At 30.7% G+C, this 115,343-nt stretch carries 96 protein-coding genes, 4 tRNA genes and 1 pseudogene (2 of these 101 only partly in view); 58 read left to right on the plus strand and 43 right to left on the minus strand.

Annotation, left to right across the window (positions count from 1 at the left end; all coding sequences use genetic code 11):
- The 4 genes from GQS58_RS09570 to GQS58_RS09585 form a co-directional block, all read left to right on the plus strand.
- Positions 1 to 911, plus strand: the 3' portion of a protein-coding gene (locus tag GQS58_RS09570; RefSeq protein ID WP_166385262.1) for an NlpC/P60 family protein. 277 nt of this gene lie to the left of the window's left edge; 911 of the gene's 1,188 nt are visible here — the last part of the coding sequence; the start codon falls outside the window, past its left edge; it ends in the stop codon at positions 909 to 911.
- Positions 912 to 979: 68 nt separating this feature from the next.
- Positions 980 to 1,207, plus strand: a complete 228-nt coding sequence (locus GQS58_RS09575) for a hypothetical protein (RefSeq protein WP_166385264.1) — start codon at positions 980 to 982, stop codon at positions 1,205 to 1,207.
- A gap of 375 nt (positions 1,208 to 1,582) precedes the next feature.
- A complete protein-coding gene (locus GQS58_RS09580) occupies positions 1,583 to 1,834 on the plus strand; it encodes a hypothetical protein (RefSeq protein WP_166385266.1) in 252 nt (83 codons plus the stop codon).
- A 108-nt stretch (positions 1,835 to 1,942) separates the two neighbouring features.
- Positions 1,943 to 2,509 carry a PAS domain-containing protein gene (locus GQS58_RS09585; protein WP_166385268.1) on the plus strand — a complete coding sequence of 189 codons (567 nt, stop codon included), beginning with the start codon at positions 1,943 to 1,945 and terminating at the stop codon, positions 2,507 to 2,509.
- A 341-nt stretch (positions 2,510 to 2,850) separates the two neighbouring features.
- Here GQS58_RS09585 and GQS58_RS17295 read toward each other — a convergent pair whose 3' ends face one another.
- The 3 genes from GQS58_RS17295 to GQS58_RS09600 all read right to left on the minus strand — a co-directional run bounded on the left by GQS58_RS17295 (position 2,851) and on the right by GQS58_RS09600 (position 6,568).
- Positions 2,851 to 3,702 carry a M23 family metallopeptidase gene (locus GQS58_RS17295; RefSeq protein WP_166385270.1) on the minus strand — a complete coding sequence of 284 codons (852 nt, stop codon included), beginning with the start codon at positions 3,700 to 3,702 and terminating at the stop codon, positions 2,851 to 2,853.
- 10 nt (positions 3,703 to 3,712) lie between these two features.
- The gene (gene serA, locus GQS58_RS09595) at positions 3,713 to 5,605 is read right to left on the minus strand and encodes a phosphoglycerate dehydrogenase (protein ID WP_166385272.1); all 1,893 of its coding nucleotides are present in this window, start codon (positions 5,603 to 5,605) and stop codon (positions 3,713 to 3,715) included.
- A gap of 141 nt (positions 5,606 to 5,746) precedes the next feature.
- The gene (locus GQS58_RS09600; protein WP_166385274.1) at positions 5,747 to 6,568 is read right to left on the minus strand and encodes a hypothetical protein; all 822 of its coding nucleotides are present in this window, start codon (positions 6,566 to 6,568) and stop codon (positions 5,747 to 5,749) included.
- A 344-nt stretch (positions 6,569 to 6,912) separates the two neighbouring features.
- Here GQS58_RS09600 and gcvP point away from each other — a divergent pair, with 344 nt between their 5' ends.
- Both gcvP and glgP read left to right on the plus strand, forming a co-directional pair.
- Positions 6,913 to 9,798: an aminomethyl-transferring glycine dehydrogenase gene (gene gcvP / locus GQS58_RS09605; RefSeq protein ID WP_166385277.1), complete on the plus strand. Its 2,886-nt coding sequence runs from the start codon at positions 6,913 to 6,915 to the stop codon at positions 9,796 to 9,798.
- A 366-nt stretch (positions 9,799 to 10,164) separates the two neighbouring features.
- Entirely contained in the window at positions 10,165 to 11,805 is a 1,641-nt protein-coding gene (glgP, locus tag GQS58_RS09610; protein WP_166385279.1) for an alpha-glucan family phosphorylase, read from the plus strand.
- An 88-nt stretch (positions 11,806 to 11,893) separates the two neighbouring features.
- Here the strand turns inward: glgP and GQS58_RS09615 are convergent, their stop codons facing one another.
- Together GQS58_RS09615 and GQS58_RS09620 are read right to left on the minus strand one after the other, a co-directional pair.
- Positions 11,894 to 12,856: a YpdA family putative bacillithiol disulfide reductase gene (locus tag GQS58_RS09615; protein WP_166385281.1), complete on the minus strand. Its 963-nt coding sequence runs from the start codon at positions 12,854 to 12,856 to the stop codon at positions 11,894 to 11,896.
- Positions 12,857 to 13,608: 752 nt separating this feature from the next.
- A complete protein-coding gene (locus tag GQS58_RS09620; protein ID WP_087520665.1) occupies positions 13,609 to 13,863 on the minus strand; it encodes a type B 50S ribosomal protein L31 in 255 nt (84 codons plus the stop codon).
- A gap of 262 nt (positions 13,864 to 14,125) precedes the next feature.
- On the opposite strand from GQS58_RS09620, the gene GQS58_RS09625 reads away from it, so the two are divergent.
- From GQS58_RS09625 to GQS58_RS09640, 4 genes are all read left to right on the plus strand, one after another.
- Positions 14,126 to 15,166: a glutaminyl-peptide cyclotransferase gene (locus GQS58_RS09625; RefSeq protein ID WP_166385283.1), complete on the plus strand. Its 1,041-nt coding sequence runs from the start codon at positions 14,126 to 14,128 to the stop codon at positions 15,164 to 15,166.
- Positions 15,167 to 15,304: 138 nt separating this feature from the next.
- Complete coding sequence (locus tag GQS58_RS09630) at positions 15,305 to 16,822, plus strand: hypothetical protein (protein ID WP_166385285.1); 1,518 nt, start codon at positions 15,305 to 15,307, stop codon at positions 16,820 to 16,822.
- Between the two features lie 272 nt (positions 16,823 to 17,094).
- Entirely contained in the window at positions 17,095 to 17,775 is a 681-nt protein-coding gene (locus GQS58_RS09635; protein WP_166385287.1) for an SDR family NAD(P)-dependent oxidoreductase, read from the plus strand.
- Between the two features lie 13 nt (positions 17,776 to 17,788).
- Positions 17,789 to 18,385, plus strand: a complete 597-nt coding sequence (locus GQS58_RS09640; protein WP_166385289.1) for a SprT-like domain-containing protein — start codon at positions 17,789 to 17,791, stop codon at positions 18,383 to 18,385.
- Positions 18,386 to 18,563: 178 nt separating this feature from the next.
- Here GQS58_RS09640 and GQS58_RS09645 read toward each other — a convergent pair whose 3' ends face one another.
- The 5 genes from GQS58_RS09645 to GQS58_RS09665 all read right to left on the minus strand — a co-directional run bounded on the left by GQS58_RS09645 (position 18,564) and on the right by GQS58_RS09665 (position 22,007).
- On the minus strand, positions 18,564 to 20,048 hold the full coding sequence (locus GQS58_RS09645; RefSeq protein WP_166385290.1) for a DUF389 domain-containing protein: 1,485 nt from the start codon (positions 20,046 to 20,048) through the stop codon (positions 18,564 to 18,566).
- 121 nt (positions 20,049 to 20,169) lie between these two features.
- A tRNA-Lys gene (locus GQS58_RS09650) sits at positions 20,170 to 20,242 on the minus strand.
- A 119-nt stretch (positions 20,243 to 20,361) separates the two neighbouring features.
- A tRNA-Lys gene (locus GQS58_RS09655) sits at positions 20,362 to 20,434 on the minus strand.
- 55 nt (positions 20,435 to 20,489) lie between these two features.
- Positions 20,490 to 21,263 (minus strand): ABC transporter ATP-binding protein, encoded by a 774-nt coding sequence (locus GQS58_RS09660; RefSeq protein WP_166385292.1) that lies wholly within the window; start codon positions 21,261 to 21,263, stop codon positions 20,490 to 20,492.
- 3 nt (positions 21,264 to 21,266) lie between these two features.
- Positions 21,267 to 22,007 carry an MlaE family ABC transporter permease gene (locus GQS58_RS09665; protein ID WP_166385294.1) on the minus strand — a complete coding sequence of 247 codons (741 nt, stop codon included), beginning with the start codon at positions 22,005 to 22,007 and terminating at the stop codon, positions 21,267 to 21,269.
- Between the two features lie 108 nt (positions 22,008 to 22,115).
- Between GQS58_RS09665 and pafA the strand changes: the two genes are divergently transcribed.
- A complete protein-coding gene (gene pafA, locus GQS58_RS09670) occupies positions 22,116 to 23,756 on the plus strand; it encodes an alkaline phosphatase PafA (protein ID WP_166385296.1) in 1,641 nt (546 codons plus the stop codon).
- A 59-nt stretch (positions 23,757 to 23,815) separates the two neighbouring features.
- Here the strand turns inward: pafA and GQS58_RS09675 are convergent, their stop codons facing one another.
- Together GQS58_RS09675 and ctlX are read right to left on the minus strand one after the other, a co-directional pair.
- On the minus strand, positions 23,816 to 24,514 hold the full coding sequence (locus GQS58_RS09675) for a PrsW family intramembrane metalloprotease (protein ID WP_166385298.1): 699 nt from the start codon (positions 24,512 to 24,514) through the stop codon (positions 23,816 to 23,818).
- Positions 24,515 to 24,637: 123 nt separating this feature from the next.
- The gene (gene ctlX / locus GQS58_RS09680) at positions 24,638 to 25,573 is read right to left on the minus strand and encodes a citrulline utilization hydrolase CtlX (protein ID WP_166385300.1); all 936 of its coding nucleotides are present in this window, start codon (positions 25,571 to 25,573) and stop codon (positions 24,638 to 24,640) included.
- A 182-nt stretch (positions 25,574 to 25,755) separates the two neighbouring features.
- Between ctlX and GQS58_RS09685 the strand changes: the two genes are divergently transcribed.
- The 10 genes from GQS58_RS09685 to GQS58_RS09730 all read left to right on the plus strand — a co-directional run bounded on the left by GQS58_RS09685 (position 25,756) and on the right by GQS58_RS09730 (position 34,698).
- Positions 25,756 to 26,718, plus strand: a complete 963-nt coding sequence (locus GQS58_RS09685; protein ID WP_166385302.1) for a fasciclin domain-containing protein — start codon at positions 25,756 to 25,758, stop codon at positions 26,716 to 26,718.
- Positions 26,719 to 26,812: 94 nt separating this feature from the next.
- Positions 26,813 to 27,481 (plus strand): M15 family metallopeptidase, encoded by a 669-nt coding sequence (locus GQS58_RS09690; RefSeq protein ID WP_205860414.1) that lies wholly within the window; start codon positions 26,813 to 26,815, stop codon positions 27,479 to 27,481.
- 78 nt (positions 27,482 to 27,559) lie between these two features.
- The gene (locus tag GQS58_RS09695; RefSeq protein ID WP_166385304.1) at positions 27,560 to 28,234 is read left to right on the plus strand and encodes a hypothetical protein; all 675 of its coding nucleotides are present in this window, start codon (positions 27,560 to 27,562) and stop codon (positions 28,232 to 28,234) included.
- Between the two features lie 129 nt (positions 28,235 to 28,363).
- Positions 28,364 to 29,353 (plus strand): pyruvate dehydrogenase (acetyl-transferring) E1 component subunit alpha, encoded by a 990-nt coding sequence (gene pdhA, locus GQS58_RS09700; RefSeq protein ID WP_166385306.1) that lies wholly within the window; start codon positions 28,364 to 28,366, stop codon positions 29,351 to 29,353.
- 3 nt (positions 29,354 to 29,356) lie between these two features.
- Positions 29,357 to 30,979, plus strand: coding sequence for a pyruvate dehydrogenase complex dihydrolipoamide acetyltransferase (locus GQS58_RS09705; RefSeq protein WP_166385308.1), 1,623 nt, complete (start codon positions 29,357 to 29,359; stop codon positions 30,977 to 30,979).
- Positions 30,980 to 31,058: 79 nt separating this feature from the next.
- Positions 31,059 to 31,910: a GIN domain-containing protein gene (locus GQS58_RS09710; RefSeq protein WP_166385310.1), complete on the plus strand. Its 852-nt coding sequence runs from the start codon at positions 31,059 to 31,061 to the stop codon at positions 31,908 to 31,910.
- Positions 31,911 to 31,981: 71 nt separating this feature from the next.
- A complete protein-coding gene (locus GQS58_RS09715) occupies positions 31,982 to 32,668 on the plus strand; it encodes a GNAT family N-acetyltransferase (RefSeq protein ID WP_166385312.1) in 687 nt (228 codons plus the stop codon).
- Between the two features lie 20 nt (positions 32,669 to 32,688).
- A complete protein-coding gene (locus GQS58_RS09720; RefSeq protein WP_166385314.1) occupies positions 32,689 to 32,856 on the plus strand; it encodes a hypothetical protein in 168 nt (55 codons plus the stop codon).
- Positions 32,846 to 33,622, plus strand: coding sequence for an SGNH/GDSL hydrolase family protein (locus tag GQS58_RS09725; RefSeq protein ID WP_240914586.1), 777 nt, complete (start codon positions 32,846 to 32,848; stop codon positions 33,620 to 33,622). The genes GQS58_RS09720 and GQS58_RS09725 overlap by 11 nt, the downstream gene beginning before the upstream one ends.
- Before the next feature lie 17 nt (positions 33,623 to 33,639).
- On the plus strand, positions 33,640 to 34,698 hold the full coding sequence (locus GQS58_RS09730; RefSeq protein WP_166385318.1) for a flavin monoamine oxidase family protein: 1,059 nt from the start codon (positions 33,640 to 33,642) through the stop codon (positions 34,696 to 34,698).
- A gap of 142 nt (positions 34,699 to 34,840) precedes the next feature.
- On the opposite strand, the gene GQS58_RS09735 is transcribed toward GQS58_RS09730, so the two are convergent.
- The 3 genes from GQS58_RS09735 to GQS58_RS09745 all read right to left on the minus strand — a co-directional run bounded on the left by GQS58_RS09735 (position 34,841) and on the right by GQS58_RS09745 (position 36,131).
- Positions 34,841 to 35,098, minus strand: coding sequence for a DUF6952 family protein (locus GQS58_RS09735; protein WP_166385320.1), 258 nt, complete (start codon positions 35,096 to 35,098; stop codon positions 34,841 to 34,843).
- A 2-nt stretch (positions 35,099 to 35,100) separates the two neighbouring features.
- Positions 35,101 to 35,409 (minus strand): thioredoxin family protein, encoded by a 309-nt coding sequence (locus tag GQS58_RS09740; RefSeq protein ID WP_166385322.1) that lies wholly within the window; start codon positions 35,407 to 35,409, stop codon positions 35,101 to 35,103.
- 80 nt (positions 35,410 to 35,489) lie between these two features.
- Entirely contained in the window at positions 35,490 to 36,131 is a 642-nt protein-coding gene (locus tag GQS58_RS09745) for a peroxiredoxin (protein WP_166385324.1), read from the minus strand.
- 305 nt (positions 36,132 to 36,436) lie between these two features.
- Here GQS58_RS09745 and katG point away from each other — a divergent pair, with 305 nt between their 5' ends.
- Both katG and GQS58_RS09755 read left to right on the plus strand, forming a co-directional pair.
- Positions 36,437 to 38,611 carry a catalase/peroxidase HPI gene (gene katG / locus GQS58_RS09750; RefSeq protein WP_166385326.1) on the plus strand — a complete coding sequence of 725 codons (2,175 nt, stop codon included), beginning with the start codon at positions 36,437 to 36,439 and terminating at the stop codon, positions 38,609 to 38,611.
- 166 nt (positions 38,612 to 38,777) lie between these two features.
- On the plus strand, positions 38,778 to 39,254 hold the full coding sequence (locus tag GQS58_RS09755) for an ankyrin repeat domain-containing protein (RefSeq protein ID WP_166385328.1): 477 nt from the start codon (positions 38,778 to 38,780) through the stop codon (positions 39,252 to 39,254).
- A 1-nt stretch (position 39,255) separates the two neighbouring features.
- Here the strand turns inward: GQS58_RS09755 and GQS58_RS09760 are convergent, their stop codons facing one another.
- Genes GQS58_RS09760 through GQS58_RS09780 form a run of 5 tightly spaced genes read right to left on the minus strand, consistent with a single transcriptional unit; the run spans position 39,256 to position 44,410 of the window.
- Entirely contained in the window at positions 39,256 to 40,419 is a 1,164-nt protein-coding gene (locus GQS58_RS09760) for a sigma-54-dependent transcriptional regulator (RefSeq protein WP_166385330.1), read from the minus strand.
- Positions 40,419 to 41,288: a DUF6268 family outer membrane beta-barrel protein gene (locus GQS58_RS09765; protein WP_166385332.1), complete on the minus strand. Its 870-nt coding sequence runs from the start codon at positions 41,286 to 41,288 to the stop codon at positions 40,419 to 40,421. The genes GQS58_RS09760 and GQS58_RS09765 overlap by 1 nt, the downstream gene beginning before the upstream one ends.
- A gap of 8 nt (positions 41,289 to 41,296) precedes the next feature.
- Entirely contained in the window at positions 41,297 to 42,139 is an 843-nt protein-coding gene (locus GQS58_RS09770) for a mechanosensitive ion channel family protein (protein ID WP_166385335.1), read from the minus strand.
- An 11-nt stretch (positions 42,140 to 42,150) separates the two neighbouring features.
- Positions 42,151 to 43,476: an ABC transporter permease gene (locus GQS58_RS09775; RefSeq protein ID WP_166385337.1), complete on the minus strand. Its 1,326-nt coding sequence runs from the start codon at positions 43,474 to 43,476 to the stop codon at positions 42,151 to 42,153.
- Between the two features lie 4 nt (positions 43,477 to 43,480).
- Entirely contained in the window at positions 43,481 to 44,410 is a 930-nt protein-coding gene (locus GQS58_RS09780; RefSeq protein WP_166385339.1) for an ABC transporter ATP-binding protein, read from the minus strand.
- Between the two features lie 284 nt (positions 44,411 to 44,694).
- Here GQS58_RS09780 and GQS58_RS09785 point away from each other — a divergent pair, with 284 nt between their 5' ends.
- The 6 genes from GQS58_RS09785 to GQS58_RS09810 all read left to right on the plus strand — a co-directional run bounded on the left by GQS58_RS09785 (position 44,695) and on the right by GQS58_RS09810 (position 52,298).
- Entirely contained in the window at positions 44,695 to 45,156 is a 462-nt protein-coding gene (locus GQS58_RS09785; RefSeq protein WP_166385341.1) for a MarR family winged helix-turn-helix transcriptional regulator, read from the plus strand.
- Positions 45,157 to 45,260: 104 nt separating this feature from the next.
- On the plus strand, positions 45,261 to 47,666 hold the full coding sequence (locus GQS58_RS09790) for a 3-hydroxyacyl-CoA dehydrogenase/enoyl-CoA hydratase family protein (protein ID WP_166385343.1): 2,406 nt from the start codon (positions 45,261 to 45,263) through the stop codon (positions 47,664 to 47,666).
- Positions 47,667 to 47,768: 102 nt separating this feature from the next.
- Complete coding sequence (locus GQS58_RS09795) at positions 47,769 to 48,125, plus strand: four helix bundle protein (protein WP_166385345.1); 357 nt, start codon at positions 47,769 to 47,771, stop codon at positions 48,123 to 48,125.
- Positions 48,126 to 48,151: 26 nt separating this feature from the next.
- Complete coding sequence (locus GQS58_RS09800; RefSeq protein WP_166385347.1) at positions 48,152 to 49,345, plus strand: acetyl-CoA C-acyltransferase; 1,194 nt, start codon at positions 48,152 to 48,154, stop codon at positions 49,343 to 49,345.
- Positions 49,346 to 49,444: 99 nt separating this feature from the next.
- The gene (locus GQS58_RS09805) at positions 49,445 to 51,253 is read left to right on the plus strand and encodes an acyl-CoA dehydrogenase family protein (protein ID WP_166385349.1); all 1,809 of its coding nucleotides are present in this window, start codon (positions 49,445 to 49,447) and stop codon (positions 51,251 to 51,253) included.
- 229 nt (positions 51,254 to 51,482) lie between these two features.
- Positions 51,483 to 52,298, plus strand: a complete 816-nt coding sequence (locus GQS58_RS09810) for a 5'-nucleotidase, lipoprotein e(P4) family (protein WP_166385351.1) — start codon at positions 51,483 to 51,485, stop codon at positions 52,296 to 52,298.
- Positions 52,299 to 52,435: 137 nt separating this feature from the next.
- Here the strand turns inward: GQS58_RS09810 and GQS58_RS09815 are convergent, their stop codons facing one another.
- Positions 52,436 to 53,209, minus strand: coding sequence for an RNA polymerase sigma factor (locus GQS58_RS09815; RefSeq protein ID WP_166385353.1), 774 nt, complete (start codon positions 53,207 to 53,209; stop codon positions 52,436 to 52,438).
- 236 nt (positions 53,210 to 53,445) lie between these two features.
- Here GQS58_RS09815 and GQS58_RS09820 point away from each other — a divergent pair, with 236 nt between their 5' ends.
- On the plus strand, positions 53,446 to 53,892 hold the full coding sequence (locus GQS58_RS09820) for a KTSC domain-containing protein (protein WP_166385355.1): 447 nt from the start codon (positions 53,446 to 53,448) through the stop codon (positions 53,890 to 53,892).
- A gap of 202 nt (positions 53,893 to 54,094) precedes the next feature.
- Here the strand turns inward: GQS58_RS09820 and trxB are convergent, their stop codons facing one another.
- Positions 54,095 to 55,042 (minus strand): thioredoxin-disulfide reductase, encoded by a 948-nt coding sequence (trxB, locus tag GQS58_RS09825; RefSeq protein ID WP_166385357.1) that lies wholly within the window; start codon positions 55,040 to 55,042, stop codon positions 54,095 to 54,097.
- A gap of 108 nt (positions 55,043 to 55,150) precedes the next feature.
- Positions 55,151 to 56,233 carry a PQQ-dependent sugar dehydrogenase gene (locus GQS58_RS09830; RefSeq protein ID WP_166385359.1) on the minus strand — a complete coding sequence of 361 codons (1,083 nt, stop codon included), beginning with the start codon at positions 56,231 to 56,233 and terminating at the stop codon, positions 55,151 to 55,153.
- Between the two features lie 83 nt (positions 56,234 to 56,316).
- On the opposite strand from GQS58_RS09830, the gene GQS58_RS09835 reads away from it, so the two are divergent.
- Both GQS58_RS09835 and GQS58_RS09840 read left to right on the plus strand, forming a co-directional pair.
- Positions 56,317 to 56,391: transfer RNA gene (locus tag GQS58_RS09835), tRNA-Pro, on the plus strand.
- A 434-nt stretch (positions 56,392 to 56,825) separates the two neighbouring features.
- Positions 56,826 to 57,857: a LacI family DNA-binding transcriptional regulator gene (locus tag GQS58_RS09840; RefSeq protein WP_166385360.1), complete on the plus strand. Its 1,032-nt coding sequence runs from the start codon at positions 56,826 to 56,828 to the stop codon at positions 57,855 to 57,857.
- A gap of 196 nt (positions 57,858 to 58,053) precedes the next feature.
- Here GQS58_RS09840 and GQS58_RS09845 read toward each other — a convergent pair whose 3' ends face one another.
- The 8 genes from GQS58_RS09845 to GQS58_RS09880 all read right to left on the minus strand — a co-directional run bounded on the left by GQS58_RS09845 (position 58,054) and on the right by GQS58_RS09880 (position 71,180).
- Entirely contained in the window at positions 58,054 to 59,187 is a 1,134-nt protein-coding gene (locus tag GQS58_RS09845; protein WP_166385362.1) for a glycoside hydrolase family 26 protein, read from the minus strand.
- Between the two features lie 4 nt (positions 59,188 to 59,191).
- Positions 59,192 to 60,787, minus strand: coding sequence for a glycoside hydrolase family 43 protein (locus GQS58_RS09850; protein WP_166385364.1), 1,596 nt, complete (start codon positions 60,785 to 60,787; stop codon positions 59,192 to 59,194).
- 2 nt (positions 60,788 to 60,789) lie between these two features.
- Positions 60,790 to 62,325 (minus strand): sugar porter family MFS transporter, encoded by a 1,536-nt coding sequence (locus GQS58_RS09855; RefSeq protein WP_166385367.1) that lies wholly within the window; start codon positions 62,323 to 62,325, stop codon positions 60,790 to 60,792.
- A gap of 89 nt (positions 62,326 to 62,414) precedes the next feature.
- Positions 62,415 to 63,368 carry a family 16 glycosylhydrolase gene (locus tag GQS58_RS09860; protein WP_166385369.1) on the minus strand — a complete coding sequence of 318 codons (954 nt, stop codon included), beginning with the start codon at positions 63,366 to 63,368 and terminating at the stop codon, positions 62,415 to 62,417.
- 84 nt (positions 63,369 to 63,452) lie between these two features.
- Positions 63,453 to 64,922 (minus strand): hypothetical protein, encoded by a 1,470-nt coding sequence (locus GQS58_RS09865; protein WP_166385050.1) that lies wholly within the window; start codon positions 64,920 to 64,922, stop codon positions 63,453 to 63,455.
- Between the two features lie 38 nt (positions 64,923 to 64,960).
- The gene (locus tag GQS58_RS09870) at positions 64,961 to 66,472 is read right to left on the minus strand and encodes a RagB/SusD family nutrient uptake outer membrane protein (protein WP_166385372.1); all 1,512 of its coding nucleotides are present in this window, start codon (positions 66,470 to 66,472) and stop codon (positions 64,961 to 64,963) included.
- Positions 66,473 to 66,485: 13 nt separating this feature from the next.
- Positions 66,486 to 69,503, minus strand: coding sequence for a SusC/RagA family TonB-linked outer membrane protein (locus GQS58_RS09875; RefSeq protein WP_166385374.1), 3,018 nt, complete (start codon positions 69,501 to 69,503; stop codon positions 66,486 to 66,488).
- 594 nt (positions 69,504 to 70,097) lie between these two features.
- Positions 70,098 to 71,180: a formylglycine-generating enzyme family protein gene (locus GQS58_RS09880; protein ID WP_240914587.1), complete on the minus strand. Its 1,083-nt coding sequence runs from the start codon at positions 71,178 to 71,180 to the stop codon at positions 70,098 to 70,100.
- Positions 71,181 to 71,347: 167 nt separating this feature from the next.
- Here GQS58_RS09880 and GQS58_RS09885 point away from each other — a divergent pair, with 167 nt between their 5' ends.
- The 17 genes and pseudogenes from GQS58_RS09885 (at position 71,348) to scpA (ending at position 85,156) form a co-directional block, all read left to right on the plus strand.
- Positions 71,348 to 72,004 carry a TetR family transcriptional regulator C-terminal domain-containing protein gene (locus tag GQS58_RS09885; protein WP_166385378.1) on the plus strand — a complete coding sequence of 219 codons (657 nt, stop codon included), beginning with the start codon at positions 71,348 to 71,350 and terminating at the stop codon, positions 72,002 to 72,004.
- 7 nt (positions 72,005 to 72,011) lie between these two features.
- On the plus strand, positions 72,012 to 73,316 hold the full coding sequence (locus tag GQS58_RS09890) for an ABC1 kinase family protein (protein WP_166385380.1): 1,305 nt from the start codon (positions 72,012 to 72,014) through the stop codon (positions 73,314 to 73,316).
- Between the two features lie 377 nt (positions 73,317 to 73,693).
- Entirely contained in the window at positions 73,694 to 75,121 is a 1,428-nt protein-coding gene (locus tag GQS58_RS09895) for an SDR family oxidoreductase (protein ID WP_166385382.1), read from the plus strand.
- Positions 75,122 to 75,549: 428 nt separating this feature from the next.
- Positions 75,550 to 75,774: pseudogene (locus GQS58_RS09900) on the plus strand (TIGR03643 family protein).
- A 3-nt stretch (positions 75,775 to 75,777) separates the two neighbouring features.
- Entirely contained in the window at positions 75,778 to 76,002 is a 225-nt protein-coding gene (locus GQS58_RS09905) for a hypothetical protein (RefSeq protein ID WP_165732956.1), read from the plus strand.
- Positions 76,003 to 76,079: 77 nt separating this feature from the next.
- Positions 76,080 to 76,295, plus strand: a complete 216-nt coding sequence (locus GQS58_RS09910; protein ID WP_068448590.1) for a hypothetical protein — start codon at positions 76,080 to 76,082, stop codon at positions 76,293 to 76,295.
- 6 nt (positions 76,296 to 76,301) lie between these two features.
- Positions 76,302 to 76,985, plus strand: a complete 684-nt coding sequence (locus GQS58_RS09915; RefSeq protein WP_166385384.1) for an SDR family NAD(P)-dependent oxidoreductase — start codon at positions 76,302 to 76,304, stop codon at positions 76,983 to 76,985.
- A 15-nt stretch (positions 76,986 to 77,000) separates the two neighbouring features.
- On the plus strand, positions 77,001 to 77,471 hold the full coding sequence (locus tag GQS58_RS09920) for a glutathione peroxidase (RefSeq protein ID WP_166385386.1): 471 nt from the start codon (positions 77,001 to 77,003) through the stop codon (positions 77,469 to 77,471).
- Positions 77,472 to 77,654: 183 nt separating this feature from the next.
- A complete protein-coding gene (locus tag GQS58_RS09925) occupies positions 77,655 to 78,116 on the plus strand; it encodes a TspO/MBR family protein (protein ID WP_166385388.1) in 462 nt (153 codons plus the stop codon).
- 1 nt (position 78,117) lies between these two features.
- Entirely contained in the window at positions 78,118 to 78,594 is a 477-nt protein-coding gene (locus GQS58_RS09930) for an SRPBCC family protein (protein WP_166385390.1), read from the plus strand.
- Between the two features lie 35 nt (positions 78,595 to 78,629).
- The gene (locus tag GQS58_RS09935; protein WP_166385392.1) at positions 78,630 to 79,937 is read left to right on the plus strand and encodes a cryptochrome/photolyase family protein; all 1,308 of its coding nucleotides are present in this window, start codon (positions 78,630 to 78,632) and stop codon (positions 79,935 to 79,937) included.
- A 238-nt stretch (positions 79,938 to 80,175) separates the two neighbouring features.
- Positions 80,176 to 80,249, plus strand: a tRNA-Thr gene (locus GQS58_RS09940).
- 216 nt (positions 80,250 to 80,465) lie between these two features.
- Positions 80,466 to 81,071 carry a uridine kinase gene (gene udk, locus GQS58_RS09945; protein WP_166385394.1) on the plus strand — a complete coding sequence of 202 codons (606 nt, stop codon included), beginning with the start codon at positions 80,466 to 80,468 and terminating at the stop codon, positions 81,069 to 81,071.
- A gap of 6 nt (positions 81,072 to 81,077) precedes the next feature.
- Entirely contained in the window at positions 81,078 to 81,392 is a 315-nt protein-coding gene (locus tag GQS58_RS09950) for an FtsB family cell division protein (protein WP_166385396.1), read from the plus strand.
- A gap of 3 nt (positions 81,393 to 81,395) precedes the next feature.
- Positions 81,396 to 82,754 carry a methylmalonyl-CoA mutase subunit beta gene (locus GQS58_RS09955; RefSeq protein WP_166385398.1) on the plus strand — a complete coding sequence of 453 codons (1,359 nt, stop codon included), beginning with the start codon at positions 81,396 to 81,398 and terminating at the stop codon, positions 82,752 to 82,754.
- 4 nt (positions 82,755 to 82,758) lie between these two features.
- The gene (locus GQS58_RS09960; RefSeq protein WP_166385400.1) at positions 82,759 to 83,100 is read left to right on the plus strand and encodes a hypothetical protein; all 342 of its coding nucleotides are present in this window, start codon (positions 82,759 to 82,761) and stop codon (positions 83,098 to 83,100) included.
- Positions 83,093 to 85,156, plus strand: coding sequence for a methylmalonyl-CoA mutase (gene scpA / locus GQS58_RS09965; RefSeq protein ID WP_166385402.1), 2,064 nt, complete (start codon positions 83,093 to 83,095; stop codon positions 85,154 to 85,156). Before GQS58_RS09960 ends, scpA begins: the two co-directional genes overlap by 8 nt.
- A gap of 11 nt (positions 85,157 to 85,167) precedes the next feature.
- Here scpA and GQS58_RS09970 read toward each other — a convergent pair whose 3' ends face one another.
- Positions 85,168 to 85,497, minus strand: a complete 330-nt coding sequence (locus GQS58_RS09970; protein WP_166385404.1) for a hypothetical protein — start codon at positions 85,495 to 85,497, stop codon at positions 85,168 to 85,170.
- 175 nt (positions 85,498 to 85,672) lie between these two features.
- Here GQS58_RS09970 and GQS58_RS09975 point away from each other — a divergent pair, with 175 nt between their 5' ends.
- From GQS58_RS09975 to GQS58_RS09985, 3 genes are read left to right on the plus strand one after another with little or no spacing between them, the layout of a single operon-like run.
- A complete protein-coding gene (locus tag GQS58_RS09975) occupies positions 85,673 to 87,196 on the plus strand; it encodes a GH3 auxin-responsive promoter family protein (RefSeq protein ID WP_166385406.1) in 1,524 nt (507 codons plus the stop codon).
- A 36-nt stretch (positions 87,197 to 87,232) separates the two neighbouring features.
- Complete coding sequence (locus GQS58_RS09980; RefSeq protein WP_166385408.1) at positions 87,233 to 88,882, plus strand: acetolactate synthase large subunit; 1,650 nt, start codon at positions 87,233 to 87,235, stop codon at positions 88,880 to 88,882.
- A gap of 4 nt (positions 88,883 to 88,886) precedes the next feature.
- A complete protein-coding gene (locus tag GQS58_RS09985; RefSeq protein WP_166385410.1) occupies positions 88,887 to 90,254 on the plus strand; it encodes an NAD-dependent succinate-semialdehyde dehydrogenase in 1,368 nt (455 codons plus the stop codon).
- Between the two features lie 72 nt (positions 90,255 to 90,326).
- Here GQS58_RS09985 and GQS58_RS09990 read toward each other — a convergent pair whose 3' ends face one another.
- Positions 90,327 to 90,902, minus strand: a complete 576-nt coding sequence (locus tag GQS58_RS09990) for a hypothetical protein (protein WP_166385412.1) — start codon at positions 90,900 to 90,902, stop codon at positions 90,327 to 90,329.
- Between the two features lie 110 nt (positions 90,903 to 91,012).
- Here GQS58_RS09990 and ccsA point away from each other — a divergent pair, with 110 nt between their 5' ends.
- From ccsA to GQS58_RS17405, 3 genes are all read left to right on the plus strand, one after another.
- Positions 91,013 to 94,156 carry a cytochrome c biogenesis protein CcsA gene (gene ccsA, locus GQS58_RS09995; protein ID WP_166385414.1) on the plus strand — a complete coding sequence of 1,048 codons (3,144 nt, stop codon included), beginning with the start codon at positions 91,013 to 91,015 and terminating at the stop codon, positions 94,154 to 94,156.
- Positions 94,157 to 94,215: 59 nt separating this feature from the next.
- Positions 94,216 to 94,731 (plus strand): DUF2892 domain-containing protein, encoded by a 516-nt coding sequence (locus GQS58_RS10000; protein WP_166385416.1) that lies wholly within the window; start codon positions 94,216 to 94,218, stop codon positions 94,729 to 94,731.
- A 732-nt stretch (positions 94,732 to 95,463) separates the two neighbouring features.
- A complete protein-coding gene (locus tag GQS58_RS17405; RefSeq protein ID WP_410524706.1) occupies positions 95,464 to 95,583 on the plus strand; it encodes a pentapeptide repeat-containing protein in 120 nt (39 codons plus the stop codon).
- 1,249 nt (positions 95,584 to 96,832) lie between these two features.
- On the opposite strand, the gene guaA is transcribed toward GQS58_RS17405, so the two are convergent.
- The 6 genes from guaA to porU form a co-directional block, all read right to left on the minus strand.
- Complete coding sequence (gene guaA / locus GQS58_RS10010; protein WP_166385419.1) at positions 96,833 to 98,368, minus strand: glutamine-hydrolyzing GMP synthase; 1,536 nt, start codon at positions 98,366 to 98,368, stop codon at positions 96,833 to 96,835.
- 234 nt (positions 98,369 to 98,602) lie between these two features.
- Positions 98,603 to 99,667, minus strand: a complete 1,065-nt coding sequence (locus GQS58_RS10015) for a 3-oxoacyl-ACP synthase III family protein (RefSeq protein WP_166385421.1) — start codon at positions 99,665 to 99,667, stop codon at positions 98,603 to 98,605.
- Between the two features lie 148 nt (positions 99,668 to 99,815).
- Positions 99,816 to 100,196 carry a group III truncated hemoglobin gene (locus GQS58_RS10020; RefSeq protein WP_166385422.1) on the minus strand — a complete coding sequence of 127 codons (381 nt, stop codon included), beginning with the start codon at positions 100,194 to 100,196 and terminating at the stop codon, positions 99,816 to 99,818.
- A 208-nt stretch (positions 100,197 to 100,404) separates the two neighbouring features.
- Positions 100,405 to 100,887 (minus strand): cytidine deaminase, encoded by a 483-nt coding sequence (gene cdd, locus GQS58_RS10025; protein ID WP_166385424.1) that lies wholly within the window; start codon positions 100,885 to 100,887, stop codon positions 100,405 to 100,407.
- An 80-nt stretch (positions 100,888 to 100,967) separates the two neighbouring features.
- The gene (porV, locus tag GQS58_RS10030; protein ID WP_166385426.1) at positions 100,968 to 102,128 is read right to left on the minus strand and encodes a type IX secretion system outer membrane channel protein PorV; all 1,161 of its coding nucleotides are present in this window, start codon (positions 102,126 to 102,128) and stop codon (positions 100,968 to 100,970) included.
- A 42-nt stretch (positions 102,129 to 102,170) separates the two neighbouring features.
- Positions 102,171 to 105,575 (minus strand): type IX secretion system sortase PorU, encoded by a 3,405-nt coding sequence (gene porU, locus GQS58_RS10035; RefSeq protein ID WP_166385428.1) that lies wholly within the window; start codon positions 105,573 to 105,575, stop codon positions 102,171 to 102,173.
- 202 nt (positions 105,576 to 105,777) lie between these two features.
- Here porU and gldJ point away from each other — a divergent pair, with 202 nt between their 5' ends.
- Both gldJ and GQS58_RS10045 read left to right on the plus strand, forming a co-directional pair.
- Complete coding sequence (gldJ, locus tag GQS58_RS10040; RefSeq protein ID WP_166385430.1) at positions 105,778 to 107,451, plus strand: gliding motility lipoprotein GldJ; 1,674 nt, start codon at positions 105,778 to 105,780, stop codon at positions 107,449 to 107,451.
- A gap of 67 nt (positions 107,452 to 107,518) precedes the next feature.
- Positions 107,519 to 108,778: a UDP-N-acetylmuramoyl-tripeptide--D-alanyl-D-alanine ligase gene (locus tag GQS58_RS10045; protein ID WP_166385432.1), complete on the plus strand. Its 1,260-nt coding sequence runs from the start codon at positions 107,519 to 107,521 to the stop codon at positions 108,776 to 108,778.
- A 229-nt stretch (positions 108,779 to 109,007) separates the two neighbouring features.
- Here the strand turns inward: GQS58_RS10045 and GQS58_RS10050 are convergent, their stop codons facing one another.
- Positions 109,008 to 109,859, minus strand: a complete 852-nt coding sequence (locus GQS58_RS10050; RefSeq protein WP_166385434.1) for an N-acetylglucosamine kinase — start codon at positions 109,857 to 109,859, stop codon at positions 109,008 to 109,010.
- Between the two features lie 155 nt (positions 109,860 to 110,014).
- On the opposite strand from GQS58_RS10050, the gene GQS58_RS10055 reads away from it, so the two are divergent.
- Positions 110,015 to 110,752, plus strand: a complete 738-nt coding sequence (locus tag GQS58_RS10055; protein WP_166385436.1) for a tyrosine-protein phosphatase — start codon at positions 110,015 to 110,017, stop codon at positions 110,750 to 110,752.
- Positions 110,753 to 110,903: 151 nt separating this feature from the next.
- Here GQS58_RS10055 and GQS58_RS10060 read toward each other — a convergent pair whose 3' ends face one another.
- The 3 genes in view from GQS58_RS10060 to GQS58_RS10070 are tightly spaced (at most 24 nt apart) and all read right to left on the minus strand, a layout consistent with a single transcriptional unit that may run on beyond the window.
- Positions 110,904 to 113,291 carry a GumC family protein gene (locus GQS58_RS10060; RefSeq protein WP_166385438.1) on the minus strand — a complete coding sequence of 796 codons (2,388 nt, stop codon included), beginning with the start codon at positions 113,289 to 113,291 and terminating at the stop codon, positions 110,904 to 110,906.
- Positions 113,292 to 113,294: 3 nt separating this feature from the next.
- Positions 113,295 to 114,059 carry a polysaccharide biosynthesis/export family protein gene (locus tag GQS58_RS10065; RefSeq protein ID WP_166385440.1) on the minus strand — a complete coding sequence of 255 codons (765 nt, stop codon included), beginning with the start codon at positions 114,057 to 114,059 and terminating at the stop codon, positions 113,295 to 113,297.
- 24 nt (positions 114,060 to 114,083) lie between these two features.
- Positions 114,084 to 115,343 carry the 3' portion of a polysaccharide biosynthesis protein gene (locus GQS58_RS10070; RefSeq protein ID WP_166385442.1) on the minus strand. The gene runs 654 nt beyond the window's last position, so the window shows 1,260 of its 1,914 coding nt (coding positions 655-1,914); its start codon lies beyond the right edge, outside the window; its stop codon occupies positions 114,084 to 114,086.

A 115,343-nucleotide genomic window follows, 5' to 3' on the forward strand; every position in this document is an offset into this window, starting at 1 on the left:
CGGATTCTGCCGTAGGAAACCTACAATATGCAGTCGCAAGAAATTCTGTCATAAATATTCGTTCTAATCCAAAACATGCTGCAGAACTAGGTACGCAAGGTTTGCTAGGAATGTCTTTAAAAGTTTTAGATAAAAAAGGAGACTTCTATAGAATTCAGACTCCGGATAATTATATTTCTTGGGTTGATAAAGGTGGAATTCAATTAATGAATAAAAACGATTTTAATGCTTGGAACGATGCTAAAAAAATAATGTTTGCCAAAAATTTCGGCTATGTTTATGTTGATAAATCTACTGATTCTGAAATTGTTTCTGACATTACTTTAGGTGGATTACTACAGTATCTTTCTGAGGACGATAATTTCTATAAAGTAAAATATCCTGATAACAGAATTGGGTTTCTTAAAAAAGAGGAAGCTGTTATTTACAATTCTTGGTTAGAAAGCGTGGAGGCATCCAAAGAAAATGTAGAAACTGTAGCAAAAACATTAACTGGTTCTCCTTATTTATGGGGTGGAACTTCTAGCAAAGGAGTTGACTGTAGTGGTTTTACAAAAATGGTGTATTTAATGAATGGTTTTATCATTCCTAGAGATGCTTCTCAGCAAATTAACGCAGGTAAAACAGTAGATAAAAACCTAAAATTTATAGGTTTAGAAAAAGGAGATTTAATGTTCTTTGGTACAAAAGCCACACCAGATAAAAAACAACGTGTTGTGCATGTTGGTATTTGGTTGGGCAATGATAAAATGGAATTTATTCATTCTTCTGGTAACGTACATTTAAGTTCTATGAGTGCTGATGAAGCTAATTATGATGAATTTAATAAGAATAGATATTTAGGTAGTAAACGTTATTTAGGTGTAAAAGATGAAATGATTGTTGATTTGAAAGAAAAAATAAAACTTTAGGTATAATAAGTAAGCATTCATTGACAAATAAATTCAAAAACGAACTTTTTAAATAAAATTAATAAAAAATGAAATTAATAAAAAAGATTACAAAAATTTTAACTCTAACAATTGTAATAACTTTATTTTTTAGCTGTGAAGATGATTGCACTAAAGTTGTAAATATACCAAAGGCAAACCCTAATTATAATCCCAATAATCCAAGTGGAAATAATCCTCCTTTTATCGACGATTTTCAAGAAGTATCTTGTGATTTTCAAGAACCTGTAACAAAACCAGTTAACGGATCTAATTAGAAAAATGTAAAAACAAAATACAAAAATATAATTTTATAGAATTCTTACTCATTATTTGAATTTAGTAAGTTTATAGTATTAAAGTATTTTAGCTCGTTTACAAAATCAGAAACTGAATTAAAAAATAAAACCAAACAGTATCTGTAATTTAGTCAGTTATTAATTACTCATTAAATCGGATGTAAAAGTATTGCTGAATAAAACAACGAAAAGCCAATATCTAGTATAACTAATTGATAGTTTTGCTCACTTGAGAAATCCCTTCGGAATTTCGTAGTTCATAGTTTATTTAGTACATTCACTGCTGAAACAACGTAATAAATCACATACACCAACCATAGAATTCATTGAGTAAAAGCATTAAAATTGATAAATATGAGTAATTTTAAAGACATTAAATCGGAAATTGAAAAATATGCAAATGATTCAAATCTGACTGAATTACAAATTGTTGCGAAATTAGAAAAACACTATTTTGACAAAGAAGTAAACAAAAATTTAAAGCTGTATACAAAAGGAAAGAAAAAAGTGAGCGAAATAACAAAAGACCTAAAAATCTCGCCACGAAAATTTTATGCAATTTTAGAGAAAAAGAAAATAGAACATAAGAAATATAAAAAGGAGTAATTTTAAATATGCTGTTTTACTTTTAACTCACTTGAGAGATTCACTACTTAAACCAAGTAACAAAGCTTATAAAAACACATTGCAACAATATTGAATACCAAGGACACTATGAAGAATAATCTTACTGACATGAAATGTTTGGATATTTACTTATCTAGTCTTAATAGAGAAGAATATAATGAAATAAAGCCAAAAGTTGAAATTTCAACAGTAAAAGCGACGCCTTTGGTGAGTTGGGATATTTTTATGGATGATTACTATAGCAGGTTAATTGAAGCTAAAAAGAGAATGGAAATAGAACAAGTACTTTCTTTTGCTAAAAAGTTCAATTGGAAAAATGACATAAGTCTTGCTTTTTCTGAAAATGACTATGAAGCATTAATTGTAACTGACAAAAATCAAAACATAATTTGGGTAAACGAAGGATTTACATCAATGACTGGTTATTCTAAAAAATTTGCAATAAACAAAACTCCTAAATTCTTACAAGGAGAAGAAACTTCCGTAAAAACTAAAAATAGAATTCAGGAAAAAATACAACAAGTCGAGCCTTTTAAAGAAATTATAGTAAACTACAAAAAAGACGGAACAACCTATAAATGCGAAGTTAAGATAATTCCACTATTCAATGAAAATACGACTCACTACATAGCATTCGAAAAAAAAGTAGGATAGCCTGAGAAAGACTGTAGTAAGCAACGGATATTAAAATTATTTATCTTTGATTTCATCAAAGCAGTTATATTTTTCTTTAAAAAGTAGCAGTTTATAAAAATTTAGAAATTTTAATATCACAAATACATACACAGTTATAAAGCACAGTATTAAAATAAACAGAGTGCTAGGTTCTTATTAAGAATAACATATTTGCAAACAAGTCTAGCCCTGGTTGAACTATTTGTTTGAGTTCTTTTTTGCTTTTTCAGCAAAAAGATATAGTGAAAGCAGGAAATAGCTTCAAAAAAAACACCCTTCAAATTATAAAATCTGAAGGGTGTTTTCTATTTTAAAAAAGCCTATTCATACTTTCTTTGATACTTTACTTTTTCTTCTAAATAAATAGGTGATCCTGTTCCTTCGTTAATTTTAAACTTAGTTTTAAGGGTTTCTCGCTTGATAATTTCTTGCTTAAAAACTTCAAAATGTAAATGAGGACCGGTTGACCAACCAATGTTTCCACTTTTAGCAATTAACTGACCTTTGGCAACTTTATCACCTGGTTTTACGCTAGCAGAATTGGTATCTATGTGTACGTAATCGGAGAATGTACCATCTGAATGATAGATTAAAATATAATTATTAAATTCTAAACAGCCTTTGGTAACACATGTTTTGGTGTTATGATCTACCACCTTAATTACAACGCCTTCTCTTGCTGCATAAATATCCGTACCAATTGGCATTAAAAAATCTAGTGCATTTTTCTTTTGATGTGTTATTGTGCCATTATAACCTTGAGATACTTTAAACTTTTTTCCTTTTTTAAAAGGAAGGTTGTAAATGTATTCTTCAACCGCAACAGTGTCTTGCTGCTTTACGGCAATAGTATCTATCTCTTTCTTTGCAAAGTCTCCGTAATTATACTTTGTTTTTGAATTGTATTTGTATCCGCCCGCTTTTATGGCTTTTAAATTTGTAATTATAAAGCCTGTGGTTCTTGCAGGAATTACGTACGTTTTAAAATTTCCGTTGGATGTAGACAAGTTAACCAACTCTAAATCTACCTCAACCGAAACCGGACAATACTCATTGTTGTCTGCTAAAAGCTCAAATCCATTCTCTGCTTTTTTAAAATAAGTTTTAAAATTAAGTTGAGAGAATGAATTATAAGAAATTAATAAAATGAAAATAAATAGATATTTATTCATTTACTATATATTAATACAATACTCTAAATTTAATAGTCCCCTCAATTTCTCTTAAGGCTTCTAAAACTTCTTTGTTGTATTCTTTGTCTAAATCTGTAATTACATAGCCAACTTTTGGATCTGTAGACAAATATTGACCGTTAATATTTAATTCGTATTCTGCTAAAACTTTATTTATTTTAGCCATTACACCAGGCACATTTTTATGAATATGTAAAAAACGGTGTGCATTTGTTTGTCTTGGTAAACGAATATTAGGGAAATTTACAGCATCTACTGTATTTCCAGAATTCATATATGCCATAATTTTACTTGGTACAAAGTCTGCAATGTCTCTTTGCGCTTCTTCTGTACTACCACCAACGTGTGGCGTTAAAATTACGTTTGGTAAACCTTGTAACTCTGTATAAAACTCCCCATTTTTTCTTGGTTCAGAAGGATAAACATCTACTGCTGCTCCTGCTAATTTTCCGCTTTTTAAAGCGCTTGCTAAAGCATTAATATCAACTACAAATCCACGAGAAAGGTTTACTAAATGTGCACCATCTTTCATTTGAGAAATTTCTTTTTCTCCAATAAAGTTTTTGTTTGCAGAATTGTCATCAATATGTACAGTAACCACATCAGATAATGCTAATAGATCTGATAATTGATCTACTTTAGTTGCATTTCCTAAACCTAAAGTATCTTCTACGTCGTAATAATAAACGTCCATACCTAAAGCTTCTGCTAAAATTGATAATTGCTTACCAATATTACCATAACCAACAATACCTAGTTTTTTACCACGAACTTCTCTAGAACCTTCTGCAGTTTTATTCCATTGCCCGTTGTGAATTTCTGTACTTCTTTGAAAAACACTACGCATTAACATAATAATTTCTCCAATAGCTAATTCTACAACAGAACGTGTATTACTGTAAGGTGCGTTAAAAACAACTATTCCGCTTTCTTTACACGCTTCTAAATCTATTTGTTTGGTACCAATACAAAAAGCACTTACTACCATTAATTTTTCTGCTGCGTCTACAACTCTTTGCGTTACGTTTGTTTTAGATCGAATACCTAAAACGTGTACGTCTTTTATTTTTTCTATCAATTCATCTTCAGACAAACTTTTAGAAACTGTTTCTACAGAAAAACCATCTGTAGACAACTTGTTAAAAGCATCTGGATGTACGTTTTCTAATAATAAAATTTTAATTCTGTTCTTTGGGTATGAGATATTTCTTGGCAATTTGTTTACGTATAAAAATTCATCTAAATTTGGGGCAATGTGGTCTGCGTTTTCTGTTGTTTTAATTCTAGAAACGTTTTCTGTGTAAGCAAAAAATTTGTCTGCTACACCAGCTTCTCTAGTTACATAATCGCTGTACCCATCACCAATAACTTGTATTTCTCCTTCGAGATTCATGTCTTTTAAACACTTTATTTTTCCGTTGTGCTGAGACAATGGGTTATTAGCATCAAAACCAATAATTTCACCATCGGCAGCAAACTCAAAAGTATTTGCATACACTCTTTCTGAAGGTATATTGTATTCTTCTACAATAGGATCTATAAATTCTTTAAATCCGCAAGAAATCACATAGATATCATCTGCAAAGTTTTCGAAAAATTCTTTGTTGCTTTCTATAGATTTTGATACTTGCTTTTTTAAAGCTGCTACTAAACCAGACAAATCTGCTTTATTCGCTTTTAATAATTTTATTCTTCTTTCTAAAGATTCTGTGAAGGATATTTCGCCATCAATACCTAAATTGGTAATGTCAATTATTTCTTGAATAATTGCTTCTTTTTTAGGATTGTTCTTTAAGGTTATTTCTGCTAAAACATCTAATGCCTCTACCTTAGTTAAGGTACTGTCAAAATCGAAAATATAATTTCTTTTTGTGCTAATCATTACTTAAGAATCTTGGTTGAATTTAAGTGAGTAAATCTACAAATATAGTAGGGAATTAAGAAGCTATCTTACAGTTTTATGATATCTATTTTATTTATTCTGATAAATTAAAAATACTTCCATAATAATAGTTTTTCAACCTTAAAAATTATGGAATCCTAAAAGAATTAACCACCAAACAATAGGCAATAACTCTACCCAAAAGGAACTGAAGTACTTAGATTGTTCTTTTTCTGCTCTCATTAAGAAAATTATCAATAGAAAAAAGAAAAGCATAAAAGGAGTTTTAACCATAGCGTTGGCTGTAATTAAATATTCTAAAACTAAAGAGAAAACCAACAGCATTAATCCTAATTTCTTTGTTTTTGCTACACCTATTTTTTTTGGGATGGTTTGTAAAGAAATAGCATCATATTTTACATCTCTAATATCAAAAGGTAAAATTAAAACCACTACTATTAAAAACCTTTGTAACATTAAAAAAAGCACATTTAAAGTAATTTCTTTACCTGCGTCTACCGCAGGAATTAATACCGTAAAACCAGCCCAAACAAAAGCTACAATAATAACTTTTAAATAGCTTACCTGCCTTAATGACTTATCTACTCCACTTAAAAAAGGAACTGCATACAAAACCGTTAACAAACAGAAAGGAATGGTATACAACAGTGTTTTTAAAGGAATTTGATATGCTAAGTAACACAAGGCTAAAAAACAGCAAAAGGAAAATACTTGTATATTCTTTAAGCTTTTGGTTAGACTTTTATGATGTAATTTTGCTACACCTGCATATTTTACAGAATTATACCCTGTAATAGTTCCAAAAAACATAAAATAATTTAAGTTACTATCATAAGATAAATCTAAATAAACTTCTGTAATTCTTAGTAGCGCATACACAGAAAACGCAACATGAATACTTGCATTTATATAAAAATCGAACACCTGTTTTAAAAATTTCATTTGACAAAAATAGGTTTTATACCAAATGAATTTAAACTGATTGATGATAAATTTATTTATTTTTATAAATATAAAATACAAAACCAAATACCAACCTTACTTATAATTCTATTTTAGATAAAAGAGTAACGGAAAAGACACTCATTTAATCGGTTCTTTTGATATTTATCTGAAATTATGTTCATAACATTCTTTTTTGGTTGATAATTCTACCTTTTTTGCTCAAAAAATGAACTAATTATTTTATTTTTTCCCTACTTTTGAGACTTTTAAAACCAATTGATTTAAAGGTGATAAAACACAAACTATATCGATTGAAATAAGCCAAATCAAAACTTTATTACATGAATACAAATTTGTTTCAAAACAGACATATTGGACCTAATAAAAAGGAACAAGAAAAAATGTTATCAACGATAAAAGCAGATAGTTTAGATCAGTTAATTTACCAAACTGTTCCAGATGATATCCGTTTAGAAAATGAGTTAGATTTAGCGCCTGCTAAAAGCGAATATGAGTATTTAGCTCATATAAAAGAATTATCAGAAAAAAATAAAGTTTTTAAAACGTATATTGGTTTAGGATATCATGAGGCAATTGTGCCAAGTGTAATTCAGCGTAATATTTTAGAAAACCCAGGTTGGTATACTGCCTATACTCCTTACCAGGCAGAAATTGCACAAGGTAGATTAGAGGCGTTGTTAAATTTTCAAACCATGGTTTGTGATTTAACAGGAATGGAATTAGCAAATGCTTCTTTGTTAGATGAAAGTACTGCTGCTGCAGAAGCAATGGCACTTTTATTTGATGTTAGAGAAAGAGCACAAAAGAAAGCCAATGTAAATAAGTTTTTTGTTTCTGAAGAAGTATTACCACAAACAATATCTGTTTTACAAACTCGCTCTACTCCTATTGGAATTGAGTTAGTGGTTGGAAACCATGAGGATTTTGATTTCTCTGATGACTTTTTCGGAGCAATTTTACAATACCCAGGTAAACATGGTCAAGTTTATGATTATACTGCTTTTGTTGCCAAAGCAAATGAAAACAATATTAAAGTAGCCGTTGCAGCTGATATTTTATCATTGGTAAAATTAAAAGCACCTGCAGAATTTGGTGTTGATGTTGTTGTAGGAACCACACAGCGTTTTGGAATTCCGTTAGGTTACGGAGGGCCTCATGCAGCTTATTTTGCAACTAAAGAAAAATATAAAAGAAGTATTCCTGGACGTATTATTGGTGTTACCAAAGATAGAAACGGAGAGCGTGCTTTGCGTATGGCATTGCAAACAAGAGAGCAACATATTAAGCGAGAAAAAGCAACTTCTAATATTTGTACTGCACAAGTTTTATTAGCAGTAATGGCAAGTATGTACACTGTTTATCATGGTAAAAGTGGTTTACAGTTTATTGCAGATTCTGTACATAATAAAACAAAGTTAGTTGCAGATTATTTAGAAAAAGCTGGGTTTAAGCAATTAAATACTTCTTATTTTGATACTTTATTAGTAGAAATAGAATCTATTAAAGTAAAATCTGTTGCAGAGTCTTTTAAAGTAAACTTTAATTATGTAGATGATAAACATATTTCTATCTCTATAAATGAAGCAACTACACAAAAAGATTTAATGAACTTGTTTACCATTTTTGGTCAACTTAAAAAGAAATCTACTGCTGCTGATGCTGAAATTGTAGACGATTTTCATCAGATTTTAACCAAAGAATCATTTAATGCTGATTTTGAAGTTATTACAGAAAATATAGCAAGAAATACACCGTTTTTAGAGAACGATGTTTTTAATACGTATCAGTCGGAAACAGATATGATGCGTTATATTAAAAAATTAGAGCGTAAAGATTTAGCTTTAAATCATTCTATGATTTCTTTAGGCTCTTGTACTATGAAATTAAATGCAGCCTCAGAAATGTTGCCTTTAAGCAACCCACAATGGGGAAATATTCACCCATTTGTACCATTAAATCAAGCGGAAGGATATCAACAAGTTTTAAAAAGATTAGAGCATCAATTAAATATTATTACTGGTTTTGCAGGTACGTCTTTACAACCAAATTCTGGTGCACAAGGTGAGTTTGCTGGCTTAATGACTATTAGAGCGTATCATGAATCTAACAACGAATCTCACAGAAATATTTGTTTAATTCCTGCTTCTGCACACGGTACAAATCCTGCGTCTGCAGTGATGGCTGGTATGAAAGTTGTAGTTACCAAAACAGATGCTAAAGGAAATATTGATGTAGAAGATTTACGCGCTAAAGCAATTTTACATAAAGATAATTTAGCGGCTTTAATGGTTACCTATCCTTCTACGCACGGAGTTTACGAAAAAGCAATTAAAGAAGTTACGCAAATTATTCATACCAACGGCGGACAAGTATATATGGATGGCGCAAATATGAACGCGCAAGTTGGGTTAACAAATCCGGCAACGATTGGTGCAGATGTTTGTCACCTAAACTTACATAAAACATTTGCCATTCCTCATGGTGGTGGTGGTCCTGGAGTTGGCCCAATTTGTGTAGCTCCACAATTAGTACCCTTTTTACCAACAAACCCTGTAGTTGCTACAGGTGGAGAAAATGCAATTACAGCTATTTCTGCTGCTCCTTGGGGTTCTTCTTTAGTGTGTTTAATTTCTTACGGATATATTACCATGTTAGGTGCCAAAGGATTAACCGATTCTACCAAGAATGCTATCTTAAACGCCAACTATATTAAAGAACGTTTACACGGACATTATAATAGTTTGTATACTGGAGAAATGAATAGAGCTGCGCACGAAATGATTATTGATTGCCGTGATTTTAAACAAAACGGAATTGAAGTGGTAGACATTGCAAAGCGTTTAATAGATTATGGTTTTCATGCACCAACCGTTTCTTTTCCTGTTGCAGGAACTATGATGATTGAGCCTACAGAATCTGAATCTATGGCAGAATTAGATCGTTTTTGTGATGCGATGATTTCTATTCGTGAAGAAATTAAAAATGCCTCTAAAGAGGATGATAATAATCCTTTAAAAAACGCTCCTCATACGCAAGAAATGTTAACGGCAGATGAATGGACGTTACCATACACAAGAAAACAGGCAGCTTTTCCTTTACCATATATTGCTGACAATAAATTTTGGCCTTCTGTACGTAGAGTAGATGATGCTTTTGGAGACAGAAACTTAATTTGTTCTTGTAACCCTATTGAAGATTATATGTAGAATACGTAGTGTTCTTTAAATATTTTAAAACCGTTTCTTTTTGAAGCGGTTTTTTTTGTTTTTATAATAATTTACAAACCTATTTAACTTTTTTATCAACCTCTCATTCTTCGGAATAATAAAACGAATGTCATTCCAAAATGAGCTTTTTAAAGCGATTGAGAAATCTCATAAAACCCTAAAAAAGGAATTTAAAAAACCTATTCAAACTAAAAATGAGGGATATCATAAAAAACTAAAAACAAACTATTTACCTTAAATTTAAAAGCATTATAAATTAACTTTATTCACCTAAATTTAACTCATAAACAGCATTATACGTTGCGCATTTTTCTTACTTTTAATACTTAAAATCAAAAAAATATAATGGAACATATATATAGTAAATGGCATCACCCTTACAAACCAGCAGCAAAATATAAAAAGAAAGTCGCGTATTTTAGTATGGAATTTGGTATCGATCAAGCTTTTAACATTTACTCTGGAGGTTTGGGTTTTTTAGCTGGTTCTCACATGCGTTCTGGCTTTGAATTAAAACAAAATATGATTGGTATTGGTATGCTTTGGAAGTACGGTTACTACGACCAAGCAAGAAATGATGACCAAACATTAAAAACAGAATTTAACGAAAAACACTTCGATTTCTTAGAATATACAGGCATTGAAGTAACCATAAAACTTCATGACAACCCGAATGTAAAAGTAAGAGCCTATGTTTTAAAACCAGAAATTTTTGGCACTGTACCCATGTATTTTTTAAGCACAGACGTAGAAGGAAATGACCACTTATCTAAAACGATAACCAATCATTTATATGACCAAAATCAGATAACAAGAATCTCACAAAGTATTGTTTTAGGTATTGCGGGAGCTAAAGTTGTAGAAGCCTTAGGAGGCGCAGACACCTATCATTTAAACGAAGGACATGCTTTACCAGCTTTTTATTATTTAAAAGACCAAGGAGTAACCAAAGAACAAATGGTATTTACAACACACACCCCAGAAAAAGCTGGAAATGAAGAACGCGATGCGCGTCTTTTAAACAGATGTGGTTTCTTTGGCAGATCTCTTTCTGAAGAAGAATTATACAAAGAAATGGTCAATGGAGACATGATTAATTATACCATATCTGCCTTACGAATGGCTAGAAAAGCAAATGGTGTTTCTAAACTTCATGCTATTGTTGCTAACGATATGTGGAAAGATTATGAAGGTATTTGTAAAATAATTCCGATTACAAATGCTCAAAATCAGAAATTTTGGCAAGATGAAACGATCAAAAATTCTTGGAAAAAAGGTAATGTTACTGCCTATAAAAAGAAAAAATCTGAATTAAAAAGTGAACTTTTTGAAGAGGTGTATAAACAGACCGGAAAAAAGTTAGATCCAAATGTATTAACCATTGTTTGGGCAAGACGTTTTGCGGGTTACAAAAGAGCCGATTTACTTTTACACGATTACGATCGTTTTAAAAAATTAATTAATAATGAGAAATATCCTGTACAAATTATCTGGGCAGGAAAACCATATCCGTTTGATTATGGTGCTATAGACACTTTTAACCATTTAGTACATCAATCTAAACAAGAACCAAATTTAGCCGTACTTATTGGTTATGAAATAGACTTGTCTAGAAAATTAAAATGCGGTTCTGATGTTTGGCTAAATACGCCTAGAATTACACGTGAAGCTTCTGGTACAAGTGGAATGACAGCTGCTATGAATGGCTCTGTAAATGTTTCTACAGATGATGGTTGGATTCCAGAATTTAAAAAAGACGAAGAAAACTGTTTTGTATTGCCTGCACTAGATTATAAATTACCAACGTACGAACAAGATAAGTTAGATACTGATAATTTATATAATATTTTAGAAAACAAAGTATTGCCAACGTATTATGACGCTCCTAAGAACTGGCAAAAAATAGTATTTAAAGCAATGGATGATGTTATTCCGGAGTTTACAACTCAAAGAATGGCTGCAGATTATTATAAAAAATTATTTTAATAAAAAACTCAATACTAAAATTAAAAAGCCTTAACAATTAAATGTGAAGGCTTTTTATATATATCAGGTTCTTTAAAAATGAAAAAAATTACTTGCCCACTATATCAGCAACAATCTTTTTTGCATGAATTCTAGAGTTTTCTATAAACCATTTATGCGTATCCATACCTCCACAAACTACACCCGCTAAATAGACACCACTAACATTGGTTTCCATAGTTTCATCATTATAAGTAGGAATTTTACTATTATCATTAGAAAAAGTAATTCCTATTTTATTTAAAAGAATAAAATTTGGTTTGTAACCGGTTAGTGCCAAAACAAAATCGTTTTGTAAGGTTTCCACCCCTTTTTCAGTTTGAATAACAACCGTCTCTTTTGTTATTTCCTTAACGTTGCTATTATAATATACTTTAATACTTCCCTCTTCTATTCTGTTAATAATATCTGGTTTTACCCAATATTTTACACGATGTCCTACTTCTGCACCTCTAATAACCATAGTAACTTCTGCACCTTTTCTATAACACTCTAAAGCAGCATCTACAGATGAGTTACTAGCGCCAATAACAACTACTTTTTGTCCAGAATAAAAGTGTGGATCATTATAATAATGCGAAACTTTTGGTAAGTCTTCTCCAGGAATTTCTAATGTATTCGGAAGATCATAAAAACCTGTTGCAATTACAATATTTGTAGACTTATAGCTATTTTTTTCTGAAACAACAGTAAACTTGTTTTCTACTTTAGAAATAGAAATTACTTTTTCAAACAGCTTAATATTTAATTTATTTGAAGAAGCAATTCTTCTATAATATTCTAAAGCTTCACTTCTTCTTGGCTTATTTTCTTTACTAATAAAAGGAATTTCATCTATTTCTAACTTTTCTGAAGAAGAGAAAAACTGCATATTTACGGGATAATTGTATAAAGAATTTACAATAGGTCCTTTTTCTAAAATAACATAACTTAAGCCTTTTTTTTCAGCTTCCAGTCCGCAAGCAATACCAATAGGACCTCCTCCAATAATAACAATATCAAAATTTTTCATAAAATACACGCTTCTTATTTACTATAATAAAATCTTTTTAAACCAATTAAATCCCTCTCTTTTTTACATCTATAACAACTACTTTTCATATAACAGCAAATCATTATTTTACAAGTACATTTTCACCTTTCTACACCAACGCTTTTATAAAACCGTTATGTTGCATTGCTACAAAAACTAGACCAATATATAAGTTGTTTTCTCTAGCCAGAACAACATCTAAATGCAACATAAAACTTATTGACATATCAATCTTATATGTACTTATAGCAAAACACCTTACAACATAAAAAGCCGCCTTTGCCTTTATTTAGAAGCTATCTATTTAATTTATTTTTTTACTGATACACTCTTTTTGCAGACATCATATACTAAGAAATAAAAAGGATTGTATTTCTAATATAATTATAGTTGTTTTAAACGATGTTAAAAACACTTATTTAGTACGAAATTTAGCAACAACCCTTACAAATATTTTGCGTTAGGGGTTGCAGTGGAAATCCTTTTTTTATTATAATAACATTGCGAGGAACGAAGCAATCTGTTTTTAGAAAGGTAAGATTGCTGCAGAAAGCAAAAAACTTTCTTAGAAATAACAAGTTAAAAAAAGATTGTAGCGTAAAACCCGACCTTTAGGTAACGCCCAAATTATTAAAATTATAAATAAATTAATAGAAATTAAGTTGAAGGCAAATAAAAAACTCCAACAAATAAATGTTGGAGTTTTAAATATATTGAAAATTCTAAAAGAATTACTCTTTTTTGAATTTTGCGTATTTCGTTTTAAATTTATCGATACGACCTGCAGCATCAATAAGTTTAGATTTACCAGTGTAAAAAGGGTGAGATGTTCTAGAGATCTCTAATTTTACTAAAGGATACTCAACACCATCAACTTCTAACGTTTCTTTAGTGTCTACTGTAGAACGTGTTAAAAATACATCTTCATTAGACATGTCTTTAAAAGCTACCATTCTGTAATTTTCTGGATGAATTCCTTTTCTCATTTTATTATATTTTAATACTTTAATGTTATGTTTGCATGAGTGAAGTTGGTAAAGCTTACTCGATTCTCTAAATAGTTGTTATTTACTATTTTGAGGATGCAAATTTAACTATATTTTTTAATTAACAAATAAATATTTTGTTTTTATTTGGTCTAACAATCACATTCGTTATTTTTACATCAGATTTCGTTGATGAATAGTGGTTTTTCATCACTTTTCTAAAAAGTAAAAAGACTAAAAATAAATATAAAAAATTACAAAAATGAAAAAGAATACCTTACTTGTTGCATTTTTTGCGTGTTTTCTGCTAATTACATCTTGCTCTGATGTCTATAAATTTAGCTTAGAGCATAAAAAACAAGTCGCTTTAAATTCTAATATTGAAGTTACTTTAAAAGAGAAACAAGAGAAAGCTATAAAAAGTGTTCAGTTTTTTGTGAATGGAAATGAGGTTTCTTCAGATGGAAATACTATTTCTATTAACACAACTGAATTAGGTGTTGGAAAACACCAAGTTTCTGCCTTAGTTTTTTATGCTGAAAAGACAAAAAAGGAAAATAGTTTTTTTGAAGTTTTAGCAAACAAAGCACCTGTTGTATATGGCTATAAAATTATAAATGAATATCCGCATGATAAAACTGCCTACACACAAGGTTTAGAATATCATGATGGTTTTTTGTATGAAACTACAGGACGTAGAGGACAATCTACACTAAGAAAAGTTGAAATTGAAACGGGTAAAGTTTTACAAACAATAGATTTAGATAAAAAGTATTTTGGCGAGGGAATGACCATTCTTAACAATAAAATTTACTGGTTAACTTGGCAAGCAAAAAAAGGTTTTGTGTACGACTTAGATACTTTTAAACAAGAAAAAGAGTTTAATTATGATAAAAGTATAGAAGGCTGGGGCTTTACACATAACGGAACTCAATTAATTAAATCTGATGGTACTTCTAAAATTTGGTTTTTAGATCCGGAAACTTTAAAAGAAGAAAAATCGATTCAAGTGTACACAAACAAATACGCGGTAGCCGATTTAAATGAGCTAGAATTGATTAAAGGAAAAATCTATGCAAATAAATATCAGCAAAATGCTATTGTTGTTATAAACCCAAAAACTGGGGTTGTAGAAGGTATTGCAAATTTAAAAGGCTTACATGCTGAAATGGAAAAAACGCAAAAATTGGTTCCTCATGATGAAGTTTTAAATGGTATTGCTTATGATGAAGAGAATAACCGTCTTTTTGTAACAGGTAAACATTGGGGTAAATTATTTGAAATTGAATTAATTAAAAAATAATAATTGAGGTATTAAAAAGTTATCACTCTAATACATTTTAAGATTTAAAAATAAAAACAAGTTTTACCACATAGAAACATAGACAACATAGTGCTATGTATACTATGTTTCTATGTGGTGATTTTTTATAAAAACAACATGAGATACACTATATACCTCTTCTTAATTATTATTGTTGCTTCTTTAGGTTCTTGTAGAAAAGATTTTGATACAACTCTTAGTTCTGGAAAATTAGAATTCTCTAAAGACACCATTTTTTTAGACACTATATTTACAAACATTGGCTCTGCAACGTATAATTTAAAAGTATATAATAGAGGGCAAAATGCCATTACAATTCCAGAAATTAAACTAGAAAACGGTACAAATTCTAACTACCGATTAAATGTTGATGGAATTCCTGGAAAAGATTTTAAAAACATAGATATTCTTGCCAAAGACAGTATTTTTATTTTTGTAGAAACAACTATAAATGCTAGTAATGTTATTAACCCGCTTTACACAGACAAAATTTTATTTGACTCTGGTAGTTCTCAACAAAATGTAGATTTAGTCACTTTAGTACAAGATGCTAATTTTATTTATCCGGGTAAAGATGCCGTTACTATGAAAATTGATAGCCTAACTTTAAACGGAGAGCCAACCACTTTAAAAGGCCGATTTTTAACAGACACAGAATTAACAATTACAAATATAAAACCAACTGTTATCTACGGCTTTGCAGCAGTACCAGCAAATAAAACACTAACTATTGAAGCCGGAGCAAAAGTATATTTTCATGATAATTCTGGTTTAATTGTAGATGATAAAGCTACTTTAAAAGTAAACGGAACTTTAACTGAAAAAGTTGTTTTTGAAGGAGACCGTTTAGAACATTCTTTTAGTGAAACTGCCGGACAATGGGGTACTATTTGGATGCGTGCAGGAAGTAAAGACAATGAAATAAACCATACTATTATTAAAAATGGTACAATAGGTATTTTGGTTGATAGTATTGGCACTCCTTCTACCCCAACTTTAAAATTACAAAACACAGAAATCTATAACCATTCTAGTTATGGAATTTTAGGTAGAGAAACAAATATTACAGGTAACAATGTAGTTATTGGCGCTGCAGGTCAGGTTTCTTTAGCTGCAACTATTGGAGGGACCTATAACTTTACCCATTCTACATTTGCAAACTACTGGAACAATAGTATACGTCAATTACCTGCTGTTTTAATCAATAATTTTCTTACTTATACCAATGAAACTGGACAAGAAATTATTGAAACAAGAAATTTACATGCAGCAAATTTTACCAATTGTATTTTTGATGGAAATAACAACATAGAATTTATCTTAGATAAAGTTGATGGAGGCGGAATATTTAATTATACCGTTAGTAATTCTATGATTAAATTTACTGATAATAATGATGCTTTTAAAGACAATACCGAACTAGATTTTACAAATACTTTTTACCAAGACAACATCATAAATGGAAATGCTCATTTTAGAAATACTCAAAAGAGTGATTTTATAATTGGAGAAGAATCTAATGCTATTAACAAAGCAAAAGCAACTTCTTTTTCTACGGATATTTTAGGTGTTGATAGAACTACAAATCCTGATATTGGTGCTTACCAACACATTACTTTTGATGCGGAAGAGTAAATATTTCTGCTATTAGGTGAAATTAACCTTTATGAGATTATAGTAGCCTCTAAATATATTGAATTATAAGTTTCTACCTTTACAGGAATTACTTAAATAATTTATTTATAAGCCCTACTCGTTACTTCTAATTAAAAAACACAGATAAACCTTAATGTTTTTTAAAACCCTTGGAGATCTAAATTAAACTACTGCAGGTTTCATTTGTAATGATTTTGAGTTTAAATGTTTGAAAAAATGAGTAAATTGCTCGTTCAAATTTTTTTATTGAAATGAAAAACATTGTAATTACAGGTACAAGCAGAGGAATTGGTTTTGAACTCGCAAAACAATTTGCAGAAAGCGGACATAATGTGTTGGCCTTATCTAGAAACACAAAACCACTGTCTGAGGTTAATCATAAAAATATCACTTTACTTTCTGTTGATTTATCTGTGAATTCAGATTTAGAAAAGGTAACCGATTATATTAAAAATAATTGGAAACAAGTTGATATTTTAATCAATAACGCTGGTAAATTAATCAACAAACCTTTTACAGATTTATCTTCGGATGATTTCTTAGAAGTCTACAAAGTAAATGTTTTTGCTGTTGCAGAGATCACAAAATTAATGATTCCGTTTATGCAAAAAGGAAGTCATGTAGTTACTATAAGCTCTATGGGCGGAATTCAAGGAAGTATGAAGTTTCCTGGATTAGCAGCATATTCATCTGCCAAAGGCGCAGTAATTACGCTATCTGAATTATTGGCAGAAGAATATAAAGACCAACAAATAGCTTTTAATGTTCTGGCTTTAGGAGCTGTACAAACAGAAATGCTAGAAGAAGCTTTCCCAGGGTATGAAGCACCTACATCTGCCTCAGAAATGGCTAATTATATTTTTGATTTCTCTTTAACTGGAAATAAATTTTATAACGGAAGAGTATTACAAGTTTCAACAACAACGCCGTAAGCAATCTTAAAAATTGAATTCAAATTATCAAAATTTCGTTCCTTTAAAAGCAATTCCGTTTATAGAATTTCTAATAAACGAGCATTCTTTTACGCTAAAAATTGTAAACCAGAGAGAAACGAAACATGGTGATTTTAGGCAATTACCAGACGGAAGATTTCAAATTACAGTAAATAATAACCTTAATAAATATCAGTTTTTACTTACGCTAGTGCATGAAATTGCACATCATGTTACACATCAAAAATTTGGACGCGTACAGCCTCATGGTAAAGAGTGGAAAATGGTTTTTCAGCATTTAATGCTGCCTTTTTTACGTCCAGAAATTTACCCTATAGAAATGCTACCTTTTTTAGCAAGATATTTTAAAAACCCTAAAGCAAGCACAGATACAGATGCCGATTTATCTTTAGCGCTAAGAGGAAATGTAGCAGAAACGGGCAAACATTTTATTTTTGACATCCCTTTTGGCAGTTTATTTGTATTTAAAAACACCATCTACAAAAGAGGAAACAAACGTAGAACCCGATATGAATGCATGAATATGAGCAATAAAAAAGTATATCTATTCAACCAAAATGTAGAAATAGAGTTTTACAAAAACGGTTAGAATTTATTTACCCTAATAACATCAATTATAGAGTAATTCGTTTAACAAATGAGATTATCTAACAAGTGATTTTTGTCAATCTGAATTTATTTCAGATTCTTATGAATATAGATACGTTAAGATACTGAAACAAGTTCAGTATGACAATATTCAAAACTTTTAGAAAGCTCCTTAAAGCTTATCTTTCTCTTTTAATAAACAACGTATCTAAGTCCATTTCTTTTTGCAACCAAGTACGTAATTTCTTTTCTTTTACACGAATAATAGTATCAGACACTTTTAAATTCCATTTTACTGTTGCCGTAGGAATGGTATCTATATTTATAAAATCTTTAGAAAATAAAACTTTAGAAAACCCTATTTCTTCTATTTCACTATATAGAATTTTTGCCTCTTTAGAAATTCTACTAAAAGCAATTGCTTTTTTATCATTTTGAAGCGCATCATCTTCAATCCTTATATTTAAACCAGAAATGATACCTTCTAGCTCAATAATCTTATCTTCAAGTTCTTGTATTCGCTTTTTACTTTCATTCAACTCTTCTCTTTTTTCTGTATACGCTGTAGTAATTAATTCGAAACTCTTAGTATCACTTCCTTTAATATTAATTTTCACTTCTTTTAAGCGATCATATCTCGGATCATTAATCAAACTGCTTTCTAACATGTTTTTCTCTACAGCAGTTACTTCGTTAAAGAAATTTAGCTTTAAAACCTTAGTATCAAAATCATAATCTTCATCAATTAATTGATAGTTATCAATGGTCATTACCTCATTTTTAACAAACGTTTTTAACTGTGCATTTACCCTACTTTCTTCTAAGGCATGTAAAAAAGTGTAAACAGCAGGAATCATAACAGCAATACCTACTACCGTTGCAATAGTAGCATATCGTTTTCTTCTTGCTGCATTCGCATATTTATGCATTGGAAAACTTAACAGTTTTAATACAATAAATGTTGCCAAAGCAATAAAAATGGTATTAATTGTAAACAAATACATGGCTCCTAAAGCATAGGTAAAACCAACAGTATCTCCAGAAAAACCTTTTGCTAAACCAAACCCTGCAGTACACAAGGGCGGCATTAATGCAGTAGCAATAGCAACTCCAAAAATAACAGAAGCTACCGTTCCCTTTTTTGTTCTTGCAACCATTAAAGCCAAACCACCAAAAAAGGCAATTAATACATCTCTAATATCTGGTTTTGTTCTCCCTAACAATTCGGATGTATCTTCACTTAATGGAAAGAAATAGAAAAAAACAAATGAAGCAAGTAAACTTAAAGTAATCATCGTTGCCAAACTGACTAATGATTTTTTAAACACCTCAATATCATTAATTGCAAAAGCGCTTCCTATTCCCAAAATAGGCCCCATTAAGGGCGATATTAACATGGCACCGATAACAACTGCAGTAGAATTAGCATTTAACCCTATAGAAGCCACAAAGACCGCAAAAATAAGAATCCAAGCAGTAGCACCCTTAAAAGGTATATCTGCTTTAATAGCCTCCATGGTAGCTTCATGGTCTGTATCGTGTCTAAAATCTAAAAGTTCTATTAAATATTTTCTGATACTAAAGAGCAAACCTCTAGCTTCATCTTTCATTCCTTGCTTAGATTGATCTACCTTTTCCTCAACTACCTTATTTTCTTCTTCCATCAAAATTAAGTTTCTTATTAACTTGGGAAAGATACAAAAATTTAAAATTGACAATTAAACAGCCCCTAACTTTTTTTGCATAAAAAAAGCTTCACATTTCTGTGAAGCTTTTAATTTAATGTGACCGGGCTGGGGCTCGAACCCAGGACCCTCTCCTTAAAAGGGAGATGCTCTACCAACTGAGCTACCAGGTCATTTATTTTATCTTAATGACTAAAAGATACGCTTAATTAAAATTCGAAAAAACAACGCTTCTCGATGCAATTACTTTAATAAAAAAACTTCAAAATATTTATGAAATTTTTAAATTTTGTGACCGGGCTGGGGCTCGAACCCAGGACCCTCTCCTTAAAAGGGAGATGCTCTACCAACTGAGCTACCAGGTCGTTTATTTCCTTTTAAGCGGCTGCAAAGATATACTTTATTTTAGATAAAACAAATCTATTTATATTTTTTTTCATTTAAATAAGCTTCTCTTACTTTCTTAAATAAATTAGAAGAATACACAAAACTCACAACCGCCTCATTGTCAGTTTTAAAAATATCTTCACTAGTACCTTGCCATGCTTTTTGACCTTCTTTTAAAAAAATTATTTTTTCTCCAATTTCCATTACAGAATTCATGTCATGTGTATTAATTACGGTTGTAATTTTATATTCATCTGTAATTTCTTGAATTAAATTATCAATTACAATTGATGTTCTTGGGTCTAAACCAGAATTTGGTTCATCGCAAAAAAGGTATTTAGGATTCATAACAATTGCTCTTGCAATGGCAACTCTTTTTTGCATTCCCCCAGATAATTCTGCTGGCAGCTTTTTATTAGAATTTTCTAAATTAACTCTATTTAAAACAAAATTTACACGCTCTAACATTTCTGCTTGAGATTGATTGGTAAACATTTTTAAAGGAAACATCACATTATCTTCTACAGATTGAGAATCAAAAAGCGCACTTCCCTGAAAAACCATACCAATTTCTTGCCTCCATTGCTGTTTCTCTTTTTCTGTAAATTGAGTATTTATTCTACCATCAAAAGAAATAGTACCTTCTTCTGGTGTATGTAAGCCTATTAAAGACTTTATAAACACTGTTTTACCAGAACCACTTTCTCCAATGATTAAACTAGTTTCTCCTGGTAGAAAAGTGGCAGAAATACCTTTTAATATTTTTGCTTCTCCAAAACCTTTGTGTATATTATTTACTTCAATCATATTTTAGGTTAAAAGCATTTGAGTTAAAAAATAGTTGGCTATTACAATTAAAATGGTAGTCCAAACTACAGCTTGCGTACTTGCTTTCCCTACTGCTATAGAACCTCCTTTTACATAATAACCATGATAAGAAGGTACAGTAGCAATTAAAAATGCAAAAACTAAAGTTTTAATAATCGCATACGCTAGTAAAAAAGGGTCAAAATCTGTTTGAATTCCTTCAATATAACTTGCACCAGAAAAAAGTCCAGATAAAACACCTGTAACCCATCCTCCTAAAATTCCTAAAAACATCCCTAATGATATTAAAAAAGGATAAAAGAAAACAGTTGCAATCACTTTAGGCAGTACTAAATGACTTAAAGCATTTATTCCCATCACTTCTAAAGCATCAATTTGCTCTGTAACACGCATAGTACCTATACTAGATGTTATATAAGAACCTACTTTACCTGCCAAAATGATTGAACAAAAAGTGGGAGCAAATTCTAAAATAATAGAACGTTTTGCGGCAAAACCTATTAAAGATTCTGGAATAAAAGGATTGTCTAAATTTAAAGCCGTTTGTAATGCAATTACACCTCCAATAAAAAAGGAAATAAACATAATAATCCCTAGAGATTTTAAGCCTAATTCATCAATCTCTTTTACCAAAGCTTCATAAAAAACTTTTCCCTTTTGCGGTCTTTTAAAAACACGACCTAACATCAGAAAATATTTACCAATATGTTCTAGGTAACCCATTCATTTTAATTTTGTGCTAAAGTATTAAATTATCATTAATACTAGGTTGAATTGACCAATTCAAAACAAAAAATAATTACTTTTGACCTATAATTTATATATCTACTCATGAAATTCAAATTACTTTTTAGCTTTATCTGTCTATTTATTTGTTTAGGAAACAGCAAAATATCATCGCAAAATAAAAAACCAAAATTAGTAGTTGGTATTGTTATCGACCAAATGAGGTACGATTATTTAACTAGGTATTCTGATAGATATGGAAAAGACGGATTTAATAGAATTTTACAAAATGGGTTTTCTTTAGAAAATGCTCATTACAACTACATACCAACCTATACTGCAGTTGGGCACACCTCTATTTATACAGGAACAACACCAAGCGAACACGGAATTATTTCTAACAATTGGTATGATAAATACCAAAAAGAATCTATTTACTGCGTAGATGACAACAATTACAAAACGGTTGGTAATGAAGGTAAATATGGACAAAAATCTCCTAAAAGACTTTATACATCAACCATAACAGATCAATTACATTTGGCTCAAAATATGTTTGGTAAAACTATTGGTGTTTCTATAAAAGATAGATCTGCAATTTTACCCGCAGGTCATACTGCAAATGCAGCTTACTGGTATGATGGTGGTAATTTTAATACTTGGATTACCAGTACATATTATATGAATGAATTGCCTAAATGGGTAAAAGATTTCAATGGAAATAACAAGGCAGATAAATACCTGAACACACCTTGGGAAACACTTTACGATATAGAAACATACACAAGTAGTAGAGTTGATGATAATATTTATGAAGGAAAATTAAAAGGTCAAGAATCTCCAACTTTCCCTAAAAACCTAAAAGCCTTACGCTCTAGAAATGGAAATTTCGATTTAATAAAAACTGTACCTGCTGGTAATACATATACAACAGATTTTGCAAAGGCTGCAATTATAGGTGAAAATTTAGGTAAAAGTGAACACACAGATTTTTTATCCGTTAGTTATTCCTCTACAGATTACATTGGCCACAAATACGGAGTTTCTGCCATAGAAACAGAAGATACTTATTTACGTTTAGACAAAGATTTAGCCGATTTATTTCAATTTTTAGACCAACAAGTTGGAAAAGATAATTACACATTATTTTTAACTGCAGATCACGCAGCAGTTCATGTACCAGCTTATTTACAGTCTTTAAAAATACCTGCTCATTATTTAGAGATGACAAAATTTAGGGATTTTGTTTTAGAAACCACTAAAAAATATTTTAATTCTATAGATTTAATTGAAAACGTTTCTAACTATCAAATATTTTTAGATAAAGATAAAGTAGAATCTTTAGGTTTAGAAGTAAACACGGTTGCTCAAAAACTAGCGGATGAAATAATTAATTTTGATGGAATCTATAAAGCAGTAACTGCAAGAACTTTACAAACAACACATTTTTCTTCTGGTATATTAAATTCGCTTCAAAACGGGTATAATCAAAAATTATCTGGAGATGTTTTAATGATACCCAATCCAGCTACTTTAACTGGCGGAAGAACAGGCACAAGCCATGGTTCTGGTTATTCTTATGACACACATGTACCAATTATTTTCTATGGAAATGGAATAAAACAAGGTTCATCATCTAAAAGATACAATATTACAGACATTGCACCAACGATTGCTAATTTATTAAATATAGAATCACCAAACGGAACAACCGGAGTTGTAGTTGATGAAGTTTTAGAAAAGTAAAATAAGTTCTATTTTATAATTCTTTCTAACGGAAATAAGTTATTAAAAAGCCCCAAGACTTAGTTTTGGGGTTTCTTTTTGATTAAAAATTTAAAAACAGAACTATTTTGATGGCTCTTTATCGCTTTCCTAGAAAGTAGAATTCCAATTATTAAAGAAATAAATGCACCTATAGAAATTCCTGGAATAAAGTTGATAAACAGAAAAAAGTCATACGCTCCATGAAAAAGTGTTGCAAAAAACAAACCTGTTATGTTTAAAACTATTCTATTTTTAGAAAATTTTGCTCTCCCCATAAAATACCCCATTAAAATGGCAAATGTAGCATGTGCCGGAACCGCAGTAAATGCTCTTAATATGCCGGTTGAAACTCCGTGTTGAAAAACATATAAGACATTCTCTAAGGTAGCAAAACCCATAGAAACCATTACAGCATAAACAATACCATCAAAAGGCTCGTTGTATTCTTTATTTCTTTGTGCATAATATTTTACAATTACATATTTAGAAAACTCTTCTACCAAGGCAACTACTATAAATGCCTTAACAAATTGTTGAAATATATTTGTTGCATCAGTAACTGGAAGAAACCTTGCGGCAAAACCACCAAGAATTACAGTAATTAACACACTTGCCGTTGCTCCTAAAAGAAAGTTTTTAAATAAAAAAGAAATAGGCTCTTTTTCAAACTTGTCTTTAAAATAAATATATAATATAATGATGGTTGCAGGAGCAATAGCAAGGAGAAGTAAATGCATAGAGAAGATTAAATTGTTTTTTTTTTAATAAAAAAAACGCAAAGTTTTGTAAAGAAGATTCTTATAATTCCTTTATCAACCTTGCGTTTGCCTAGTATCTTTATACTTAATTAGTAGCTAGCCTTATTTTTTAGGCAAGAAAACTTCTGCCATCATGCAACGTGCACTACCACCTCCACAAAACTCAATAGTATCTAAAGGGCTAGAAATAATTTTACAATGATTGTTAATTTGTGCTTTCTGAGATTGCGTTAAACTATTAAAAGCAGCTTGACTCATAATTAAAAAACGTTCATCATCTTTACCATGAACCTCTAACATGTTTCCGGCAAAGTTGGTTACTTGTTCTTCTGTAATGTCAATTACTTTTTTACCATCTTCTTTTAAATGCTTCAATACATTTTTACGTTCAGATTTATCATCAATAGAAGCCAAACAAATAATAACCAATGTTTCTCCCACACACATCATAACATTGGTATGATAAATTGCTGCCCTTTTACCGTCTACTGTTTGATTTGCCGTAAAAACTACTGGTGTATATTCAAAATCTTCACAGAACTCTATAAATAATTCTTCATCTGCCCTAGGAGAAAGTGCACAATATGCCTTGTTATTAACTCTATCTAAACAGATACTTCCAGTTCCTTCTAAAAATACATGATCTTCTTCTGCAGAAGTATAATCTACTATATTCTCTATTAAAAACCCCTCCTTTTCTAACTCTTCTAAAATATCTTCTCGTCTTTCTAAACGTCTATTTTCTGCAAACATTGGGTACATAGCAACAGTACCATCTTCATGAAAAGAAATCCAATTATTAGGAAAAACAGCATCTGGTGTATCAGCGTCCTTGGTATCAGAAACAACAATTACATGAATTCCAAAACTCTGTAATTTTTCTACAAAAGTATCAAACTCATGTTGTGCTTTTGTATTTATTGTTGATGGAAGTATATTATCAATTTCTTTTTGATAATAGTTATTTACAGCAGTTTGCTCATTCATCCTAAAATTAATAGGACGAATCATTAGAATTGTATTTGTAGTTTGATTCATTTAATTCATTTATTAAACACAAAATTAGACTTTTTTAAGCTAGTTTAAGTAAGTAATTATTGAGAACTTCTTTTTTGTTTAATCTTTTAATGAAAAACTTTAACAAAATAAAATATAAAACTGTTTAATATTTACCTATTTTTGTTAAACAGTTTTATATTTTAACCATAAACACTCATAGAATGAAAACAATTTCAAAATTTTTAAGCATTTTAACTTTATTAGCAGTACTAATCTCATGTAGTGATGATAACGATCATGAGACCGTAATTAAAACAAATACAATTGTAGATGTAGCCATTGATGGAAACTTAAGTAGTTTAGTCGCGGCAGTAAAAAGGGCAGAATTAGCAACTACCTTAAGCGGACCTGGACCTTTTACAGTATTAGCGCCAACCAATGAAGCTTTTTCTGAATTTTTAACAGAAAATAATTTTAACTCTGTAGAGGACGTCCCGGTACCTGTTTTACAACAAATACTATTAAATCACGTAATAGACGGTAGCTTAAAGTCTACAGATTTATCTACCGGTTATGCAAGCACAAAAGCAACAAGTGCTGCTTCAAACACAGCTATGTCTCTTTATATTAATACAGAAGATGGGGTTTTATTTAACGGATCATCTGCAGTAACGGTACCAAATATTTCTGCAGACAACGGAACGGTACATATTATTAATAAAGTAATTGGCCTACCTACTGTAGTTACTTTTGCTACAGCAGACCCAAACTTTTCAATACTAGTTCAAGCACTTACAAGAAGCGATTTAGATACCGATTTTGTTAGTATACTCTCTTTACCAGAAACTAGCACAACTGCACCTTATACCGTTTTTGCACCAACTAACAATGCTTTTGTAGCTGTTTTAAGTGAATTGGAACTTACAACATTGGCAGAAATACCAAAAAGTACTTTAGATGCAACATTAAAAACACATGTATTAACAGGTATAAATGCACAAGACACAGCATTAAGTGATGCCTTGCAACTTACCACTCTTTCCGGAGAAATATTAACTGCCAATGTAACTGGCGGAGCAACTTTAACGGACGAAGGAAATAGAGTAAGTACAATAATTGCAACCAATGTACAAGCAAATAATGGAGTAATACATGCTATAGATACGGTATTATTACCTAATTAAACAACACCAAACCCGTACATTAAAATTAGATAGTCTTTAAACAAATACCTGCAGAAATATTTCTCAGGTATTTTTTTTATGTATTTTTGATGAGATGAAAAGATTAATAACACTATTTTTTATTTTAAGTACACTCTTTGTAAATTCACAAAACCTTCCAGATGGTTTTGTTTATTTATCTGATGTTGATAAAACTATTGAAAAAGAATTGCGCTATTTAGGAAACAATAACTTTATAGGGAAACCCATTGATGGCTATCATAAAAATTGTATTATAGTTACTAAATCTTCTGCAAATGCTTTAACTAAAATACAACAGAGTCTACAAAAAGAAGGGTTGAGTCTTAAAATATTTGATGCATACAGACCACAACAAGCAGTAAACCATTTTGTTAAATGGGCTAAAGTACTAGAAGATACGTTAATGAAAAAAGCGTATTATCCAAATACACCAAAATCTCAATTATTTAAACGAGGTTATATTGCCTCTAGATCTGGACACTCAAGAGGAAGCACCGTAGATTTAACAATTATAAATATTAAAACAGGTAAAGAATTAGACATGGGGTGTCCGTATGATTTTTTTGGCATAAAATCTCATTACCTACCAAAAAACATCACTCCAGAACAACAAAAAAGTAGGTTGCTACTCCGTACTATAATGATAAAAAATAATTTTAGACCTTATAAAAACGAATGGTGGCATTTTACTTTAAGAAATGAACCTTTTCCTAATACCTACTTTAATTTCCCAATAGAATAAGAATTTTTAACAAAATAGAAACAGCTTCACTAAAAATCGGCATTATATTTGCATAAATGCTTGAAAGTATTATATATAATGAAAACAAAAAATAATTTTCTTCTTTTTCTCTCCATTTCCTTATTCACTGTATTTCAATTATCTGCACAATTAGATTCTAATTCTGGAACCCGAGAAAAAGGCAAAATTAAAGGAGTAGTTTTAAATAACTCTAAAGAAGTTACAAAACCGAAAGCATTAGAATTAGAAGGAAACGATGGTTTTAAAAATGCTTTTGACAAAGAAAATGATAAATTAAAAAAGCAAAAGGAAGAAAATGACCTTAATAATAAAGGTATTATAACACAAGAAAAGCAAAGAGAAGAGCGTTTTTTAAAAGCATTTAAAAAAATAAACGGTCAATATATTTACCCCGTAATAGATCAAGATCTAGGTAGTTTTAGAACAGACTCTAAAAGTGTAAATATTATTTGCAGAGATTTTCAATATCCTGATGGAGACATGGTTACTATACTTGTAAACGACGTACCCGTTGTACATAACATTACCTTAAAACGAAGCTATCAAAAATTTAATATCCCTTTAGAAGTTGGTATTAATAAAATTGCCTTTAAAGCACTAAACCAAGGTACATCCGGACCAAATACAGCCGCTTTTAAGGTATATAATGACGCCGGTACACTACTCTCTTCTAATGAATGGAACTTAGCAACTGGCGCTAAAGCCACGATAGTAATAGCTAAAGACAAATAATACTCTTAAAATATTTTGTTTTATTTTAAACTAATCTAGTTTTTTTATTCTATCAAAAACAGTTATTTTTGTGACTGGTTATTGAAAGAGTAAATTTTAATAACCTTAAAACAAACAATATCACTAAAAATGAAAGAAATCACCAAACAGACCTATTTAGATTGGTACAAAGACATGCTTTTTTGGCGTAAGTTCGAAGACAAACTTGCTTCTGTTTACATTCAACAAAAAGTTAGAGGTTTCTTGCACTTATATAATGGGCAAGAGGCAATTTTAGCAGGTGCATTACATGCAATGGACTTATCTAAAGACAAAATGATTACGGCTTATAGAAACCACGTACAACCAATTGGTATGGGAGAAGATCCTAAACGTGTAATGGCAGAATTATATGGAAAGGTTACTGGAACGTCTAAAGGAATGGGTGGTTCTATGCATATTTTTTCAAAAGAATTCCGTTTTTATGGTGGTCATGGTATCGTTGGAGGTCAAATTCCTTTAGGTGCAGGTCTTGCTTTTGGTGATAAATACAATAATACTGGTGGTGTAACATTAACATGTTTTGGAGATGGTGCTGCAAGACAAGGTTCTTTACACGAAGCTTTTAATTTAGCTATGTTATGGAAATTACCTGTTATTTTTATTTGTGAAAACAATGGATATGCAATGGGTACTTCTGTAGAAAGAACAGCAAACCATACAGATATCTGGAAACTTGGTTTAGGATACGAAATGCCTTGTGGCCCAGTAGATGCAATGAACCCTATTAAAGTTGCCGAAGCTATAGACGAAGCTTTAGATAGAGCTAGACGTGGTGATGGACCAACTTTCTTAGAAATGAAAACATATAGATATAGAGGTCACTCAATGTCTGATGCACAACACTACAGAACGAAAGATGAAGTAGAAGAGTACAAAAAAATAGATCCTATTACGCAAGTAAAAGACATTATTTTAGAAAAAGGGTATGCTACCGCAGAAGAATTAGCTGCAGTAGATAAAGAGGTAAAAGTAAAAGTAAAAGAATGTGAGCAATTTGCAGAAGATTCTCCTTACCCAGAACCTGAACAAATGTATGATATGGTTTATGAACAAGAAGATTATCCTTTTATAAGTTAAGATATGGCTACAATTATAAATATGCCCAGACTAAGTGACACCATGGAAGAAGGTGTTGTGGCAAAATGGTTAAAAAATGTTGGAGATAAAATTGAGGAAGGTGATATTTTAGCCGAAATCGAAACTGACAAAGCAACAATGGAATTTGAGTCTTTCTATGAAGGAACTCTTTTATATATTGGTATTCAAGAAGGAGAAACTTCTCCTGTTGATGTATTATTAGCGATTATCGGTGAAGAAGGTGAAGACATTTCTGCAATTATAAACGGTAGTTCAGAACCTGCAAAGGAAGAAACTACTACTGAAGAAGTAAAAGAAGAAACGGTTACAGAAACAAGTGCTACAGAATCTACTACAATTCCAGAAGGAGTGCAAGTAATTACAATGCCGCGTTTAAGTGATACAATGACTGATGGAACCATTGCAACTTGGTTAAAGAAAGTTGGAGATGAAGTTTCTGAAGGTGATATGCTTGCTGAAATTGAAACAGATAAAGCAACAATGGAATTTGAATGTTTCTATGAAGGAACTATTCTTTACATTGGTGTACAAGAAGGAGAAACTGCTCCTGTAGATAGCTTATTAACTATTATTGGCCCTGCTGGAACAGATGTTTCTGCACTAGTTGCTAATGGAGGTAATGCATCAGCAGCTACAGAAAACACAACTGCTCCTGCTGCTAAAACAGAAGAAAAGGCTGCAACAAAACCAGCTGCTAAAGTAGAAGAAACTAAAACTGTTTCTACTACAAACAATACAGCTAACGGACGTATTTTTGTATCTCCATTAGCTAAAAAAATAGCTTCTGATAAAGGAATTAATTTAGCAGATGTAAAGGGTTCTGGTGAAAACGGAAGAATCATTAAAAAAGATATAGAAAACTATACTCCTGCGGTTAAAGTTGAGGCTGCTCCTACTACTGCAAATGTTGCTGCTACTGGTGTAGAAAACTCAGAAGAAGTTAAGAATTCTCAAATGCGTAAAGCAATTGCTAAGTCTTTAGGTAACTCTAAATTCTCAGCTCCAGATTTCAGTTTAAATATTGAAGTTGATATGGACAATGCAATGGCATCTAGAAAAATAATAAATGCAATGCCAGACACTAAAGTATCTTTTAACGATATGGTAGTTAAGGCATGTGCAATGGCATTAAAAAAGCATCCACAAGTTAATACTTCTTGGACCGAGGCAAATACAATTTATCACAGTCATATACACGTTGGTGTAGCTGTAGCTGTAGATGATGGTTTATTAGTACCGGTAATTAAACATACAGACGGATTGAGTTTAACTCAAATTGGTGCAGGTGTAAGAGATTTAGCAGGTAAAGCTAGAAATAAAAAATTAGCTCCAGCAGAAATGCAAGGAAGTACTTTTACGGTTTCTAACTTAGGTATGTTTGGTATTGGTAGCTTTAACTCTATTATAAACCAACCTAACTCAGCTATTTTATCTGTTGGTGCAATTGTACAAAAACCAGTTGTAAAAGACGGACAAATAGTTATTGGTAATACAATGAACTTGACTCTAACATCAGATCACAGAACTGTAGATGGTGCTGTTGGAGCTCAATTTTTACAAACATTAAAAACATTTATTGAAAACCCGGTTACAATGTTAGCTTAAGGTTTACCTTAATTTTTATAATAAAAACCATTTCAATATTTTTTTGAAATGGTTTTTAATTTTTATAGCAAGAAAAAATATGAAACAGAAAACTACATTATTATTAATATTAGTATTCGCTTTATTTAACACAACTTATAGTCAAGAAAAAATAAAAGGAAATAGATTAATATCAAAGATAAAAACAGACTTAGCTCCTTTTCATAGTGTGGTTATAAATAATGATTTTAAAGTTGAATTAGCAATCTCTAATATGTCTTCATCAATAGACATAGAAACTGATAAAAACCTACATAAACATATCCTTTTTAGTGTTACAGACTCTATCTTAACAATAACTACTGATAAAAAGTTAAAAGCAAAAAAATTAAATATTACTTTAAATTATAAAGACGCATTAAAAGAAATAACTTTAAATGATGATGCAGAAATAGAGTCTTTAAGTACCATAAAAACAACCTCTATGTTACTTAAAATAAACGATTATGGAATAGCAGATTTAAAGATACAAGCTGATAGATTTAAGCTCTTAAATAATAATAAATCTCGAATTCAATTGAGATCTAAAAGTAAATTAAATATAGAAAGTAAAGATGTAGACCTAGATTTAGCTGAATCTTGTAAGGTAGATATGATTATTAAAGCAGAAAACTTAAACACAAGAATGATTGGTAATTCTACTTTAAATATTGAAGGAACGGCTAATTTATTTAATGCAATTACACTAGAAAACTCAGCGTTAAACGGAGAAAAACTAAGTACAACTACTTGCACAAGTAATATAAAAGACTCAGCTACGATTACTATAAACGCTTCAGAAAGTATTACTATAGAAGCTTCAGATAAAAGCAAAACTGAAGTATACGGAGACGCTAAAATATTTTTAACTCAGTTTACAGAGAACTCTAAACTATTTAAAAAAGAATTATAATACTTTTTTAAAACGAGAAACAAAATAAAAGGCTCGCAGTTTGTGAGCTTTTTTTTATATATTTATTTCTGATGAAAGACTTAGAACAAAAACTAAAAAACCCTGTTTGGTATTCATTAAATGAAACCCACAACACCTCTTTATTAAAGTATGATGGCGTGCAGTTCTATCAGGCAGAGACCTGTTCTTTTGGCTCTTTTTTTGATGCCGAAAAAACAGCCAATGCTTTAACAGCCCATTCTAAAATTGCAGAAAAATTCTTTTTAGTTTCAGAAAAAGATACCCCTACAATAGATGATAGGTATGTAGTTCTTGAGAAAAAAATAAACGGATGCCAAATGGTATTAGAGAACTTAATAGCTGTAGAAATTACAGAAGATATTGTGTTATTAACACAAGAACACATAAATGAAGTATATGATTTAATTTGGTTGGTGATGCCAGGTTTTTATCAAAAGAAAGGTTTTGAAATGGGGAAATTCTTTGGTATTTTTAAAGACGATAAACTAGTTGCTATTACAGGACAACGAATGCAAACTGATGATTTTATTGAAATTAGTTCTGTCGTTACACATCCAGATTATACAAGAAAAGGATTTGCTAAACAACTGATATATCATACAACAAAAGAAATATTAAAAGAAAAAAAACTACCTATCTTGCATACCAATAAAGGGAATGCTGCAATTCCTCTATATGAGAAATTAGGTTTTAAATTAAGTAGAGATATGAACTGGTGGTTATTCCACAGAAAATAATAAACCTATAATTTAACAATATGCCAAAAAAAGGGAAAGGAAAAGCTAAAAACTCTGTTAATAAAGCAAAACACACTAAATTGATGAATCAGAAAATTAATAAGGTGAAGCTAGAAAAACAGTTAAATAGAGAACGCTTAAAAGCCATCATTAAAAAAGTAAATGACGCAAAAAAGGATGAAGAATAAAGTAAAATACTTTTTAGGCGCATTAGTTTCTGTACCATTACTACCCTTTTTATATTTTCAAGGTAAAAACATTAGAAAAAAAGTACCAAAACTTCCCGAAGCAAAAGAACCTACAGGCTATGTTAATGGTAATTTTAATAAAACGCTACATATACTTTCTATTGGAGAAAGTACTATTGCGGGTGTTGGTGTAGACTACCATAAAAATGGATTTACCGGTTCTTTATCAAATACACTCGCAATCAATTTAAAAAGTAATATAAATTGGCGGGTATATGCTAGAAGTGGCTATACTCTAGCAAAAGTTTGTGAAAAAATTATTCCTAAAATTGAAGAAACTTCCACAGATATTATTGTTATAGGTATGGGAGGTAATGATGCCTTTACCTTAAATTCCCCAAAAAAATGGGCTGATTCAATAGAAAATCTCATCAATTTATTACAAAATAAATTTCCTGGTACTCCTCTATTCTTTACAAACATGCCTCCGATAAAAGAATTTCCTGCATTTACAAAACCTATAAAGTTTGTAATAGGTAATTTGGTAGAGATTTTAGGAGAGAGATTACAGACAATAACTAAAAGTAAAAAGAACGTTTTCTATTACAATGAAGTTATCACGCTAAAAAATTGGAGTAAAAAACATAGTTTACCTACAAATAATTCTAAAATTTATTTTAGTGACGGCGTGCATCCATCAGAATTGACTTATAAAGTTTGGGGTGAAGAAATGGGTCTTTTTATTAAATCGAAATTAAATAAGTAAGGTTCTCTTTTATCAAAATGAAGAAAAAAATTATTATTCTTGGCGCAGGAATTTCAGGTATTTATTTAGGCTATAAATTAAAAAAAGCGGGCTTTTCAATCCAAATTTTAGAAGCCAACAATAGAATTGGTGGTAGAGTTTACACTAAAAAAGTAAATGATACAAAAGTTGAATTAGGTGCAACTTGGCTTTGGAGGTATAATGAAGCATTATTAAAAGTTTGTAAAGAATTAAACATCTCTTTATTTGAACAAAATATGAATGGAGACGCTTTGTTTGAATCTGCAAGTAACAATTTACCACAGCGTTTTAAAGTGCCAAAAAACCAAGAAATTAGTTATAGAATTGTTGGAGGAACGGCAACAATATTAGACGAATTGATAAAAGATTTTACTGAAGATGAAATTCAATTAAACGAGAAAGTTTTAAAAATTGACGATACTAAAACGGGTATAAAAGTAAGCACCGAAAAATCAGCATTTATTGCTGATGTAGTTGTTTCTACAATTCCACCTCAACTATTAGTGAATTCAGTTTTATTTACTTCAGAATTAGACACAAAGCTCATACAAATTGCAAATAACACACACACCTGGATGAAAGATTCTATAAAATTTGCAATCGTTTATAAAACTCCGTTTTGGAAAGAACAAGGTTTATCTGGTGTTGGGTATAGTAATGTTGGTCCGTTTACAGAAATGTACGATCATTCTAATTTTGAGAATAACCGTTTTGCTTTAATGGGATTTTTAAATGGTGCTTTGTCAAATGAATCAAAAGAAAATAGAGAGAAAAAAATACAAGAACAACTCTTTAAATTCTTTGGTAAAGATGGACTAAACTATCTTTCTTATGAAGAAAAAGTATGGAATAAAGAAGGTTTTTTAAATTTTGAAAACAACAATTTTATCAATCCACATTTTAATAATGGACATTCCGTTTATCAGAAAGAATTTCTAAAAGGTAAATTTATAATTGCTGGTTCAGAAACTTCAACCAGTTACGGTGGTTATATGGAAGGTGCCATTTATAGAGGAAATGAGGTTACAGCACAACTGCAAAACAAATTTCTATAGCTGTTATAATAAATCGAATAACACATCTCTCGTAAAACAATATCAGAAAATAAAAAAAATCTATTACGCTTTACCAGGCATTATAAAACAAAAAAATCTCAAGCTTTCACTTGAGATTCTATACACTACACATAGTTACTATTTATTTATCAATAGAACCTAAAACACGTTTCATAAAAGTATTTAACGCCTCTTTCTTTGGTGTACCATCTTTTACCATTTTATCAACTTCAAGAGCACCATACATATTAGAAATTATCTCGCCAATAACATCTAATTCGTCATCTTTTAAAGAAGGAACTTCTGTTAAAGCTTCTAAAGTTTCAATTGTTTCTAACACATAATCTTGATCGTTTTCTTCGATAAAATTAGTTAAATGTTTTATTACAGGTAGTTTCATAATTAAACAACTTCGTTTACAAGTTCCTTTAAAACATCTAACTTGTTTGTTTGTGTTTGGTTTACAAGTTTTCCGTCTACAAAAGTGGCAAATGTTGGTAAATTACTAACATCTGCTAATTTTCTGCTTTCAGGAAATTTTTCTGCATCTGCAATTACAAAAACCATCTCTTCATTTTCTGAAGATAATTTTTTAAATTTTGGTTTCATAATTCTACAGTTTCCACACCAAGTTGCAGCATACTGTACTACTACTTTCTTATTGTCAGCAACTATATTTGCTAAATTATCTTGACTTAATTCTTGTACCATATTTTAATATATAATAGGAAAGTAGCCCGTGCTCATTCCCCCGAATTCACACGAACTTTTTCCTTTTAACAATTTATTTTTTAGTTAGATGCTAAATATGCAGCAGTTCCTTTTGCATTAGGAGCCATTGCTTCTTTACCTTCTTCCCAGTTTGCAGGACAAACCTCTCCATGAGATTGTACGTGCGCATAAGCATCAATTAAACGTAAAAATTCATTTACATTTCTACCTACTGGCATGTGATTAATACCTTCATGAAAAACAGTTCCTTCTTCATCAATTAAATAAGTAGCTCTATAAGTTACATTATCTCCTTCTACTTGAATTGTTTGTGAAGCTTCATCAAAAGTTTCATTGGTAATATCTAAGATCCCTAAGATAGAAGATAAATTTCTGTTACTATCTGCTAAAATTGGGTATGTAACACCTTCTATACCTCCATTATCTTTAGAAGTACTTAACCATGCAAAGTGAACTTCTGGAGTATCACAAGAAGCACCAATTACAATGGTATTTCTTTTTTCAAATTCTCCTAAAGCTGCTTGAAAAGCGTGTAACTCTGTAGGACAAACAAATGTAAAATCTTTTGGATACCAGAATAATAACACTTTCTTTTTGTTATTTACTGCTTCTTCTAATACATTAACTTTAAATGTATCACCCATTTCATTCATTGCGTCTACATTTAAATCTGGGAATTTTTTTCCAACTGCTGTTGCCATTCTATATAAATTTTATAATTATTAATGTTCTAATTTTTACTGGTACAAAGATAAAAATAAAGAAAAAAAAAAGTAGAAATTATAATGGTAACTTTTGATATCACTATAACTATTTACTATACTTAAAAGAGCTGTAAATAGATTAACGCTATACTAAATATTCTGTATAAAAAAATAATGCTTTTAAAAAAAACTATATTTATAGTTTTTAACTATTTTAATATAAAAACAATAGATAAAATTTATTTAAAAACATATTGTAGTTTTGTCGAAAATTAAAACATAAAATTTAAAATATATACATAATGGAAAACTTAAAAGATACTTCTGGAGATATTTCTAAATGTCCTTTTCACGGAGGAAATACTACGAATGAAACAAATAACGACTGGTGGCCTAATTCTTTAAATTTAGATATTTTACATCAGCATGACACAAAAGTAAACCCACTTGGTGAAGACTTTAATTATCATGAAGCGCTAAAGGGCCTTAATATTGATGCTTTAAAAGAAGATGTAACAAAATTAATGACTGATAGTAAGGATTGGTGGCCAGCAGATTGGGGACACTATGGAGGATTAATGATTCGTTTATCTTGGCACTCTGCAGGCTCTTACAGAGTTAGTGATGGACGTGGTGGTGGAGGTGGCGGAAACCAACGTTTTGCGCCTTTAAATTCTTGGCCAGACAATGCTAGTTTAGACAAAGCAAGACGTTTACTTTGGCCGATTAAGAAAAAATATGGGAACAAATTAAGTTGGGCAGATTTAATTATTTTGGCTGGCACCATTGCTTATGAATCTATGGGTTTAAAAACATATGGTTTTGCATTTGGTAGGCCAGATATTTGGCAACCAGAAAAAGATACGTATTGGGGTAATGAAAAAGAATGGTTAGCACCAAGTGATGAGCGTTATAATGATGTAGAAGATCCTAGCACAATGGAAAACCCATTAGCAGCTGTACAAATGGGCTTAGTTTATGTAAACCCAGAAGGTGTTAACGGTAAATCTAACCCTGCAAAAACAGCGCTACATATTAGAGAAACTTTTGCTCGTATGGCAATGGATGATGAAGAAACAGCGGCTTTAACTGCGGGAGGTCATACAGTTGGTAAAGCACACGGAAATGGAGATGCTAGTAAATTAGGCCCAGAACCAGAAGCAGCCCCTACAGAAAACCAAGGTTTAGGTTGGTCTAACCCTACCAGATCTGGTGTTGGTAGAGATACGGTAACAAGTGGAATAGAAGGTGCATGGACTACAGAACCTACAAAATGGGATAATGGTTATTTCCACCTTTTGTTTGGTTATGAGTGGGAATTAACAAAAAGTCCGGCAGGAGCTACACAATGGGCACCGATTAATATTAAAGAAGAAGATAAACCGGTAGATGTAGAAGATCCTTCTATTCGTTCAAATCCTATGATGACAGATGCAGATATGGCGATGAAAGTAGATCCTATTTATCGTAAAATCTGTGAGAAATTCAGTAAAGATCACCAATATTTTTCTGAAACGTTTGCACGTGCTTGGTTTAAGTTAACGCACAGAGATATGGGACCAAAAGTTAGATATTACGGTCCGGATGTACCTTCTGAAGATTTAATTTGGCAAGATCCAATTCCTAAAGGAAAGAAAGAATATGACGTAAACCTAGTTAAGGAAAAAATTTCAAATACCGATTTAACGATACCAGAATTAGTTGCTACTGCTTGGGATAGCGCAAGGACTTATAGAGGTTCTGATATGCGTGGAGGAGCAAATGGTGCTCGTATTCGTTTAGCTCCTCAAAAAGATTGGGCTGGTAATGAACCAGAAAGATTAAACAAAGTTTTAGGTATTTTAACTCCTATAGCCACAGAATTTGGAATTAGTATTGCTGATACCATTGTTTTAGCGGGTAATGTTGGTGTAGAAAAATCAATTAAAAATGCAGGTTTTAATACCACTGTTCCTTTTACTGCTGGTCGTGGAGATGCTACAGATGAAATGACAGATGCAGCCTCTTTTGAACCTTTAGAGCCAATTGCAGACGGATATAGAAACTGGTTAAAGCAAGAGTACATTGTTAGTCCGGAAGAATTGATGTTAGATAAAACACAACTTTTAGGTTTAACTGCTCCAGAAATGACAATTTTAATTGGAGGAATGAGAGTTCTAGGTACTAATTACGACGGAACTAAACATGGCGTTTTTACAGATAATGAAGGTGCTTTAACCAATGATTTCTTTGTAAATTTAACAGATATGGGAAATACTTGGAATTCTGTTGGTGCAGGTTTATATGAAATTAGAGACCGTAAAACGGATACTTTTAAATGGTCTGCAACCAGTGTAGATTTAGTATTTGGTTCTAACTCTATTTTACGCTCTTACGCGGAAGTATATGCGCAAGATGATAATAAAGAAAAATTTGTAAATGCATTTGTAAAAGCTTGGACAAAAGTGATGAATGCTGATAGATTTGATGTTAAATAATTAATTTTAAAAAAGAGGCTGGCTAAAAAGCACGTTTTTTTGTCAATCTGAATTTATTTCAGATTCTTATGAAGATTGAATTTCAGTAAGTTAAAATACTGAAACAAATTCAGCATGACAAGATTTAATGCTTTTTAAACAGTCTCTTATAATAAACACACTACTTATGAATATTTTAAATACTTTTTTTGAAGCAATTCAATCTGCAAATATCGATGTAATAGAAACACTTTTAAAAAGGTTTCCAGAATTGGCAAATAGACTAGATAAAAGAGGTTTTACACCATTAGTTTTTGCAACCTATTTTAATAAAATAGAAATTGCAGAAGCCCTTATTAATAACAAGGCAAATGTAAATTATAGTGATGCAAAAGGAAACACTGCATTATTAGGTGTTGCTTTTAAAGGAAATACTGATATAGCAGCACTCCTTTTAAAAAATAATGCAAATATTAACGTACAAAATAATCTTGGTTATACACCTTTAATTTTTGCAACCATGTATAATCAACCAAAAATGGTGGCATTTTTATTGAAACAAAATGCAGATTTATCTCTTAAAGACAAAGAAAACAAATCTGCCTTAGATATTGCAAAATCAAAAGGTTTTACAGAAATTATTAGCTTATTAGAAACTACGTAAGCTACTTACTTGCAAACATCTTAATATCGTTTGCAGAGACTTCTTTTTCTCCTAAAATAATTAAACGCTCTACTACATTTCTTAATTCTCGTATATTACCTGTCCAATCATATTCTTGTAATAACTTTATGGCAGCAGATGAAAATGCTTTTTTAGGAGTTCCTTGTTCTACAGAAATTTTATCAGTAAAAAAATCCACTAATAACGGAATATCTTCTCTTCTATCATTTAAAGATGGAACTTGAATTAAGATAACCGCTAACCTGTGGTATAAATCTTCTCTAAATCTACCTTCTTCTATTTCAACTTTAAGGTTTTTATTAGTCGCAGCAACAATTCTAACATTTACTTTAATATCTCTATCAGAACCAACACGCTGAATTTTATTTTCTTGCAAAGCACGTAATACTTTTGCTTGTGCAGACAAACTCATATCCCCTATTTCATCTAAAAAAATAGTTCCCCCGTTTGCTGCTTCAAATTTACCTGCCCTGTCTTTATTTGCTCCGGTAAAAGAACCTTTTACATGACCAAATAATTCACTTTCTATTAATTCTGATGGAATTGCAGCACAGTTTACCTCTATTAAAGAACCTTTAGATCTATCTGATTTTTCGTGCAACCAATGTGCAACCAATTCTTTTCCTGTTCCATTAGGTCCGGTTACTAAAACTCTTGCATCTGTTGGTGCTACTTTTTCAATCATCTCTTTTATCTGAGAAATTGCCGCACTTTCACCAATCATTTCGTAGTTTTTACTAACCTTCTTCTTCAACCTTTTATTTTCTACAATCAATACTTTTTTATCCAAAGCATTTCTAACTGTATTTAAAAGTCTATTTAAATCTGGTGGTTTAGAAATATAATCAAAAGCACCTAAACGCATTGTATTTACAGCTGTGTCTAAATCTCCGTGCCCAGAAATCATAACAATCGGAATTTCTGGTTTTATTTTCTTCGCCTTTTCTAATACCTCAACACCATCCATTTTTGGCATTTTAATATCACATAAAACCAAATCGTAATCATTATTCATAATCATCTCTATCCCTAACAAACCATCTTCTGCTTCTTCAACATGATAAGTTTCATTTTCTTCAGAAATAATTTTTGTTAAAACTCTTCTAATAGCAGCTTCATCTTCTATAATTAAAATCTTTGACATTATATTTTAAATTTAATACCTGTTCTTAAATAAAACGCATTTACTTTATCTAAAGTATATACATTCTTTCTGTCTTTATCTCTTAAAACATTACTCAATCTAACAGTGTAACCACTATAAGCAAATAACACTAAATGCTTTGTAAACTGATAGTCATAGCCTAAACCTGCTACCAATACAGATAAAGATATATTGTCTGCTTCTTTATTATTTATAATTATTGGCGTCTTTAAATGTGCAAAATAACCATCTAAACCTACAAAAGATTGTAGACTGTTTACTGGGTTTATTTTGTATTTTACATTCATTTTAGGCACACCAACCGTATAAGACCATTTCTCATCTACTTGCCTAAAGTAATTTATTAATGGTAATGGAAAAGGAATACCCGCAGTTGTATTATAGGTTAAGCCCAAAGTTAAACGATATGGTTTTGCTAAGCTTTTATCTTTTGTTCTATCTTTTATAAAAAAAAGACCTCCGTTAATAAAAAAATCTTCGCTTGTTATTTTGTGGGTTAAGGTTGCAGCTAACCTAGGCGTAAAACTATAAGCAACTCTCCAATGATCGCTCATTTTATGAGTATATGCTAAATTTAAATCAATAACATTAATGTTTTCTAATAACGAGGTATCAAAAGGATATTCATCTTTTAAATTTAAAAAAATTCTATTAAATTCTGAACCAATTATTAAATAACTATCTTCTTTTATTTTTATAGGATAATTAAACAACGCTCTAATTCTAGTATATTGATCATCAGATTCTTTTTTAGGAATAAAAGAATATTCTATTCTAGCCAAATCTGTTAACTGTGCATTTGTTATTAAACTAACAAATAATACTAAAACAATTATACATCTCTTCATTTTAATCCTTATTTAACAAGTCCTTGCGTATTAGAATAAACATGAATATCTCTTTGAGGAAATGGAATTGAAATATTGTGTTCTCTAAATAATCTATCTATTTCAAAACGAATATCACTTTGTGGATATTGTGCTTTAAAACTATCTGCAAGTGTAAATACTACTTTAAAGTTTAACGAACTATCTCCAAAATCTTCAAAAAGCACCGAAACTGGTGGACTAACTAAAACACTTGGGTGAGATTTTGCAGCTTTAATTAACAATTCTTTTACCAATTGTACGTCGCTACCATAAGCAACTCCAACTTTTACAGATTCTCTTGTGGTAGTGCCATTTTGTGTCCAATTATACAAACTGTTGGTTAAATATAAATGATTAGGGATTATTAATACTTTATTATTTAAGGTAACCGCTCTAGTGGTTCTTAATTTTATTTCCTCTACTCTACCAACTTTCCCTTCTAACTCAATAATATCTCCAGCATGCACAGATTTATCAATCATTATAAAAACACCCGAAATAATATCTTGAAATAACGTTTGCAAAGCCAAACCAACACCAATTAAAAGTGCTGCAGATGCTGCAAAAAGTGCCGTTAAGTTTACCCCCATTTTACTTATAGTTACTAAAAAAATAACTACATAGATAATCCAAGTTAAATAAGAAAAAATACTTCTAACCTTTAATTCATTCTCTGGCAGTAATTTTCTATTAACTATTTTTTTGAACAATCTTATCACTACAGAAGCAGTTGTTAAAGTAATTGTCAAAATAAGAACATCCAGAATACTGATACTAAAAGTATCTGTTATTACATAGTTTGAATTTATAAAATCTAATATTTTTCTCATTAAAACTAGTATTATCCTTTATATTTTAGCCATTTATACAAATCTTTATAGGTAGCTTTTTTACCATACATTAAAATACCTACTCTATAAATTTTAGCTGCTAACCAAACCATAAATACAAATGTGACTAACAATAATGCCATAGAAATTACCAATTCATACCAAGAAACACCAAAAGGAACTCTCATTAACATTACAATAGGACTTGTAAACGGAATATGAGAAAACAATACGGCAATAGATCCGTGAGGATCATTTATAACGGTTGCAAAACCAACATAAACTCCTAAAATAAGAGGTAACATTATTGGCATCATAAATTGTTGTGTATCTGTTTCATTGTCTACAGCAGCACCAACAGCTGCAAATAAAGAACTATACAACATAAAACCACCTAGAAAGTAAAAAATAAATAACACAAACATTTTTAAAATTGGTAGTTTCAGAATTTCTTGTACAATCATCTGACCTTTATCTCCTGCTGTTGCTTGTTGTACAGCATCCATTTGTTCCGCAGGTATTCTTGCAGATTGTACTTCTACCATATCTACTCCAAAAACAGACTGAGCAACAAACAAAATAACAGATAGTATAATACCCCAAATTAAAAACTGCAGTAAACCGGCAGAGGCATTTCCTAAAATTTTACCCAACATTAGTTGGAATGGTTTTACAGACGAAACAATAATTTCTATAATTCTACTTGTCTTTTCCTCAATAACACTTCTCATTACAGAAGTACCATAAATCATTACAAACATCATTAATAAGTAACCAGCAATAGCCCCGACTCCTATTTTTAATCCGTTTATTAATTTGGATGATTCTTCACCAGAAAAATTATACATTTTAATATCTGTATTAATCTTAGAAGCTTCTATTTTTTCTATATCAATACCAAAATTATTCAATTTTACATGCCTAATTTTAGTTTCAATTTTATTTTCCATAGAACTCATAACAGACATTCCCGGGGAGTCTGTAGAATAAAACTCTATCGATTTTGCCAACAATTCTAAACTATCTTGTTTCGGGATAATTAGTGCTCCGTAATAATCTCCCTCTTCAACCTTATTCTTTGTTTCTTCAATTCCTAAAGCAGTATAATCTGTATAATGAATGGTTTTAGAATCTTTAAAATCTTCTTTAGAAAACAACCCAGAATTATCTACATAAACGATTTCTTTAACTTTCTCATCATTTTTTTGCATCAGAAAATACACCAAAGCCCCCATACCAATCATTAATAACGGACTTAAAAAAGTCATCATTATAAAAGATTTGTTACGAACCTTTGCAATAAACTCTCTCTGTATAATTAGTTTTAACTTGCTCATTTTATTAATTGTTCTTATTTATTGCCTGAATAAAAATATCATTTGCACTTGGTATCAACTCTACAAAATGCTGCACTTCTCCCTTACTTGTTAAAAATGATAACAAATCGTTTGCAGTATTTCCTTCTGTTAATTTTATATTCATAGTTAAACTGTCATTCAATAATTTAAAGTTTGATGGAAAAACCTCAAAATTCTCTTTTAATTTCGCTTCCACTTCCTTAGGATGATCAGTATGCAAGCCTACTTGAAACGTATGCGTTCTAAACTGACGCTTAATATCGTCTAACTTACCGTCTAAAATTTTGTTCGATTTATCAATCAGAGCAATTTCATCGCACATTTCTTCTACAGATTCCATTCTGTGGGTAGAAAAAATAATGGTTGCACCTTCATCACGAAGTTGTAAAATTTCTTTAGCAATTAATTGCGCGTTTATAGGATCGAATCCAGAAAAAGGTTCATCAAAAATTAATAATTTAGGATTGTGCATCACCGTTACAATAAATTGTACTTTTTGTGCCATTCCCTTAGAAAGTTCTTCAATTTTCTTATTCCACCAAGCAGAAATATCAAATTTATCAAACCAATATTTTAAACGTTTTTTTGCTTCAGCTTTACTCAATCCTTTTAATTGTGCTAAATACAAAGCTTGTTCTCCTACTTTCATAGATTTATACAAACCACGTTCTTCTGGTAAATAGCCAATTTGTGCTGTATGATGCGGTGCCAATACTTCTCCATCTAAAATAATAGATCCGCTATCTGGCATTGTTATTTGGTTGATTATTCTAATTAAAGATGTTTTTCCTGCTCCATTTGGACCTAATAATCCAAAAACACATCCTTTAGGTATATGTAATGAAACATCATTTAATGCTCTAAAATCACCATAATTTTTTACAACATTATTAACTTCTAATAAATTTTTCATTGCCTCTTAATAATTTTTTTCTGAAAGTTCTCAGTAATCACAAACTTACATATTTTAAAAAGATTAGTATAAAAACTTGATAAAACGTTACAATATAATTTAAAAAGACTTCAATTAATAAAAACAAAAGGTCTCCTTTTAGATAATAATTATAAAAACGCAACTTAAGAAACACAAGTATGTGGTCTTAAAAAGGCTAAATTATTTGTTAAAATTTACTATGCACGCATAACTTTTCCTGAATTTACTATGCATGCATAATAAATTTTTATATATTTGACATAATGAATAAATTAAAATCGATAGATCATGAGCTCAGAGCAACTTGGCAAGCAGTTGCTAAAGTGTATAACGAGCAGGCCGTAAAACATGATAGTACAATGGCTACCGCATTTGTTTTATTAAATATAGACAAGCTAAACGGTACGCCATCTACAGCTTTAGGCCCTTTAATGGGAATGGAACCTACAAGTCTTTCTAGAATATTAAAAACGATGGAAGATAAAGGGGCTATTTCTAGAGAGAAAAACCCAGATGACGGTAGAAGTGTCATCATCAAATTAACTGAGTATGGCAAAGAAATGCGTAAAATATCTAAAGCGTATGTAATACAGTTTAATGAAACCGTAATGGAAAATGTTTCTGAAGAAGATTTAGCAGGATTTTTTAAAGTAACATCTACCATTAACAAACTAATAGCAGACAAAGATATTTACGAAAATGCCAATAAAAATAAAGTAGTATAACAAAATTGACTAAAGACTGAATGACCTGAGATAATTAGACTGAATACAAAAAGTCTTACATCTTATTTCTTTTTAAATCAAACGTCAAAAAATTTTAAAAACAAATGACTAGAAGAATTAAAAAAGTAGCAATCATTGGCTCTGGAATTATGGGAAGCGGAATTGCTTGTCATTTTGCAAACATTGGAGTTGAAGTTCTTTTATTGGACATTGTGCCAAGAGAATTAAACGACAAAGAAAAGGCTAAAGGACTAACCCTCGAAGACAAAGTTGTAAGAAATCGTTTAGTAAATGACGCACTCACAGCTTCCCTTAAATCTAAACCATCTCCTATCTATAATCAAAAATTTGCAAATAGAATTACCACAGGTAATTTAGATGATGATATTGCAAAAGTTGCGGATGTAGATTGGATTATGGAGGTTGTTGTAGAAAGACTAGACATTAAAAAAATTGTTTTTGATAAACTAGAGAAATACAGAAAGCCTGGTACTATTATTTCTTCTAACACTTCTGGTATTCCTATTCAATTTATGAACGAAGGAAGAAGTGAAGATTTTCAGAAACATTTTGCGGTTACTCACTTTTTTAATCCTCCAAGATATTTAAAACTTTTTGAGGTTGTTCCTGGTCCAGACTGTAAACAAGAAGTTACTGACTTCTTAATGATGTACGGAGAAAAATTTTTAGGTAAAACTTCTGTTTTAGCAAAAGATACTCCTGCTTTTATTGGGAATAGAATTGGAATTTTCGGAATTCAATCTTTATTCCATCAAGTAAAAGAATTAGGCTTAACAGTTGAAGAAGTCGATAAATTAACAGGTCCGGTTATTGGAAGACCAAAATCTGCTACTTTTAGAACTGTGGATGTTGTTGGTTTAGATACGCTTGTACACGTTGCAAACGGAATCTATGAAAACTGTCCTGATGATGAAGCTCACGATTTATTTAAACTTCCAGAATTCATCAATAAAATGATGGAAAACAAATGGTTGGGAAGTAAAACCGGACAAGGTTTCTATAAAAAAACAGTAAATACTGAAGGTAAAAAAGAAATTTTAACTTTAGACTTAGATACTTTAGAATATCGTTCTTCTAAAAGAGCAAAATTTGCAACTTTAGAACTTACGAAAACGATTGATAAGCCAATTGACCGTTTTAAAGTGTTGGTTGGAGGAAAAGATAAAGCTGGAGAATTCTACAGAAAGAACTTTGCAGCAATGTTTGCGTATGTTCAAAATAGAATTCCAGAAATTTCTGATGAATTGTATAAGATTGATGACGCCATGAAAGCGGGATTCGGTTGGGAAAATGGTCCTTTCGAAATTTGGGATGCAATTGGTGTAGAAAAAGGAATTGAATTAATGAAAGCTGAAGGAGCAGAACCTGCAACTTGGGTAACAGAAATGTTAGCTTCTGGTTCTAAATCTTTCTATTCAGTTAAAGAAGGTGCTACTTATTTTTATGATATTCCTTCTAAATCTCAGACAAAGAAACCAGGTCAAGATGGTTTTATTATTTTAGATAACATTAGAAAATCAAACGAAGTATTTAAAAATTCTGGTGTTGTTATTGAAGATATTGGAGACGGAATTTTAAATATAGAGTTCCAATCTAAAATGAATACGATTGGTGGTGATGTTTTAGCCGGTATTAATAAAGGAATAGATTTAGCCGAAAAAGATTTTCAAGGTTTGGTTGTTGGTAACCAAGCAGCAAACTTCTCTGTTGGAGCAAATATTGGTATGATTTTTATGATGGCCGTAGAGCAAGAATATGATGAACTAAATTATGCCATTAAATATTTTCAAGATACCATGATGCGTATGCGTTATTCATCTATACCAACTATTTCTGCTCCTCATGGAATGGCTTTAGGTGGTGGTTGTGAAATTTCGTTACATGCAGATAAAGTAGTTGCTGCTGCAGAAACCTATATGGGATTAGTAGAGTTTGGAGTTGGTGTAATTCCTGGTGGTGGTGGTTCTAAAGAAATGGCTTTAAGAGCATCAGATTCTTTTCAAAAAGGAGACGTTGAATTAAACGTTTTGCAAGAAAACTTCTTAACTATTGGTATGGCAAAAGTATCTACTTCTGCGTATGAAGCATTCGATTTAGGCTTACTTCAAAAAGGAAAAGATGTTATTGTTGTTAATAAAGACAGACAAATAGCAACTGCAAAAGCACACGCAAAATTAATGGCAGAAAGTGGTTATACTCAACCTGCAAGACGTAAAGATGTTAAGGTTTTAGGTAAACAAGCTTTGGGTATGTTTTTAGTAGGAACAGATTCTATGGAGCATTCTAAGTATATTTCTGAACATGACATGAAAATAGCTAATAAACTGGCATACGTAATGGCTGGAGGAGATTTATCTGAACCTACTTTAGTTACAGAACAGTATCTATTAGATTTAGAAAGGGAAGCTTTTTTGAGTTTATGTACGGAAAGAAAAACGTTAGAGAGAATTCAAGCAATGTTGAAGACGGGGAAACCACTTAGGAATTAAGTATTGAGAACAAAGTATTAAGACTGAGCATCTTTATGAAAAAGGTTTTCTATAATATTTTGTACTTAATTCTTATTACTAACAATCTTAATACTAATTAATATGCACAGGTTTGAAGATTTGAAAATATGGCAAAAAGCAATGGATATAACAGAAAAGTGTTATCAAGCTTCCAGAAATTTTCCTAAAGAGGAAAAATATGGATTGACATCTCAACTAAGAAGAAGTGCTGTTTCTATACCTTCTAACATTTCTGAAGGAGCAGGAAGAAATACCAATGGAGAATTTAAGCAATTTTTAGGAATTGCAAATGGTTCTTCTTATGAATTATTAACTCAATTATATTTATCTAAAAGATTAAATTTAATTACTGAAGAAAATGTAAGACCCATTATAAATGAAATACTTGAAGTAACAAGAATGAATTTCTCTCTTCAAAAATCACTTACTAAGTCTTAATTCTTTATACTAAAATCTTAATACTAATGACAAAACAAGCATATATAGTAAAAGCATACAGAACTGCAGTTGCAAAAGCCCCAAAAGGTGTTTTTCGCTTTAAACGTGCAGACGAATTAGGTGCCGAAACCATTCAGCACATGATGAAAGAATTACCAAATTTAGACGTAAAACGTATCGATGATGTTATGGTTGGTAACGCAATGCCAGAAGGAGCACAAGGATTAAATATGGCACGATTTATTTCTTTAATAGGATTAAATTCGGTGGATGTTCCTGGTGTAACTGTAAACCGTTTCTGTTCGTCTGGATTAGAAACCATTGCCATGGCAGCAGCTAAAATTAATGCAGGAATGGCAAGTTGTATTATTGCAGGTGGAGCAGAAAGCATGAGCTCTGTACCGATGACAGGTTTTAAACCAGAATTAAATTATGACACCATTAAATCTGGTCATGCAGATTATTATTGGGGAATGGGAAACACTGCAGAGGCGGTAGCAAATCAATTTAAGGTTTCTAGAAAAGACCAAGATGAATTTGCATTCAACTCTCACATGAAAGCTTTAAAAGCACAAGCAGAAAATCGTTTTCAAGACCAAATAGTTCCTATTGAAGTTGAAGAAACTTATTTAGATGCAAACGGAAAAAAAGCTACAAAAAAGTATATCGTAAATAAAGATGAAGGTCCAAGAGCAGGAACCTCAACAGCTATTTTAAATAAATTACGTCCGGTTTTTGCTGCTGGCGGAAGTGTAACTGCTGGTAACTCATCTCAAATGAGTGATGGAGCTGCTTTTGTAATGGTAATGAGTGAAGAAATGGTGAAAGAATTAAATCTAGAACCAATTGCCAGAGTAGTAAATTATGCTGCTGCGGGTGTAGAACCTAGAATTATGGGAATTGGTCCTGTTGCTGCAATCCCTAAAGTTTTAAAACAAGCAGGTTTGCAACAAAAAGATATTGATTTAATTGAATTGAATGAAGCATTTGCTTCTCAGTCTTTAGCAGTAATGCGTGAGCTAAATTTAAACCAAGACATTGTAAATGTAAATGGTGGAGCCATTGCTTTAGGTCATCCATTAGGTTGCACAGGCGCAAAATTATCTGTGCAATTATTTGATGAAATGCGTAAACGAAACATGAAAAATAAATACGGAATGGTAACCATGTGTGTTGGTACAGGTCAAGGTGCTGCAGGTGTGTTTGAGTTTCTGAGTTAGAAATCAAGCAAATAAAGCCTAGAGTATAGTCTAAAATAAATATTAAAACAAACAGTCTAGCATCTATTATCTAGTTGTCTAGAATTCAAAAAATAAAATATGGAAGCATCAAAAAAAGATTTATTAAGAGGTGGACAATTCCTTGTAAAGGAAACAAACTGTGAAGATGTATTTACTCCAGAAGATTTTTCTGAGGAGCAACAGATGATGAAGGAAGCGGTAATGGAATTTAATGACAGAGAAATCATTCCGCATAAAGCACGCTTTGAAGCTAAAGACTTTGCACTTACAGAAGAAGTAATGCGTAAAGCTGGTGAATTAGGTTTTTTAGGTGTAGCTGTTCCTGAAGCTTATGAAGGATTGGGAATGGGCTTTGTTTCTACCGTTTTAACGTGTGATTATATTTCTTCTGGTACAGGTTCTTTTAGTACTGCTTTTGGTGCACATACAGGAATTGGAACTATGCCTATTACCTTATACGGAACCGAAGAACAGAAACAAAAATACGTACCAAAATTAGCTACTGGTGAGTGGTTTGGAGCCTACTGCTTAACAGAACCAGGTGCTGGATCTGATGCAAATTCTGGTAAAACTACCGCTGAATTATCTGCTGATGGAAAGTCATACAAAATTAACGGTCAAAAAATGTGGATTTCTAACGCAGGTTTTTGTCGTTTAATGATTGTTTTTGCTCGTATAGAAGGTGATAAAAATATTACTGGTTTTATTGTTGAGTTTGATAAGGAAAATCCGAATGGAATTACATTGGGAGAGGAAGAACATAAATTAGGTATTAGAGCAAGTTCTACTAGACAGGTCTTTTTTAATGACACTGTAGTTCCTGTAGAAAACATGTTAGCAGGGCGTGGTGAAGGCTTTAAAATTGCCATGAATGCTTTAAATGTTGGACGAATTAAATTAGCCGCTGCTTGTTTAGATTCTCAAAGAAGAATTGTTACACATGCAGTAAAATATGCAAACGAACGTAAACAATTTAAAACACCTATTTCAGATTTTGGTGCCATTAAAGTAAAATTAGCTGAAATGGCAACCAATGCTTATGTTGGTGAATCTGCTACATATAGAGCTTCTAAAGATATTGAAGACAGAATTGCTTTAAGAGTAGCAGCAGGAAACACACATCAAGAAGCAGAATTAAAAGGTGTAGAAGAATATGCTATTGAATGTTCTATTTTAAAAGTAGCTGTTTCAGAAGACATACAAAATTGTGCAGACGAAGGAATTCAGATTTTTGGTGGAATGGGGTTCTCTGAAGAAACACCTATGGAATCTGCTTGGAGAGATGCAAGAATTGCTCGTATTTATGAAGGAACAAACGAAATTAACAGAATGCTTTCTGTTGGTATGTTAATTAAAAAAGCAATGAAAGGTCATGTAGATTTATTAGGTCCTGCAACAGAAGTTGCAAATAGCCTAATGGGAATACCTTCTTTTGATACTCCAGATTATTCTGAATTATTTTCTGAAGAAAAACACATGATTGCTAAGTTGAAGAAAACATTTTTAATGGTTGCAGGTGCAGCACTTCAAAAATATGGTCAAGAAATAGAATCACATCAACAATTATTAATTGCAGCTTCAGATATCTTAATTGAAATCTACATGGCTGAATCAGCAATATTAAGAACAGAGAAAAATGTAAAACGCACTAGCAAAGAAGCACAATCTGTTCAAATTGCAATGTCTAAATTATATTTATATCATGCAGTAGATATTATTGAAGAAAAAGGAAAAGAAAGTATTATCTCTTTTGCGGAAGGTGATGAACAACGTATGATGTTAATGGGCTTAAAACGTTTTACGAAGTACCAAAACTACCCAGATATTGTAGATTTACGTGACGAAATAGCAGAAAAAGTAAAAGCAGAAAACAAATACTGCTTCTAAAAATCTCTTGATGTCAAATTGAGTTTGTCGAAGTTTTCAAATTCTCTTTCAAACTCAACTGACTATCAGAATATAGTAAAAAATTAATCTTAATTTTAGATTAAATTAGTTGTTTGTTGTAAAAACCATCATTTTTAATGATGGTTTTTTTATACTCTAAATATTCATAGAATAATTAAAATTATATTAATTTTGAAACTCTTTCATATTTTCTAAATTAGAAGCCACAATGAAAAATAAAATATTTTTTTCTCTTTTTGCAGCATTCATATTCTTTGGGTGTAAAACTCAAATTACAACCATAAAACAACAAATTACAAGCAACCTTCCTATTAAAGAACATACCATTCAATCTTTATTATGGGTTCAAAATGCAGCTGAATACAAAGCATTAACTTACCAAGCATACAATTTAGCGCAACTTAGGTTAGATCAAATTCTTGCAAATAATACCTCTAAAAAACCTATTGCAATTGTTACAGATATAGACGAAACTCTTTTAGATAACAGTCCGTATTCTGGCAAACAAATTGAGCTAGATGAAAACTACACATCAGAAAGATGGGCAGAATGGGTCGCTCAGAAAAAAGCAGAAGCAATACCAGGAGCCCTTGCTTTTTTTAAGTACGCAGAAGGTAAAAATGTAGCTGTATTTTATATTTCTAACAGATCTGCAGCACAGACAAAAGAAACCATCGAAAACCTACAATTAAAGGATTTTCCTTTTGCTGATGAAACTCACGTACTTTTAAAAACAAACAGTAGTGAAAAAGGAACAAGAAGAAGTATTGTGAACAAAACACATGAAATAGTGCTACTTATTGGCGATAATTTATCTGACTTTTCATCAATATTTGAAAATAGCACTACTGATAAAAGAAACAAAAACACAGATAGTTTGCATACCTCTTTTGGTAATAAATATATTGTTTTGCCAAACCCAATGTATGGAGATTGGGAAACAAAAGGTATTTATGAAGGAAACTATAATTGGACAAATGCTCAAAAAGACTCTATCCGACATAAAAGAATCACTTCTTATTAAGTTCATTTTTTTATCAATCTTATAAAAAGTGATAGAGGCATCAACTCCGCTTAAACAGACATATTGGTTATTTTAAATGATAAACAATACCGTTAATTGCTTCGCTGTAAAAACGATTTACACATCAATTAAAAACATTAACGATCGACAGAATATCTATTAAACAAACTTCTTTGTATTGCTTTTTTAGCATCACTTAGAAGTTTTTCAATTTCAGGAATCGATTTTTTCTGTATTTCTGCAATTTCCTCTATTTTTAATTTTTGATTTGTAAACAAATAGAAAACAATTCGCATAGCAGCAGGCATATTGTGCAGCACTAATGCTATATGTTCGTTCACTTTGTCTTCACCTAACTGCGTATCTAATTTATCAGCTAAATCTTTCTCATCATCCTCTACAAATACATGGTCTAAGCTATAATCATTATGGTTATAAGTTGCATCATCTAACTCTTCTAGCAACACTAAATCTCCTCCTCCATCTGTACTAAATTCTTCCTGTAGTTCATCCCATTCTGGCTTGGAATAATCATCAATGTTTTTAAAAAACAATTCATTAAACTCTTCTTCAACAATAACATCCTCTAGTAAATCATTTGTTTTTTTAAACAACCATAAATAGAAATTACCTTCATTTTCTACCTCATCAATCGTATCGTAAATTGTAATAAAAAGTTGATCTATAATATCATCTGCTTTGTATTTCTTTTTAGAAAAATGACCTTTTTTTATAGCTGTATTCAATCTTTGATTTACATAATTTCTAATTTCTGGCAAAATTTTTAAAACTAATTGATTAAAATCGGTTTGATTATCTTCCTTTTTTAGTTTTACCAAACTAGAAAATGATTTTGTTACAAAAAGACGATACTCACTTTTGTTTTGGTAATAAGAAATGCTTGTTTTCATAATAAAATGCTTTAAAGATATTTCTAAAGATGCAAAATAAGAAATGATAATAAAATGATAAAAATCAGTAAACTATCAACTTTAACAATTAAAAAAAACTGTTTTCAAAGGAGCTAAATACCTTATGATAAAATGAAATTAAAGTTTAAAGAATTCTATTTATAATTTAATAAACTTTTATTGCACTACAATCCATTTAATATCAGTACTTTTGCACGCAATTTGAAAACACACGAATGAAACGTATTAAAGAATATAAAAAACTTTTTAAAGTAGAAGGAGCTATTGATTTAAAAGATTTAAAAAAATCTTATAGAGGTTTAGTAAAGGAATGGCATCCAGATAAATTTACTGATGACTCTAAAAAAGAGGAAGCAGATCTAATGAGTACTCAAATTATAGATGGGTATCATTTTTTAGTTAGCATCGCTCCAGAAACAAAAGCAGCTAATTTAGACGCTTACAAAACAACTATAACAGAATTTCAAGTTGCAGACTGGCATCATAAAAGTATGTTATTAGAAGTTACTTTTACAGACGGAAATAAATACGAATACTTTGGTGTTAGTAAAATACTTTTTGGAAAATTTGTAAACGCAAAATCTATGAACAATTTTGGTAAAAGAAATATTTTTAATTCTTTTACTTACAGAAAATCTATGAAAGCTTCTGCTACTGTTTAAAAGAATTATAAAAATACTATTGTTAAAAGTTTCCTTCTAAACAAGGAATGAAAAATAATTTTGAAATAATCTTATTTATCTAAGATAATAAGATTTTTCAATCGCCCGAAAAGGCTCATTTTGAAATGAGAATTATCAATAAACAAAAAAAGAGATTACATTAATATGTAATCTCTTTTTTTATGCTCTAATATAAGGTTACTTATTCTAAGGCTCCTAAATAACGTTCTGCATCTAAAGCTGCCATACAACCTGTACCTGCCGCCGTAACTGCTTGTCTATATTCTTTATCTTGAATATCTCCTGCAGCAAAAACTCCTGGTAAGTTTGTTTTTGTAGATTTACCTTTGGTAATTAAATAACCCGTTTCATCCATATCTAAAACTCCTTTAAATAAGTCTGAATTTGGCGTATGTCCTATTGCTATAAAAACACCTGTTACAGAAATATCTGTAGTTTCTTTTGTTTTATTGTTAATTGCTCTAACTCCTTCTACAACATTAGATCCTAAAACCTCATCTATTTCTGTGTTGTATAAAACTTCAATATTTTTAGTTTTATTAACTCTATGTTGCATTGCTTTAGAAGCTCTCATAAAATCTTTACGAACCAATATGGTAACTTTACTACAAATATTAGATAAATAAGTAGCCTCTTCTGCAGCAGTATCTCCTGCTCCAACAACTACTACATCTTGTCCTTTATAGAAAAAACCATCGCAAGTTGCACAAGCTGATACTCCACCACCTATTAAACGTTGTTCACTTTCTAATCCTAAATATTTAGCAGTAGCTCCTGTAGAAATAATAATTGTTTCTGCTTCAATATGTTTAGATTCGTCTACAATAACTTTATGAATTCCACCAACTTTATCACTTAACTCAACACTAGTTACCAATCCAAAACGAACTTCTGTACCAAAACGTTCTGCTTGTTTTTGTAAATCTGTCATCATTGCAGTACCATCTGTACCTTCTGGATATCCCGGAAAATTATCAACTTCTGTTGTTGTTGTTAATTGACCTCCCATCTGCATTCCTGTATACATTACAGGTTTCATGTCTGCTCTTGCTGCATAAATTGCTGCTGTATAACCGGCAGGACCAGAACCAATAATTAAACATTTTATTTTTTCTATTGTATCTGACATATTAAATTTATTTGATTATAGGAAACAAAAATATTCTTTTTTATTCCTTTAAAAGACGATTGTTTATAAGTTTTAACAATGGAAAAATAAGTTTATAAAATTGAAATATTATTTTGGAAGTAATTTAATAATTCCTAAATTTTCTACACCAACATACATAAATCCATCTAAACCTTGCGCTATAGAGCGAACTCTCCCTATACCTTTTAGCATTTTTACTTCTTTAAAAACTTTATTTCCTTTTAATATGCATCTTGTTAAATACTGAAACTTTAAAGAACCTATTAATAAATTACCTTTCCAGCTACCATATTTATCACTGTTTATAAAAGCCATACCACTTGGCGCAATAGAGGGTGTCCAATAATAAATGGGGTTTTCCATACCTGGTAGAGAAGTATTATCTGTAAATTTAGTACCACTATAATTAACGCCATAACTTACTTTTGGCCAACCATAATTCTTACCAATCTTAATAATATTTATTTCATCACCTCCTTTTGGACCATGTTCGTGAGACCAAATTTCTTTTGTTAATGGGTTCATTCTCATCCCTTGTGGATTTCTATGCCCATAACTATAAATTGCTTTTTTAGCATTATTTATTTTTACAAAAGGATTGTCTTTTGGTATCGTACCATCATCATTTAACCGATATATTTTCCCTCCATCTTTTGTAATATCTTGCGGATTTTCATCTCTATTATCTCTATCTCCCACACTAAAATAAACATGGTTTTCTTCATCAAAAGTTATTCTAGAGCCAAAATGTTGTGATCTTGTAGTATTAGGACTCGCTTTGTACAAGACTTCTTTATCTATTAATTGATTGTTTTTTAGTTTTGCTCTCATTAAAGCGGTATTTCCTCCACTTCCTATTCCTTCGGATGATACGTAGGTAAAATAGATCCAGTTATTTTTTTGATAATCCGGATGCAGTTCAATGTCTAAAAACCCACCCTGACCTCTAAGGTAAATTTCTGGAACACCTTGTACTTCTATTTTTACACCATCTTTAAAATGAATAAGCTTTCCTTCTTTTTCTGTAATTAACATAGTGTTATCTGGTAGAAAAGTAAAACCCCACGGATTCGTTAAATCAGGCACAATTAACTCATACTCTTTACTTTGAGAAAAACCAGATACAAGAACACCGAAATAGATGATAAGAATATAAATAAATTGCTTCATTTTTTTAAAAATAAAATTAATATTTCAATAAATATACAAATATTATTCTATATTTGCACTCGCAAATTGAGTGTATCAATTTTCGGGGTGTAGCGTAGCCCGGTCATCGCGCCTCGTTTGGGACGAGGAGGTCGCAGGTTCGAATCCTGCCACCCCGACAGATTTAAATGTCACAGTATTTAAAAACCTTGATAATCAAATGATTATCAAGGTTTTTAAGTTTTTAAACAATCCTAAAACTTGATTGATTTTAAACAAAAAAAGTACATTTTACCTTACACTTAAGACATTTATACCTACAGTTATTTTAACCAATAAAGTATCCGTTAAAATTACAACTCACTTTCAGGGCATTCTCTTATTTCTAATACTCTGATTTAAGCAAAGAGTATTAAAAAAAATAGCAAGTAAAAACAAAACTCTTTTAAGTGGCTAATAATTCAAAAAACATCAGAAACATTAAAGATACGTCTTGATTCGGTTTTAAAATTTTTACTTTTCACACTCAATAAAACATATATTTTAAATCATCTCTTTTTGTATTTATTTTCTTTAAATTAGCTTTACAAGGTTTAAATTTCAAAAATAAGCTATGAAAAAAAGAATGACACTTAAACAAATTGCGACTGAATTTAATGTATCTGTTGCAACTGTTTCAAAAGCTTTAAAAGATAGCCATGAAATAAGTATTAGTACCAAAGAAAAAATAAAAACATACGCAAAAAAACATAATTACAAACCCAATAGTATTGCTTTAAGTCTAATGAATAAAAGGACTAAAACAATTGGTGTTATTATACCTACCTTATTAAATCACTTTTTTGTAAAAATATTTAGTGGCATCGAACAAATTGCTAATGAAAAAGGATACAATATTATTATTATTATAACTAATGGAAGTTTAGAAAAAGAAATTGAATCAACAAATATGTTTGAAAAAGGGACCGTGGATGGTCTTTTAATTTCGTTATGTGAAGAAACACAATCTAAAAAAGATTTTACCCATTTACAAAATTTTATACAAGATGCAGGTCCAATAGTTATGTTTGACAGGGTTGCAGATAGTATTAAATGTGATAAAATAATTGTTGATGATTTTAATTGTGCATACAATGCTACTGAGTACCTTATAAAAACCGGTTGTAAAAATATAGTTATTGTTTCTGTACTAGATAATTTAGGAATTGTAAGGTTAAGGATAGATGGCTATAAACAGGCACTAAAAGATAATGGTATTGCATTAAATGAAAAGTTAATTGTGTTGATAAAAAAAGGGTATGATTTTGAAACAGAAATTAAAACCTTATTAGATTATAATACCGTAGATGCCTTTATTGGACTAGAAGAACAATCTACAATAGAAGCAATGTTTATTGCAAAATCTAGAGGATATAAAATTCCCGAAGAAATATCTTTTATCGGATACACAAATGGAAACTTGTTTAAATACGTAAACCCTTCAATTACATGTATAAATCAACACGCTGTTTATATAGGTCAAAAAGCTACAGAAAAACTTATTGAGCGCATTGAAAGTGACACCAACGATAGTGATAATATTTTTGAAACTAAAATAATTAAAACAAGTTTAATTTTAAGAAACTCTACACATCAATTACTTTAAATGACCAACTATTATATAAACATAAGAGTCTAAATTACCCAAGAATACATGTTAAAACTTGTTTTCATTGAGTAATATAGTTGCTTATTTACTTACCTATAAATGAGCAAAAAACCCTTATTACCTCTCAATATTGTTCTAATTGTCTCATACATTTTCTGTTGTAAAAAATTAAAGACCTAGTTTTAAAACTACCTTAATTGTTATACAATTCATGATACAAATTTGGTGATGACTGGATGTATTTTTTCTCAGATATTTTCTTTACCCAACGTTTACTAATAGTATCGCTTAAATTTAAGCGTGCATCTATCCCTTTAAAGGTAGGGTTGTTTTGCCACATTGGGTGCGCATCCCAATGACAATTAATATAACTAACGGCTTTTACAACATCTAAATTATTATCAATTGTATTAAAAAAAGGAACAAACCATTCGTTCCATGCCATTTCTGCTTCCTGTGGATTTGAAAGGTTCATTTTTTTTGTAATTCCTTTATTTTCTTCTGGATCTAAAATTTTATCAGAAGAAGTTGGTGAAGCTTCTGCAATAAAAACAGGCTTTCCTTTAGTTCTTGCAAATTCAATCATATTTTGTTTTTTCCAACCGTTAAAAAACGAAAACCCTAACCAATCTACATAATTATCTCCAGGATACCAATCTTCCAATTCATTTAGACTAGACATAAATCCTGTAGACTGCCAAACAAAAGCAGTATTCGTTACACCTTTTGCACGAAGCATATCTACCATTCTTCTATATGCTTTTATCGTATTTTTTTTATCATAATGATTCCATGGCTCTCCATCAAACTCATAAGCTATTCTTAAAAAAACAGGACGATCTCCTAAAGACAATAGAAAATCACCAAGTTTATTTATGTATTTATCATGAGTTCCGTTTGCTATTTTTTCTTCATGATTTACAAAAGCTAAACCTATAGCTAGAGCCATATTTTTAAAATTTGAACTTTCTAATTGTAAAGTAGCATTATAATCATTATCCCCCCAATCATCGGTACTCCATAGACCATCTAGACCTTTATGAGTAAAACCAAAGGAGTTGTCTCCAGGATTGATGCTTGTATAAGTCGTCCATCCTGCAGGTTTTTTATAATGATCTAAATAACCATCATTATAATCTTTTAGACCCCCAACCGCTTCTAACTCTTGCCCTACAAATAGTAACACTCCTTCTTTAGGTTCAAATTTTGCAAGTTTTCTATCTTTTTTAACCTCTAAAGAATCTTCTTTATTCTCTTTTGTATCGTTAGATTTACATTGATAAAAAAGGACGCAAAAGACAATAAGTGTGATCGTTTTTAAATTCATAATTTTATTTTTTTTGTATTATTTCTTTATATTCAAACCAATCAAAATCAGCATGAAGTTTATTCGTTTTTAAATCTTGACAACAAATCCCTATAAAACTTCCTGTAAAAGCAGGTCTATAACGCTCGCTACCATCCCTTACATTATCATCAGATAAAATACTCATATCTAAAACTACCCCGATATTTTTAAAGTTTACAGCATCTAAACTAAAGCTAAATTGAAGTTTCTCTCTAATAATTGTTGCTTTTAAAACAACACTTTTTTTTCCAGTTATAATATATTTTTCATCTTGCTCTTTTGTTTTAAAATTATTACAAGAAATTATAGAAATATATTTATCTATTCCATTAGTTGTAATATGTAAATAGTGATAATGCCCTGTATTATAATATAGCACCAATCCGGCAAGTTGTTGAAAATTTTCAGGTTCAAATTCTATAGCCGTTGATACCTCTGCTTCTAGATGTTGTAATCTTTTTGCTATTATTGCTTGCGTATGTAATGAACTTAAAGACTCCTTACCCTTTAATCTTAAAAAACCTGGTCTTTCTTTTAACGATAACCAATTCTCGTTTATAGGAATTCTTAATGATTGATAATCTTTAGGAAGTATTGTTGAGTTAAAGTCGTCATGAAAATCACCTTTACTATATTTAAATTCCTTTAAATCTGCCATAGGTATTTTAACTCTAGGTAAATTCGTTTTAGATTTTAATATTGGCCAATCATTTTCCCATATTATTTCCTCTATTGCAGTTTCTCTTCCTAAAATACACCTACCTCTTACACTTAAAGGCCTCCCTATTAAAAAAACGATGTACCAATCTCCAGCTTGAGTCTCTACCATAGAAGCATGTCCTGCTTTTTGAAAAGGATGATTTTCTTCGTTCTTACAGGTTAATATTGGGTTTTGAGGATGTTCTTCAAAAGGACCTTTTATATTTCTAGATCTTAATATTGTCGCAGCATGATTGTATTCTGTTCCTCCTTCTGCTAATAATAAATAATAATAATTATTACGTTTATATAAATGAGGACCTTCTGATAAGCCTAATTTAGTGCCGTCTGTTAAATAAAAAACATCTCCTTCTAAAGCTTTAGATTTTAAATTGTATTCTTGTAATTCTATACCCCCAAAAAACTTTTCTTTTCTATGATCTACTAGCATATTTAAGAACCAAGTTTTTCCACTATCATGGAAAAATGATCCATCAAAACCACTTGAATTTAAATAAACAGGCTCACTCCAATCTCCTTTTATATCCTTTGCCGTTACCACAAAGTTTGGGGTATCTTTCCAGACACCATCAAATGATTTTACATTGGTAAAAACTAAATAAAAAAGACCTTTACTATAGCTTAAACATGGCGCCCAAACCCCACAAGAATCTGGCACTCCTTTCATATCTAATTGAGATTTTCTATTTAATGGATGGGCAACTAAATTCCAGTTTTTTAAATCTTTAGAATGATGAATTCTCACCCCTGGAAACCATTCAAATGTTGAAGTTGCAATATAATAATCATCACCAACTCTACATATTGATGGGTCTGGATTAAATCCTTTTAAGATTGGGTTTTCTATATAATTTTTCATTTCTATTTCAAAAGTTCAATTTCTAATTCTTCTAAGGATTTTCCTTTAGTTTCTGGTAATATTTTTAACATAATAAAAAAGCCAATAAGCGCAATTATTCCAAATATAAAAAAGCTCAATGTATTACCTATATTAGATAATTCCCATGGAAAAACTAACTGAACAACCCAACTAACAAAAGAGTTTACGAATCCTATAAAACCTATTGCTAAACCTCTATATAAGTTAGGAAACAACTCCGACAACATTACCCACATTACTGGCCCTAGAGAGAAAGCAAAACACGCAATAAATCCTAAAACACCAATTAAAACCAATGTTGCATTCATGGTAGTTGCTACCTCTAAAATATCTCCTTCGTTTTCTAAATACACTTTATTTCCTAAAGTAGATTTCATTGTATTTTTAAATGACACATCATTTGTAAAAGTTTTATCTGAAAATTGAAGTAAGTTCTCTTTGCTAGGAAATTTAAGTTGAGCTATCTTTTTTGTAGTTAATTTATAAGTTGCCTGGTTAAAGCCATATGCGCATAACAACAGACTAATTGAAATACCCAAAGTGCCAAATAACAGCAACGGTCTTCTTCCAATTTTATCTATAAGTAAAATTGCCACCACAGTAAATACTAATGTTGTTAAACTTAATAATATTCCGGATGCAAAAGCTGCATCTGTACCAATACCAGTTTGTTTAAAAATAGAAGTAGCATAAAAATAAATTGCGTTTATACCTGTAATTTGTTGCAGTATACCAATGGTAAGCCCTACAATCAATACATACTTTAATGATGGTTTAAATAAATCTTTTATTCTAATCTTTTCATTATTTTCTGATAATTTTAAACCATCTAAAATTGTTACTACTTCTTTTTCTGCAAAAGTTTTACCGTGTATATTAATTAAAACAGAAGTTGCTTCTTGATTTTTCTTTTTTAGGAATAACCATCTTGGACTTTTTGGTACAAAAAACAATAAAAAAAAGTATAATAATGCTGGTAACAATTCAACTCCCAACATCCAACGCCAAACGTTATCTTGGTTTAAAAAGGTACTCTCTCCAGAAGTAAAAACCTTATTAAAAAAATAATTACTTAAAAAAGCGGCAAAAAAGCCCAACACAATGTTCAATTGCTGAATAGATACTAATTTCCCTCTATTTTCTGAAGATGATATTTCTGAGATATAGATAGGCGCAAGTATTAAAGCGGCTCCAAAAGCCACCCCTCCAATCATTCTTGCTATATAAAGCATTTCAAAAGAAGTTGCTAAAGCAGATAATAATGCTGAAACGGCATACAGCAGTGCTACTAAAATTAATATTTTTTTTCGACCAATAATATCACTTAACCTGCCTGAAACTAACATTGCAATCATTGCAGCAAATGATGGTGAGCTTACCGCCCAACCTAATTGAGCATCTGTTAAATTAAATTCGGGACCAGCATAAGACATTACACCAGAAATAATTCCGGCATCAAAACCAAATAAAAAACCTCCTAAAGAAACAACAAAAGCAACAAATAATGATTTTTTCATCTAACGATACTGTTTTAAGTTATAAGTGTAATACAATTAATAATCTATTTAAGTGACAACCAATAAATTCAAATAACATTCTTTATCTATTAATTTGCTTTATAAACTCTCACGTAATCAATAATTAAATAATCTGGAAAATCTTGTATAGTTGGTTTTACACTCGGTAAATTACCACCTACAGATAAAGCAAAAGCAAAATAAAATTCATCATTAAAAGGGTAAGGCTGCCCATTTGCTGTTGTTGTATTTGGATTTACTATATGGTAAACCACATCATTAACCAACCACCTAATTTGATTTTCTTCCCAAATTATCGAAAACACATAATATGATTCATTAAAAGATTCATTATTTAAAGCATCAAAATAAACGGAGTTAAACCTGTGGTTATCTGGAAAATCTTTACCATAATGAGCTGTTCCCAAAATTTCATTATGATCTTCTCCTAAATATTCCATCACATCAATTTCTCCCCCACTTGGCCAGTAAGACCCTGGATCATTTATTGTGTAATTTTTATTTAATAAAAATAATGCTGCCCAAGTTCCAGAAGCAGATGGCATACTTGCTCTAATATCTACACGACCATATTTGAATTCAAATTTATTATCTGTATTTATTCTTGCAGAAGTATATTTATTTGCTTCATTTTTTGCTTCAATAATTAAGTTCCCTTCTTTAAAATATAAGTTTTCTTTACTGTCTGTAAATTGTTGTAACTCACTATTACCCCAACCACATAAAGAAGGACACCCATTACCTATATTATAATTCCATTTACTAGTATTTAGATTTTTTTCATTAAATTCATCTGACCAGAATAATGAATAACCTTCATAAGAGTTTTGTGCTTCAAACCCTACTGTAGGTATTTTTACACCCACAATACAAGGTTTGCAATCTCCTCCACAATCTATTGCTGTTTCATTTCCATTTTGTAGACCATCTATACAGGTTTCTTTAGGTATACCTTCATTCTCTGAACAACCACAAATAAAAATGGCTAAAAAAATAAACATTAAATTCTTTATAATTCTCATACTCAATTTTATAAAATTATCAATAGGATACTTCCGTTTTTAAAGTACCCTATTAAATTTAGGACTAACTAATTTAAAATACCTTTATTTTACAGGGATTAGATCTTTAACATAAAACTCTCCGCTTTCTTGATGGCCTCCACCACCTAGTCGTAAACTAACATTTGTATAGGTAGACTGTACAGGCAATAATACTCCTGAACCAACTGCTACTGCATTTGTTCCATCAAATTCTAAGGTTACCCATTTTCCAAAATCTGCCGCATCAATAGTTACAGGAATTTCTGTCCATCGTTCATAAAAATTAGCATCATAATCATGAAGAACCAAAACAACTTCTGGTGCTAGTGACCCTGAAAAATCTTGCCCATTAGGTATAAATACTTCCATTGTCCATTTATGATATACTGAAAAATCTATTGGTGCACTTAATGTTTGAAATTTATAATCTTCAAAACCTCCAAACCGCCCATCATCTGGTCTTATAATTTTAGCTACCAAATCTTCTGTTATACCATCCGGACTATTAACACCATAAGTTATATCAACTCCTTGACCATAATTACTTCCATCAGCATTTTTAGTAAAAGGCTCTAATACTAATCCTGCGTCTACTGTTTCAAAAGTAAAATAGTGTGGTAAATTGGCACCTGCTAAGGCATCTGCTCTTGGTGTTTTAGACACATTAAAGTCTTCTGTAGTTGGCACTAAATCTTTTGCATAAAATGTACCAGATTCCTTATGACCTCCTCCTCCAAAACGAAGGCCAATTGTATTGTAGGTAGTTTGATCTTGCATTTTTACCCCATTAGCCCCTATAATATCTGTGCCATCAAACTCAAGAGTTACCCAAGTACCAAAATCTGCAGCAGCAATAGTTACAGGTATTTCCGTCCATCTTTCAAAAAAGTTAGCATCATAATCTTGAAGTATTAAAACAACTTCTGGTGCCAAAGACCCAGAAAAATCTTGTCCGGTTGGTATAAATACGTCCATTGTCCATTTATAATATACCGAAAAATCTATTGGTGCAATTAATGTTTGAAACTTATAATCTTCAAAACCTCCAAATCTACCATCATCAGGTCTAATAATTTTAGCAACCAAATCATTAGCCGTACCATCTGGGTTATTTACACCATAAGTTATGTCTACTCCTTGACCATAATCACTTCCATCAGCATTTTTAGTAAAAGGCTCTAATACAAATCCTGCATCTGCTGTTTCAAAGGTAAAATAGTGAGGTAAACTAGTATCTGCTAACACATCTGCTCTTGGTGTTTCAATTGGACAAGCATCACATGCCGAACCACCACAATCTATACCCGTTTCATCTCCATTCTGAACACCATCTGTACATGTAGCAGGCACTTCACAAGGCGTACCACTACTTCCACCACAATCTATTCCTTCTTCATCTAAATTTTGTATTCCATCATAATGAGTACCTAAAACATCATAATCAAATTTTTCTTGTTGACAAGAAATTGATACCAACAAACCTATCAGCATTAAGACTGAGAAAATATTTTTTATATTAAATAATTGTTTCATAATAATTGTTTAATTTTAAGTTAAATAATATTTTAAAATTAGTACCCAGGGTTTTGTTTTAAGATATTGTTAGACAGTTGTATTTCTGAATCTGGTATAGGTAATAATATATCTCGGTTTATATCAAAATCTTTCTTTCCAACAGCATCCATAGCCGCCTGAATATCATCCCATCTAACCAAATCTGTAAATCTGTTCCATCCTTCAGTAGCGAGTTCTCTTCTTCGTTCTACTTTTACATTTGCTAAATTATATGCAGGTATTACAGGGTTTCCTGAACCATATGCTCTATTAACAACCATTTGAAATGCAGCATCACCATTTCCTCCACCTCCTTTTAAGGAAGCTTCAGCTAGCATTAATAAGACATCAGCATATCTTAATATTTTTTCATTCTTTGGTGATTGATTAACGGCTAATAATGGATCTAATTCTTCAAATGTTAAAAAGAATTTTTTATTTAATGCACTTGATCCAACATTAAAACCAAAATCTGCTGGTGCAGGAGACCAACCTAATTCTTCCAATCCAGGTGAATTTAAATCATCCCCAGGCAAAATGAATGTTGCTTTTTTTCTCTGATCACTATCATCAAAAATTGCAACTAAGGATTGTCTTGGAATCATATTACCAAAAGAAGTATACCTTCCTCCTGCCCACATAAACATATATTGCCAAGACCAAGAACCTTCGCTTGGTATGCCATCTACATAATTAATTTCAAAAAGCGACTCGATACCAAACTCATTCTCTAACTCAAAATTATCTGCAAATACAGGCTCAAGCTCATAACCTTGTGTCATAACTTTCTCACAAGTTTTTACAGTTTCAGTATATTTTTTTTGGTATAATTGAACTTTAGCCAACATTCCTAAAGCCGCACCAGAAGTTGCTCTCCAAGCATCACTTGATTCTCCTCTTTTAGGTAAAATAGCTGCCGCTTCTGATAAATCTTTTTCTATTTGATCATAGACCATAGAAACTGAACTTCTTTCTAGATATAAAGGATCTTCTGTTGTTCTAATAGCTTTTAGAAACAAGGGTACATCTCCAAAATGTTTTACCAATTCAAAATAATAAAATCCTCTTAAAAATTTTCCCTCAGCTATAATTCTTTCTTTTAAACCATCAGTTACAAAACCATCAAATTCTTCAGAAAGTTCCATTGCAAAATTTGCTCTTCCAATACCTGTATACCATTTACGCCATAGCTCAGAAATACTTTGATTGGTTGATGTAATCGTTGTAAATTGATCCCAAGATGCACCAACACCCCAAAAATTAGCTTGTTGAGAATGATGGTCATCTGCGCGAACAGATTGAAATAACTGTTGAAAAGTTTCTGCAGCTCCTTCTAGTTTCCATTGCAAAGGATCATAAGCGGCATTAATTGCTTGCTCAACCCTATCCTCTGTATTAATTGTTTCTGCTGTAATTTCTGTAACAGGATCTTTATCTAAAATATCCTCACAAGAAACCGAAAAAAACACAAAAAACAACATCAAAATTACCTTTGTCGAATTCATTTTATTAAATTTTATTTTATTCATTTTTTGATATATTTTAGAAATTAAATTGAAACCCTAATAAATAAGATCTAGACTGTGGATAAAACCCTCTATCGATTCCCATATCTAAAACACTTCCACCTATTTCAGGATCTGCACCTTGATATTTTGTTAATGTAAATAAATTTTGTGCTGAAATATAAAGTCTAATTTTATCAACTTTAAGTTTATTGATAATGTTCTCTGACAATGAATACCCCAAAACAACATTTTTTAGCTTTACAAAAGAAGCATCTTTTACGTGAAAATCAGACACCAAATTCTCACCATTACTATCTCCTGGTGCTGCTACCGCTAAATTTCTTGGTGCACCATCTTGTAAATAAGATACCGGCCTATTAGACCCAATAGCTGTATAAGCTATAGTGGCATCAAAAATATCATTTCCTGTAGCTCCGTAAAAGAATGCTGAAAAATCGAAACCAGAATAACTAGCACCTAAATTTAAACCTGCAGTAATATCCGGTAAAGGTGTTCCTATAAATGTTTTATCTGTAGCATCAGGAGTTCTTTTGTTGTTGCCACTACCGTCTAAGTCTTTAAATAACAAATTTCCGTTTGCATCCATACCTTCTACTTGATAGCCATAAAAACTTCCTATAGGTTGCCCAATTGATGTTAATGTAATAGGATCTGAAAATAATGCACCAGTAAAACCTCCTTGAAGATCCTGCCCATTGTTTCCTAAACTTGTAACTTCATTATCATTATAGGCTAAATTAAAGGATGCATTCCAAGAAAAATTATTTGTTATTTTTTTATATGAAAACACCGCCTCTAATCCAGAATTATTTACACTACCCACATTTACTAGAGATGGATTTAAACCACTAGATGCAGGTGTATTTGCTAACAATAAAACATCTGTAGTTTCTTTAGAGTAATAGTCTAGAGATATATTAAATGTATTGTTAAAACTGGTTAAATCTAACCCAACATTTAGTTGTGCTAATTCCTCCCATTTTAAATTAGGATTTGCCAAACCTGTTAAAGATAAACCAGGAACACCTGCATAATTTACATTAGAATTAATACTAGATAAAAAGGCATAGCCTTGTGAAGGGTCTATTCCAGAAATTCCCCAACTAGATCGTAATTTTAATAAGTTAATCCAATTAGAATCATTTAAAAAATTTTCTTCAGACAATACCCATCCTAATGAAAAAGATGGAAAAAAACCAGATCTAAAGTTTTCACCAAAAGTGGATGACCTATCGTTTCTAAAACTTGCAGTAGCAAGATATTTTTCTTTAAAATTATACTTAACTCTAGATATGTAAGATATTAAAGCTCGTTCTGTTATTCTATTAGGAGTAAAAACAGCTTTTAAAGGATTTGATGCTAAACCAAAGTTGGCATCATCAAAGTTAGTCGTTAAAAAATCATCTACATTGGTAATATTACCTCCAAAAGTTGATTCTTCTTCAATTACCTCATAACCAACAAGTACGTCAAGATTATGATCTTTAGCCGCTAATTTAGAAAATGTGTATCCAGCAGTTGCCGTAATCTGATCTCTTACAAAGCCAGAAGGTGATTCTGTATAAAAACCTTGTAAGAAAAAATCTTGAGTTGGAAACACCGCTCCAAGACTTGGTGCAAATGCTCTATAAAGACCATCATTCTTAAAAAAATTATAAGAAACGTGTAAATTCAAATCTGTAATAGGTTGCCAATCTGCAGCTACTCCATAATTTATGACATCATTAGTTGATTCATTTCCTTGAAACTCGTTTAGTTCCCATAATGGGTTGCTCATAGCTCCCATAACATTTAAAGGAACACTATTATAAGTTGGTTTTGGATTTTGTCTTCCTGGATTAAAAATTTCTCCATTTTCTGCATACGTTGGGTATATAGATGGTAGAGAATTGATACTACCAATACCACCAACTTGTTGATAATTTATCATTTTAGAGCTACTTGCAGATACTTTAACTTTAAGATTTTCTCTAATATCTGCATTAAATGAAGCACTAATATTTTTTCTATTAAAATTAGATTTACCTGCTCTACTAAAAATTCCATCTTGATCAAAAATTCCACCAGAAAGTGCATATGAAAAATTCTCACCACCACCACTTAAAGATACTGCTTGATTTGACATAAAAGCTCTTTTAGAAACTGCATCATACCAATCCGTATCTCCTAAAACACCCCTTTCTGCTGCACTAAAAGCACCACGATTACCGTTTAAATTTCCACCAGATTCTGCAACTGCTTCATTGTAATAGTTTACATACTCTGATGCATTCATTAATTCTGGTTTATGCCCAATAGTTTGAAAACCTGCATATCCATTGATCGAAACTACAGGTTTACTATTTTTACGACCAGATTTAGTGGTCACTAAAATCACACCATTACTACCTCTCGAACCATATACAGATGTAGAAGCCGCATCTTTTAAAACAACCAAACTCTTAATATCATCAGGATTTAAATGCTGTAGATTTGGCACAGGAAAATCATCTACAATATACAATGGATCTGAACTTAGTGCAGAGGCTACCCCCCTAATTCTAATTGTAGAAGTAGAGCCTGGTGATCCAGAATTTTGTTGTACAACTACTCCAGGTGCTGCTCCTTGAAGTATATTTTCAGCCTGGGCAACTGGTAGATCTTCAATTTGTTTTTTACTTACTTCTGAAAGAGCTGTAGATAAAGTTCGTTTACTTTGAGATTGACCGTATCCAATTAAAACAATCTCACTAAGAGTTTCTGAAGATTCTTCAAGAACGACATTAATTTTACTTTGTCTGTCTACTAAAACCTCTTTTGTTTTATAGCCTAAGTAACTAAAAACTAAGATTGAACTTGAATCAGTTCCTTTAATATTATAATTTCCATCAAAATCTGTTGTTGTTCCATTAATTGAGCCTTTAATAATAACAGTAACTCCTGGCAGAGGTTCTGAGCCTGATGCAACATTCCCTGTAATATTTTGGGAAAAAATATTAGAAGCAATCATAATGAAAATTCCTAATTGAATTTTAAAATACGTTTTTTTCATAATTAATAGTTTCTGAGTTAATTTTTGAGTTGACAATACAAATAGATGTATTTTAAGTAATCGAATAATTATACCTCTCAAAAGTATCAAATTTGCATTTACTTGTAATAAAAAATGAGAAATCCGTATAAATTAACAATTTAATATTGCTTTTCATATTTAGATTTTATTGTATAAAAAAACCAATATTCACAATACTTTAAAGGTATTTTACTACAACTTTAAAAATTTACGTAAACGTTTACGTAAATTTTTAAGTTAACGTCTCTTTTATAGATTTTAGTAGTTTTTAAAGAAAATTACGCAATGAAGTATACTTATCGGTTAATTAAGCATTGTTTAAGTAAAATCTATATTAAAAAAAGTTCTTTTATCGTAAAAGTCAACAACTCTTAAAAAGAGCTATTTCAATCGTTTTCTAACAACTTATACTCAACATATGCATTTCCAATAAGCTTAGTAACTAAATTTAGAGTGAATTTAACAGCTCATTAAAATAAAAATCTTTTTTAATGTAATAAATACTTATAAAAAATTGTCCCTTACCATCATTAAATAGTAAGGGACAATTTAAAAAATACCTAAACGAAGAATTTATTCTTGCAACATTTTTTTAGTAACAACTGTTCTAAAACCAATATGATCTGAACCAGAATTAGGCTCCATACCCATTTTTGCTGAAATTCTAAAACTAGCACAATAAGATGCATGACATAAAAAAGAACCGCCTTTCATAACATACTCTATTTGATACGGATTACTTGGCGTATACGATTTATCTGCTCCTGTAGGGTTTGTTAAAACCACAGAAGGATCTAAAGTTTCATAATATTTTACATTAAATAAATCTGTTGTCATTTCCCAAACATTACCAGCCATATCATACAAACCAATATTATTTGCAGGATAAGATCCTACAGGAGAAATATAATCAAACCCATCTTCAGAAATATTTTCTGTGGGAAATTTACCTTGCCATGTATTTGCATTCGCGTTTAAATCTTCTGCTTTATTTCCCCAAGTAAAAATATTATCTTCAAATTTACCTTGCGCTGCAGATTCCCACTCTGCTTCTGTTGGCAACCTTCTATTAGACCATTTACAATACGCCAAAGCATCTTCTTGAGCAATATGCACAACAGGAAAATTATTTTGCCCTTTAATAGAACTACCAGGTCCTTCTGGTTGTTTCCAATTTGCACCAATTTGCCATTTCCACCATTGTCCATAATTCGCCATAGAAACAACTCCTTTAGCATGTTTGTTAAAAATTAAACTTCCGGGTTGTAATATTGAATCTGCAGGTTTTTCTGTTCCTGCTGGTAAATCTTTTTTAATTTCATTCCAATTTATTGGTCTCTCTGCAACAGTAACATATTTAGTTGCATCTACAAATTTTCGAAATTGTTTGTTAGTCACTTCATGAGTATCTATAAAAAAACCATCTACCGTTACTTTATGAGCTGGTTTTTCTCGCTGCATCGCATATTTATCCCCTTCTTTAGCACCCATTAAAAACGTTTTGCTTGAAACCCACACCATACCTTCTGGTGTTTTAACCTGTTGAGCTAAAGCATTACTTTGTACTGTTATTTTTTTACTTTTTTCTGACTGTTTTTTATCACAACTACTAAAAAGAGTTATTGATAATAGTACGGTAATTAATACTGTTTTCAAATTAAAATTCATCAATAATAAATTAAGATTGCACACAAATATAGAGATTCTATTGATGTTTATTCTTTTAATTCTAAATCTCTCAATTTAATTTAACATAAAATTATTGTTTAACAAAATAAAGATATTGTTAAACAATTGTATATTTGCATAAATATCAAAAGATTATGGCAAAAAAGAAAAATATTACAAAAGACAATTTAATATCTTGGTATATGGAATTTGTCTTAGAAAACAACCACCAACCAAAGTCTGTATATAGTTTTGCGAAAGAAAATAATTTTGATGAAGCTGATTTTTATAAATTCTATAGTTCTTTTGAAACTATTGAAGAAGCTATCTTTTCTGAATTTTTTAATCACACCATAACTGTTTTAGCTAAAAGTGAAGACTATGAAAACTTTGATGCAAGAAACAAATTACTCAGTTTTTATTTTACTTTTTTCGAAATACTAACTGCAAATAGAAGTTATGTTGTGTATGCGTTAGAAAACAGCAAAAAAGATTTTAAGAAACTAAAATCACTAAAAAAATTAAGAGAAAACTACCTCAGCTACGTTAAAAATATTGGCATAGAAAAAATAGACTTAAAACACGAAAAGTTAGAAAAAATACAAGATAAATCTATTCAAGAATCTTCTTGGTTTCATTTATTAGTAACTATGAAGTTTTGGCTAGATGACGTTTCCCCATCCTTTGAAAAAACGGATATTTTTATTGAAAAATCAACCAATGCTCGCTTTGACTTAATGGACATTAAACCCTTACAAAGCATTATCGATTTTGGAAAATTCATTTTAAAAGAAAAAGTAAATTTTAACTAAGCAGCCTATGAAAACAATTGATTCTATACCAACTTCTAAAATTCAGAGAGCTTCTAAATTAGTTACTACTGGTGCTAAAATTGGAGTAAATTATCTTAAATATTATGGAGATAAAATAACAAAAACAGAAGAGGAAGCAAAAGCACGTTTAAATGAAAATAATGCTGAAGATATTTATGATGGGTTAAAAACCTTAAAAGGAAGTGCTTTAAAAGTAGCTCAAATGTTGAGTATGGAAAAAAGTATTTTACCACAAGCGTATGTAGAAAAATTTTCTCTTTCTCAGTTCTCCGTACCTCCACTTTCACCAGCGTTGGTAACCAAAACATTTAAAAGGTATTTTGGAAAAAACCCAAATGAAATTTATGACAAATTTAATACTGTTTCTATAAATGCAGCAAGTATTGGTCAGGTTCATAAAGCAGAAAAGGACGGAAAAGAATTGGCTGTAAAAATTCAATACCCAGGTGTTGCACAAAGTATCGCTTCAGATTTAGCTTTAGTGAAACCTATTGCTATAAAAATGTTTAATATAAGAGGAAAAGATTCTGATAAATATTTTAAAGAGGTAGAAAACAAATTGGTTGAAGAAACCAATTATATATTAGAGGTAGAACAAAGTCAGGCAATAGTTGCCGCTTGTAAACACATTCCTAATTTAAATTTTCCAAATTATTATCCTGAATTATCATCTGACAGAATTATAACGATGGATTGGATGCACGGTGTCCATTTATCAGAATTTTACACAGACAACCAAGAAGTTGCAAATAAATTAGGACAAGCCTTGTGGGATTTTTACATGTTTCAAATTCATAAATTAAAAAAAGTACATGCAGATCCGCATCCTGGAAATTTTTTAATATCACCAGAAAACGAATTAATTGTCATTGATTTTGGTTGTATGAAAACCATTCCAGAAGACTTTTATGTGCCTTATTTTGAATTAGCTCAAAAAGATAACATAGCCAACCCTACGTTTTTTGAAGAAAAATTATTTCAGTTAGAAATATTAAGAGAGGATGATTCTAACGAAGAACTCGTATTTTTTAGAGCTATGTTTCACGAGATGCTAAGTTTATTTACGCAGCCATTTCACCAAGAAACTTTCGATTTTTCTGATGACGTTTTCTTTGGTAAACTTTCTGACTTGGGTGCTAAATACGCAAAAAGTACAGAACTAAAAGATATGAATGGAAACAGAGGATCTAAACACTTTATTTATATTAATAGAACCTTTTTTGGCTTGTATAATTTAATGCACGATTTAAAAGCAAAAGATATAAAAATCAATAATTTTAAATCGCTGTAAGAGCCTTTTTTAATCATAAGAATATCCAAGACCTAGAACAGCTGTTTATAAAATAAAACTTATAAACAGTTACCCTAGCTTTAAGCTCCCCTACTTTATTTTAAAGCCTAAAATTACCCCCAACAGATATTTATAAAAACATAAAAGAAAATGCTATCTTTACTATCAATCATATTTATGAAAATAGTATTGAAGACGCACATCCTACATCAACAAAATATCAAGAAGAGTTTTATATAATAGGTAAATTGTTAGAAAAAGATGGGTCATCAATTTATCTAAAAGGAATGTTGTTTCAATTAATTAATGGTTTAGACTGTTATTCCAAACCCAAATTAAAGAAATAATTCTCGTATCAAAAAAAAAGAACAAAGTCTATGAAAATTCTTGTAACAGGTGCAACTGGCTATATTGGTAAACGTTTAATTCCGTTATTATTAAATGATGGACATACTATAATTTGCCCTGTAAGAGATAAAATAAGAGCTGAAAATTATTACAGAAATCAAAAAAATATTCAATTAGTTGAAGCTGACTTTTTAGACAACGACAGTCTTCTTAATATAACGAAAGATATAGACGCCGCTTATTATTTAATTCACTCAATGTCTAATTCTGCAAAAGAATTTCATCTTTTAGAAGAAAAATGCGCACTCAATTTTAAACGTTTTTCAGAAACAACAAACATAAAACAAGTTATTTATTTAAGCGGAATAACCAACGACACCAAGCTGTCTAAACATTTATTATCTAGAAAAAACGTAGAAATTACACTAGCGTCAGACAAATATGCCTTAACCACTTTTAAGGCAGGAATTATTGTAGGATCCGGTAGTTCTTCTTTTGAAATTATAAGAGACATTGTAGAAAAATTACCTGCAATGATAGCTCCTAAATGGTTAAATACAAAAACACAACCTTTAGCTATTAGAGATGTCTTATCTTTTTTACATAAAGCATTAAATAAAAAAGAATTATATAATACTTCACACGATATTTTTGGACCCGAAATTTTAACTTATAAAGAAATGTTACTGCAATTTGCAGAAGTTAGAAAACTAAAAAGACACATCTTAACAGTGCCCGTAATGACGCCAAAACTATCTTCTTATTGGCTCTACTTTGTAACCTCTACTTCTTATAAACTAGCAAGCTCTTTAGTAAATTCTATGGGCGTAGAAGTTATTGGAAACAAAAGTAACATTAATACCATTTTAGATGTAAACCCAATGCCTTACAAAGAAGCTGTAAAATTAGCTTTTAAAAAAATTGAACAAAACAGTATTGTTTCTAGTTGGAAAGATTCTTATATAAGTAGTGGTAAATTAAAAAACTTTGTCCACGAGTTTGTAAACGTTCCAGAATATGGCTGTTTTAAAGATCATAAAGTAAGAGTTGTAAAAGATAAAAAAAGAACATTAGATAGAATTTGGGCAATTGGAGGAGAAACAGGTTGGTACTATGGTACTTTTCTATGGAAAATTCGTGGTTTCTTAGATCAATTTTTTGGAGGAGCAGGCTTACGACGAGGCAGAAGACACCCTACAGAATTAAATGTAGGTGACGCTTTAGATTTCTGGCGAGTAATTTATGCTGATAAAGAAAACGGAAAACTCTTACTCTATGCAGAAATGATTATGCCTGGTGAAGCTTGGTTAGAGTTTAAAATTGATAACGGAAAATTATATCAAACAGCAACATTTAGACCTCATGGTTTAGCGGGTAGACTCTATTGGTATGCCGTAATGCCTTTTCATTGGTTTGTTTTTAACGGTATGATTAACAATATAAATAAAGACGCTTAATAAATAACCGCATTTAAAGACGCCTCTTTTATTTACAAAACTTATAAGCATCTTTATCTATAATCAATTTAGAAAAATTTACAAAAAAAACATAGCGACAAATTATTTAGAAGCTCATTATTTCTCCCTTAAAAACTATTTAACTTTACAAAGTTTTATCAAAATAAAAAATACAATCATTTAAAACGTTAATTTTGTTTAATTACTTTGCATATCAGTTAAACATTTATTACCTTTGAATTGTAAATGACTGTTAATAAAAAACATAGTCCTCTGATTTCTTTATATATTTTTTAATAATAGAAAAAAGTAATTTATTTTAATATGATTATGATCGTTGAATGCTGTAAACATATTAAAGTAATAAAAAGTTACTTCTATAGAACTATAAGATAAATCTATACACGAAGCAATTAAACGGCACAACTATTGACCGTATAATAGAAATCGCCTGGTAAGATACAACCACCTTTGAAGCAATAAAATATCAATTCAGCTTAAAAGAACAAGAAGTAATTGATTTAATGCGAAAAGAAATGAAGCCTAAAAGCTTTGTAATGTGGAGAAAAAAGGTTCAGGGAAGAAAAACAAAACATTTAAAGTTAAGAACTTTCCAAAAAGGAAGATTTAAATGTTCAATACAGAAAAATTAAATTATGGAGTTAATTAAAAAAGCATTAGAGTTTGAAACTAGAAAAATGAGATTTCCAACTACAAGTGATCGTGTTTTAGCAGCTAGAGAAGCAAAAGCTTTAATATTAGACTTAAACGAGGTATACAAAAAGAATAAAGATTCTGAAATTATGGATATCATGAAACGTTTAACCCTTATAAAACAAAGAATAGAGAGACGTTTAAAAGGAAAACCGTTAACTGCATAATAATTACAGATTTCTCTTGTTTTTCTAACTTTTATAATTATATTCACAAATTATAGATCAAAAAAGAGAAACATAGAATGAACTTATTAGAAAGAGCGGAAGAATTTGAACATAGAAAGTTCTCATTTAAAACAACTAGTGATAGAATTGTAGCTTCTAGAGAGGTAAAAGCCTTAATTTTAGAGCTAAATGAAGTATATAAAGCAGAAAAAGATCTTGAAATAATGGATCAAATGAAGCGCCTTACAGCAGTTAAACAAAAAATTGAAAAGCGCTTAAAAGGAAGACCTTAAAAGCAAATGAATAAAATTTTAGTAATTGGAGGAAGTAAAGGAATTGGAAAAGCTATTATTGATAGTTTAATTGATGAAAATTCAATTATAAATATCAGTAGAACAGCTCCTTTACTTTCCCACATTAACCTCAATCACTTTACTTGTGATATCCTTACAGATGATTTACCTGAAATAGATGCAATAGATACTATAATCTATTGCCCAGGAAGCATCAACCTAAAACCAATTTCTAGATTAAAATTAAATGATTTCAGAGAAGACTTTGAGATTAATGTAATTGGTGCTGTAAAAGCAATTCAACATTATTTACCCTCTTTAAAAAAAGGAAACAAACCTTCCATACTATTATTTAGCACAGTAGCTGCAAAATTAGGAATGCCTTTTCACGCAAGTGTAGCCACTGCAAAATCTGCCGTAGAAGGATTAACTAAATCTTTAGGAGCAGAATTAGCACCATTAATTCGTGTAAATGCCATTGCACCAACGGTAACAGATACAGAGTTAGCCTCTAAGTTATTGCGCAATGAGCGAATGATTGAAAACATAAAAGAACGTCATCCTCTAAAAAAATATTTAGCACCTGAGGAAGTTGCAGACCTAGCATCTTACTTAATCTCAGAAAAAGCGAGTGCTATTTCTGGCCAAATTTTTGAGTTAGACTGCGGAATTGTCAGTTTTAAAATATAAATAAATCAAAAGTATATGAATATTTACAATATAGAGATTAATAGTCTCCAGGATACCCCTATTCTTTTGTCAGATTTTAAAGGCAAGCACATTCTTTTTGTAAACGTAGCTTCTAAATGCGGCTTTACACCGCAATACAAAGATTTAGAAGAGTTGCATAGAACATATAAAGATAAAATAGTTGTAATTGGTGTTCCTTGTAATCAGTTTGGAAAACAAGAACCAGGATCCTCTTCTGAAATTGAAGAGTTTTGTGAAGTAAATTACGGTGTTTCCTTTTTAATTACAGAAAAAATTGATGTAAAAGGAGAAAACCAACATTCATTATACACATGGCTAACATCTAAGAAATTAAATAATAAAAAAAGTTCTTCTGTAAAATGGAATTTTCAAAAATATTTAGTCTCACCAGAAGGAGAATTAGTTGATTATTATTTTTCAATTACAAATCCGTTGAGTTCAAAAATAACAAAACACCTAAAATAATAAAGATCTCTGTTGTATATTTAAAAAGAAAATTGAAATAAAAAAACCACAAGATTCTTACAAATAGCCAATGAATAAGCTTTTAAATTACAAGCTATTAATAGAAAATATTGCGACAAGCCATCTAAAAGCAAATAAGATTTTAAAAAAAAATTGAGTATTTACAATCTAAATAATACACTCATGAAGCAAGTAAAACTTACATTATTATTTTTAGTAATTAATTTTGGAGCCCTAGCTATTGGAAGCTGGTTAATGAATAACGGACCACTTACCGATTGGTACACAAATCTAAACCAAGCTCCTTGGACACCACCGGGAATTGTATTTGGAATTGCTTGGACATTTATTATGATTTGCTTTTCTATCTTTTTAGGTAAACAATTTACAACCAATTACAACTCAAAAATACTTTCCGTTTTTATAATTCAATTTATTCTAAACGTTAGTTGGAACTACATTTTCTTCAATCAACATTTAGTATTAATTGGCTTGATATCAATTGTATTACTTACCGCTACATTATTTTATTATTTCTTTAAAATAAGTAACAAAACAGGTGGTTATAAATATCTACTATTGCCATACATGATTTGGCTTTGTATTGCAACTTCATTAAACCTCTACATTCTAATTCATAATTAACATGAAAATATACACATTCCACAGAAAACAAAAATTACCAATTACGTTAGAAAAAGCTTGGGAGTTTCTATCTAGCCCTAAAAACTTAAAAGTAATTACACCTACTTATATGAGTTTTGACATTCTTTCGGGAGCAGAAAAACCCATGTTTGCTGGTCAGATTATACAATATATTGTTACCCCAATTCTTGGGATAAAAACAAAATGGGTAACCGAAATTACACACGTAAAAGAAAATGAATATTTTGTAGATGAACAACGTTTTGGACCTTACGCATTATGGCATCACAAACATTTTATCAAAGAAATTGAAGGTGGCGTAGAAATGGAAGATATCATAGACTATAAAGTTCCTATGGGTATTTTAGGTCAAATAGCAAACCCAATACTAGTAGCACCTAAATTAGAAGAAATCTTTGAATACCGACAAAAAAAATTAATTGAACTTTTTGGACAATACTACCCACCAATTAAATAAATTTTTAGTCTATAGAAATTAGATAACAACAATAAATGAAGACAGCAATACATATTTTTTGGTTTAGAAGAGATTTACGTTTAGATGATAATTGCGGATTGTATCATGCATTAAACTCCGAAAAAAAAGTACTACCAATTTTTATTTTTGACGAAGAAATTTTAAGTAAATTAAATAAAGAGGATGCTCGTGTTTCATTTATTCATCAAGAAATAGAGAATGTTCATAAAAAATTAATAGGAGTAGGCAGCGTTTTAGAAGTTTATCACGGAAAACCTAAAGAAATTTTCAACTCTTTATCAGAAAAACATACCATTGATACCGTTTTTACAAATCATGATTATGAACCTTATGCGATAAAAAGAGATTTAGATATTAAGGAATTTTTATCAACAAAAAACATCAATTTTGAAACCTATAAAGACCAAGTAATTTTTGAAAGAAATGAAATTGTAAAAAAAGATGGGACACCGTATAAAGTTTACACACCCTATTCTAAAAAATGGATAGAAGCGTTTCATTTTAAGGGAATTCAATTTTTTCCATCAGAAACATTGCTAGAGAATTTTATCAAAAGCGAAAATCAAGCTATTTTAAAATTAGAAGCCATTGGTTTTATAGAATCTACTATAAAAGTTGCTTCATACAAAGTAACATCTCAATTAATTGATACGTATGAAGAAACTAGAAACTTCCCTGCAAAAGATAGTACCTCTAAATTAGGCACACATTTACGCTTTGGTACTGTTAGTATTCGTAAAATGGTTGACGAAGCATCTAAAAGCAACAACATTACTTTCTTAAAAGAATTGATTTGGCGTGAGTTTTTTATGCAGATTTTATGGCATTTTCCACATACCGTTAAAGAGAGTTTTAAACCAAAATACGATAGAATTCTTTGGAGAAATAATGAAGAAGAATTTAAAGCATGGTGCAACGGAGAAACAGGTTATCCGTTAGTAGATGCAGGTATGAAAGAATTAAACCAAACAGGTTTTATGCACAACAGAATTAGAATGTTGGTAGGTAGTTTTCTTTGCAAACATTTATTAATAGACTGGAGATGGGGAGAAGCCTATTTTGCAGAAAAACTACACGATTACGAACAAGCCAGCAACATTGGTAATTGGCAATGGGTTGCAGGTACCGGAGTGGATGCCTCGCCTTACTTTAGAATATTTAACCCAACTACTCAAATTAAAAAATTTGATAAAGATTTAAACTATATCAAAAAATGGGTTCCAGACTTTCAAGAACTTACATACCCTGCTCCTATTGTAGAACATAAATCTGCTAGAGAACGTTGTTTAACCACCTATAAAAAAGCTTTGGCAGATTTCTAACTTACGACACATATAGAAATTTTTAAAAAATTAAAAAATAGGAAAGCAACAAATAAAATAAATTAACGTTTCTAAAATATAGAATACGGAAATGATCATTCAATTTTCTTCTATTTTATGTAAAATTATTCTTGTTTTAAAGGCTTCAATGTAAATTGAAGCTTTTTTATTAAAAAAAAGTGAAATTTAATTTGGTAGTAACTAAAAATAGTCTTTAATTTGCGCTCTCAAAATAAAAGCCGATGTAGCTCAGCTGGCTAGAGCAGCTGATTTGTAATCAGCAGGTCGTGGGTTCGAGTCCCTCCATCGGCTCAATTTATTAAAAAGTCTCAAAAATTATTTTTTGAGACTTTTTTTATGTAAAACCCTAAAAATCAGTCTAAATAATAATTTAATTTTTATTTTAAAAAATGCAGCTAATTAAAAACAGCACTTTTTTAACAATAGGAACTATTTAAGATTAAATAAATCCTAAATATTTATAAATCTTTATTATTTTAGACAATTAATTATCTTAATCATAATTATATGCTCATTATTGGAATTGCTGGAGGTACAGGAAGTGGAAAAACTACAGTTGTAAATCAAATTATTAAACAACTACCTACCGATGAGGTTTGTGTAATATCTCAAGATTCGTATTACAACGAAACTGTAAACCTATCTTATGAAGAGAGAACAAAAATAAATTTTGATCATCCAAGAGCTATCGATTTTGATTTGATTGTTAAGCATCTTAAAAAATTAAAATCAGGAAAAACAATAGAACAACCTGTTTATTCTTTCGTAACACACAACAGAACTACAGATACCATTAAAACACACCCAAGAAAAGTGGTTATTGTAGAAGGAATTTTAATTTTAAATAATGAAGCATTAAGAGATTTATTTGATATAAAGATATTTGTACATGCAGATACAGACGAACGCTTAATTAGAAGAATTAGAAGAGATATTACAGAAAGAGGAAGAGACATAGACGAAGTTTTAAACAGGTATCAAGATACTTTAAAACCAATGCACCTTCAATTTATTGAGCCAACTAAAAATTTTGCAGATATTATTATTCCTAATAACAAGCATAACACAGTTGCAATTGATGTAGTTAGAACAGTAATTAACGATCGTTTATAATTTAGTATGACTTTTAACAAATTTAAAAATAACAAGGCAGTAAAGATTCTAACAAATGTTTTTGTTTTAATCTTAATTCCATTTTTAATTTGGATGTTCTTTTTTGACGAAAATTCTTATTTAGAACATAGAAAATTCGACAACGAAATTAAAGACTTAGAAAGTACAATTTCATTTTATCAAAAGAAAATAGCAGAAGACAAGGCTACCATAAAAAAACTTCAAGACTCTATTCAATTAGAACGATTTGCAAGAGAAAAGTATTTAATGAAAAAAGAAAATGAAGAAATTTATTTAATAGAATTTGATACCATAAAATAAGAAATGAAAAATTCTCTTTTTGATGATTTTCTAAAAACTACACCCGCTGCTTGGAAAAATAAAATTCAAGTAGACTTAAAAGGTGCAGATTATAATGACACGTTGTTATGGAAAACTCAAGAAGGTATTGTTGTAAAACCATTTTACACACAAGAAGATAGATCTAGTCTTAAAACAGAAACTCCAAAAAAAGGATTTAATATTTGTGAAACTATTTTTGTTGGTGATGAAAAAATAGCAAATTTACTAGCTATAGACGCTTTAAAAAGAGGCGCAAATTCAGTTCAATTTATTGCTTATAAGAATTTTGATTATAGAAAACTACTTCTTAATATTGATGTAAAATCTATTTTCATCTACTTTCAGTTTCATTTTTTAGAAGACACCTTTCAGCTAGAAGTTTCTAAATTTATAAATTCAGAAAAAACATATTTTCAAACTGATATAATCGGTAACTTAGCGGAAACAGGTAATTGGTTTTTTAATTTAAAAGAAGATTTCATAAAGCTAGAGAGAATACAGAAAAACACCACAAATTGTATTGTTGTTTCTGGAGATTTATATCAAAATTGTGGAGCAACAATTACACAACAACTCGCTTATACATTAGCGCATGCAAATGAGTATCTAAATAAGTTTGGAGGTACCGTTGCTGAAAAAATAAATTTCTCTTTTTCTGTAGGAAGCAATTATTTCTTTGAGATTGCAAAATTAAGAGCTTTTAGAATTTTATGGTCAACACTTATAAAAGAATATGAAATTGAAGATTTAGAAGCTCATATTTTTGTGCAACCAAGTTTAAGAAACAAAACTATTTATGATTATAATGTAAACTTATTAAGAACAACATCAGAATGTATGAGCGCTATTTTAGGCGGATCAAATACCATTTCTAATGTTTCTTACGATGCAATTTATCATAAATCTAACGAATTCGGAAATCGTATTTCTAGAAATCAATTATTAATATTACAACAAGAAAGTTACTTAGCAGAAGCCCAGGGTTTTGCCGAAGGTTCTTATTATATAGAATCTATAACACAACAATTAGCAGAAAACGCATTAACTCTTTTTAAGCAAATAGAAAAAAGTGGCGGTTTTTTAAAACAATTAAAGAACGGCATCATTCAGAAAAAAATTAAAGAGAGTGCTTTAAAAGAAGAAAATAGTTTCCTTCAAAAAGAAATTATACTTTTAGGTACAAATTTGCAACAAAATAAGGAAGATAAAATGCAACAAGATTTAGAGTTGTATCCTTTTGTTAAGCAAAGAAATATAAAAACACTAGTCCCCCCATTAACTAGAAAACGGCTTTCAGAATTATTAGAAAAGGATCGATTACATTCTGAAAAAAGTTTATAATAAAATGAAAATGGACAAAAACAAAGAAATTCTATTTAAACAGAAAAAACAAAATGAGTTAAAGCTAGAGATTCAACAATTAAAAAAGAGACTTCCTACACTTATAATAGGATTTATTTTTTTCGTTGCAGTCAGTCTTTATTTTTTAGAAGACAAGTTTTATCATTTTTTTGGAAACAGTGTCAACTTTATATTTAGTACTGTTATGCTATTGTGCGTATTTTCTTTAGCTTTTATCCTAAAGAGTTATATTCAAATTAAGAAAAGACAAAAAAAAGTAAAAAATATTGGAGTTGAATTGTATAAATTAATGAAACTAGACGAGGGCCTCCCTAAAAATGAGTAGAAAAGAATTACAACATATAAAACTCAAAAACTCAGATAAAAACACAAAACCTTCTTTTATACAAGAAGGTTTTGTAGCTGGTATTGCTCCAAATTTAAGAGGTCCATATGCTACCATGTATGTTAGAAGACCTTGGACAATTAGACAATATGCGGGTTTTTCTACTGCAGAAGAAAGCAATTCTTTTTACAGAAGAAATTTAGAAGCTGGCCAGAAAGGATTGTCTGTTGCTTTTGACTTAGCAACTCACAGAGGTTATGATTCCGATCATGAACGAGTACAAGGAGATGTTGGTAAAGCTGGTGTTGCGATCGATTCTGTAGAAGACATGAAGATTTTATTTGACCAAATTCCGTTAGATAAAATGTCTGTTTCCATGACTATGAATGGTGCTGTTTTACCCATTTTAGCTTTTTATATTGTTGCCGCAGAAGAACAAGGTGTTTCTTTAGAACAATTATCTGGTACAATTCAGAATGATATTCTAAAAGAATTTATGGTTAGAAATACCTATATCTACCCTCCTGCTCCATCTATGAAAATTATTGCAGATATTTTTAAATTTACAAGCAGTAAAATGCCAAAATTTAATTCTATATCTATTTCTGGTTACCACATGCAAGAAGCAGGTGCTACTGCAGAAATAGAATTAGCGTATACCCTTGCAGATGGTTTAGAATATATAAGAAAAGGAATTGAAGCAGGCATGGAAATAGATGCTTTTGCTCCTAGATTATCTTTTTTCTGGGCAATTGGTATGGATCATTTTACAGAAATTGCAAAATTACGAGCTGCAAGAATGTTATGGGCAAAAATTGTAAAACAATTTAATCCTAAAAATCCAAAATCTTTAGCCTTAAGAACGCATTGCCAAACTAGTGGTTGGTCTTTAACCGCACAAGACCCTTTTAACAATGTTGCCAGAACAACTATTGAGGCAATGGCTGCCGCTTTTGGTGGCACACAAAGTTTACACACAAATGCTTTAGATGAAGCTATTGCTTTACCTACAGATTTTTCTGCAAGAATTGCAAGAAACACACAAATATATTTACAACAAGAAACACATATAACAAAAACAGTAGATCCTTGGGCAGGAAGTTATCATGTAGAAAAACTAACAGAAGATATAACCAACAATGCTTGGAAATTAATTTGTGAGATTGAAGAACTTGGCGGCATGACAAAAGCCATTGAAAAGGGAATTCCTAAAATGCGCATTGAAGAAGCTGCTGCTATAAAACAAGCAAAAATAGACAGCGAAAGAGATGTAATTGTAGGGGTTAATAAATACCAGTTAAAAAAAGAAGATCCTTTACATATTTTAGAAGTTGATAATGAAGCTGTACGAAGTTCTCAAATTAAAAGATTAAACCATTTAAAAACTACTAGAAACAACACTGCAGTTAAAACGTCTTTAGAAGCGTTAACAGAAGCTGCAAAATCAGGAAAAGAAAACCTACTAGATTTAGCTGTAAAAGCAGCTAAAAACAGAGCAACTTTAGGTGAAATTTCTGATGCTTTAGAAATCGTTTTTGGAAGACACAAAGCAGTTCATAAAACAATTTCTGGGGTATATAGTAAAGAAATAAAAGACGATAAACTTTATAACAGAGCTGCAAAATTATCTGATAAATTTGCAGAGTTAGACGGAAGACGTCCAAGAATTATGATTGCCAAACTAGGGCAAGATGGTCATGACAGAGGCGCAAAAGTGGTGGCTACTGGTTATGCCGATTTAGGTTTTGATGTAGACATTGGTCCACTATTTCAAACACCAAAAGAAGCCACAAAACAAGCTATAGAAAATGATGTTCATATTTTAGGAATATCTTCTTTAGCGGCAGGTCATAAAACATTAGTTCCGCAAGTTATTGCAGAACTAAAAAAATACGGACGAGAAGATATTATGGTTATTGTTGGCGGTGTAATACCTCCTCAAGATTATCCATTTTTATTGGATGCTGGTGCCGCTGGTATCTTTGGTCCAGGAACAAAAATTGCACAAGCTGCCATTGACTTACTCACTATTTTAATTGATAGTGTAGCTGAATAAAGAATACTTTTTTACATAAATATATTTTCTTTATTTGATACATTTTCTTTCGGAATCTCGTTAAAGAACTCAGCAGCTTCAGTACTCGAGGCTCCTCCATAAGATGCTAAAAAAGTTCCTTTAAAATCATCTTCTGTTACAACAATATACAATATAGACATATCTGCAGGGTTACTCATTCCTTCAAACCGATGTTCTGCAACAATAAAAATCTCAGTAGGTTTATATGTACTTTTTGTTTTGTTATCAATTAGTATCCCATCTACAACTCTATAATTATTGGTGTATCCTTTTTCTTCGTATTTCTTAATAATTTCTAATTCGTTTTTATCTGTATTCATTTTATATCTAATTTAAGTTCATCACAAAATAATAACATTTATGAATAAAGAGGTATTGCAAACAATTTAGATGTTAACTCAAACCAAATTTTAAAAACTCTAATGCACTCCTTTTTCTATGATACGAGTTAATCTAATACTTACATAATCTTGATCTTTGTATAAAAACAAAATCATGGCAATCTTAGGAAATATTATTAAAGGAATCATCAATTTAACAGATACACTTTCATCTGAAACAAATCACATCGAAGCTCAAAAAGAGGTTTTAAAAAACTTATTGGAAACAGCTAAAGAAACTCAATTTGGTGAAGCTTATAATTTTGAATCCATTCTTTTAAGTGATGACTTACAAACTTCCTTTGCTGATGAAGTTCCTTATTTTGACTATAACTCCTTAAACGAAAAATGGTGGTACAAAATTCATAATGGTGAAGAAAATGTAACTTGGATTGGAAGTCCGTCTTATTTTGCTTTAAGTTCTGGTACCACCGGAAAAACGAGTAAAAGAATTCCGGTTACTGATGAAATGATTGCTGCCATAAAAAGTTCTGGAATTAAACAAGTTACTTCTTTAAATAACTTTGATTTGCCAGTAGATTTCTTCGAAAAAGATATTATGATGTTAGGTAGTTCTACAGACTTAGATGAAAAGGAAGATCATTTTGAGGGAGAAATAAGTGGAATTAGTGCTAGTAATATTCCTTTTTGGTTTAAAGGTTATTATAAGCCTGGAGAAGAAATTGCAAAGATTGAAGATTGGGACGAGCGTGTACAACATATTGCAGAAAATGCAAAATCTTGGGATATTGGTGCTTTAAGCGGAATACCTTCTTGGATAGAATTAATGATGCAGAAAGTTATTGATTTTCATCATTTAGAAAACATTCATGAAATTTGGCCAAATTTACAAGTGTATACTTCTGGTGGGGTTGCTTTTAGTCCTTATGAAAAAAGTTTTAAAGCTTTATTAGGGAAACCCGTTACGGTTATAGATACTTATTTGGCTTCCGAAGGATATATTGCGACACAAATAAGACCTGAAACTGATGCAATGCAGTTAAATACTGAAAATGGTATTTATTTTGAGTTTGTACCCATGAATCCAGATTATATAAATGAAGATGGATCTATCAAACAAAATGCACCTTCTTTAACTTTAGAACAAGTTGAAACAGACACCGATTATATATTAATTATAAGTACCGTTAGTGGTGCTTGGCGTTATTTAATTGGTGATACAATTGAATTTACTGATGTAGAAAAAGCAGAAATTAAAATTACAGGTCGTACAAAATTCTTTTTAAATACTGTTGGTTCTCAATTATCCGTCAATAAAATGGATGATGCGATAAACCATATAGAAGAAAAATTTTCAACAACAATTACAGAATATACCATTTGTGCCAAACGGTTTGAAGATGGTGAGTTTTATCATTCTTGGTATTTAGGTTCCGATCTAAAAGGTGATAATGATAAAATTGCAACAGCTTTAGATGATTTTCTAAAAGAAGCAAATAATAATTATAAAGTTGCAAGAAGTAAAGCCTTAAAAGGTGTAAAGGTTACCATAATTCCTGTTGAAAAATTTCATAATTGGAATGATAATAACAAGAAAAAAGGTGGACAAGTAAAAATGGAGCGTGTAATGAAAGAAGAAAAGTTTGCCGATTGGGAAAATTTTGTTCAAAAAGCATAATTCAACAATAAAAAATTAACTTTTAAACTTATTAAAATGAAAACTTCAGATATCATCATACAATCTTTAGAGAATGAAGGCGTAGCATATATATTTGGCTTACCTGGTGAAGAAAATTTAGACGTGTTAGAATCCATCAGAAAATCTAATAAAATAAAACTAATATTAACTAGACACGAACAAGGTGCCGGATTTATGGCAGCAACCTATGGTCGATTAACCGGTAAACCAGGAGTTTGCATGTCTACTTTAGGCCCTGGAGCCACCAATTTAATGACGCCTGCTGCTTATGCGCAATTAGGTGCAATGCCAATGGTAATGTTAACGGGACAAAAACCGATAAAAGAAAGCAAACAAGGTAAATTTCAAATTGTAGACATTTTAGAGATGATGCAACCGCTTACAAAGTTTTCTAAACAAATAACCTATGGCAAGAATGCTAGTGCTATAATTAGAGAAGCATTTAGAGTTTCTCAAGAAGAAAGACCTGGTGCAGTGCATATAGAAATTCCGGAAGACGTTTCTAAAGAAGTCGTACAGAATCCACAGTATTTTAATGTGAATAAGTCCAAAATTCCTTCTGCAAATACAAACTCCATCTTAGAAGCAAAAGAAATGATTCTTTCAGCAAAAAAACCGTTATTATTAATTGGTGCTGGTGCAAATAGAAAAAGAGCCAGTGAAGCTTTAACTAATTTTGTAGATCAATTAGAAATTCCTTTTTTTAACACACAAATGGGTAAAGGAATTATTGATGAAAGAAATCCGCTTTATTTAGGAACTGCCGCTCTATCTTCTAACGATTTTTTACATGAAGCCATAGAAGCAGCAGATTTAATTATAAATGTTGGTCATGATACCATAGAAAAACCACCATTTGTTATGAATGCCGATGACAACAGAAAAGTGATTCACATTAACTTTTTTGCAGCAGAAGTTCATGAAGTTTATTTTCCGCAGTTAAATGTAATTGGAGATATTGCAACAAGTATACATCAATTAACAAAAGAGCTAGCATCGAATGCAAAAAAATGGAATATAGATTTTTTTATAAAAATAAAAGAGAATGTATTGCGTCATTTATCTAAATATGAAGAAGACAATCGCTTCCCAATACTACCTCAGCGTTTAGTAAAAATTACAAGGAATATTTTACCCGAAGACGGAATTGTAACACTAGACAACGGAATTTATAAGATATGGTTTGCCAGAAATTACCCTGCTTATGCACAAAACACCTTACTTTTAGACAATGCTTTGGCAACAATGGGTGCCGGTTTTCCTTCGGCAATTATGACAAAAGAATTATATCCTAATAAAAAAGTTATTTCTGTAAATGGTGATGGTGGTTTTATGATGAATTCGCAAGAATTAGAAACTGCTGTTCGAATGGATTTAGATTTGGTAATTATTATTTTAAATGATAATGCCTACGGAATGATTGAATGGAAACAAGAAGGAGAAGGATTCCCTAAATTTGGACTAGAATATAAAAACCCAGATTTTGTAAAATATGCAGAAAGTTTTGGAGCTATTGGACACAGACCAAAATCTGTATTAGAATTCGAAGAAATTTTAACAAAAACATTAAACTTAAAAGGAGTACATGTAATTGATTTAGCCGTAGATTATTCTCTAAATCATGAAATATTAAATGTATTACTAAGTAAAAATTCTAAAAAATAAAATTATGAAAACGATCACCACGATCAATCCTGCTACAGAAGCAGAAATTACAAGTTATAACAGAATTTCAGAAAAAGAAACAACAGATAAAATTGCAAAAGCGAACGATACTTATAAAACTTGGAAAAAAACAAGTTTAGACGAACGTTCTAAATTGATGCACAAACTAGCAAATATTTTTGATAAAAACAAAGAGAAATATGCACAATTGGCCACCCAAGAAATGGGGAAAATAATTGAACAATCTCGTAAAGAAATAGAAAAATGTGCTTTAATCTGTAGATATTATGCAGATAATATTGATGAATTATTAGCCGATAAAGTAGTAGAAACTGAAGCAAGTAAAAGTTACGTAACGTTTCAACCTTTAGGAGTTACTTTGGCCATAATGCCATGGAATTTCCCTTTTTATCAAGTTATTCGTTTTGCTGCTCCTGCTGTAATGACAGGAAATACAGGGGTTTTAAAACACGCATCTAATGTACAAGGTTGTGCCTTTGCTTTAGAAGAAGCTTTTACAGAAGCAGGTTTTCCAGAAGGAGTTTTTACAAACCTAAATGTAGCATCAGATGCCATAGAAGCAATTATTGAAGATAAAAACATTGTTGCAGTAACATTAACTGGTAGTGAACCTGCAGGACGTTCCGTTGCTAAAATTGCTGGAAAAAACTTAAAAAAGACCGTTTTAGAATTAGGTGGAAGTGATGCTTATATTATCCTTGAAGACGTAGATTTAGAAAAAGCTACAGATTTAGCAACATTTGGACGACTACAAAATAACGGGCAAACTTGTATTGCTGCAAAACGTTTTATTGTTTTAGAAGAAATTTATGATGACTTCTTAAAACTCTTTACAAAGAAAATGAAAGCTGCAAAAATGGGAGCTCCAACAGACGAAGACGTTTATTATGGCCCTATGGCACGTATAGATTTACGTAACGAAATTCATGAACAAGTAGAAAAAACAGTCAAACAAGGTGGAAAGTTAATTTTAGGTGGAAAAATTCCGGATAGAAAAGGCGCTTATTATCCTGCAACAATTTTATCAGATTTAAAACCTGGCATGACAGCCTTTGATGAAGAACTTTTTGGGCCAGTAGCTTCTGTTATTAAAGCAAAAAACGAAGAGCACGCTATAGAACTAGCCAATAATTCTACTTTTGGCTTAGGTTCTGGTGTATTTACAAATAATACTAAAAGAGGAGAAAAAATTGCTTTACAATTAGAAGCAGGAAATAGTTTTGTAAACAAATTAGTAACTTCAGACCCAAGATTACCTTTTGGAGGTATTAAAAACAGTGGTTATGGTAGAGAACTTTCTAGCTACGGAATTAGAGAGTTTGTAAACACAAAATCTATTTGGATAGATTAATTTTTCTAAAATTGAAACAAAGTAAAAACCATCACAAATTTGTGGTGGTTTTTGCTTTTATAATAAGAATGCTTATTTTATATGCTCTAAATTTTCTTCTAACTTATTTCGATCATCCACCAAAACCATAATTTCTTCTGGAGACAAATAGTATCTTTTAATCCGATTTTTATATGCTTCTGAAATATCAGCATGATTCAGAATAAAATTCTTTGTTTTTATAATATACGATTCCATTTTGTGCTTTACTGCAAAACCATCTGCGGCTCTTTCTGCGGCCACAATATGAGTATCCGAAAACAAGTATTTAAGTCCGAACCAAATTAAATTTAACTTACTTCTATTTTGATAATCCATAATATGCCCTAATTCGTGACCTATCCAACCAATAAAAATATCTTTAGGAATATCTCGCGTAGAAAATTCTTTATCAGAAATTTTAAATTTTTCACTAATTAAAATTAAAAATTTTCTGTTATGTGTAGATTTAAAAAAACTATCAAAAGTGGGTCTTGCTTGCATTGTAGACTTTTTAATATTCTTTTTAAATTTAAACTGAATGTGTATGTTTTTTAACTGCGGATAATAATTTAGTGCAGTTTCTACTTCCGCTTTTATGGTTTTAGGAATTACATGATATTTAGGCATAAACTTTATGATTTTTTTAAAACTTTAATACATAAATATACCCATATCTAGAAGTTCATTTGTGCTTTTATGCTTAAATTTGTAGCTCTTTTAAAAAGCATTTCAGAAGGATGAAAAAAATTATTAGTATTCTCTACTCGACTCGTTTAATGGCCGTTTTATTTATCCTTTTTGCGGTTGCAATGGGAGTTGCAACATTTATAGAAAACGATTTTGGCACGCAAACCTCTAAAGCACTTGTTTATAACACCTGGTGGTTTGAACTAATTATGCTGTTCTTTGTTATTAATTTCTTTGGAAACATCTTTAGATATAGATTGTATAAGAAAGAAAAATGGGCCGTTTTAATGTTTCATTTATCTTTTTTATTAATTCTTGTTGGTGCAGGAGTAACCCGTTATATTGGTTTTGAAGGTATTATGTTAATTAAAGAAGGAGAATCTACCGATAAATTCTTATCTGAAACCACTTATTTAAACGCTATCATTGATAATGGTAAGGTACAAAAGCCAGAAATAAATAAACCAATGTTATTATCTGCTTGGGGTAAAAATTCTTGGTCCTACTCAGATCACTTTAAAACCGAAGACACAGAACAAGATTTTAGTTTTGAGCTTGTTGAATACATTCCTTGGGCTGAAAGAAAATTAGTAGAAGATGAAAATGGAATTGAACATTTGTTTTTTGTAGAATCTTCGGATGGAAGCCGTCATGAACATTGGATTCAAAAAGGAACAATTGAAAATATTCACGGAGTTTTAGTTGGTTTTGATGTTGAGAGCGAAAATGCTTCTATTAACTTTATAGAACAAAATGGAAACTTAAAAATAGTTTCTAAAGATGATGGTGATTGGTTTAGAATGGCAGATCAGAAAAAAGGTAATATTGCTAAAGACTCTCTACAAAACTTTCAATATTTAACTTTACACAATGTGTCGGGTTTACAATTTGTAATTCCAAGACCAGCAGAAAAAGGTGTCATGAAAACTACTAGTGGCCCTAAAGACGATAAAAAACTAGACGTTGTTGTTGTAGACATTAAAAGTAATGGCCAAACTGAAAGGGTAGAATTAACAGGAGGTAAATTTAACTCTCAGGGTTCTAAAGAAGTTACTGTTGGAGGACTAAATTTTAGAGTATTATATGGTGCAAAAATTTTAGAAACACCTTTTTCAATAAAACTAAATGACTTTCAACTAGAAAAATACCCAGGGTCTGAAAGTGCTGCGTCTTACGCCAGTGAAGTAACCGTAATAGATGGAGATGAAACTTTTGATTATAGAATTTTTATGAATCACATTTTAGACCACAAAGGCTATAAATTCTTCCAATCTAGTTACGACTTGTCTGGACCAGTAGAAGAGACACATCTTTCTGTAAATCATGATTTTTTAGGCACATTCATTACCTACCTAGGGTATTCTTTCTTATACACAGGTTTAATTTGTATTCTATTTGCTAAGAACACTCGTTTTGACGACTTAAAAAAAGGATTAAAAAAGATTAGAAAGAAAAAAATGACTTTATCTGTTATTGCAGTATTAATGTTTTCTAGTTTTAGTTTTGCGCAACATGCTCCGCATAAAGAAAGCAAAATTACAGACCATCAAATAGACTCAATACTACAAGCTAATTTAGTAGATGTTCATCATGCTGAAAGCTTTAATAAATTGGTTATTCAAGATGCTGGAGGTAGAATGAAACCTGCTCATACTTTTGCTTCTGAATTGGTTAGAAAAGTAAGTAAGACAGAAACTTTTAATGGAATGCAACCGAGTCAAGTTTTATTATCTATAATAGAAAATCCAAGACTTTGGTTTGAAGTACCTGTTATTTATTTAGAAAAAGGAAATACACATATTAGAGAATCTTTAAGTTTATCTAAAGATGCAGAATATGCTCGTTTATCAGATTTTATAACGCCAACTGGTTCTTATAAAATAAAAGAAGAAGTTGCTGAAGCTCAAAAGAAAAATGTAAAAAATAAATTTGAGAAAGATTTAATTAAAATAGATCAACGTGTTGGTTTATTATACAGCGCAATTGGTGGTGGTATTTTACGTATTTATCCAATTCCTAATGATGATAATAATACCTGGGTTTCTCAACCAGAAAGTTCTACGGCAGGTTTTAAAGCTACAGATTCTGTTTTCGTTCGTCAATCTTTACCTGTTTACATTCAACTTTTACAAGAAGCAAAAAAGAGCAACGATTACACAAAAGCAGATCAAATTTTAGACGGAATTAAAAAGTTTCAACAAAAATTTGGATCTGAAGTATACCCTTCAGAAAAACAAATTAGTTTAGAAATTTCTTATAACAAACATCAACCTTTTCAAAAACTAGTAAAATACTACGGTTTAGTAAGTTTACTTTTAATAATTTTTGTTTTATGGCAAATTTTCAATTCTAAAAAATGGATTAATTATACAGTAAAAGGATTAATAGCAATTATAATTGGGTTGTTTATTGTTCATAATTTAAGTTTAATTGCCCGCTGGTATATTAGCGGAAATGCACCTTGGACAAACGCTTATGAATCAATTATTTTTGTTGCTTGGGCAACAATGTTATTCGGTTTATTTATAGGAAGAAAATCTGCTTTAACAATTGCAGCTGCTGCATTTTTAACAGCAATTACATTGTTTTTTGCTGGTCAGAACTGGTTAGATCCAGCAATTGCAAACATACAACCTGTTTTAAATTCTTGGTGGCTTTTAGTACATACCTCTATAATTGTAGCCAGTTACGGACCTCTTTCATTGGCTATGATTCTTGGAATTTTTGCTTTATTTCTAATGGTTTTTACAACCAAAAAGAACAAAAACAAAATGGATTTGAATATTAAAGAAATTACAATTATTAACGAAATGGCAATGACCGTTGGTTTGGTAATGTTAACTATCGGTAACTTTCTTGGTGGTATGTGGGCTAATGAAAGCTGGGGAAGATACTGGGGTTGGGACCCAAAAGAAACTTGGGCCTTAGTTTCTATTATGATCTATGCTTTTGTTTTACACATGCGTTTAATACCTGGTTTACGAGGTAGATACACCATAAATTTATGGTCTATAATAGCCTATTTTTCTATTATGATGACGTATTTTGGAGTAAACTTCTACTTAGCAGGCTTACACTCGTATGCAAGTGGAGATAGAGTTATTACGCCAACTACTGTTTATTATTCTGTTGGGTTTACCATAATTCTAGGAATTTTAGCTTGGTTTAAATACAAGAAATACTATAAAAAGTAATACATATTTTAGCAATAAAATGTACTTTTGCAACTGATTTAATAACAATAAAAAACAATATGTTTCATAAAAATATAAAATTAATTTTAGCAGGTTTAATAACAGCTTTCGCAGTGTATCAATTTACCTTAGGTAATATAATGAACGGAATTTCTATCTTACTTTTGGCAGGAATTTTTGTGTTATTTTATTTTAAAAACGAATTTATTTTACTTGCTTTTTTACAATTACGTAAACAAAATTTTGAAGGAACTAAAAAATGGTTAGACTATATTAAAAATCCAGAAGCTGCATTAATCGTTAAACAGCAAGGTTATTTTAATTATTTACATGGTATTATATTAAGTCAGACGAATATTACACAAGCAGAAAAATTTTTACGTAAAGCCGTTAAAATAGGTTTACCTATGGATCATGATTTAGCAATGGCTAAATTACAATTGGCTGGTATTGCAATGACAAAAAGACGTAAGCGTGAAGCAACGAACCTAATGGCTGAAGCTAAAAAATTAGACAAACACGGTATGTTAAAAGACCAAATGAAGATGATGAAAGACCAGATGAAAAAAATCTAATACTTTCTCTTTTTTACTGATATAAAAAAAATCTGCTATCTAGCGGATTTTTTTATGCCTTATAATTATTACAGTTAGCAGGTATTTTAATAACAAAAAGACGCAAACCTGAGTCAACTAACTTTAATAGGATGAAGATAAAAAATTAGACAAACACGGTATGTTAAAAGACTAAATCAAGATAATGAAAGATCAGGTAAAAAAAATCTAACACTTAGATTTTAGTGATAAAAAAAAACCCGCTGTTTAGCGGATTTTTTTTGACTTATATGTACTTCTTACTTTCTTATAAAAACTTCCAACAGCTTATTTAAACAGAAAGCTAATAAGATTGTTTAGCCCTGATTGAACCTTTCCTCAAGCTCAAGACAAGCTATTTGTTTGAGCTCTTTTTATTCCTTTTTAGGATAAAAAAAGCGAGTAGTAAAAGCAGGAAATAGCTTCTAAAAAACAGAAAAAAAACACTGCTACTACAAGCTAAACCTTAACTATTTTAACCTAGTTAAACTTAAGTCTTTATTGTATTTTACAATAAATAATCCTTTGTTTTCTGAGATACCTCCTGATTTTCCTGAATAATCAAATTTAGTTTCTATTCTAAAAGAGGCACCTTCTTTAAATGTGTCTTTTAAATCATCTCCAGAAGCCAATCTAATTAAAACATCGTACGTTATATCAAATCCTTTGGTTGCCGAAAATGAAGGCAACGCATTGTTTTTACGAAAATATTGACTGTTAAATTGTTGTGTTGAAACTGAAGCTTCATTTACATACTCATCGCTTACATACGTTAAATTAACTTTTGCCAATTTTAAATTTTCAATTTTATCAAAAGCATCCCCTTTATTATAGGTAAATAACTGAACATTTGTATTATCTGGTAAGCTAATTAGACTATTTATAGCACCTGCCACTAAAATAGTGTTGCTAGAAGTTAAAACAACCCAGTTATTTTGATTTGGTTTTAAGACTTCTAAAAAACGATTTTTAGCAATATATCCCTTAGAAGGTTTTATAACATGAACAATCGCAATAGAATCATGAGATTGTAAGGACTGTTTTATGGCTGCATTAGAAATATTAGATTCATATTCTCCGTCTCCAACCAAAATTAAATTTCCTTTTGTAAAATTATCTTTTATATACGTAGTTAATTCATCTCTAAAAACTTTTTTCTCTGGTGATGTTTTAATCAGTTTTGAAGCTGTAAATTGAGATTGCTTTGTAGAATAAAAAGGAAAAACAACAGGTACATTTAACTTATTTGCAACCAACTCTGCTTCCTCAGAATACAAAGGACCAATTACAACATCGTTCTTATTAAGGTTATTATCAGACAAAATAGCTTTAATTTTTGTACTATTTTTCCCGGTATCAAAGACATTTAATTCTACATTAACTCCTTGACCTCTTAAAGAATCTATCGCAATTTGTGCACCTAAATAAAAGTCTGTAACCATATCTGCCAATTTGCTTTTCTGAAAAATATCTTTTGCTGTAAAAGATTCAAATTCATCAGTTCTAAAAGGGAGCAATAACGCTGCTTTTAAATGAATTTTACGATCAATTACATCTTCATAGATATTATTTTCGATAACGATTTCTCCTTCTTCTATGGCTTTTATTTTTATAATCTGCCCCACTTTTAGTCCTTCTGATAAAACAGGATTAAGCGTTGTTAACGCTTCTTGAGTAACATTATAAAAACGAGTTAAACTATAAAAAGTATCTCCTTTTTTCACCTCATAAACAACAAAATTTGTTTTAAGTTCGGCTATAAGCTCATTCTTTTTTTCTTTTAAAGCAGCTTCTTTATCTTTAGCATCCATTGCAACATCTTCTACCGTTTTATCTTGGGTAGAAGTTGTTGCTTTAATTTTTTTATTAGGAATTACAATTACAGAATTCACTTTTAGATTACTACCCACATCTGGGTTAAGGCGAAGTAAATCTTTGGTATTCATATCTAATCTACGAGCAATACCACTAATTGTTTCTCCCTTTTTTACTTTATACTGTACGTATTTATTTTGTTGACCGCAAGAAACGGTAAACGTTAAAATACACAGAAATACAAAAAACTTTACATGTTTCATATACATTATTCCCATTCTATAGTTGCAGGTGGTTTTGAGCTAATATCATACACAACTCTATTTACACCTTTTACTTGATTTATTATTTTATTAGATGTTTTTTGCAAAAATTCATAAGGTAAATTTACCCAATCGGCCGTCATTCCATCTGTACTTTCTACGGCTCTTAAAGCAACTACTTTTTCGTATGTTCTTTCATCTCCCATTACACCTACAGAGTTTACTGGAAGTAACATTGCGCCTGCTTGCCAAACTTTATCATACAAACCGTCTTCTTTTAATCCGTTTATAAAAACAGCATCAACTTCTTGTAAAATTCTAACTTTTTCTGCAGTAATATCTCCTAAAATACGAATTCCTAAACCTGGTCCAGGAAATGGATGACGACCTAATAATTCTGGATCAATCCCCATAGAAGCACCTACTCTTCTTACTTCGTCTTTAAAAATCATACGTAAAGGTTCTACAATTTTTAATTTCATATAATCTGGTAAACCTCCCACATTATGATGACTTTTAATGGTTGCAGATGGTCCTCCGTTTACAGAAACAGACTCTATTACATCTGGATAAATTGTTCCTTGTGCTAACCAAGTTACGTCTGTAATTTTATGTGCTTCATCATCAAAAACTTCAATAAAAGAGTTTCCGATTGCTTTTCTTTTCTTCTCTGGATCTGAAATTCCTTCTAAGGCTTTCAAAAAACGTGCCGATGCATCTACACCTTTAACGTTTAATCCCATCCCTTCGTATTGCGTAAGTACACTTTCGAACTCATTTTTACGTAAAAGACCATTATTAACAAAAATACAGTATAAGTTTTCGCCTATTGCTTTGTTTAATAAAACGGCTGCAACGGTAGAGTCTACTCCTCCAGAAAGTCCTAAAACAACTTTATCGTTACCTACTTTTTCTCTAATTGCTGCTACTGTGCTTTCTACAAAAGAATCTGGCGTCCATGTTTGTGCAACACCTGCTATTTTAACTAAAAAGTTTTCTAATAATTGTTTACCATCTTTAGAATGATATACTTCTGGGTGAAATTGAATAGCAAAAGTTTCTTCACCATTAATTTTATAAGCCGCATTTTTAACGTCTTTAGTACTCGCCAATAACTCTCCGTTGGTTGGTAATTCTTTTATGGTATCTGAATGACTCATCCAAACCTGACTTCCTTCTGAAATATTTTCAAAGAAAGTTTCACCACTTTTTATGTATGATAAATTTGCTCTACCATATTCTCTTGTATTAGAAGGAGCTACTTGTCCGCCTGCAAAATGCGCTAAATATTGCGCGCCATAACAAACTGCTAAAACAGGTTTTTTTCCTCTAATTTCTGATAAATCTGGGTGTAAAACATTTTCTCCTCTTACAGAGTTTGGGCTACCTGACAAGATAACTGCTTTAAACTCTGATTGATTTTTTGGTGGATGGTTATAAGGATGAATTTCACAATAAATGTTTAATTCTCTTACTCTTCTCGCAATTAGCTGTGTGTATTGCGATCCGAAATCTAAAATAAGTACGTTGTGTTGTTGCATGCGCAAAAATAATATTTTGAATTGAAATTAAACGCAAAGGACGCAAAGAATTTTAGTAAAGATTATAAAGAAAAAATAATTACAATTACATCTTACTATATCCTAAAATATAAAACTTAAAAAAACTCAAGAAAATTATCTTCTTGAGTTTTTTTTATAAATACTTTACACTATTTATTTTCTATTATAAAAACAAAGTATCGATTAATAGCTTTGTCTTTAAAACTTTATCTTTTAAAACTTATATACAATTGCATTTATATTCATTCCAGCACCAACAGAGGCAAAAATAACTACATCTCCTTTATTTACTTCCTGATTTTCTATTTTACCTTTTAGAACTAAATCTAAAAGTGTAGGCACAGTTGCAACAGAGCTATTCCCTAATTTAGTAATACTTAAAGGCATAACCCCTTCTGGAACTTTCTTTTTAAACAATCTAAAGAAGCGTTTCATAATTGCTTCATCCATTTTTTCGTTAGCTTGATGAATAAATATCTTTTTAACGTCATCTATTTCAACACCACTTTTATCTAAAGCAAATTTCATAGCTGCAGGAACATGAACCAAAGCAAATTCATAAATTTTTCTTCCTAACATTTTTATATATTGTACATCTTGGTCTACTTCTTTATTAAAAGAGCTTCCATAATATAAATAATAAGCTTCGTCTTTTGAAAAAGTTTGAGTTGCATGGCTTAAAATACCGGTTCCAGTTTCTTCCGTAGCTTCTAAAATACAAGCTCCGGCTCCATCACTAAAAATCATAGAATCTCGATCGTATTTATCTACTACTCTAGATAATGTTTCGGCACCAATTACCAAACATTTTTTAGCCATACCAGCCTTTATAAATGCATGTGCTTGTATGGTTGCTTCTATCCAACCTGGGCAACCAAAAAGAATATCATAAGCAACACAATTAGGGTTTTCTATACCCAATTTATGTTTTACTCTGGTAGATAAACTTGGTAATAAATCACTCTGACTTCCACCTGCTTTTACATCTCCAAAATTATGAGCTATAATTATATAATCTAACTCTTCTTTATCTATATTAGCATCTTCTATAGCTTTTTGAGCCGCAAAGAAAGCCAAGTCCGAAGAAGTGTATGCTGCTTTAGCATATCTTCTTTCTTCAATACCAGTAATCGCTTTAAACTTTTCTATAATTACATCGTTATCAGAATTAAAAGGCGAACCATCTTCATTTAAGAAATGTTCGTTTAAAAAATCTTTGTTTTCTTTAGTTATAGAAGGAATAAAAGTACCTGTTCCTGTTATTTTTGATGAAATCATAATTGATATTAAATATTATTTTACTTAAAAAATATTAGCCCTCTAAAGTACGAATTTCACTATACATAGAATTAAAAAACCGTATAAAAAATGATATTCAAAACTACTTTTTAAGGGAATATATAAAAAGAGAAAATTTACGTTTATATTATTTATACACGTCCAGTTTTAACTCCATTACAGTAGCAATAGACCTTGCTCTGTTCTTCATATTATGTGCCTTTTCACCATCAAAATTGTCATCAATAGTTTTATAAAAATACGACATCCAGATGGTAAAATGTTCTTTCTTAAAAGCTACAAAAACGTTTTTATCTACATGTTTTTTCATCACATTATTAGCATACGTATTTGTATCAAAAAGAATGTCGTTCCAAAAGTCTGAAATAACCTCTAAATGTTCTTCTAAATGGTTTTCCGCTACAATATCTTCAAAAAAAGGAATCATTTTTTTATCTGATAATAATAAGTCGTAAAATTTTGTGATGATAAATTTTATATCCTCTCTTGAAGAAATATCTGTTTTCATATTTTAATTTTTAGAACACCTAAAAGATTCTTTAAATAGTACATGTGTTTACAAGGTTGCTGTTTGCTTGCGTTAGAGATTAAAATGACATCCTTTTTGCTTTTTTAAGCAGACATTATTACGAGGATCGAAGTAATATCTTCTTAATTATGAGATTGCCACAGTTTACAAAAAAGTAAACTTCGCAATGACAGTTGCTATAAAAAGATTATAAATACTTGCTATCAAAAGAAAAAGGCAATAATGAAAGTAGCGATTCTGTAACAACCACCTCACCTACTTCTCCCATAAAAAGGACTTGAAATGGTGATTTTTGATTGATTTCGTATTCAGACAAAGTTTGCCTACAGGCACCACAAGGCCCAATTGGTTTGTTTACGTTGGTTATTGTAGAACTTGCTGTAATTGCTAGTTTTATAATTTTCATGTCTGGATATGTAGAACCCGCTTTCCAAATAGCAACTCTTTCTGCACACATACCAGAAGGATATGCAGCACTTTCTTGGTTGTTTCCTAAAACTATTTCTCCATTATCTAACAACAAGGCAGCACCTACATGAAACTTAGAATACGGAGCATAGGCTTTTTTTCTAGCTTCTATTGCTTTTTGCATTAAATTTTGGTCTTCTACAGAAAGTTCTAAAATATCTTTATAGATTGTTGCGGATGTTGAAACTTCAATTTTTTTCATAAAAATCTGTTCGTCAAAAAAAGCAGCCTTATTTGACTGCTTTTAAATATTGTTATAAAATTACTAAAAATAAATGACTTTTAATAATCATCAAAAACTTCTCCTAAATCAAATGATAATGAAAAACGTAAAGAGTTTTCTAATGGATTACTTACATCTGAAGAATTCATTAAATATGACAAATCTATATTTAAAGCATTGGTTTTAAAACCACCACCTAGCGTAAAATATTGTCTTCCTCCATTTGTATCACTTTCATGAAAATAACCACCTCTTAAAGCAAAAGCATTGTTGTATAAATACTCTGCTCCTAACGCATAGGTAAATTCTTTAATTTCACTACTAAATCCTCCTGGAGCATCTCCAAAAGATTGAAAAATACCACTTACCCAACCAACGTTGTCATCTTTACCATCAGTAATATTACCGTCCGTATCTCTAATTGGTGGAGTTGGTACTAATAATTTTGTAAATTCTACTGTGGTAGAAATGGTATTGTAATCGTCTAAAATAAAATCGAAACCACCACCTAATTTTAAATTTGTTGGTATAAAGTCTTCTTCACCCGTACCTGGAGCATAAGAAACCTTTGGGCCAATATTAGCAATATTGAACCCTAATCTGTAACGTCCATTAAAGTTACCGTAGTTTTCTTCGAACGATTGATAATATCCAGAAACATCTACAGCAAAAGAATTAATTGGTTGTAAAGTACTATTTGTACCATTAAAAGTTAAGTTAGATCTCACATATTTTAAACCAACTCCCATAGAAAACGTTTCGCTTAATTTTAAAGAATATGCTCCTGTTAATGCTAATTCATTTGGGTTTATTGTTCCATTATCACTACCATCATTATTTGTTAAATCTATTTGCCCTAAAGAAAAATATTTTAAATCTGCTCCCCATGCTGCTCTATCACTAAAACGATTCATATAAGAAGCACTTCCTGTAAAAATATCGTCTGTTAATTGACGTAGCCATGGTGAGTACGTTATAGCAGCCTTAATTTGTCTATTACTAAATGCCATTTTTGCAGCATTATGAAAAAGAGAAAATGCATCTGCAGAAGTAGCTACACCAGCATCTCCCATACCTGCTGCTCTTGCATCTGGCACTATTAAAAGAAATGGCATTGCAGTAGTAATTCCTCCAATATCGTCTGTATTAATTGTTGATTGTGCAGACACTTTAACACTTGCAAATACGCATAGTATAAAATAGATTCCTAATTTCTTCATTTGAGTTTTTATTCTTATTTTAATTTGACAAATATCTAATTTTTATTGAAGTATTACTAATTTTTCATACTTCTCTGAAACAAGACCGCTTACTGTTGCTTTTACTCTTAATTTATAAACATACACTCCTTTTCCTATTTTGTTACCAAAATCGTCTAAGCCATTCCAAGATATACTTCTTACCAGAGTTTCTGCATTGGGTATATTTTGATTGATGGTTTTTACTAATTTACCAGAAACCGTAAAAATTTGCACCTGTACCTCTAAATTCTCGTTTGGTTTGTTATGGTTAAACCAAAACTCTGTATAATTTACAAAAGGGTTCGGATAGTTTAAAACATTTTCTAAATTTAATACAGCATCACTAACTACCACAAAGTTCAACGTTAATTCAGATGAATTATTATACGTATCCCAAGCTTTTATTTTTAAAGTATGTGGGCCAACTTCTAAATCTCTTAATTTATAAGTAACTTTTCCTTTTGTAAAATCGTTTAATTCTGTTTCATAAAAGTCATTTAATATAATTGGGTTGGTATTATCGCCATCTAGAACCCCTATAATATCATGATCTACCGCAGTAATAGAAGTATTAATTCCGCTTAAATCAGATAAAACAGCTATTAAATTTGGTGATGCATTTGTGTTTCCTCCATCAATAAAAGACTCATCATTCATATAGAGTTTTATTTCTGGTCCAACCGTATCATCTGCAGCATTTTCATCAATTCCACCAACAATAATATCTATATTATAACCAGCTCTATCAATATTATTAATAGAATCACTTGCATAAAAACTTAATTTCCCTTTTCCTTCTGCAAATTTTATGTCTTTTGGTACAATAAAACCAAACTCAAACTCACCATTGGTTACTGTAGATTTTCCTCTAAATATTTTACTATCTTGAGTATCAAAAGTCATTGTTATTCCAAAATTATCATTATCTAAAGTAGTTTTATCAATTATTTTATCAAAAACTGTGGTAGATAAGGTTCCGTTAAAACCAGAGAACAACACGTTAGCATCATTTAAAACTTCACCTTTAAAACTAACTTTAGTCAAACCTTTTAAAAGCCAATCATCGGTACTACTAACTATAGTGTCATTTATTTTCATTTGAGTAACACGTACATTAGGCTTGGGTATTGCTAATTTCATTGCCGGATCTCCAAAATGGAAAATAAAGAATTTTTGAGAGTTAGAAAAAGCATTTTTTGTTGCCACTAAAGATTCTGCAATCGTTAAATCTTCATCTTTAAACTCTAATAAAACCCTAATCAACCTTTCATTAAATAATTGCCCCGTATATATAAAAACTTCTCTTGTTGTTGTTATCATACTTGCTGCTCCACCATTGGCTTTTAATAAAGTAAGTTCTCCTGCTGTAATTCTATTCGGATTATCGAATCTAGAAAAATCGCAAGTAACCGTTATCAATAAAGGCAATGTATTTGGATTGTTAAATCCTTGAATTTGTGATTTTGTCAATATTTTTTCTGACGCAAAACCATCTTCCCCACCATGTCCAAAATAATCAAAAACTAAAGTTCCTTTTTCTATAGCATTGGTTATTGCCTCATTAACCTCCGGATAACGTTCTCCTCCAGAAGAATTCTCTTGTACGTAATTATTTAAATAAATTTTATTAATGTTAAAAATTGGTTTACTATCTTTTATTTCATCTGCAATAGACTCTACTCCTGCCTGTAAAACTTGTTCACCAGTAGCATCTATATCATCTGCCAACATGGTTATTGTATTCCTCCAATCTCCTAAAGAAATTTTATTATAATATGACAAAATCTTATCTACCACCTCTTTTGCTTCTGAAAGTGTAGAAACCGGAATTCTACTAGATGCTACATCTATTTGATCACCAGAGTTCATGCCTCCTGCAGTTTCACCTAGCATCACATAAAAATCATCTGTAACCCAAGAATTTGCTAAATTAAAACTGTTTTCAGATAATTTAACAGGCACTATATTATTATTCCCTATAATTCTGTCTTTATAATCGTAAGATGCATCTCCAAAAAAACATACATATTTTAGTTTTTTTTCTTCGGATGAATTTGTTAGATAAAGATGCCTTAGAAAATCTCTAATTCCGGTAATATCTTTTGATCCTGAAGAAAACTCATTATAGATTTCATCTAAAATAATTACTTTGGTTGTAAATCCAGAATTTTCTTGATGATAATCTGCCAATCTTTGGGCTTCACTAGAAAGCTCTCTATTTGTAATTACTACATAATTAAGGTCTTTTAAAGCATGTAGATTTTGGTTTGCAACGCGTCCGTTTTGTAGTGCTTTTGGCGTGTAATAATCATTGTCATTCAAAACTATATATTCCTCTAACGTACCTCCATTAGCAATAAAAGTAAAATTATTGTCTGTACTATTATTTTGAATTGTTTTAGGAGCCACATGATCTGACACGTCCCAAACTTGAAAAATAGCTGAATTATTTTCAATTCGATACTCTACAGCACCTGTGGAATTTGCTTGCTCAAAACTTCTAAAAGAAAATTGATTTGACGCTGCAATTAATTCTTTTTTACCTACAATTTCAATATAATCTAAAAATGCTGTAGCAGATGGGTTTCCGTTATTATTATAGGTAATAGAAACATCTAAAACATCTGCTGAGTTTACAATACTCACTGTTCTTTGAGAAGTTTTTGCTTTATCTGTAGTACTTGCAGACGAAAAATTAAGATCATAAAGATCTTGTCCGTTTACTTTCACCGACATTGAAGAAGGAGAAATAGACGTAGAAACTGCTCTAACGGCAATAGAAACAGTTGCTCCAGCAACCGCATTAGGAAACAGTATTTTAAAATTCTGAATGTTTTCTATGTTAAAATCGGTATTAGAGAACCATTGTGTACCTGCAGCAATTAGGTTTCTTTCCTCCTTTTCATAAAAAGTATAATCGTCAAAAGTTACTATTTGTTTACTTGCCGTAGTTGTTATTGGTGTTTTTTCTTGAATCCGTTTACCATCGTCATTAGAGACTGTAATAAAGTAATATGCTTCATCAGAATAAATATTTTGTCTATGTGTTGCACTACTACTTGACGAATCTACATCCCAATCATGTGGCCCTTGCGCATAAAAAAGGATATAATCATTCGCATCAAAAGAACCATCACCCTCACCAGCAATATAAATGGCATTTTCTTGTAAATCATCAAACCTAATATCAGAATTTAAAACAGGCAAAAGACTTCCTCCGTTCCCGTAAATCTTTATTTTCTTAGGATTTAAACCATTTGTAGAGATTCCTATTTGTTGTAATAAACTTCTATCTATTTTAAATACGCCAGTAGTATCTACAGAAAACTGAAACCAATCTCCTGTAGAAAGCACAGAATTAGTGCTCTGAGCGGAAATTAGTTGAATTAAAAAAATAAAAAAAAAGGTTAAATATTGTTTTCTCATAATAGTATTCAAATAACGCAAATAATTTAGAGATATTTTAAGTCTTACAAAGATAAATTATACTAAATTTAAAAAGCAATCGTTTAATTAAATGTAGGAAGAAAAATGCAGCGTTAAATTTTCTCTTTTACTTGTATGAATGTAGAATTATTGTAAATTGCATCGCTATAATAAAAACCTTAAACTAATTTTTAATTAGGAAATGAGAAACGTATTAAAAATATCTTTAGTTGTACTATCAGCCTTAAGCTTGGCTAGTTGCAGTAAATCAACTTCAGGAAAATCGACACTTACAGGATTGCCTTTTAACAATGCTAAGTATGGTAACTATATAAGAGGAAATGAAACTGCCGGACAAGAAATTCCTTTAGGAATGGTTGCCATTGAAGGTGGTTCATTTACAATGGGGCAAGTACAAGATGACGTTATGTTTGATTGGAATACAACTCCTAAAAAAATGCACATCCGTTCTTTTTATATGGATGAGACCGAAGTTACCAATTCTGAGTACTTTTTATATGTACAGAATACAAAAGATGTTTTTCCTCCTTCAGAAGAAAAATACAAACATATTTATAACTCTGTTTTACCAGATACTTTAGTTTGGAGAAAGAGTTTAGGTAATACAGATATTTTATCTGAAAATTACTTAAGACACCCAGCATATTCAGATTATCCGGTAGTTGGTGTTAGTTGGTTACAAGCTAACCAATACTGTAAATGGCGTACCAATGCTGTTAATTTAAAAAAGTTAATAGATAAAGGATATGTTAAAAATATTTTTGAAAACGATAGTATTAGAAACTTTTTTGATACTGATGTTTTCTTAGCTGATTCTGATAATCTTTTTGATGGAGATTCTACCATCTACAGAAGAGGTATTAGAACTGGTGGTTCTGCTAAAGGAGGTAGAGATGCTTTTCAGGGTAGAAAAATTACACAAGCAGATGGTGTTTTAAGTCAGAAATACAGATTGCCTACAGAAGCAGAATGGGAATTTGCTGCTAAAGCCAATATTGAAAATAGAGAATATAACAATATTAGAGGTAGAAAAAAATATGCTTGGGATGGTAAATATTCTAGAGAAACAAGCAAAAGACATAGAGGAGACCAAATGGCTAACTTTAAACAAGGAAAAGGTAACTATAGTGGTTTGTCTGGTTGGAGTTCAGATGGATCAGACATTCCTATTAAAGTAAAATCATATCCACCTAATGCATTCGGATTGTATGATATGTCTGGAAACGTTGCAGAATGGGTAGCTGATGTTTACAGACCTATTATAGACAGTGAAGCAAATGATTTTAATTATTTTAGAGGTAATATTTTCACCAAAAAGATGATTGATAAAGATGGTAAAGTTGTTATTGTGAATAGCAATAGTAACGCAGAAGTAGAATATGACACTTTGCCAAACGGTATTATCACTCCAAAACAATTACCAGGAACTATTAAGTACATTCCAATTACGAAAAACGATGCTACCTTAAGAAGAAACTTTTCTGTTTCAGACAATACAGATATAGGTGATGGCGACTTAAACTCTTCTAGGTTCTACGAAGATGAACAAGACCAGTTTGGTTCTAAACCAAGTATGTACAACTCTCCTAAAAACCCAACGAAGGAAATAGATCCAGAAACGGGTAGAGAGATTTCAGTAAATGACGATCAAAAAAGAACTACTTTAATTAGTAACAGAACAAGAGTATACAAAGGTGGTGCTTGGTCTGATAGAGAATATTGGTTAGATCCAGCTCAAAGAAGATACTTGCCAGAATATATGGCAACAAACTTTATTGGTTTTAGATGTGTTACAGACAAGGTAGGTCCTATGTCTTCATCTAAGAATAAGAAAGCAAGAAACTCAGCGAGATAATACACTATTTATTAAAGAACACAACCTCACTGTATGTATTACAGTGAGGTTTTTTTATTTTTAAAAAATGAAAATCGAAGACATTTACCAATTATATACCAAACATTTTCTTGTAGATACAGACACGAGAACTATTAGAAAAAACACTATTTTCTTCGCCCTAAAAGGCGATAATTTTAATGGAAATGCATTTGCTGCAGAAGCACTAAAGCAAGGTGCACCTTATGCCATTGTAGATGAAGCAAAATACAAGAACAACAACTCTCATATTATTTTGGTTGATGATGTTTTAGAAACACTACAAGAATTAGCAAAATACCATAGAAAGATTTTAAATATTCCTATTATTGGTCTAACGGGAAGTAACGGTAAAACCACCACCAAGGAACTTCTAAATGCAGTTTTATCTACAAAATATAAAACAACTGCAACCAAAGGAAATTTAAACAATCATATTGGCGTGCCACTTACCCTACTTTCTATGACTCCTAATACTGAAATAGGCATTGTAGAAATGGGTGCAAATCATAAAAAAGAGATTGCTTTTTTGTGTACAATTTGTAATCCAGATTTTGGTTACATCACCAATTTTGGTAAAGCACATTTAGAAGGTTTTGGAGGAATTGAAGGTGTTATAGCTGCAAAAAGTGAATTATATGACTATTTAAAAGAGCATCATAAAACGGCCTTTATAAATCCACAAGATTCATTACAAGTTGAAAAAACGAATACTATAGAATCCATTCCGTTTATAGAAAACTTGCAATTTATGGAGGTAAATCCGTTTGTAAAATTAGCTCTAAATACCAGCACTATACAGAGTAATCTTATTGGGAAATATAATTACACTAACATCGCTGTTGCTTGCACCATTGGGCATCATTTTAAGGTTTCTAACAAAGAAATAAAAGCCGGCATAGAAAACTATATTCCAGAAAATAATCGTTCGCAAATCATTAAAAAAACAGCGAATACCATTATTTTAGATGCGTATAATGCAAACCCTACGAGTATGAAAGCTGCTTTAGAAAATTTTGAAGAAATTAAAGCTAAAAGTAAAACCGTTATTTTAGGCGATATGTTTGAGTTAGGCAAAACAAGCTTAGAAGAACATCAAAATATTGCAGACTTTGTAGAAAATCTTCACTTTGACCATTGCTTTTTCGTTGGAGAAAATTTTTATCAAACTAAAACAAAGAACTCTTTATTTAAAACGTTTGAAGACTTGTTGAACCATCTAACAAACAATCCTCTTAAAGATCAATCAATTCTAATTAAAGGTTCAAGAGGAATGCGTTTAGAAAGACTATTGGATAGTATTCGTTAATATTATTGTCCCCAAAAAAGAGATAAGACCGCTTCGCTTTTGGAAACAAGAAACAAGAATCAAGACTAAAATCTAACTTTATTCTAAATAGTGATAATTTAAAATAAAATGTCTGCCATATCTGAATAAAAATATTTCTAAAAAGAAAAGTGTTCTTTAAAAAAAAGGTAAAATCACTAATTTTAAAAAGTTTTATCAAACTAGAAATATATTTAATCGGACATTATTATTAATTGATATTATTTCTATGATATTCCAATAAATTATCAATAGGTCTTTGTATCACATCGGTAATTACTAGATTATTTTTAGCAGCCATTTCTTCTAAAATATCTCTAAAATAATGTGCTATAGAACCTATAAAGTAAATGGGGGTTTCTGCAGTTTTGTTGTACGGTAAAACTCTATATTTAAAAAACTCTTGAAAACCTTCGGTAATAATTTTTTTAATATATTTTTCTTCTTTAAAATCGAACATAAACTTTGCAAAAGAAGCCAAATACATGTTGGGGTTAGGTTCTCTGTATAAGTTTTTCTTTATATAATCTGGATCAAGATCAAACTCTTCTTTAAATTTCTCAGAAATCTCTGTAGGCATATTGTTATAGAAATAATCGATAATCAATTTTTTCCCAAAGTAGTTACCACTTGCTTCATCCATTAAAATATATCCTAAAGAAGGGACTAACATTTCCATGTTTTTACCATCAAAATAACAGCTATTAGATCCCGTACCTAAAATACACACTAATGCCGGATCTTTACCGGTAGCTGCATACACAGCTGCTAACATATCTTCTGAAATAACTATTTTTGCATTTACAAAGATAGATTCTAAAATAGTTTTTAAAATCTGAATAGGCTTTGGAGTACCACAACCCGCTCCATAAAAATGAATCTCTTCTACATCGTCTTTAACATTAATTAATTGAAACATGTTAATGATTCTGTTATAAAGCTCTTCTGCTGGAACTATAGCAGGGTTTAAACCAAGTGTCCTTGTTCTAAAAGCCTCTTCTTTATTTTTATTTATAGCAATCCAGTCTGCTTTTGTAGAACCTCCATCTGCAATTAAAATCATAATTATTTTGTTTTACTCAAAGATATTACAAGTAAAATTGATATCCAATAGGAAATCAATATTCAATCGTTTTCGTATTAAAAATTTTTTATTGAAATGGAATAAGATTTATAAAGCATCTTAAATTATTGTAAATTTGTAATAAATATAATGATATGATCTTTTTTAAAAAGAAAGAAATTCCTTTAATCGATTTTTTCCCAAAAGGTTTTATAGATATTCATTCTCATTTACTACCAGGAATAGATGATGGTGCAAAAAACTTAGAGAACTCAATTGCATTAATCTCAAAGATGCGTTCTTACGGTATTAAAAACTTTATCACGACACCTCATGTGTTGGGGGATCTTTATCAAAACTCCACTGATACGATAAAAGACAAACTTAGGGAAGTACAAGAAGAGCTGCAAAAAAGAGATATTACAGATATTTCTATACAAGCAGCTGCCGAATACATGATGGATGAGCAGTTTTCTGAATTGTTAGAAAAAAAGGACATTCTTACCTTAAAAGATAATTATGTTCTGGTAGAAATGTCTTATTTCAGTGCCCCCATTAATCTTTATGAAATTCTCTTTGAAATACAAGTTAAAGGGTACAAACCTCTTTTAGCACACCCAGAACGCTATAGTTTTCTTCACAATGACTTTAACCATTATTATAAATTAAAAAAAGCAGGATGTTTATTTCAGTTAAACTTATTATCCCTTACCGAACAATATGGTAAAGGAGTGCAAAAAATTTGTGAAAAGATTTTAAAAGAAAATTTATATGATTTTGCAGGAACCGATGCGCATCATAGAAACCATTTAGAAGTTTTAAAAAAGATTGGAACCAAAAAGAATTTAGAAAAAATTAAACATCTTTTAGATAATAATAAAAAATTCATATAAAAAAAGCATCCGAATGGATGCTTTTTTATTGTTAATTTATATTTAGCTTCTTACGAGTATTAAATCTTGGTGACTTAAGATACTGAAACAAGTTCAGCATGACACGTTTAACTTCAGCATAATAAGTTTAACCATTTCTTAGGTAGCTTTATTAACTTAATATTCTTTTATACCAAGGTTTCTTAATTGTTTCTACGTACGCATTTCCATAGCCATATCCGTAACCATATCCATAACCTCTTGTCATGTCTGTATCATTTAAAATGATTGCCATATTTACTAATTTCTTTTCATTATATAAAGTCTGGGCAACATTTAACATGCGTTTGTCTAAATAATTTGCTCTAGAAACATACAAAAACATATCTGCATACTTAGAAACTAATAAGGTATCTGTTACTAAATTTACAGGAGCAGTATCTACAATAATATAATCATAGTCTTTTTTAACCTCTTCAAACAATTCTTTTACCTTAGCATGTAATAACAACTCTGCAGGGTTTGGCGGAATCACACCAGATGCAATAATATCTAATCCTTTAATTTCTGGAATTGAAAATTTAATATCTTCTAATGATACCTTTTCATTTGTAATAAAATTGGTAATTCCTTTTCGTTCTGGTATCCCTAAATATTCTGTTACTTTAGGAGCCCTAAGGTCCATCCCCATTAATAATACTTTTTTATTAGAAAGAGACAATGCAGCTGCAAGATTAATTGAAATAAACGATTTTCCTTCACCACTTGTGGTAGAAGTAATAAAAATGGTTTTACCTAAATCATTCTCTTTAGTAGGCAACATAAAATCTAAGTTCGTTCGTAACAAACGAAAAGCTTCTGCTGTACTTGTTCTTGCATCATTTCCAATCACAATTTTCTCATTGGTTTCAGAATGCGGTACATCTCCAAGAAAAGGTATTGTAGTTAACTCTTCTATATCTTTTCTTGTATGTATCTTAGTATCTAATAAATTTTTAATGTAAATTATAATAAAAGGCACTAATACACCTAATAATAATGCTGCTAAAAATATAATTTTCCTTTTAGGAGAAACCGGAATCCCATCACTATAGGCAACATCAATAATTTTAGCATTCGCAACAGTAACTGCAAGAGAAATAGCCGTTTCTTCCTTTTTCTTTAGTAAATATGAATACAAACCAGAAATAATTTCTTGTTCTCTTCCTATATTTATATAGCCTCTTTCTAAAAGAGGGATTGCAGAGACTTTAGAGTTTATTTTATTAGCCTCATTACTAATTTGAGCATACTGTGTTTTTAATGATGAAATTGAATTAGAAATACTATTTCTTAAATTGTTTTTTAAGGAGTTAATTTCTTTCTGGTATTGTATAATTTGTGGGTTTTTATCACCTGCATTTACACTTAAACGATTCTTAAAAACGACTAACTCATTATATGCTTTGATAGACTCTGAGATTGAACCTTCTGAAAAACCCAAGTTTTGAGGTAAGGTTTCATCCGTATTGGTTTGTTTTTTTAAATTATTTAGTACACCCTCAGCAATATTTAACTGCGTTTTAATATTAATTAATTTTTCATTATTTAAAGAAGCTGTTTGTAAAGCAAGTTCTCCTTCAGCTGAAAGACCAGTAATATTATTATCTGTTTTAAAATTCTTTACGCGGTCTTGAATCTCATTTAAATCTTTTCCAATGGCAAACAAACGTTCATCTATAAAGGTTTTTGTTTTTTGAGAAACTTCACTTTTATCTTTTATAGCATCTAAATTATATTGTGTAACCAACTCGTTTAAAAAATCTTCTGCTTTTTCTTTAATTGGATGTGTAAATGATAACATCAAAACACTTGAATTTTTATCTACAGCACTAATTCTAACTGCAGATTTATAACCATCTATTACTCTATTTCTTTCTAAAACAGTTACATAAACTTTCTGTTCTCCTTTAAAGTCAAAATTTTCTGTTTGTATGAGTTTAAAACGACCAATACCCGACGTTATATTTTCATTAAACTTATGATTAGAAATCAAGTTATCTTCAGCGTCTTTTAATTCAAATTTATTTTGTGAAATAATATTAACAGTAAAAGAAGTGTCTTTAACTTGTTTCAGTAAAGATTCTTTATCTGCATCATAGATTATTTTAATGGGGTTATTAGCATACACCTCAGTTCTTTTCACTCTACCTTCCTGAAAATAAAGTGTTGTTAAATTTAGAGTATCTATTACTGTTCCAATAATTTTACGGGATTTTAAAATTTCAATTTCGTTATCAGTATTGTTCGACGAGCCTCCACCAACAATTCCCATGTCTTTAAAAGCCTCTAACTCTGCAGATATCCCTGACTTTTGATTGTCTTTGATTAATATAGAAGTAGAAGCAGTATACTGCGGTGTACTATATCTTAAATATAAAAATGCTACAATAAGTGAAATAATACCTCCAAAAACAAACCATTTCCAATGAAACAAGTACTTTTCTAACTCCTCACGAATATTTAAAGTTTCACCTTCTTCGTTACTTTTAAAACTCGTGTTCTCTTTTTGTGTCTGCATTTTTTATCTTGTTAAAATAGATACTAAAGTAATAATCAAACTTGTAACGGATATAATTAAGGTTGTATTCGAGTTGGAAGAAGCAGATTGAATCCTTGCTTTATTATGCTCAACATATACCACATCATTTTGTTGTAAATAAAACACAGGTGATGTTAATGTTTTATTAGACAATAAATTCACTCTGTATTGTACCTTTTTATTATTCTCTTCTCTAAGTACCAAAACATTATCTCTTTTACCGGAAATATTCAAATCTCCAGCCAAACCAATCGCATCCAAGATACTCACTCTTTCATTCGGGATCGTAAAGGTACCTGGATTTTTAACGTCTCCATACACCGTTACTTTAAAATTGGCAATACTTATATTAATAGTAGGGTTGGTAATATAGTCTGGAGACAATTTTTCTTTTAATAATTCTAAAGCAGTTTCTCTAGACAATCCTCCTAACTTTAGTTTTCCTAAAATAGGGAAATCTATTTCACCTTTACTGTCTATTAAATACGTCTGTTGTTTAGGTATTCCTGTTGCAGAACCTGTGGTACCAAAGGTTACAGCTGGCAAGTTAAAAGGCAAGGTTGCTTCAATATTTTCAGAAGAAATTGTTATTTGCAATAAATCATCTGGTTTAAAAACAGTCTGAAACTTATTACTCACCTTAGCTTGTTCTATTTCATCAAATTGAAAATATGCTATTTTCTTGTTAGAAACACAAGAGGACATTACAAGAACTAGTAAAAATAGCGTAGTTAAAATTCTATTCATATTTTCTTTTTTTTTGCAAAAATACTATTTTATATTGACTTCTTTTGGCCTTGTATCTAAAATTTCAAACTCAGAATTATTAGAAACGTATTCTGGCACTAATTCTTTCATTAATTTTACAAGATCACTATTGTCTAACTTATTAAAGTTCATAGATAAATCATCAATCTTTACTTTAAACAATGAATTATCAATTTTTTGAGTCTTTGCTATCATAATTTTATCATGATAGGTTTTTGTAGTATTTTCACCATCAGCTAATAATTCTTCATATAATTTCTCTCCAGGTCTTAATCCTGTTACTTTTATATCGATGTCTTCTGGGTATCGTAAACCAGATAAATAGATCATCCTTTTGGCTATTTCAAAAATCTTTACAGATTTCCCCATGTCAAAGATATATATTTCACCTCCTTTACCCATCGTTCCTGCTTCTAAAACTAAACTACACGCTTCAGGAATGGTCATAAAGTATCTTGTAATTTTCTTATGTGTAACCGTTAAAGGCCCTCCGTTTTCAATTTGTCTTTTAAACAACGGAATAACAGAACCATTAGATCCTAAAACATTACCAAATCGTGTAATTGTAAACTTTGTTTTTTTAGAGGCTTTACTTACACATCCAATATATAATTCTGCAATACGTTTAGAAGCTCCCATAACATTTGTTGGGTTTACAGCTTTATCAGTAGAAACCATCACAAACCGTTCTATGCCATATTCATTAGATAAATCTGCAATGTTTTTTGTTCCTAACACATTAACTTTAATTGCCTCATAAGGAGACTTTTCCATTAAAGGTACGTGTTTATATGCTGCCGCATGAAAGACTCTTTGCGGTTTGTATTTCTTAAAGATACGTTCTACCTTAAAACGATCTCTTACATCAGACACAATCGCTACAAAATTGGTGATTCCTTTCTGAATTAATTCTTGTTGTAAATCATACAAAGGAGATTCTGCCTGATCTATTAATACAATTAATTTACAGTTGTATAAACTTAACTGCCTAGAAATCTCACTACCTATAGACCCTGCAGCACCAGAAACCAATACTACTTTATTATTTACCTCTCTTTGTACAATCGGATTGTCTATAATAATAGGTGCTCTATCCAATAAATCTTCAATCTTAACCTGTCTTATTTGGTTTGCATTTAAATCTCCATCAATCCATTTAGATAATGGTGGTACAATTTTTACGTCAACATCTAACCCTATAAATTTATCCGTAATCGCTAATAATCGATTCGGTTTAATATTCTGAATAGAAATAATAACTTC

The sequence above is a fragment of the Polaribacter sp. 11A2H genome (assembly GCF_011379025.1).
Classification (GTDB): domain Bacteria; phylum Bacteroidota; class Bacteroidia; order Flavobacteriales; family Flavobacteriaceae; genus Polaribacter.

Coding starts and splice junctions, on each gene's coding strand:
- GQS58_RS09675 (WP_166385298.1), bottom strand. CDS start 24,514: ATGCATTTACTTCTCCTTGCTATTGCTCCTGCAACCATCATTATATTA.
- GQS58_RS09635 (WP_166385287.1), top strand. CDS start 17,095: ATGAAAAACATTGTAATTACAGGTACAAGCAGAGGAATTGGTTTTGAA.
- GQS58_RS09585 (WP_166385268.1), top strand. CDS start 1,943: ATGAAGAATAATCTTACTGACATGAAATGTTTGGATATTTACTTATCT.
- GQS58_RS09865 (WP_166385050.1), bottom strand. CDS start 64,922: ATGAAACAATTATTTAATATAAAAAATATTTTCTCAGTCTTAATGCTG.
- GQS58_RS09915 (WP_166385384.1), top strand. CDS start 76,302: ATGAATAAAATTTTAGTAATTGGAGGAAGTAAAGGAATTGGAAAAGCT.
- GQS58_RS09695 (WP_166385304.1), top strand. CDS start 27,560: ATGAAAACAAAAAATAATTTTCTTCTTTTTCTCTCCATTTCCTTATTC.
- GQS58_RS09890 (WP_166385380.1), top strand. CDS start 72,012: ATGAAAACAATTGATTCTATACCAACTTCTAAAATTCAGAGAGCTTCT.
- GQS58_RS09960 (WP_166385400.1), top strand. CDS start 82,759: ATGAAAATGGACAAAAACAAAGAAATTCTATTTAAACAGAAAAAACAA.
- GQS58_RS09710 (WP_166385310.1), top strand. CDS start 31,059: ATGAAACAGAAAACTACATTATTATTAATATTAGTATTCGCTTTATTT.
- GQS58_RS09580 (WP_166385266.1), top strand. CDS start 1,583: ATGAGTAATTTTAAAGACATTAAATCGGAAATTGAAAAATATGCAAAT.
- udk (WP_166385394.1), top strand. CDS start 80,466: ATGCTCATTATTGGAATTGCTGGAGGTACAGGAAGTGGAAAAACTACA.
- GQS58_RS09980 (WP_166385408.1), top strand. CDS start 87,233: ATGAAAACTTCAGATATCATCATACAATCTTTAGAGAATGAAGGCGTA.
- GQS58_RS09860 (WP_166385369.1), bottom strand. CDS start 63,368: ATGAGAATTATAAAGAATTTAATGTTTATTTTTTTAGCCATTTTTATT.
- GQS58_RS10020 (WP_166385422.1), bottom strand. CDS start 100,196: ATGAAAACAGATATTTCTTCAAGAGAGGATATAAAATTTATCATCACA.
- porU (WP_166385428.1), bottom strand. CDS start 105,575: ATGAGAAAACAATATTTAACCTTTTTTTTTATTTTTTTAATTCAACTA.
- GQS58_RS10055 (WP_166385436.1), top strand. CDS start 110,015: ATGATCTTTTTTAAAAAGAAAGAAATTCCTTTAATCGATTTTTTCCCA.
- GQS58_RS09910 (WP_068448590.1), top strand. CDS start 76,080: ATGAACTTATTAGAAAGAGCGGAAGAATTTGAACATAGAAAGTTCTCA.
- ctlX (WP_166385300.1), bottom strand. CDS start 25,573: ATGAATCAAACTACAAATACAATTCTAATGATTCGTCCTATTAATTTT.
- GQS58_RS09715 (WP_166385312.1), top strand. CDS start 31,982: ATGAAAGACTTAGAACAAAAACTAAAAAACCCTGTTTGGTATTCATTA.
- GQS58_RS09720 (WP_166385314.1), top strand. CDS start 32,689: ATGCCAAAAAAAGGGAAAGGAAAAGCTAAAAACTCTGTTAATAAAGCA.
- GQS58_RS09730 (WP_166385318.1), top strand. CDS start 33,640: ATGAAGAAAAAAATTATTATTCTTGGCGCAGGAATTTCAGGTATTTAT.
- pafA (WP_166385296.1), top strand. CDS start 22,116: ATGAAATTCAAATTACTTTTTAGCTTTATCTGTCTATTTATTTGTTTA.
- GQS58_RS10015 (WP_166385421.1), bottom strand. CDS start 99,667: ATGATTTCATCAAAAATAACAGGAACAGGTACTTTTATTCCTTCTATA.
- GQS58_RS09830 (WP_166385359.1), bottom strand. CDS start 56,233: ATGAAGCAATTTATTTATATTCTTATCATCTATTTCGGTGTTCTTGTA.
- GQS58_RS09760 (WP_166385330.1), bottom strand. CDS start 40,419: ATGTCAAAGATTTTAATTATAGAAGATGAAGCTGCTATTAGAAGAGTT.
- scpA (WP_166385402.1), top strand. CDS start 83,093: ATGAGTAGAAAAGAATTACAACATATAAAACTCAAAAACTCAGATAAA.
- GQS58_RS09725 (WP_240914586.1), top strand. CDS start 32,846: ATGAAGAATAAAGTAAAATACTTTTTAGGCGCATTAGTTTCTGTACCA.
- GQS58_RS09810 (WP_166385351.1), top strand. CDS start 51,483: ATGAAAAATAAAATATTTTTTTCTCTTTTTGCAGCATTCATATTCTTT.
- GQS58_RS09820 (WP_166385355.1), top strand. CDS start 53,446: ATGAAACGTATTAAAGAATATAAAAAACTTTTTAAAGTAGAAGGAGCT.
- GQS58_RS09850 (WP_166385364.1), bottom strand. CDS start 60,787: ATGAAAAATTATATAGAAAACCCAATCTTAAAAGGATTTAATCCAGAC.
- GQS58_RS09845 (WP_166385362.1), bottom strand. CDS start 59,187: ATGAATTTAAAAACGATCACACTTATTGTCTTTTGCGTCCTTTTTTAT.
- GQS58_RS09615 (WP_166385281.1), bottom strand. CDS start 12,856: ATGAAAAATTTTGATATTGTTATTATTGGAGGAGGTCCTATTGGTATT.
- GQS58_RS10000 (WP_166385416.1), top strand. CDS start 94,216: ATGTTTCATAAAAATATAAAATTAATTTTAGCAGGTTTAATAACAGCT.
- GQS58_RS09925 (WP_166385388.1), top strand. CDS start 77,655: ATGAAGCAAGTAAAACTTACATTATTATTTTTAGTAATTAATTTTGGA.
- GQS58_RS09705 (WP_166385308.1), top strand. CDS start 29,357: ATGGCTACAATTATAAATATGCCCAGACTAAGTGACACCATGGAAGAA.
- GQS58_RS09660 (WP_166385292.1), bottom strand. CDS start 21,263: ATGATTGAAGTAAATAATATACACAAAGGTTTTGGAGAAGCAAAAATA.
- GQS58_RS09815 (WP_166385353.1), bottom strand. CDS start 53,209: ATGAAAACAAGCATTTCTTATTACCAAAACAAAAGTGAGTATCGTCTT.
- GQS58_RS09780 (WP_166385339.1), bottom strand. CDS start 44,410: ATGAAAAATTTATTAGAAGTTAATAATGTTGTAAAAAATTATGGTGAT.
- GQS58_RS09785 (WP_166385341.1), top strand. CDS start 44,695: ATGAATAAATTAAAATCGATAGATCATGAGCTCAGAGCAACTTGGCAA.
- GQS58_RS10060 (WP_166385438.1), bottom strand. CDS start 113,291: ATGCAGACACAAAAAGAGAACACGAGTTTTAAAAGTAACGAAGAAGGT.
- trxB (WP_166385357.1), bottom strand. CDS start 55,042: ATGTCAGATACAATAGAAAAAATAAAATGTTTAATTATTGGTTCTGGT.
- GQS58_RS09600 (WP_166385274.1), bottom strand. CDS start 6,568: ATGAAATTTTTAAAACAGGTGTTCGATTTTTATATAAATGCAAGTATT.
- GQS58_RS09735 (WP_166385320.1), bottom strand. CDS start 35,098: ATGAAACTACCTGTAATAAAACATTTAACTAATTTTATCGAAGAAAAC.
- GQS58_RS09620 (WP_087520665.1), bottom strand. CDS start 13,863: ATGAGAAAAGGAATTCATCCAGAAAATTACAGAATGGTAGCTTTTAAA.
- katG (WP_166385326.1), top strand. CDS start 36,437: ATGGAAAACTTAAAAGATACTTCTGGAGATATTTCTAAATGTCCTTTT.
- GQS58_RS09905 (WP_165732956.1), top strand. CDS start 75,778: ATGGAGTTAATTAAAAAAGCATTAGAGTTTGAAACTAGAAAAATGAGA.
- GQS58_RS09935 (WP_166385392.1), top strand. CDS start 78,630: ATGAAGACAGCAATACATATTTTTTGGTTTAGAAGAGATTTACGTTTA.
- GQS58_RS09770 (WP_166385335.1), bottom strand. CDS start 42,139: ATGAGAAAAATATTAGATTTTATAAATTCAAACTATGTAATAACAGAT.
- GQS58_RS09800 (WP_166385347.1), top strand. CDS start 48,152: ATGACAAAACAAGCATATATAGTAAAAGCATACAGAACTGCAGTTGCA.
- GQS58_RS09950 (WP_166385396.1), top strand. CDS start 81,078: ATGACTTTTAACAAATTTAAAAATAACAAGGCAGTAAAGATTCTAACA.
- cdd (WP_166385424.1), bottom strand. CDS start 100,887: ATGAAAAAAATTGAAGTTTCAACATCCGCAACAATCTATAAAGATATT.
- ccsA (WP_166385414.1), top strand. CDS start 91,013: ATGAAAAAAATTATTAGTATTCTCTACTCGACTCGTTTAATGGCCGTT.
- GQS58_RS09690 (WP_205860414.1), top strand. CDS start 26,813: ATGAAAAGATTAATAACACTATTTTTTATTTTAAGTACACTCTTTGTA.
- GQS58_RS09765 (WP_166385332.1), bottom strand. CDS start 41,288: ATGAAGAGATGTATAATTGTTTTAGTATTATTTGTTAGTTTAATAACA.
- GQS58_RS17295 (WP_166385270.1), bottom strand. CDS start 3,702: ATGAATAAATATCTATTTATTTTCATTTTATTAATTTCTTATAATTCA.
- GQS58_RS09855 (WP_166385367.1), bottom strand. CDS start 62,325: ATGAAAAAATCATTATTTGTTGCTTTTGTTGTTTCTTTAGGAGGTTTT.
- GQS58_RS10065 (WP_166385440.1), bottom strand. CDS start 114,059: ATGAATAGAATTTTAACTACGCTATTTTTACTAGTTCTTGTAATGTCC.
- GQS58_RS09575 (WP_166385264.1), top strand. CDS start 980: ATGAAATTAATAAAAAAGATTACAAAAATTTTAACTCTAACAATTGTA.
- GQS58_RS09665 (WP_166385294.1), bottom strand. CDS start 22,007: ATGGGTTACCTAGAACATATTGGTAAATATTTTCTGATGTTAGGTCGT.
- GQS58_RS09685 (WP_166385302.1), top strand. CDS start 25,756: ATGAAAACAATTTCAAAATTTTTAAGCATTTTAACTTTATTAGCAGTA.
- GQS58_RS09805 (WP_166385349.1), top strand. CDS start 49,445: ATGGAAGCATCAAAAAAAGATTTATTAAGAGGTGGACAATTCCTTGTA.
- porV (WP_166385426.1), bottom strand. CDS start 102,128: ATGAAGAAATTAGGAATCTATTTTATACTATGCGTATTTGCAAGTGTT.
- GQS58_RS09790 (WP_166385343.1), top strand. CDS start 45,261: ATGACTAGAAGAATTAAAAAAGTAGCAATCATTGGCTCTGGAATTATG.
- GQS58_RS09990 (WP_166385412.1), bottom strand. CDS start 90,902: ATGCCTAAATATCATGTAATTCCTAAAACCATAAAAGCGGAAGTAGAA.
- guaA (WP_166385419.1), bottom strand. CDS start 98,368: ATGCAACAACACAACGTACTTATTTTAGATTTCGGATCGCAATACACA.
- serA (WP_166385272.1), bottom strand. CDS start 5,605: ATGATTAGCACAAAAAGAAATTATATTTTCGATTTTGACAGTACCTTA.
- GQS58_RS09955 (WP_166385398.1), top strand. CDS start 81,396: ATGAAAAATTCTCTTTTTGATGATTTTCTAAAAACTACACCCGCTGCT.
- GQS58_RS09870 (WP_166385372.1), bottom strand. CDS start 66,472: ATGAATAAAATAAAATTTAATAAAATGAATTCGACAAAGGTAATTTTG.
- GQS58_RS09875 (WP_166385374.1), bottom strand. CDS start 69,503: ATGAAAAAAACGTATTTTAAAATTCAATTAGGAATTTTCATTATGATT.
- GQS58_RS09920 (WP_166385386.1), top strand. CDS start 77,001: ATGAATATTTACAATATAGAGATTAATAGTCTCCAGGATACCCCTATT.
- glgP (WP_166385279.1), top strand. CDS start 10,165: ATGGAACATATATATAGTAAATGGCATCACCCTTACAAACCAGCAGCA.
- gcvP (WP_166385277.1), top strand. CDS start 6,913: ATGAATACAAATTTGTTTCAAAACAGACATATTGGACCTAATAAAAAG.
- GQS58_RS10045 (WP_166385432.1), top strand. CDS start 107,519: ATGAAAATCGAAGACATTTACCAATTATATACCAAACATTTTCTTGTA.
- GQS58_RS09645 (WP_166385290.1), bottom strand. CDS start 20,048: ATGGAAGAAGAAAATAAGGTAGTTGAGGAAAAGGTAGATCAATCTAAG.
- GQS58_RS09930 (WP_166385390.1), top strand. CDS start 78,118: ATGAAAATATACACATTCCACAGAAAACAAAAATTACCAATTACGTTA.
- GQS58_RS09895 (WP_166385382.1), top strand. CDS start 73,694: ATGAAAATTCTTGTAACAGGTGCAACTGGCTATATTGGTAAACGTTTA.
- GQS58_RS09740 (WP_166385322.1), bottom strand. CDS start 35,409: ATGGTACAAGAATTAAGTCAAGATAATTTAGCAAATATAGTTGCTGAC.
- GQS58_RS09775 (WP_166385337.1), bottom strand. CDS start 43,476: ATGAGCAAGTTAAAACTAATTATACAGAGAGAGTTTATTGCAAAGGTT.
- GQS58_RS09795 (WP_166385345.1), top strand. CDS start 47,769: ATGCACAGGTTTGAAGATTTGAAAATATGGCAAAAAGCAATGGATATA.
- pdhA (WP_166385306.1), top strand. CDS start 28,364: ATGAAAGAAATCACCAAACAGACCTATTTAGATTGGTACAAAGACATG.
- GQS58_RS09885 (WP_166385378.1), top strand. CDS start 71,348: ATGGCAAAAAAGAAAAATATTACAAAAGACAATTTAATATCTTGGTAT.
- GQS58_RS09625 (WP_166385283.1), top strand. CDS start 14,126: ATGAAAAAGAATACCTTACTTGTTGCATTTTTTGCGTGTTTTCTGCTA.
- GQS58_RS09630 (WP_166385285.1), top strand. CDS start 15,305: ATGAGATACACTATATACCTCTTCTTAATTATTATTGTTGCTTCTTTA.
- GQS58_RS09840 (WP_166385360.1), top strand. CDS start 56,826: ATGAAAAAAAGAATGACACTTAAACAAATTGCGACTGAATTTAATGTA.
- GQS58_RS09755 (WP_166385328.1), top strand. CDS start 38,778: ATGAATATTTTAAATACTTTTTTTGAAGCAATTCAATCTGCAAATATC.
- GQS58_RS10050 (WP_166385434.1), bottom strand. CDS start 109,859: ATGATTTTAATTGCAGATGGAGGTTCTACAAAAGCAGACTGGATTGCT.
- gldJ (WP_166385430.1), top strand. CDS start 105,778: ATGAGAAACGTATTAAAAATATCTTTAGTTGTACTATCAGCCTTAAGC.
- GQS58_RS09745 (WP_166385324.1), bottom strand. CDS start 36,131: ATGGCAACAGCAGTTGGAAAAAAATTCCCAGATTTAAATGTAGACGCA.
- GQS58_RS09985 (WP_166385410.1), top strand. CDS start 88,887: ATGAAAACGATCACCACGATCAATCCTGCTACAGAAGCAGAAATTACA.
- GQS58_RS09975 (WP_166385406.1), top strand. CDS start 85,673: ATGGCAATCTTAGGAAATATTATTAAAGGAATCATCAATTTAACAGAT.
- GQS58_RS09970 (WP_166385404.1), bottom strand. CDS start 85,497: ATGAATACAGATAAAAACGAATTAGAAATTATTAAGAAATACGAAGAA.